Origin of the sequence: Amycolatopsis granulosa, assembly GCF_011758745.1 — a bacterium.
In the GTDB taxonomy this organism is placed as follows: Bacteria; Actinomycetota; Actinomycetes; order Mycobacteriales; family Pseudonocardiaceae; genus Amycolatopsis_E; species Amycolatopsis_E granulosa.
In genome coordinates, this window is the sequence record NZ_JAANOV010000001.1 from 5112691 (window position 1) to 5224922 (window position 112232).

110 protein-coding genes (1 of these 110 running past the window's edge) are annotated in these 112232 nt (G+C 72.6%); 56 read left to right on the forward strand and 54 right to left on the reverse strand.

What is annotated here, in order from left to right; translation table 11 throughout:
• Both FHX45_RS25095 and FHX45_RS25100 read left to right on the forward strand, forming a co-directional pair.
• Positions 1 to 1916: the 3' portion of an acyl-CoA dehydrogenase family protein gene (locus FHX45_RS25095; RefSeq protein ID WP_167106788.1), read on the forward strand. The gene continues 79 nt to the left of window position 1, outside the view; only the last 1916 of its 1995 coding nucleotides appear in the window; the start codon falls outside the window, past its left edge; it ends in the stop codon at positions 1914 to 1916.
• A 22-nt stretch (positions 1917 to 1938) separates the two neighbouring features.
• A complete protein-coding gene (locus FHX45_RS25100) occupies positions 1939 to 4584 on the forward strand; it encodes a DEAD/DEAH box helicase (protein ID WP_341771607.1) in 2646 nt (881 codons plus the stop codon).
• Between the two features lie 7 nt (positions 4585 to 4591).
• Here the strand turns inward: FHX45_RS25100 and FHX45_RS25105 are convergent, their stop codons facing one another.
• A complete protein-coding gene (locus FHX45_RS25105) occupies positions 4592 to 5833 on the reverse strand; it encodes an alpha/beta hydrolase (protein ID WP_167106794.1) in 1242 nt (413 codons plus the stop codon).
• A gap of 38 nt (positions 5834 to 5871) precedes the next feature.
• Here FHX45_RS25105 and FHX45_RS25110 point away from each other — a divergent pair, with 38 nt between their 5' ends.
• The 6 genes from FHX45_RS25110 to FHX45_RS25135 are packed head-to-tail and all read left to right on the forward strand — an operon-like array spanning position 5872 to position 11918.
• Complete coding sequence (locus FHX45_RS25110) at positions 5872 to 7269, forward strand: wax ester/triacylglycerol synthase family O-acyltransferase (protein ID WP_167106799.1); 1398 nt, start codon at positions 5872 to 5874, stop codon at positions 7267 to 7269.
• A gap of 57 nt (positions 7270 to 7326) precedes the next feature.
• Positions 7327 to 8349: an acyl-CoA dehydrogenase family protein gene (locus FHX45_RS25115; RefSeq protein ID WP_167106802.1), complete on the forward strand. Its 1023-nt coding sequence runs from the start codon at positions 7327 to 7329 to the stop codon at positions 8347 to 8349.
• Positions 8349 to 9491, forward strand: a complete 1143-nt coding sequence (locus FHX45_RS25120) for an acyl-CoA dehydrogenase family protein (RefSeq protein WP_167106805.1) — start codon at positions 8349 to 8351, stop codon at positions 9489 to 9491. Before FHX45_RS25115 ends, FHX45_RS25120 begins: the two co-directional genes overlap by 1 nt.
• The gene (locus FHX45_RS25125; RefSeq protein WP_167106808.1) at positions 9488 to 10369 is read left to right on the forward strand and encodes a bifunctional MaoC family dehydratase N-terminal/OB-fold nucleic acid binding domain-containing protein; all 882 of its coding nucleotides are present in this window, start codon (positions 9488 to 9490) and stop codon (positions 10367 to 10369) included. Before FHX45_RS25120 ends, FHX45_RS25125 begins: the two co-directional genes overlap by 4 nt.
• Positions 10366 to 10752: a hotdog family protein gene (locus FHX45_RS25130; protein WP_167106811.1), complete on the forward strand. Its 387-nt coding sequence runs from the start codon at positions 10366 to 10368 to the stop codon at positions 10750 to 10752. Before FHX45_RS25125 ends, FHX45_RS25130 begins: the two co-directional genes overlap by 4 nt.
• Positions 10749 to 11918 (forward strand): lipid-transfer protein, encoded by a 1170-nt coding sequence (locus FHX45_RS25135; RefSeq protein ID WP_167106814.1) that lies wholly within the window; start codon positions 10749 to 10751, stop codon positions 11916 to 11918. Before FHX45_RS25130 ends, FHX45_RS25135 begins: the two co-directional genes overlap by 4 nt.
• On the opposite strand, the gene FHX45_RS28495 is transcribed toward FHX45_RS25135, so the two are convergent.
• A complete protein-coding gene (locus tag FHX45_RS28495) occupies positions 11909 to 12040 on the reverse strand; it encodes a hypothetical protein (protein ID WP_279588896.1) in 132 nt (43 codons plus the stop codon). The two genes, FHX45_RS25135 and FHX45_RS28495, sit on opposite strands and share 10 nt — an antisense overlap.
• Positions 12041 to 12254: 214 nt before the next feature.
• Here FHX45_RS28495 and FHX45_RS25140 point away from each other — a divergent pair, with 214 nt between their 5' ends.
• Positions 12255 to 12815 carry a DUF5134 domain-containing protein gene (locus FHX45_RS25140; RefSeq protein ID WP_208406104.1) on the forward strand — a complete coding sequence of 187 codons (561 nt, stop codon included), beginning with the start codon at positions 12255 to 12257 and terminating at the stop codon, positions 12813 to 12815.
• Between the two features lie 42 nt (positions 12816 to 12857).
• On the opposite strand, the gene FHX45_RS25145 is transcribed toward FHX45_RS25140, so the two are convergent.
• Genes FHX45_RS25145 through kstD form a run of 4 tightly spaced genes read right to left on the reverse strand, consistent with a single transcriptional unit; the run spans position 12858 to position 16924 of the window.
• A complete protein-coding gene (locus tag FHX45_RS25145) occupies positions 12858 to 13871 on the reverse strand; it encodes a ferredoxin--NADP reductase (RefSeq protein ID WP_167106820.1) in 1014 nt (337 codons plus the stop codon).
• On the reverse strand, positions 13861 to 14127 hold the full coding sequence (locus tag FHX45_RS25150; RefSeq protein WP_167106823.1) for a hypothetical protein: 267 nt from the start codon (positions 14125 to 14127) through the stop codon (positions 13861 to 13863). Before FHX45_RS25150 ends, FHX45_RS25145 begins: the two co-directional genes overlap by 11 nt.
• The gene (locus FHX45_RS25155; protein ID WP_424923824.1) at positions 14124 to 15260 is read right to left on the reverse strand and encodes a 3-ketosteroid-9-alpha-monooxygenase, oxygenase component; all 1137 of its coding nucleotides are present in this window, start codon (positions 15258 to 15260) and stop codon (positions 14124 to 14126) included. The genes FHX45_RS25150 and FHX45_RS25155 overlap by 4 nt, the downstream gene beginning before the upstream one ends.
• Positions 15257 to 16924: a 3-oxosteroid 1-dehydrogenase gene (kstD, locus tag FHX45_RS25160; RefSeq protein WP_167106826.1), complete on the reverse strand. Its 1668-nt coding sequence runs from the start codon at positions 16922 to 16924 to the stop codon at positions 15257 to 15259. Before kstD ends, FHX45_RS25155 begins: the two co-directional genes overlap by 4 nt.
• 99 nt (positions 16925 to 17023) lie before the next feature.
• Here kstD and FHX45_RS25165 point away from each other — a divergent pair, with 99 nt between their 5' ends.
• The 7 genes from FHX45_RS25165 to FHX45_RS25195 all read left to right on the forward strand — a co-directional run bounded on the left by FHX45_RS25165 (position 17024) and on the right by FHX45_RS25195 (position 24593).
• Positions 17024 to 18610: an FAD-binding protein gene (locus FHX45_RS25165; RefSeq protein WP_167106829.1), complete on the forward strand. Its 1587-nt coding sequence runs from the start codon at positions 17024 to 17026 to the stop codon at positions 18608 to 18610.
• 66 nt (positions 18611 to 18676) lie between these two features.
• The gene (hsaA, locus tag FHX45_RS25170; RefSeq protein ID WP_167109429.1) at positions 18677 to 19855 is read left to right on the forward strand and encodes a 3-hydroxy-9,10-secoandrosta-1,3,5(10)-triene-9,17-dione monooxygenase oxygenase subunit; all 1179 of its coding nucleotides are present in this window, start codon (positions 18677 to 18679) and stop codon (positions 19853 to 19855) included.
• Between the two features lies 1 nt (position 19856).
• Complete coding sequence (hsaD, locus tag FHX45_RS25175) at positions 19857 to 20702, forward strand: 4,5:9,10-diseco-3-hydroxy-5,9,17-trioxoandrosta-1(10),2-diene-4-oate hydrolase (RefSeq protein WP_167106833.1); 846 nt, start codon at positions 19857 to 19859, stop codon at positions 20700 to 20702.
• A gap of 1 nt (position 20703) precedes the next feature.
• Positions 20704 to 21606, forward strand: a complete 903-nt coding sequence (gene hsaC / locus FHX45_RS25180; protein ID WP_167106836.1) for an iron-dependent extradiol dioxygenase HsaC — start codon at positions 20704 to 20706, stop codon at positions 21604 to 21606.
• Entirely contained in the window at positions 21603 to 22133 is a 531-nt protein-coding gene (gene hsaB / locus FHX45_RS25185; RefSeq protein WP_167106839.1) for a 3-hydroxy-9,10-secoandrosta-1,3,5(10)-triene-9,17-dione monooxygenase reductase subunit, read from the forward strand. The genes hsaC and hsaB overlap by 4 nt, the downstream gene beginning before the upstream one ends.
• A 37-nt stretch (positions 22134 to 22170) precedes the next feature.
• Entirely contained in the window at positions 22171 to 23376 is a 1206-nt protein-coding gene (locus FHX45_RS25190; RefSeq protein WP_167106842.1) for a M20 metallopeptidase family protein, read from the forward strand.
• The gene (locus tag FHX45_RS25195; protein WP_167106845.1) at positions 23373 to 24593 is read left to right on the forward strand and encodes a metal-dependent hydrolase family protein; all 1221 of its coding nucleotides are present in this window, start codon (positions 23373 to 23375) and stop codon (positions 24591 to 24593) included. Before FHX45_RS25190 ends, FHX45_RS25195 begins: the two co-directional genes overlap by 4 nt.
• 268 nt (positions 24594 to 24861) lie before the next feature.
• Here the strand turns inward: FHX45_RS25195 and FHX45_RS25200 are convergent, their stop codons facing one another.
• The 3 genes from FHX45_RS25200 to FHX45_RS25210 form a co-directional block, all read right to left on the reverse strand.
• Entirely contained in the window at positions 24862 to 25665 is an 804-nt protein-coding gene (locus tag FHX45_RS25200; protein ID WP_167106848.1) for an alpha/beta fold hydrolase, read from the reverse strand.
• A 73-nt stretch (positions 25666 to 25738) separates the two neighbouring features.
• Positions 25739 to 26488 carry a class I SAM-dependent methyltransferase gene (locus tag FHX45_RS25205; protein ID WP_167109431.1) on the reverse strand — a complete coding sequence of 250 codons (750 nt, stop codon included), beginning with the start codon at positions 26486 to 26488 and terminating at the stop codon, positions 25739 to 25741.
• A gap of 143 nt (positions 26489 to 26631) precedes the next feature.
• On the reverse strand, positions 26632 to 27795 hold the full coding sequence (locus FHX45_RS25210; RefSeq protein WP_167106851.1) for a steroid 3-ketoacyl-CoA thiolase: 1164 nt from the start codon (positions 27793 to 27795) through the stop codon (positions 26632 to 26634).
• A gap of 232 nt (positions 27796 to 28027) precedes the next feature.
• On the opposite strand from FHX45_RS25210, the gene FHX45_RS25215 reads away from it, so the two are divergent.
• Both FHX45_RS25215 and FHX45_RS25220 read left to right on the forward strand, forming a co-directional pair.
• Entirely contained in the window at positions 28028 to 29254 is a 1227-nt protein-coding gene (locus tag FHX45_RS25215; RefSeq protein WP_167106854.1) for a cytochrome P450, read from the forward strand.
• A gap of 50 nt (positions 29255 to 29304) precedes the next feature.
• Positions 29305 to 30822, forward strand: coding sequence for an amidase (locus FHX45_RS25220; RefSeq protein ID WP_167106857.1), 1518 nt, complete (start codon positions 29305 to 29307; stop codon positions 30820 to 30822).
• Here the strand turns inward: FHX45_RS25220 and FHX45_RS25225 are convergent.
• The gene (locus tag FHX45_RS25225) at positions 30783 to 31367 is read right to left on the reverse strand and encodes a dihydrofolate reductase family protein (protein ID WP_167106860.1); all 585 of its coding nucleotides are present in this window, start codon (positions 31365 to 31367) and stop codon (positions 30783 to 30785) included. The genes FHX45_RS25220 and FHX45_RS25225 overlap by 40 nt on opposite strands.
• Before the next feature lie 80 nt (positions 31368 to 31447).
• On the opposite strand from FHX45_RS25225, the gene FHX45_RS25230 reads away from it, so the two are divergent.
• Complete coding sequence (locus FHX45_RS25230) at positions 31448 to 32446, forward strand: sigma-70 family RNA polymerase sigma factor (RefSeq protein WP_208406106.1); 999 nt, start codon at positions 31448 to 31450, stop codon at positions 32444 to 32446.
• On the opposite strand, the gene FHX45_RS25235 is transcribed toward FHX45_RS25230, so the two are convergent.
• Genes FHX45_RS25235 through FHX45_RS25245 form a run of 3 tightly spaced genes read right to left on the reverse strand, consistent with a single transcriptional unit; the run spans position 32389 to position 35577 of the window.
• Entirely contained in the window at positions 32389 to 33549 is a 1161-nt protein-coding gene (locus FHX45_RS25235; protein WP_167106864.1) for a thiolase domain-containing protein, read from the reverse strand. The two genes, FHX45_RS25230 and FHX45_RS25235, sit on opposite strands and share 58 nt — an antisense overlap.
• A complete protein-coding gene (locus FHX45_RS25240; RefSeq protein WP_167106866.1) occupies positions 33550 to 34608 on the reverse strand; it encodes a thiolase domain-containing protein in 1059 nt (352 codons plus the stop codon).
• Positions 34609 to 34620: 12 nt separating this feature from the next.
• Complete coding sequence (locus FHX45_RS25245) at positions 34621 to 35577, reverse strand: OB-fold domain-containing protein (protein WP_167106869.1); 957 nt, start codon at positions 35575 to 35577, stop codon at positions 34621 to 34623.
• A 90-nt stretch (positions 35578 to 35667) separates the two neighbouring features.
• Between FHX45_RS25245 and FHX45_RS25250 the strand changes: the two genes are divergently transcribed.
• Positions 35668 to 37221 (forward strand): acyl-CoA synthetase, encoded by a 1554-nt coding sequence (locus tag FHX45_RS25250; protein WP_167106872.1) that lies wholly within the window; start codon positions 35668 to 35670, stop codon positions 37219 to 37221.
• Positions 37222 to 37330: 109 nt separating this feature from the next.
• On the opposite strand, the gene FHX45_RS25255 is transcribed toward FHX45_RS25250, so the two are convergent.
• Positions 37331 to 38119, reverse strand: a complete 789-nt coding sequence (locus FHX45_RS25255; RefSeq protein ID WP_167106875.1) for a crotonase/enoyl-CoA hydratase family protein — start codon at positions 38117 to 38119, stop codon at positions 37331 to 37333.
• Positions 38120 to 38177: 58 nt separating this feature from the next.
• On the opposite strand from FHX45_RS25255, the gene FHX45_RS25260 reads away from it, so the two are divergent.
• Together FHX45_RS25260 and FHX45_RS25265 are read left to right on the forward strand one after the other, a co-directional pair.
• On the forward strand, positions 38178 to 39794 hold the full coding sequence (locus FHX45_RS25260; protein ID WP_167106878.1) for an AMP-binding protein: 1617 nt from the start codon (positions 38178 to 38180) through the stop codon (positions 39792 to 39794).
• Between the two features lie 10 nt (positions 39795 to 39804).
• A complete protein-coding gene (locus FHX45_RS25265) occupies positions 39805 to 40911 on the forward strand; it encodes an NAD(P)H-dependent flavin oxidoreductase (protein WP_167106881.1) in 1107 nt (368 codons plus the stop codon).
• A 73-nt stretch (positions 40912 to 40984) separates the two neighbouring features.
• Here the strand turns inward: FHX45_RS25265 and FHX45_RS25270 are convergent, their stop codons facing one another.
• From FHX45_RS25270 to FHX45_RS25280, 3 genes are read right to left on the reverse strand one after another with little or no spacing between them, the layout of a single operon-like run.
• Entirely contained in the window at positions 40985 to 42208 is a 1224-nt protein-coding gene (locus FHX45_RS25270; protein WP_208407696.1) for an APC family permease, read from the reverse strand.
• 51 nt (positions 42209 to 42259) lie between these two features.
• Positions 42260 to 43513, reverse strand: a complete 1254-nt coding sequence (locus FHX45_RS25275; protein WP_167106887.1) for an RNA polymerase sigma factor — start codon at positions 43511 to 43513, stop codon at positions 42260 to 42262.
• Between the two features lies 1 nt (position 43514).
• Positions 43515 to 43934, reverse strand: a complete 420-nt coding sequence (locus FHX45_RS25280; protein WP_167106890.1) for a YciI family protein — start codon at positions 43932 to 43934, stop codon at positions 43515 to 43517.
• Between the two features lie 133 nt (positions 43935 to 44067).
• Here FHX45_RS25280 and FHX45_RS25285 point away from each other — a divergent pair, with 133 nt between their 5' ends.
• The 3 genes from FHX45_RS25285 (at position 44068) to FHX45_RS25295 (ending at position 46805) form a co-directional block, all read left to right on the forward strand.
• Positions 44068 to 44571 carry a hypothetical protein gene (locus FHX45_RS25285; protein WP_167106893.1) on the forward strand — a complete coding sequence of 168 codons (504 nt, stop codon included), beginning with the start codon at positions 44068 to 44070 and terminating at the stop codon, positions 44569 to 44571.
• 16 nt (positions 44572 to 44587) lie between these two features.
• Positions 44588 to 45025: an SRPBCC family protein gene (locus FHX45_RS25290; protein ID WP_167106896.1), complete on the forward strand. Its 438-nt coding sequence runs from the start codon at positions 44588 to 44590 to the stop codon at positions 45023 to 45025.
• Positions 45026 to 45143: 118 nt separating this feature from the next.
• Positions 45144 to 46805 (forward strand): FumA C-terminus/TtdB family hydratase beta subunit, encoded by a 1662-nt coding sequence (locus FHX45_RS25295; protein ID WP_167106899.1) that lies wholly within the window; start codon positions 45144 to 45146, stop codon positions 46803 to 46805.
• A 169-nt stretch (positions 46806 to 46974) separates the two neighbouring features.
• Here FHX45_RS25295 and FHX45_RS25300 read toward each other — a convergent pair whose 3' ends face one another.
• From FHX45_RS25300 to FHX45_RS25315, 4 genes are all read right to left on the reverse strand, one after another.
• Positions 46975 to 47601, reverse strand: a complete 627-nt coding sequence (locus FHX45_RS25300; protein ID WP_208406116.1) for a VOC family protein — start codon at positions 47599 to 47601, stop codon at positions 46975 to 46977.
• A 425-nt stretch (positions 47602 to 48026) separates the two neighbouring features.
• The gene (locus FHX45_RS25305; protein WP_167106902.1) at positions 48027 to 49052 is read right to left on the reverse strand and encodes a sigma-70 family RNA polymerase sigma factor; all 1026 of its coding nucleotides are present in this window, start codon (positions 49050 to 49052) and stop codon (positions 48027 to 48029) included.
• A 243-nt stretch (positions 49053 to 49295) separates the two neighbouring features.
• Positions 49296 to 49721, reverse strand: coding sequence for a D-aminoacyl-tRNA deacylase (gene dtd, locus FHX45_RS25310; RefSeq protein ID WP_167106905.1), 426 nt, complete (start codon positions 49719 to 49721; stop codon positions 49296 to 49298).
• A complete protein-coding gene (locus FHX45_RS25315) occupies positions 49718 to 51205 on the reverse strand; it encodes a DUF7782 domain-containing protein (RefSeq protein WP_167106908.1) in 1488 nt (495 codons plus the stop codon). The genes dtd and FHX45_RS25315 overlap by 4 nt, the downstream gene beginning before the upstream one ends.
• A gap of 50 nt (positions 51206 to 51255) precedes the next feature.
• On the opposite strand from FHX45_RS25315, the gene FHX45_RS25320 reads away from it, so the two are divergent.
• The 4 genes from FHX45_RS25320 to FHX45_RS25335 are packed head-to-tail and all read left to right on the forward strand — an operon-like array spanning position 51256 to position 54602.
• On the forward strand, positions 51256 to 52539 hold the full coding sequence (locus tag FHX45_RS25320) for an amidohydrolase (protein WP_167106911.1): 1284 nt from the start codon (positions 51256 to 51258) through the stop codon (positions 52537 to 52539).
• Positions 52536 to 53090, forward strand: coding sequence for a DinB family protein (locus FHX45_RS25325; protein ID WP_167106914.1), 555 nt, complete (start codon positions 52536 to 52538; stop codon positions 53088 to 53090). Before FHX45_RS25320 ends, FHX45_RS25325 begins: the two co-directional genes overlap by 4 nt.
• A gap of 13 nt (positions 53091 to 53103) precedes the next feature.
• A complete protein-coding gene (locus FHX45_RS25330; protein WP_167106917.1) occupies positions 53104 to 54210 on the forward strand; it encodes a M20/M25/M40 family metallo-hydrolase in 1107 nt (368 codons plus the stop codon).
• Positions 54211 to 54248: 38 nt separating this feature from the next.
• On the forward strand, positions 54249 to 54602 hold the full coding sequence (locus FHX45_RS25335) for a DUF3099 domain-containing protein (RefSeq protein ID WP_208406118.1): 354 nt from the start codon (positions 54249 to 54251) through the stop codon (positions 54600 to 54602).
• Between the two features lie 374 nt (positions 54603 to 54976).
• Here the strand turns inward: FHX45_RS25335 and FHX45_RS25340 are convergent, their stop codons facing one another.
• Genes FHX45_RS25340 through FHX45_RS25355 form a run of 4 tightly spaced genes read right to left on the reverse strand, consistent with a single transcriptional unit; the run spans position 54977 to position 57663 of the window.
• Positions 54977 to 55843 (reverse strand): PfkB family carbohydrate kinase, encoded by an 867-nt coding sequence (locus FHX45_RS25340; RefSeq protein ID WP_167106923.1) that lies wholly within the window; start codon positions 55841 to 55843, stop codon positions 54977 to 54979.
• The gene (locus tag FHX45_RS25345) at positions 55840 to 56751 is read right to left on the reverse strand and encodes a pseudouridine-5'-phosphate glycosidase (protein WP_167106926.1); all 912 of its coding nucleotides are present in this window, start codon (positions 56749 to 56751) and stop codon (positions 55840 to 55842) included. Before FHX45_RS25345 ends, FHX45_RS25340 begins: the two co-directional genes overlap by 4 nt.
• Positions 56752 to 56763: 12 nt before the next feature.
• Positions 56764 to 57273 (reverse strand): pyridoxamine 5'-phosphate oxidase family protein, encoded by a 510-nt coding sequence (locus tag FHX45_RS25350; protein WP_167106929.1) that lies wholly within the window; start codon positions 57271 to 57273, stop codon positions 56764 to 56766.
• Between the two features lie 15 nt (positions 57274 to 57288).
• Positions 57289 to 57663 carry a tautomerase family protein gene (locus tag FHX45_RS25355; protein ID WP_167106932.1) on the reverse strand — a complete coding sequence of 125 codons (375 nt, stop codon included), beginning with the start codon at positions 57661 to 57663 and terminating at the stop codon, positions 57289 to 57291.
• Positions 57664 to 57738: 75 nt separating this feature from the next.
• Here FHX45_RS25355 and FHX45_RS25360 point away from each other — a divergent pair, with 75 nt between their 5' ends.
• Complete coding sequence (locus FHX45_RS25360; RefSeq protein WP_167106935.1) at positions 57739 to 57993, forward strand: DUF3039 domain-containing protein; 255 nt, start codon at positions 57739 to 57741, stop codon at positions 57991 to 57993.
• Here the strand turns inward: FHX45_RS25360 and FHX45_RS25365 are convergent.
• Complete coding sequence (locus FHX45_RS25365) at positions 57954 to 59057, reverse strand: YihY/virulence factor BrkB family protein (protein WP_167106938.1); 1104 nt, start codon at positions 59055 to 59057, stop codon at positions 57954 to 57956. The two genes, FHX45_RS25360 and FHX45_RS25365, sit on opposite strands and share 40 nt — an antisense overlap.
• Positions 59058 to 59269: 212 nt before the next feature.
• On the opposite strand from FHX45_RS25365, the gene FHX45_RS25370 reads away from it, so the two are divergent.
• The gene (locus FHX45_RS25370; protein ID WP_167106941.1) at positions 59270 to 61033 is read left to right on the forward strand and encodes a DEAD/DEAH box helicase; all 1764 of its coding nucleotides are present in this window, start codon (positions 59270 to 59272) and stop codon (positions 61031 to 61033) included.
• 99 nt (positions 61034 to 61132) lie between these two features.
• On the opposite strand, the gene FHX45_RS25375 is transcribed toward FHX45_RS25370, so the two are convergent.
• A complete protein-coding gene (locus FHX45_RS25375; protein ID WP_017983718.1) occupies positions 61133 to 61315 on the reverse strand; it encodes a DUF7455 domain-containing protein in 183 nt (60 codons plus the stop codon).
• Between the two features lie 415 nt (positions 61316 to 61730).
• On the opposite strand from FHX45_RS25375, the gene FHX45_RS25380 reads away from it, so the two are divergent.
• Positions 61731 to 61925: a hypothetical protein gene (locus FHX45_RS25380; RefSeq protein WP_167106944.1), complete on the forward strand. Its 195-nt coding sequence runs from the start codon at positions 61731 to 61733 to the stop codon at positions 61923 to 61925.
• Positions 61913 to 62599 carry a DUF6885 family protein gene (locus tag FHX45_RS25385; protein WP_341771609.1) on the forward strand — a complete coding sequence of 229 codons (687 nt, stop codon included), beginning with the start codon at positions 61913 to 61915 and terminating at the stop codon, positions 62597 to 62599. Before FHX45_RS25380 ends, FHX45_RS25385 begins: the two co-directional genes overlap by 13 nt.
• On the opposite strand, the gene FHX45_RS25390 is transcribed toward FHX45_RS25385, so the two are convergent.
• The 3 genes from FHX45_RS25390 to ppgK form a co-directional block, all read right to left on the reverse strand.
• Positions 62547 to 63986: an amino acid permease gene (locus FHX45_RS25390; RefSeq protein WP_167106947.1), complete on the reverse strand. Its 1440-nt coding sequence runs from the start codon at positions 63984 to 63986 to the stop codon at positions 62547 to 62549. The two genes, FHX45_RS25385 and FHX45_RS25390, sit on opposite strands and share 53 nt — an antisense overlap.
• A 134-nt stretch (positions 63987 to 64120) precedes the next feature.
• On the reverse strand, positions 64121 to 65545 hold the full coding sequence (locus tag FHX45_RS25395; RefSeq protein WP_424923825.1) for an RNA polymerase sigma factor: 1425 nt from the start codon (positions 65543 to 65545) through the stop codon (positions 64121 to 64123).
• 159 nt (positions 65546 to 65704) lie between these two features.
• Positions 65705 to 66466, reverse strand: coding sequence for a polyphosphate--glucose phosphotransferase (gene ppgK, locus FHX45_RS25400; RefSeq protein WP_167106953.1), 762 nt, complete (start codon positions 66464 to 66466; stop codon positions 65705 to 65707).
• 64 nt (positions 66467 to 66530) lie between these two features.
• Here ppgK and FHX45_RS25405 point away from each other — a divergent pair, with 64 nt between their 5' ends.
• Positions 66531 to 67349 carry an inositol monophosphatase family protein gene (locus FHX45_RS25405; protein ID WP_167106956.1) on the forward strand — a complete coding sequence of 273 codons (819 nt, stop codon included), beginning with the start codon at positions 66531 to 66533 and terminating at the stop codon, positions 67347 to 67349.
• Positions 67350 to 67406: 57 nt separating this feature from the next.
• On the opposite strand, the gene cei is transcribed toward FHX45_RS25405, so the two are convergent.
• Positions 67407 to 68084 carry an envelope integrity protein Cei gene (gene cei, locus FHX45_RS25410; protein ID WP_167106959.1) on the reverse strand — a complete coding sequence of 226 codons (678 nt, stop codon included), beginning with the start codon at positions 68082 to 68084 and terminating at the stop codon, positions 67407 to 67409.
• A 386-nt stretch (positions 68085 to 68470) separates the two neighbouring features.
• On the opposite strand from cei, the gene FHX45_RS25415 reads away from it, so the two are divergent.
• Positions 68471 to 68779 (forward strand): DUF4193 domain-containing protein, encoded by a 309-nt coding sequence (locus FHX45_RS25415; RefSeq protein WP_144593259.1) that lies wholly within the window; start codon positions 68471 to 68473, stop codon positions 68777 to 68779.
• A gap of 17 nt (positions 68780 to 68796) precedes the next feature.
• Here FHX45_RS25415 and FHX45_RS25420 read toward each other — a convergent pair whose 3' ends face one another.
• Positions 68797 to 69297 (reverse strand): DUF3093 domain-containing protein, encoded by a 501-nt coding sequence (locus tag FHX45_RS25420; RefSeq protein ID WP_167106962.1) that lies wholly within the window; start codon positions 69295 to 69297, stop codon positions 68797 to 68799.
• A 24-nt stretch (positions 69298 to 69321) separates the two neighbouring features.
• Between FHX45_RS25420 and dut the strand changes: the two genes are divergently transcribed.
• The 3 genes from dut to FHX45_RS25435 all read left to right on the forward strand — a co-directional run bounded on the left by dut (position 69322) and on the right by FHX45_RS25435 (position 71485).
• The gene (dut, locus tag FHX45_RS25425) at positions 69322 to 69804 is read left to right on the forward strand and encodes a dUTP diphosphatase (RefSeq protein ID WP_167106964.1); all 483 of its coding nucleotides are present in this window, start codon (positions 69322 to 69324) and stop codon (positions 69802 to 69804) included.
• Positions 69804 to 70454 (forward strand): DUF3710 domain-containing protein, encoded by a 651-nt coding sequence (locus FHX45_RS25430; protein WP_167106967.1) that lies wholly within the window; start codon positions 69804 to 69806, stop codon positions 70452 to 70454. Before dut ends, FHX45_RS25430 begins: the two co-directional genes overlap by 1 nt.
• Before the next feature lie 116 nt (positions 70455 to 70570).
• Positions 70571 to 71485: a hypothetical protein gene (locus FHX45_RS25435; RefSeq protein ID WP_167106970.1), complete on the forward strand. Its 915-nt coding sequence runs from the start codon at positions 70571 to 70573 to the stop codon at positions 71483 to 71485.
• On the opposite strand, the gene FHX45_RS25440 is transcribed toward FHX45_RS25435, so the two are convergent.
• Positions 71456 to 72151 (reverse strand): alpha/beta hydrolase, encoded by a 696-nt coding sequence (locus FHX45_RS25440; RefSeq protein WP_167106973.1) that lies wholly within the window; start codon positions 72149 to 72151, stop codon positions 71456 to 71458. The two genes, FHX45_RS25435 and FHX45_RS25440, sit on opposite strands and share 30 nt — an antisense overlap.
• 115 nt (positions 72152 to 72266) lie before the next feature.
• Between FHX45_RS25440 and FHX45_RS25445 the strand changes: the two genes are divergently transcribed.
• Positions 72267 to 72644, forward strand: a complete 378-nt coding sequence (locus tag FHX45_RS25445; RefSeq protein WP_167109437.1) for an OB-fold nucleic acid binding domain-containing protein — start codon at positions 72267 to 72269, stop codon at positions 72642 to 72644.
• Positions 72645 to 72656: 12 nt separating this feature from the next.
• Entirely contained in the window at positions 72657 to 73415 is a 759-nt protein-coding gene (locus FHX45_RS25450) for a DUF3159 domain-containing protein (protein ID WP_424923826.1), read from the forward strand.
• A 110-nt stretch (positions 73416 to 73525) separates the two neighbouring features.
• On the opposite strand, the gene FHX45_RS25455 is transcribed toward FHX45_RS25450, so the two are convergent.
• Positions 73526 to 74182: a potassium channel family protein gene (locus FHX45_RS25455; protein ID WP_167106976.1), complete on the reverse strand. Its 657-nt coding sequence runs from the start codon at positions 74180 to 74182 to the stop codon at positions 73526 to 73528.
• Positions 74182 to 74847, reverse strand: a complete 666-nt coding sequence (locus FHX45_RS25460; protein ID WP_167109441.1) for an NAD-binding protein — start codon at positions 74845 to 74847, stop codon at positions 74182 to 74184. Before FHX45_RS25460 ends, FHX45_RS25455 begins: the two co-directional genes overlap by 1 nt.
• 103 nt (positions 74848 to 74950) lie before the next feature.
• Between FHX45_RS25460 and FHX45_RS25465 the strand changes: the two genes are divergently transcribed.
• The 5 genes from FHX45_RS25465 to dxs all read left to right on the forward strand — a co-directional run bounded on the left by FHX45_RS25465 (position 74951) and on the right by dxs (position 82907).
• Positions 74951 to 76981, forward strand: coding sequence for an amino acid permease (locus FHX45_RS25465; protein WP_167106979.1), 2031 nt, complete (start codon positions 74951 to 74953; stop codon positions 76979 to 76981).
• Positions 76978 to 78174, forward strand: a complete 1197-nt coding sequence (locus tag FHX45_RS25470; RefSeq protein WP_167106982.1) for a TRAM domain-containing protein — start codon at positions 76978 to 76980, stop codon at positions 78172 to 78174. Before FHX45_RS25465 ends, FHX45_RS25470 begins: the two co-directional genes overlap by 4 nt.
• A gap of 40 nt (positions 78175 to 78214) precedes the next feature.
• Positions 78215 to 78796 carry a TIGR03086 family metal-binding protein gene (locus FHX45_RS25475; RefSeq protein WP_167106986.1) on the forward strand — a complete coding sequence of 194 codons (582 nt, stop codon included), beginning with the start codon at positions 78215 to 78217 and terminating at the stop codon, positions 78794 to 78796.
• 101 nt (positions 78797 to 78897) lie between these two features.
• Positions 78898 to 80025: a DUF2786 domain-containing protein gene (locus FHX45_RS25480; protein ID WP_167106989.1), complete on the forward strand. Its 1128-nt coding sequence runs from the start codon at positions 78898 to 78900 to the stop codon at positions 80023 to 80025.
• A 971-nt stretch (positions 80026 to 80996) separates the two neighbouring features.
• Complete coding sequence (gene dxs / locus FHX45_RS25485; protein WP_167106991.1) at positions 80997 to 82907, forward strand: 1-deoxy-D-xylulose-5-phosphate synthase; 1911 nt, start codon at positions 80997 to 80999, stop codon at positions 82905 to 82907.
• Positions 82908 to 82946: 39 nt separating this feature from the next.
• Here dxs and FHX45_RS25490 read toward each other — a convergent pair whose 3' ends face one another.
• Positions 82947 to 83588 (reverse strand): formylglycine-generating enzyme family protein, encoded by a 642-nt coding sequence (locus tag FHX45_RS25490; protein ID WP_341771611.1) that lies wholly within the window; start codon positions 83586 to 83588, stop codon positions 82947 to 82949.
• Between the two features lie 9 nt (positions 83589 to 83597).
• The gene (locus FHX45_RS25495) at positions 83598 to 84479 is read right to left on the reverse strand and encodes an NmrA family NAD(P)-binding protein (RefSeq protein ID WP_167109445.1); all 882 of its coding nucleotides are present in this window, start codon (positions 84477 to 84479) and stop codon (positions 83598 to 83600) included.
• A gap of 69 nt (positions 84480 to 84548) precedes the next feature.
• On the opposite strand from FHX45_RS25495, the gene FHX45_RS25500 reads away from it, so the two are divergent.
• The 6 genes from FHX45_RS25500 to FHX45_RS25525 all read left to right on the forward strand — a co-directional run bounded on the left by FHX45_RS25500 (position 84549) and on the right by FHX45_RS25525 (position 89523).
• The gene (locus FHX45_RS25500; RefSeq protein ID WP_167106994.1) at positions 84549 to 85364 is read left to right on the forward strand and encodes a LysR family transcriptional regulator; all 816 of its coding nucleotides are present in this window, start codon (positions 84549 to 84551) and stop codon (positions 85362 to 85364) included.
• 44 nt (positions 85365 to 85408) lie between these two features.
• Positions 85409 to 86086 (forward strand): response regulator, encoded by a 678-nt coding sequence (locus tag FHX45_RS25505; RefSeq protein ID WP_167106998.1) that lies wholly within the window; start codon positions 85409 to 85411, stop codon positions 86084 to 86086.
• The gene (locus FHX45_RS25510) at positions 86083 to 87222 is read left to right on the forward strand and encodes an ATP-binding protein (RefSeq protein WP_167107000.1); all 1140 of its coding nucleotides are present in this window, start codon (positions 86083 to 86085) and stop codon (positions 87220 to 87222) included. The genes FHX45_RS25505 and FHX45_RS25510 overlap by 4 nt, the downstream gene beginning before the upstream one ends.
• A 14-nt stretch (positions 87223 to 87236) precedes the next feature.
• Entirely contained in the window at positions 87237 to 88049 is an 813-nt protein-coding gene (locus FHX45_RS25515) for an aldo/keto reductase (protein WP_167107003.1), read from the forward strand.
• A gap of 65 nt (positions 88050 to 88114) precedes the next feature.
• Positions 88115 to 88549 (forward strand): MarR family winged helix-turn-helix transcriptional regulator, encoded by a 435-nt coding sequence (locus FHX45_RS25520; protein WP_167109447.1) that lies wholly within the window; start codon positions 88115 to 88117, stop codon positions 88547 to 88549.
• A 59-nt stretch (positions 88550 to 88608) separates the two neighbouring features.
• Positions 88609 to 89523: an LLM class flavin-dependent oxidoreductase gene (locus FHX45_RS25525; protein WP_167107006.1), complete on the forward strand. Its 915-nt coding sequence runs from the start codon at positions 88609 to 88611 to the stop codon at positions 89521 to 89523.
• On the opposite strand, the gene FHX45_RS25530 is transcribed toward FHX45_RS25525, so the two are convergent.
• Genes FHX45_RS25530 through FHX45_RS25545 form a run of 4 tightly spaced genes read right to left on the reverse strand, consistent with a single transcriptional unit; the run spans position 89520 to position 93724 of the window.
• Complete coding sequence (locus FHX45_RS25530) at positions 89520 to 90299, reverse strand: alpha/beta fold hydrolase (protein WP_167107009.1); 780 nt, start codon at positions 90297 to 90299, stop codon at positions 89520 to 89522. The two genes, FHX45_RS25525 and FHX45_RS25530, sit on opposite strands and share 4 nt — an antisense overlap.
• Before the next feature lie 10 nt (positions 90300 to 90309).
• Positions 90310 to 91494 carry a hypothetical protein gene (locus FHX45_RS25535; protein ID WP_208406122.1) on the reverse strand — a complete coding sequence of 395 codons (1185 nt, stop codon included), beginning with the start codon at positions 91492 to 91494 and terminating at the stop codon, positions 90310 to 90312.
• Between the two features lie 5 nt (positions 91495 to 91499).
• Positions 91500 to 92378, reverse strand: coding sequence for a nitrilase family protein (locus FHX45_RS25540; RefSeq protein ID WP_167107015.1), 879 nt, complete (start codon positions 92376 to 92378; stop codon positions 91500 to 91502).
• 11 nt (positions 92379 to 92389) lie between these two features.
• Complete coding sequence (locus FHX45_RS25545; RefSeq protein ID WP_167107018.1) at positions 92390 to 93724, reverse strand: amidase family protein; 1335 nt, start codon at positions 93722 to 93724, stop codon at positions 92390 to 92392.
• Positions 93725 to 93856: 132 nt separating this feature from the next.
• On the opposite strand from FHX45_RS25545, the gene FHX45_RS25550 reads away from it, so the two are divergent.
• Positions 93857 to 94894 carry a substrate-binding domain-containing protein gene (locus FHX45_RS25550; RefSeq protein WP_167107021.1) on the forward strand — a complete coding sequence of 346 codons (1038 nt, stop codon included), beginning with the start codon at positions 93857 to 93859 and terminating at the stop codon, positions 94892 to 94894.
• A gap of 50 nt (positions 94895 to 94944) precedes the next feature.
• On the opposite strand, the gene FHX45_RS25555 is transcribed toward FHX45_RS25550, so the two are convergent.
• Both FHX45_RS25555 and FHX45_RS25560 read right to left on the reverse strand, forming a co-directional pair.
• Positions 94945 to 97053: a 3-hydroxyacyl-CoA dehydrogenase NAD-binding domain-containing protein gene (locus tag FHX45_RS25555; RefSeq protein WP_167107024.1), complete on the reverse strand. Its 2109-nt coding sequence runs from the start codon at positions 97051 to 97053 to the stop codon at positions 94945 to 94947.
• Positions 97050 to 98240 (reverse strand): acetyl-CoA C-acyltransferase, encoded by a 1191-nt coding sequence (locus FHX45_RS25560; protein WP_167109449.1) that lies wholly within the window; start codon positions 98238 to 98240, stop codon positions 97050 to 97052. The genes FHX45_RS25555 and FHX45_RS25560 overlap by 4 nt, the downstream gene beginning before the upstream one ends.
• Before the next feature lie 137 nt (positions 98241 to 98377).
• On the opposite strand from FHX45_RS25560, the gene FHX45_RS27840 reads away from it, so the two are divergent.
• Positions 98378 to 99199 (forward strand): hypothetical protein, encoded by an 822-nt coding sequence (locus tag FHX45_RS27840; RefSeq protein ID WP_208406123.1) that lies wholly within the window; start codon positions 98378 to 98380, stop codon positions 99197 to 99199.
• A 739-nt stretch (positions 99200 to 99938) separates the two neighbouring features.
• Here the strand turns inward: FHX45_RS27840 and FHX45_RS25570 are convergent.
• The 4 genes from FHX45_RS25570 to FHX45_RS25585 form a co-directional block, all read right to left on the reverse strand.
• On the reverse strand, positions 99939 to 100394 hold the full coding sequence (locus FHX45_RS25570) for a peptide deformylase (RefSeq protein ID WP_208406124.1): 456 nt from the start codon (positions 100392 to 100394) through the stop codon (positions 99939 to 99941).
• A 146-nt stretch (positions 100395 to 100540) separates the two neighbouring features.
• Positions 100541 to 101764 carry an HRDC domain-containing protein gene (locus FHX45_RS25575; RefSeq protein WP_167107027.1) on the reverse strand — a complete coding sequence of 408 codons (1224 nt, stop codon included), beginning with the start codon at positions 101762 to 101764 and terminating at the stop codon, positions 100541 to 100543.
• Positions 101765 to 101852: 88 nt separating this feature from the next.
• Positions 101853 to 102506 (reverse strand): response regulator, encoded by a 654-nt coding sequence (locus FHX45_RS25580; RefSeq protein ID WP_208400099.1) that lies wholly within the window; start codon positions 102504 to 102506, stop codon positions 101853 to 101855.
• A gap of 538 nt (positions 102507 to 103044) precedes the next feature.
• Positions 103045 to 103608 (reverse strand): DUF3000 family protein, encoded by a 564-nt coding sequence (locus FHX45_RS25585; RefSeq protein WP_167107033.1) that lies wholly within the window; start codon positions 103606 to 103608, stop codon positions 103045 to 103047.
• Positions 103609 to 103833: 225 nt separating this feature from the next.
• Here FHX45_RS25585 and hemE point away from each other — a divergent pair, with 225 nt between their 5' ends.
• From hemE to hemQ, 3 genes are read left to right on the forward strand one after another with little or no spacing between them, the layout of a single operon-like run.
• On the forward strand, positions 103834 to 104802 hold the full coding sequence (gene hemE, locus FHX45_RS25590) for a uroporphyrinogen decarboxylase (RefSeq protein WP_424923842.1): 969 nt from the start codon (positions 103834 to 103836) through the stop codon (positions 104800 to 104802).
• Complete coding sequence (gene hemG, locus FHX45_RS25595) at positions 104802 to 106169, forward strand: protoporphyrinogen oxidase (protein WP_167107039.1); 1368 nt, start codon at positions 104802 to 104804, stop codon at positions 106167 to 106169. Before hemE ends, hemG begins: the two co-directional genes overlap by 1 nt.
• A gap of 33 nt (positions 106170 to 106202) precedes the next feature.
• Positions 106203 to 106895: a hydrogen peroxide-dependent heme synthase gene (gene hemQ / locus FHX45_RS25600; protein ID WP_167107042.1), complete on the forward strand. Its 693-nt coding sequence runs from the start codon at positions 106203 to 106205 to the stop codon at positions 106893 to 106895.
• A gap of 87 nt (positions 106896 to 106982) precedes the next feature.
• On the opposite strand, the gene FHX45_RS25605 is transcribed toward hemQ, so the two are convergent.
• The 7 genes from FHX45_RS25605 to FHX45_RS25635 form a co-directional block, all read right to left on the reverse strand.
• Positions 106983 to 107312 (reverse strand): SCO6045 C-terminal-like domain-containing protein, encoded by a 330-nt coding sequence (locus FHX45_RS25605; RefSeq protein ID WP_167107045.1) that lies wholly within the window; start codon positions 107310 to 107312, stop codon positions 106983 to 106985.
• Positions 107309 to 108106 (reverse strand): multinuclear nonheme iron-dependent oxidase, encoded by a 798-nt coding sequence (locus FHX45_RS25610; RefSeq protein WP_167107048.1) that lies wholly within the window; start codon positions 108104 to 108106, stop codon positions 107309 to 107311. Before FHX45_RS25610 ends, FHX45_RS25605 begins: the two co-directional genes overlap by 4 nt.
• Positions 108099 to 109025, reverse strand: a complete 927-nt coding sequence (locus tag FHX45_RS25615; RefSeq protein WP_243869220.1) for a TIGR04222 domain-containing membrane protein — start codon at positions 109023 to 109025, stop codon at positions 108099 to 108101. The genes FHX45_RS25610 and FHX45_RS25615 overlap by 8 nt, the downstream gene beginning before the upstream one ends.
• 120 nt (positions 109026 to 109145) lie before the next feature.
• Complete coding sequence (gene msrB / locus FHX45_RS25620) at positions 109146 to 109568, reverse strand: peptide-methionine (R)-S-oxide reductase MsrB (RefSeq protein ID WP_167109451.1); 423 nt, start codon at positions 109566 to 109568, stop codon at positions 109146 to 109148.
• Between the two features lie 22 nt (positions 109569 to 109590).
• Entirely contained in the window at positions 109591 to 109881 is a 291-nt protein-coding gene (locus FHX45_RS25625; protein WP_167107054.1) for a hypothetical protein, read from the reverse strand.
• A 15-nt stretch (positions 109882 to 109896) separates the two neighbouring features.
• Positions 109897 to 111387, reverse strand: coding sequence for a serine/threonine-protein kinase (locus FHX45_RS25630; RefSeq protein ID WP_243869223.1), 1491 nt, complete (start codon positions 111385 to 111387; stop codon positions 109897 to 109899).
• A 67-nt stretch (positions 111388 to 111454) separates the two neighbouring features.
• A complete protein-coding gene (locus FHX45_RS25635; protein ID WP_167107057.1) occupies positions 111455 to 112183 on the reverse strand; it encodes a VTT domain-containing protein in 729 nt (242 codons plus the stop codon).
• Positions 112184 to 112232 lie beyond the last annotated feature (49 nt).

Consider the following 112232-nt stretch of genomic DNA (forward strand, 5'->3'; position numbering starts at 1 on the left):
CGATCGGGGTGTTCGCCATCGGCGTGCCCGAGGAGCTGGGCGGTGCGGGCGGCACGGTGGCCGACGCCGCGGTGGCCGTCGGGGAGGCGGCGGCCGCACTGGTGCCCGGCCCGGTGACCGGCACCGTCCTGGCGGCGCTGGTGCTGGCCCGGCACGGCGACTCGCCGCTGGTCAAGGAGCTGCTCCCGGCGTTCGCGGACGGCTCGGCGAGCGCGGGCGTGGCCCTGACGCCGGACGGCCCGGTGCTGGACGCCGACGCCACGCACGTCCTGGTGGCCGACGGCGACCGCTGGAGCGTGCGGGCATCCGGCGCGGACGTCGCGGAGTCGTTCGACCTGTCCCGTGCCTTCGGGCGGGCTCGCGCCGGCACCGGGGTGGTGTTCGAGGGCACCGAACCGCGGGCCTTCGCCGCCACCCTGGCCGCGGCCGAGGCGGCCGGGATCGCGCGCTGGTGCGTGACCACGGCGGCGGAGTACGCGAAGGTGCGCGAGCAGTTCGGCCGGCCGATCGGGTTCTTCCAGGCGGTCAAGCACCTGTGCGCCGGGATGCTGTGCCGGGCGGAACTGGCCGGGGCGCTGGCCTGGGACGCCGCGCGCGCGGCGGACGAGTCGCCGGAGCAGCACGCGTTCGCCGCGGCGGCCGCCGCCGCCGCGGCCCTGGATGCGGCGGTGGACACCGCCAAGGACTGCATCCAGGTGCTCGGCGGGATCGGGTTCACCTGGGAGCACGACGCGCACCGGTACCTGCGGCGCGCGGTCGCGTTGCGGCAGTGGCTCGGCGGTTCCGCGGCGTGGCGGCGCGCCGCGGCGTCGCTCGCGCTGCGCGGCGTCCGCCGGGAGCTGGGGGTCGACCTCTCGGAGCACTTCGACCCGCGGGTGCGGGCGACCGTCGAGGAGATCGCCGCGCTGCCCGAGGGTGACCGCCGGGAGCGGCTGGCCGCGACGGGGTACCTGATGCCGCACTGGCCGGAGCCCTACGGGGTGGACGCGAGCCCGGCGCAGCAGCTGGTGATCGACGCGGAACTGGCCCGCGCCGGCGTGACGCGACCCGATCTGGTGATCGGCGCGTGGGCGGTGCCCACCCTGCTGGAGCACGGCACCGAGGAGCAGCGGCGACGGTTCGTGATGCCGACGCTGCGCGGTGAGCTGACCTGGTGCCAGCTGTTCAGCGAACCGGGCGCCGGCTCGGATCTGGCGTCGCTGCGCACGCGGGCGCGGAGAGTGGACGGTGGGTTCGTGCTGTCCGGGCAGAAGGTCTGGACCTCGCTCGCCCGTGACGCCGACTGGGGCATCTGCCTCGCGCGGACCGATCCGGACGCGCCGAAGCACCGGGGCATCACCTACTTCCTGGTCGACATGTCGGCACCGGGGATCGACATCCGGCCGCTGCGGGAGATCACCGGGGCCGAGCGGTTCAACGAGGTATTCCTGGACGAGGTGTTCGTGCCGGCGGAGAACGTGGTGGGCGAGGTGAACGACGGCTGGCGCCTGGCCCGCACCACGCTGGCCAACGAGCGCGTCGCGATGGCCGGCGGGTCGTCGGTGGGGGAGGCCGCCGAGGAACTGCTGGCGGCGGTGACGGATCCCGGTCCCGCGGTGCTGGAGCGGCTCGGCGCCCTGGTGGCCGAGGGCACCGCCTGCGCGCTGCTCGACCTGACCTCCACGCTGCGGCGGCTGGCCGGGCAGGACCCGGGACCGGAGTCGAGCGTGCGCAAGCTGATCGGCGTGCGGCACCGGCAGGCGGCGGCCGAGACGGCGCTGGAGCTGCTGGGCCCGGCGGGCGTCCTGGTGACCGGAAAGACCTCCGGCGCGCAGCACGAGTTCCTGCTGTCGCGGTGCCTGAGCATCGCGGGCGGCACCACGCAGATCCTGTCGTCCGTGGCGGCGGAACGGCTGCTGGGGCTGCCACGCGGCTGAACTGTCGGTGGTCCCGCCTAGGGTGACCGCCGTGGACTGGACCGCGACCACCAGGGCGATCTTCGTGCCCTCCGACCCGCCCCGCGACGGCGTGCTGGCCGTGTGGGGGGACGAGCCGGGGCCGACGCCGGTCGAGCTCGTGCTGCCCGGGGCGGGCAAGTCCGTGCACCGCACCAAGGTCGGGGCGCACGTCCTCCCGCTCGCCGACGCCCTGCCGCGGTTGCTCGCCGCCGGCGACGGCAGCCCGGGCCTGCGCGCGTGGTCGGCGGCGGTGGCGGCGGGAGCGGACCTGGTCTCCCGCGGCCGGGTGCGGCCGGTGCCGGGGCCGGGCGCGGTGGCGGCCTGGCGGGCCGGCCCGCTCGACCGGGCGGACGAGGAACTGCTGCGGGACCTGGCCGCGGCCCTGCCGCCCGAGGCCCACGCCCTGCCGCTGTCCGGCCTCAAGCGGATCCGCCTGCACTCGCCGGAGACCCTGGTGCGCGCGCTCTGGGACGCCACCGCCGACGTGCTCGCCGGCGGGGCCGCCGCGGACGGGGCACAGCTCCAGCTCCGCGTCGAGGTCCGGGAGACCGGCGACGGCTTCGCCTTCGCCGGCGTCCTGGCGCTGCGCAGCCGCGCCGACCCCAGCCTGGTGGTGGACGCGGCCGCGCTGCCGGATGCGCCGGCGGCGGTGCGGTCCCGGTTCGGCGGTCAGGTGCAGGCCCAGCTGCTCGTCGCGGTGCGGCGCGCCGCCCGCGCCTGGCCGCCGCTGGGCCGCCTGCTCGGCGCCGCCGCGCCGGCCGGGCTGTCCCTGGACGACGCCGAGGTCGCCGAGCTGCTCGACGACGGCCGGGGCGCGCTGGCCGCTGCCGGTGTCGAGGTGCTGTGGCCACGCGGCCTGGCCGCCGAGCCGGTACGGGTGCGGGCGAGCGTCACGCCGTCGCCGGGCGGCGAGGGCGTGTTCCGCCTGAGCGAGCTGTTGCGCTTCCGCTGGCAGCTGAGTGTGGGCGAGCAGACCCTGACGGACGCCGAGGTCACCGCGCTCGCCGAGGCCAAGCGCCCGCTGGTGCGGCTGCGCGGGCACTGGGTGCGGGTGGACGACGCTCTGCTGTCCCGCCTGCGCGCGGTGCGCCGGCCGGTCAGCGGTGCGCAGGCGCTCGCCGCGGCACTGACCGGCGAACTCGAGCTCGGCGGCGAGCACGTGGACTTCGCCGCCCCGCCGGCGCTCGCCGGGCTCGCCGCCCGGTTGCGCGCACCGGGGGAGCCGGTCGAACCGGACGCCGGCCTGCGGGCCACCCTGCGGCCCTACCAGCGCGCCGGGTTGTCCTGGCTGGCGCGCATGACCGAGCTGGGGCTCGGTGGCGTCCTCGCCGACGACATGGGCCTGGGCAAGACGATCCAGCTGATCGCGCTGCACCTGCACCGGCGTGCGCTCGGCGCGGGTCCGACGCTGGTGCTGTGCCCGGTGTCGCTGCTGGGCAACTGGGAACGCGAGGTGTCGCGGTTCGCGCCGGCGGTCCCGGTGCGGCGCTTCCACGGCGGCGGGCGGCACCTGGCCGGGGTGGCGCCGGACGGGATCGTGCTCGCCACCTACGGGGTGCTGCGCCGCGACCGGGCCGCGCTGTCCGAAGTGGACTGGGGCCTGGTGGCGGCGGACGAGGCCCAGCACGTGAAGAACCCGCAGTCGGTGACGGCCAGGGAGTTGCGCCGTATCCCGGCCGCGGCCCGTGTCGCGCTCACCGGGACGCCGGTGGAGAACCGGCTCACCGACCTGTGGTCCATTCTGGACTGGACCACCCCGGGCCTGCTCGGCACCCTGGAGCACTTCCGCCGCACCATCGTGCGCCCGGTCGAGCGCCACCGGGACGCAGCCGCCGCCGACCGGCTGGCGGCGACGGTGCGGCCGTTCCTGTTGCGGCGCCGCAAGACCGACCCGGACATCGCGCCGGAGCTGCCGCGCAAGACCGAGACCGACCGGTACGTGCCGCTGACCGCGGAGCAGGCCACCCTGTACGAGGCCGTCGTGCGGGAGAACCTGGCGGTGATCCGGGAGTCCCGTGGCGTGCGGCGGCGTGGGCAGGTGCTCAAGCTGCTCACCGCGCTGAAGCAGATCTGCAACCACCCGGCGCAGTACCTGAAGGAGGCCGGGCCGCTGCCCGGGAGGTCGGGCAAGCTGGCCGCGTTCGAGGAGCTGCTGGACGTGATCCTCGACGAGGGTGAGAGCGTGCTGGTGTTCAGCCAGTACGTGCGCCTGTGCCGGTTGCTGGCGGCGCGGCTGGGCGAACGCGGGTTGCCGGTGCAACTGCTGTCCGGCGCGGATTCCGCGGGGGAGCGGGAGGTGAAGGTGGCACGGTTCCAGCGAGGTGACGTGCCGGTGTTCCTGTTGTCGCTCAAGGCTGGGGGCGTCGGGCTGAACCTGACCCGCGCGACGCACGTGATCCACTACGACCGCTGGTGGAATCCCGCGGTGGAGGACCAGGCGACCGACCGGGCCCACCGGATCGGCCAGGACCGACCGGTGCAGGTCCACCGCCTCGTCGCGGAGGGCACGGTGGAGGAGCGGGTGGCCACCGTGCTCGCCGCGAAGCGCCGCCTGGCGGAGGACGTGATCGGTTCCGGGGAGGACTGGATCACCGACCTGTCCGACGAGGAGCTGACCACGCTGGTCCGGCTGGGTGAGCCGGGCTGAGTTCCGGTCAGGTGCCCTGGCGGAGCCAACGCAGATAGGTCCACTCCAGGAAGCGTTCCACCCCCCGTATCACGTGGGCGCTGCGGATGGACGGGAAGACGTCGAACGCGTGCTGCGCGCCGGGCAGCTCCGCGTACGCCACCGGCTGTCCGGAGGTCTGGCGCAGGCGCCGGACGAACTCGCGCGCCTCCCGGACCGGCACCAGCGAGTCGTGCGCGCCGTGGATCACGAAGAACGGCGGCGCCGTGTCGGTGATCCGCTCCAGCGGGGAGGCGGCGAGGTACTCGTCCAGGTGCCGCGCCGGGTCCTTGCCCACCACGTACCGGGCCAGCAGCGTGTGCAACCGCACCGTGCTGGCCCGCGAACCGCTCGACGCGGCGAAGTCGTACACCCCGTAGTGCGGCACGCACGCCTGCACCCCGGTGTCGGCGTCGGCGAAACCCGGTTGCAGTCCCGCGTCGTTCGCGGTGAGCGCCAGCAGCGCGGCCAGGTGACCGCCGGCCGAACCGCCCGTGGCGGCCAGGAACGCCGGATCGCCGCCGTATTCGCCGATGTGTTCGCGGATCCACGCCACCGCGCGCTTGATGCCGACGATGTGGTCCGGCCAGTGCGCCTTCGGCGACAGCGGGTAGTTCACCGCCACGCACACCCAGCCGCGCTGCGCCATGTGCAGCATCAGCGGAATGCCCTGGTGGTCCTTGCTGTCCACCATCCAGGCGCCGCCGTGGATCTGCAGCAGCACCGGGCGCCCCCGCACCGGTTCACGCGGCCGGTAGATGTCCATCAGGAACCGCTTGCCCCCCGGCGCGTAGGCGAGGTTGCGGTCGCGCCGCACGTCCGGGTTGCGCATCCGGAACGGCAGCACCAGCTGCCCCCACGGCGTCGCCAGGTCCCGCGGGTCCGGCGGGCGTTCCAGATCCGCCGCGTACCGCGGCCCGAGCGCCTCCGCCAGCGCCTGCTCCACCGCGCCCTTCGCCCGCTGCGACGTCACGACCAGCGACCCCAGCCCGGCCACCGACGCCGCGGCGAGCCCCAGGCCGGCCCGGTCCGCCCGCGTGCGCAGCCCGTACCGCGCCAGGTGCGCGGCCGTGTCGGCGACCGTGAGCGCGAGCAGGTGCGGCGCGAGCTCCCCGGTCAGCCAGCCGGCGAAGAACGCGGGCACCGAGGCGCGCACCCCGGGCACCGGGCGCAGCGCGTTCGCCGTCAGGGCGAGCTGCAGGGCCCGCCGGGTGCGGAAACGGGGTCGCATGTCCCATGATCGTAGTCGCTTTCCCTTACCCTTACCGGGTGCGACCGCTCAGTGGACTCGACGCCAGTTTCCTGTACCTGGAAACGTCTTCGCAGGTGCTGCACGTGTGCGGGCTGCTCACCCTGGACGGGTCGAGCATCCCGGGTGGTTACCGCTTCGCGGAGTTCAAGCACACGCTCGCCGGGCGGATCCGCGCGATCCCGGAGTTCCGCCGGAAGCTGCACAATTCCCCGCTGAACTTCCTGCACCCGGTGTGGGTCGAGGACGACGCGTTCGACATCGACCACCACGTGCACCGCGTCGCGGTGCCCGCGCCGGGCGACCGGGAGACGCTGGCCGAGTTGTGCGCCCACTTCGCCGGTCAGCCGCTCAACCGGGACCGGCCGCTGTGGGAGATGTACGTGATCGAGGGCCTGCCCGGCGACCAGGTCGCGGTGTTGTTCAAGATGCACCACGCGACCGTCGACGGGGTCGGCGGTGCCGGCCTGATCGCCTACCTGGCGGGCACCGAACCGGGTGAACTTCCGCCGCTGCCGGACCCCGAGCCCAACCTCGGGCCGCCCTCGCACCTGAAGCTGCTGCGCGCGAGCGTCCAGGAGCTGGCGCGGCGCCCGGTGGAGGTGGCCAAGCTGCTGCCCGGTCTCGCCGGGATGGCGCCGCGCTGGCTCGGCCGCGCGCTGCGCCGTCAGGGCATGCCGGTCCCGTTCACCGCGCCGCGCACCTCGTTCAACTCCACGATCACCGGCGTGCGCAGCATCGCCTACGGCACCGTGGATCTCGACGACGTCAAGACGGTGAAGAACGCCTTCGGCGTGAAGGTGAACGACGTGGTCCTGGCGCTGTGCGCGGGCGCGCTGCGCCGGTACCTGGACGGGCGTGGCGAACTGCCGCAGGATCCGCTGGTCGCGACCGTCCCGGTGTCCACGCTGGGCCGCACCGGCCAGGAGGGCGACAGCAGCAACAAGGTGTCCGCGTTCTTCGCGGCCCTGCCCACGCACCTGCCGGAGGCCGCCGCGCGGATCTACGCGGCCGCGGAGAGCAACCGGCAGGCCAAGGAGCACCACCACGAGATCGACGCCGACATGCTGCAGGACTGGGCGCAGTTCGCCGCGCCCGGCCTGTTCGGGCTCGCCGTGCGGGCGTACGCGGCGCTGCGCCTGGCGGACAAGCACCCGGTGGTGCACAACCTGGTCGTCTCCAACGTGCCCGGTCCGCCGATGCCGCTGTACTTCGTCGGCGCGCGGGTCACCGCGTTCTACCCGCTCGGCCCGGTGTTCCACGGAGCCGGGCTGAACGTGACCGTGCTGTCCTACGCCGGCACGATGGACATCGGCCTGCTCGCCGCGCGAGAACTGGTTCCAGATGTGTGGGTGCTCGCCGAGGCGATGCGGGACGAGATGCGGGAACTGCTGGCGGCGGCCACGGCCCTTGCCTGAACGCGCCTCCTCGGCTAAGACTAGAACAGGTTTCAGTCTTGCTGCCGAGGAGCCGGTGTGGACTTCACCCTGGATGCGACCCAGGCCGACATCGCCGCGCTGACCGCGGACGTCCTGGCGCGGGAGCCCGGGCACGCGTGGCCCGCGCTGGCCAAGGCGGGCCTGCTCGCGCTCGCCGTGCCCGACGAGCTGGGCGGGGACGGGCTGGGCCCGGCGGAGGTCGCCGTGGTGCTCACCGAGGTCGGCCGGGCGGCCGCGGACGTGCCGGCGCTGGCCGCCCTCGCGCTCGGGGTGCTGCCGCTCGACCGGCTGGGCAGCCCGGAGCAGCGGGCCCGCTGGCTACCGGAGATCGCGTCGGGCGAGGCGGTGGTCACGGCCGCGCCGCACGAACCGTCGGCCCCGTTCGTCACCGCGCCGTCCACCGAAGCCGTGCCGGCCGGTGGGGGATGGGCACTGACCGGCACGAAGACCCTCGTGCCGTCGCTGCCGCAGGCGCGGTGCGTGCTCGTGCCGGCCACCCTGCCGTGGGGCACCGGGGTGTTCCTGGTCGATCCGCGCGCACCGGGTGCGCAGGTCCGCGGCACCACCCTGCGGCTGACCGGCGTGCGGGCCGGGGAGGCGGACCTGCTGCCCGCGGGCGCACCGGCGGACCTGCACCGGTTCGCGCTCGCCGGTGCGGTCGCGCTGGGCGACGGCGCGGTGGCCGGAGCGCTCGCGCTGACGACCGGGCACGTGCGGCGGCGCGAGCAGTTCGGCCGTCCACTCGCGACGTTCCAGGCGGTGGCCCAGCAGATCGCGGACGTCTACATCATCTCCCGCACGCTGCACCTGGCGGCGCTGTCGGCGGTGTGGCGGCTCGCCGAGGGGCTGGACCCGGACGAGGACCTGGCGGTCGCGGCGTACTGGCTGGCCGAGGAGGCCCCGCGGGCGCTGGCGCTGTGCCACCACCTGCACGGTGGGCTCGGTGTCGACGTCACCTACCCGCTGCACCGCCACTACGGGCTGGTCAAGGAGCTCGCCGCGATCGTCGGAGGCGCGGCGGAGCGGCTGGACCGGCTCGGCGACCTGGTGGAGTGCTGATGCACGTCGAACTGACCGCGGCGCAACGGAAACTGCGGGACGAGCTGCGCGAGTACTTCGCCGGGCTGGTCACGCCGGAGGAGCGGCGGGCGCTGCTGCGTGAGCGGCACGGCGAGGTCTACCGCCGCATCGTGCGCCGCATGGGCGCCGACGGGCGGCTGGGTGTGGGCTGGCCGGCGGAGTACGGCGGCGGCGGATTCGGTGATCTCGAGCAGCACCTGTTCGCCGACGAAGCCGCCCGCGCCGACGTGCAGCTGCCGTCGGTGACCCTGCAGACCGTCGGGCCGACGCTGCAGGAGTACGGCTCCCCGGAGCAGAAGGCGTTCTTCCTGCCGAAGATCCTGGCCGGTGAGGTGCACTTCGCGATCGGCTACACCGAACCGGATGCCGGCACCGACCTCGCGTCGCTGCGCACCACCGCGGTGCGGGACGGCGAGTCCTATGTGGTCAACGGGCAGAAGATCTTCACCACGGGCGCGCACGACGCCGACTACATCTGGCTCGCGGCGCGCACCGACCCGGACGCGCCCAGGCACCGGGGCATCTCGATCCTCATCGTCGACACCCGCGACCCCGGCTACTCCTGGACGCCGATCATCACCTGTGACGGCGCGCACCACGTCAACGCCACCTACTACTCCGGCGTCCGGGTGCCGGTGGCGATGCGGGTCGGCGCGGAGAACCAGGGCTGGCGGCTGATCACCACGCAGCTCAACCACGAGCGGGTCATGCTCGGCCCGGCCGGCCGGGCCGGCGGACTCTACGACCGGGTGCGCGCCTGGGCCGCGGAGCGTGGCCTGCTGGAGCGGCCGGACGTGCGGCGGGCGCTGGGGGAGACGCGGGCGGTGGTGCGCATCAACGAGCTGCTGAACTGGCAGGTGGCGGGTGCGGCCCTGGACGTCGCGGACGCCTCCGCGACGAAGGTGTTCGGCTCCGAGCGCATCCAGCGGATCGCGCGGCTGATGGAGGAGATCGTGGCACGACACGGTGACCTGTCCGATCCGGGCACCGCGGAACTGGCGGACTGGCTCGACGTGCTGGCGCGGCGGAACCTCGTCCTCACCTTCGGTGGCGGCGTCAACGAGATCCAGCGCGAGCTGATCGCCACCGCCGGGCTGGGGCTGCCGAGGGTGCCGCGATGAGCATCGAAGCAGCCGCGGCGCGCATCGCCGCCCAGGGCGAGTCGTCCCCGCGGCTGGCACGTGATCCGGTGAACCAGGCGATGATCAACAACTGGGTGGAGGCCATCGGCGACACCGACCCGCGCTACCGCCGCGGGGTCGCGCCACCGGCGATGGTGCAGGTGTGGACGATGCCCGGCCTGCACGGGCAGCGTGCCGCGGACGACCCGCTGGGTGCGATGATGAGCGTGCTCGACGAGGCCGGCTACACCTCGGTGGTCGCGACCAACTCCGAGCAGACCTACCACCGCTACCTGCGCGTCGGCGAGCACGTCTCGGCGTCCACGGCGCTGGAGTCGGTGGTGGGTCCGAAGCGGACCGCGCTGGGCGAGGGCTGGTTCGTCACCACGCGCACGTCCTTCCACGTCGGCGGGGAACTGGTCGCCGACATGCTGTTCCGGGTGCTCAAGTTCGCGCCACCACCGGCACAGCCGGCACCGGCGGCGCCGGGTGTGCTGCGGCCGGTGATCAGCCGGGACACCGAGTTCTTCTGGGCGGGCACGAAGGCCGGTGAGCTGCGGATCCAGCGGTGGGGCGAGACCCTGCGGCACCCGCCGGGACCGATGCCGCCGGACGGTGACCTCGACGCGCAGCCCGGCTGGGTGGTGGCGAGCGGCCGCGGCACCGTCCACAGCTACGTCGTGCACCACCGTCCGGCGGTGCCCGGCCGGGAGCCGCCGTTCGTGATCGCGCTGGTCGAACTGGAGGAGGGGGTCCGCATGCTGGGTGAACTGGTCGGCGCCGATCCGGCGGAGGTCTGCATCGGACTACCGGTGACCGTCACCTTCGTGACCGTGGACGACGACCTGACCCTGCCGGCCTGGCGGGTGGCGCGATGATCGCCGCCGGCACCGAGCTGCCCGAACTGGCCTTCGACGTCACGCCGACGTTCGTGATCAGCACCGCGCTGGCCACCCGGGACTTCCAGGACGTGCACCACGACCGGGACGCGGCCGTCGCGCGCGGCTCGGCGGACATCTTCCTCAACATCCTCACCGACACCGGGCTGGTGCAGCGGTTCGTCACCGGATGGGCCGGGCCGGACGCGCTGGTGCGGTCGATCAGGATCAAGCTGGGGGTGCCGTGTTACGCGGGGGACCGGCTGGTGTTCACCGGCCGGGTCCGTTCGGTCGAGGGCCGCGTGGCGGTCGTCGAGGTGACCGGGACCGGGAAACTGGGGGCGCACGTGAGCGGGACGGTGACCGTGGAGCTGGACTCATGAGCCTGCGGGGCAAGGCGGCGATCGCCGGCATCGGCGCGACCGAGTTCTCCAAGGACTCCGGGCGCAGCGAGCTGCGGCTGGCGGCCGAGGCGGTGCGCGCCGCGCTGGACGACGCCGGGTTGCGTCCGTCCGATGTGGATGGTCTGGTGTCGTTCACCATGGACGGCAACGCCGAGATCGCGGTGGCGCGGGAGCTGGGCATCCCGGAGCTGACGTTCTTCAGCCGCGTCCACTACGGCGGCGGCGCGGCGGCCGCGACCGTGCAGCAGGCGGCGATGGCGGTCGCGACCGGCGTGGCCGAGGTGGTGGTCGCCTACCGGGCGTTCAACGAGCGCTCCGGGCACCGGTTCGGTCAGGTGTCGGCGGCGGCGGCGGGGCAGGTCAACTCCTCCGGGGTGGACAACGCGTTCCACTACCCGATGGGGCTGGCCACGCCGGCGGCCACCGTGGCGATGGTCGCGCAGCGGTATCTGCACGAGTACGGCGCCTCGACCGAGGACTTCGGCCGCATCGCCGTGCTGGACCGCAAGCACGCGGCGACCAACCCGAACGCGTGGTTCCACGGCAAGCCCATCACGCTCGAGGAGCACCAGGCGTCGAAGTGGATCGCCGAGCCGCTGCGGCTGCTGGACTGCTGCCAGGAATCCGACGGCGGGGTCGCCCTGGTGATCACGAGTGTGGCGCGGGCGCGGGACCTGCGGCGGAAACCGGCGGTGATCGCGGCGGCGGCGCAGGGCAGCGGTCCGGACCAGTACGTGATGACCAGCTACTACCGGGACGAGCTCACGCAACTGCCCGAGATGGGCGTGGTGGCGCGGCAGCTGTGGGCGCAGGCCGGGGTGGGGCCGACGGAGGTGGACGTGGCGGTGCTCTACGACCACTTCACGCCGTACGTGCTGATGCAGCTGGAGGAGCTGGGCTTCTGCGGGCGGGGTGAGGCGGCCGGTTTCGTCGCGTCCGGCGCGCTGGAACTGGACGGTGCGCTGCCGCTCAACCCGCACGGCGGTCAGCTCGGCGAGGCCTACATCCACGGCATGAACGGCATCGCCGAGGGCGTCCGGCAGATCCGCGGCGAGTCGTGCAACCAGGTGGCGTCGGTGGAGCACGTTCTCGTCACGGCTGGCACCGGGGTGCCGACGAGCGGGCTGGTGCTGGCTCAGTCGTAGCCGCGGACGAGGTGGCTCTCGTCGTCCACGGGCAGTGTTTCGGGCACGGTCCCGGGTGCCGTGCCGAGCGGCTCGCCGTCGAGGTCGGGCGCCGGGTCGGTGATCGGTTCGGTGCGGGTCATCGTTCTCCGTCCTTCCTGACTTCGCCTGCCTGGTGTGGTTCCCGTCACATCTGCCGTGAAACGCACTGTCAGCGCATGGGGGGAACCCGCCCCCGGGTGGCTCCGCACCCGGATGCCGGTGCGGCGACGCGTCACCGGCTGCGTCGTCTCATGGTGTGGAATTCACCGGGTTGACCGCTAGCGCGCCGGCGGGGCCGTGCGCGAACTTGGGGGCATGCACATCCCGGCCGCCCTCGCGTGGAGTTTGACCGTGGCGTTCGCGCTGCTGGCCGTGCCCAGCCTGGCGCGGCTGGTCCGCCTGGACGCGCTGACCACGACCCCGGACACCCGTCAGATGGACCTCGCCGAGCTGCTGATGGTCCTGGCGATGCTCGCGATGGTCTCGCCGCTCGGCGGGCCCATCCCGGCGGCCGGGTGGCAGGCGATCCTCGTGCTCACCGCGGGCTGGTTCCTCGTCGCCGCGCTGCGCGGGCGGCGCTGCTGCGCCCTGCACCACCTGGTGTCCGCCGCCGCGATGCTCTACATGATCACCGCGATGCCCGGCCACCACGACCACGGTCCGTGGCTGTCCATGGCGGGCCAGCCGGTCAAGCTCGCCTGGCCGGTGCTCGCCCTCGCCGCGATCGCCTACTTCGCGGTGGACAGCGTGCGCGCCGGGCTGCTGGGCGTGCGCTGGGCGCGCACGGAGAGTTTGCGCGACCACCGCGCGTCCCGCCAGGTCTGCCGGGCGCTGATGGGCGCCGGCATGGCCTACATGCTGATCACCGGTCTGTAGGCACCAGCGGCGTGACACCGGTATCCACACATCGCCGATCTCCTACTCGTAGCTGACCGACACCTCGTCGGTCAACGGCACCGACTGGCAGGCCAGCACGATGCCGTCGGCGATGTCCTCGGCGTCCAGGACCTCGTTGTTCAGCATCTTCACCTCGCCGGAGGCGATGCGGCAGGCACACGCGCTGCATTGCCCCTCGCGGCAGGAGTACGGCGCGTCCAGCCCGGCGGCCAGCAGGACGTCGAGCAGTTTCTGCTGCCGGGGCCAGGAGAGCGAGTGCTGCGCACCGTCCAGATCGACCGACAGCGCGGTCGTCCCGCCCGTCGCCGGCGCGGCCGCCGCACCCTTGTCCTCGAAGGGGTTCCCGCCCAGCGACACGAACCGTTCCAGGTGGATCCGCCGGCGCGGCAGGCCGAGGTCCCGCAGCGCCTGCCGCCCGGCGGTCATGAACGCCTCGGGCCCGCACAGGAACGCGTCGAACTCCGCGTACGGCCGGGCCAGCTCGCGCAACTGGGTCACCGACGGCAGCCCCTGCACACTCTCCAGCCAGTGCACCAGGACCAGCCGATCCGGGTGCTGCCGCGCCAGCGCGGCCAGTTCCCGGGCGAAGATCACCGACGATTCGTCCCGGTTGGCGTAGACCAGCACGATCCGGCCACCGCCGGCGGCCAGCGCGGACTTCAGGATCGACATCACCGGGGTGATCCCGCTGCCACCGGCCAGCAGCAGCAGGTCGGCGTCCAGCGACTCCGGGGTGAACACCCCCGCCGGCGGCAGCACGTCCACAGTGGATCCCGCGCGGACGTTGTCGCACAACCAGTTCGAGCCGTACCCGTCGGCGGTGCGCTTCACCGTCACCTTCAGCCGCGAGCCCTCGTGCGGGGCGCTGGACAACGAGTAGCACCGCGCCGCCGCACCCGCCCGCAGCGTCAGGAACTGTCCCGGGCGGTACCGGAACTCCGCGGCGTGCTCGGCCGGCACGTCGAACACGATCGAGGACGCCTGCGCCGTTTCGGCGATCACCTCGGCGACGGTCAGCGGATAGCTATCCGGCATCGAGAACCCCGAACTCCCCGCCCCGCACCGCCGCCCCGATGCTGTCCACCAGCTTCGGGCAGGTGTCCAGCAGCGCGGTGGGCGCACCGCCCGCGGCGTGCTCGGCGAACACCGGGCAGCTGCCGGCGTCGCTGGTCCACTGGATGCTGGTGTGCTTGAGGCTGTTCTTCTTCACCAGCACCCGCGTGCCGCACGACGCGCAGGCGTGCGGCCGCATCCCGCCGGCGAGGAACTCGGTGCGCTCGGCCGTCGTCATCCGGCGATCCCCGCCTCCTGCTGCCGGGCCAGGTTCTCGGCCACCTCCCGCGCCCACACCTCGTTGGCCCTGGTGGTGTCCACCTCGAACTCGAACCGGCGCGTCATGTCCTCGGTGACGTCCTCGGCGTCCACGTAGAACTGCTCGTACCAGCGGCGCAGCTGGTAGACCGGGCCGTCCTCCTCGCACAGCAGCGGGTTGTCGATCCGGGTCTTGTTCTTCCAGATCTCCACGTCCTGCAGGAACCCCACGCCGATGCTCCGGGCGAACTTGCCGGCGATCTTGTCCGCCTGCTCGTCCGAGACGCCCGGCAGTTTCTTCACGCTCACGCCCCACTGCAGGACGAAGGAGTCCGGCGTGACCGGGTAGTGGCAGTTGATCAGCACGTTCTCGATCTCGAAGCCCCGGTAGGTGTTGAGCAGCTTGTTGATCATGTACGACGGCCCGAAGTAGCTCGCCTCGGAGCGCAGCAGGTTGTCCTCGCCGCCGTAGTTGGACGCCATCCCGGCGTCCGGGCGGCCCTTGGTATTGAGGTACTGCGTCGCGATGTGGCCCTCGAACACGTTCTTGAAGTAGGTCGGGAACGCGTAGTGGATGTAGAAGAAGTGGGCCATGTCCACCATGTTGTCGATGATCTCGCGGCAGTTGGAGCCCTCGATCAGCACCGAGTCCCAGGTCCAGTTGCTCCACTCGCCGGTGAAGACGCCCTCGATCCGCGGGATCACCACGTCCGCCGGCGGTGGGTTGCCCTGCGGGTCGTGCCACACGAACAGCTGCTTGTTCTCCTCCAGCGCGAGCCACGACCGGGTGCGGGCACGCAGCGGAACCCGTTTGGCGTAGGGGATCGACACGCACTTGCCGTTGCCGCCCCAGCGCCAGTCGTGGAACGGGCAGGCGACCTCGTTGCCCTTGACGCTGCCCTGGCTCAGGTCACCGCCCATGTGGCGGCAGTAGGCGTCCAGGACGTGCAGCGTGCCGTCCGCGTCGGCGAACACCACCAGCTTGGTGCCGAACGCGTTGACGGCGTGTGGTTTCCCGTCCCGGAAGGTTTCGGCCAGCCCCAGGCAGTGCCAGCCGCGGGCGAACCGCGCCGGCGGCGCACCCGCGTCGATCGTGCGGACTTCAGTCATCATCGACCTCCAGTGCGATTCTGGGTGGCCAGGTGCCGTGCGGCAAGGAACCCGAAGACCATCGCCGGCCCGATGGTGGCGCCGGGGCCGGCGTAGGTGTGTCCCATGACCGCGGCGCTGGTGTTCCCGGCCGCGTACAACCCGGGGATCACCGACCCGTCCTCGCGCAGCACGCGGGCGTGCGTGTCGGTGCGCAGCCCGCCCTTGGTGCCCAGGTCGCCGGGCACGATCCCGACCGCGTAGAACGGCGCCCGGTCCAGCGGGCCGAGGCTGGGGTTCGGCTGGTGGCGCGGGTCGCCGTAGTAGTGGTCGTAGGCGCTGCGCCCGCGACCGAAGTCGTCGTCCACGCCGCGCCGGGCGAAGCCGTTGAAGCGCTGCACGGTCGCGGTCAGCGCGCCGGGCGGGACCTCGATGCGGGCGGCGAGTTCGCCGAGGGTGGGCGCCGTGACCACGACCCCGTCCCGGTACCAGCGGCCGGGCAGCTTCTGCCGCGGCCCGATCCCGGTGAACATGTACCGGTCGCGGTAGCGCTGGTCGAAGATCAGCCAGGCCGGGATGTTCACCGCGGGTCCCTCGCCCGGCCCGTACATCGCGTGGACCGCCTCGACGTAGGGCGCGGACTCGTTGACGAACCGTTCGCCGCGCGCGTTGACCATGATGCTGCCCGGGCGGGAGCGCTCGGCCAGGGCGAACCACGGCCCGCCGGGCAGCGGGATCGTCGGGCCCCACCACGCGTCGTCCATCAGCGCGACCGCGGCGCCGAGCTTGAGCCCGGCCGTGATCGCGTCGCCGGTGTTGGCCTTCGCGCCGACGGTCCACCGGGTGCCGATCGGGCTGCGCTGGTACTTCGCGCGCATCTCCTCGTTGTGCTCGAACCCGCCCGCGGCGAGCACGACCCCCAGCCGCGCTCGCAGGATCTCCTCCCGGCCGTCCCGCCGGACCACCACACCGGTGACCCGGTCGTCCTCGGTGACCAGGTCGAGCAGGGGAGTCTCCAGCCACACCGGCACGTCCGCCCGCAGCAGGCCGGCGCGCAGCCCGGCGGCCAGCGCCTGGCCCATCGACAGCAGCCGCTGCCCGCGCGCCAGCCCGGCCAGCCACCGCGCGCCGATGCGCAGCACGCGCAGCACCCCCTTCGGGTGCCGCGCGAGCAGGCTCAGCCAGCGGTAATCCGCCTGCGTGATCGGCACGCCGAGCGGCGCCCCGCTGTAGGGCGGTTCCAGCCGGGCCAGCTCGGCACCGAGCACCTTGCCGTCCAGCGGGACCGGCTCGACCGACCGCCCGCCGGCCCGTCCACCGGGTGCCTCCGGGTGGTAGTCGGAGTACCCGGGCACCCAGCGCAGGCGCAGCGGGGTCACGCGGTGCACGAACGAGACCACCTCCGGCCCGTGGTCAAGGAAGGCCTGGCGCAGCCCGGCCGGCACGACGTCGCCGACGATCGCGTCGAGGTAGGTGCGCGCCTGTCCGGGGCTGTCCACGACACCGGCCGCACGCAGTGCCTCGTTGCCGGGGAGCCACACCCCGCCGCCGGAGCGGGCGGTGGAGCCGCCGAACTTCGCCGCCTTCTCGATCACCACGACGGACAGGCCCGCGTCGGCGGCCGCGAGCGCGGCGGTCATGCCGGCGGCGCCGCTGCCGGCCACCACGACGTCGAACTCGCCGATCATGCCACCTCCGCTGTAACCTGTTCCACTTCGCTTCCGTCCCGCTCGTCGTCCCGTTGGTCACGATAGACGAGAACGTGTTTCAGTTCTAGGGTAGGGCGGGTGACACACACGGCGGATGTCATCGTGATCGGGTTCGGGGCGGCCGGCGCCTGTGCGGCGATCGAGGCCGCCGACGCCGGTGCCGACGTGCTCGTGCTGGACCGCTTCGGTGGTGGCGGTGCGACCGCGCTGAGCGGCGGCATCGTCTACGCGGGCGGGGGCACCGCGCAGCAGCGGGAGGCCGGGGTCGACGACTCGGCCGACGCGATGTACGACTACCTGCGGCTCGAGGTCGGCGCCGCGGTGTCGGAGGAGACGCTGCGGCGCTTCTGCGACTCCAGCCCGGCGATGATCGAGTGGCTGGAGCGCAACGGTGTGCCGTTCGAGGGCAGCCTGTGCCCGTACAAGACGTCGTACCCCAACGACGACTACTACCTGTACCACTCGGGCAGCGAGTCCGCGGGCGGGTTCCGTGACCTGGCCAAGCCGGCGGCGCGCGGGCACCGCGCGAAGGGTCCGGGCACCTCGGGGAAGGTGCTGTTCGCCCGGCTGGCCGAGGCGGCCCGGCGGCGCGGCGTGCGGGTGCTGCCCGGTACCCGGGCCGAGTCGCTGATCGTCTCCGGCGGTGTGGTGACCGGCGTGCGCGTGCGGACCCTGCGCGACGCGCCCGCGTGGGTGCGTGCCGCGCACGCCCGGATGGCGCGGTACGCGGCCAAACCCGGCATCTACGTGCCGGCCGTGCGCAACGCCCTGCGGGGACGGATCGAGCGGCTGGAGCGCCGGTACGCCCGCGAGGTGGAACTCACCGCCCGGTGCGGGGTCGTGATCGCGGCAGGCGGGTTCATCTCCAACCGGGCGCTCGTGCGTGAGCACGCCCCGGCCTACCGCGGCGGGCTGGCGCTGGGCACGATCGCCGACGACGGTTCCGGTATCGGGCTCGGCACGGCGGTGGGCGCGGCGACCGGCGAGATGCACCGGATCTCGGCCTGGCGGTTTCTCACCCCGCCGAGCGCGATGCTCACTGGCGTACTGGTCGACGCCGCCGGCCGGCGGATCATCGACGAGTCCCGCTACGGCGCAGCCATCGGCGAGGTGATGATCGGCAGGCACGACGGCAGGGGCTGGCTGCTCGCCGACGCCGGGACCATCGCCGAGGCGCGCCGCACCGCGCGGCGGGAAAGCCAGTGGTTCCAGTGGTTGCAGGCCCGGTACCTGCTGCGGCGCGGCCGGGTGTCCGCGCACTCGCTGGAGGAGGTGGCCCGGCGCGCGGGGGTGGACGCCCAGGGGCTGAGGGCGACCGTCGAGGCGTACAACGCGGCCGCGGAGACCGGGGCGGCCGATCCGGCGGGCAAACCCGCCGAGTACGTGCGGCCGGTGCGCACGCCGCCGTTCTCGCTCATCGACGTCTCCATCAAGCCCAGCCTCGGTTTCCCGTGCCCGATGCTCACCCTCGGTGGCCTGGTGGTGGACGAGTCGACCGGCCAGGTGTGCGCCGGGGACGGCACCGGGATCGCGGGCCTGTATGCCGCGGGCCGCTCCGCGGTGGGAATCTGTTCCAGGTCCTACGTGAGCGGGCTGTCCCTCGCCGACTGTGTGTTTTCCGGGCGTAGAGCGGGAGTATCCGCAGCTCGGTGGCTGGACGGGTGACAAAAACGAGAACGTGTTCTAGTCTTGGTGATGACCACAGAGGGACATGACGGACGGGGCGTGCAGATGGCCGATCAGGATGGTCGCGGGGTGCTGGCCGGGGTCCGGGAGCTGCTTCCCGTCCTGCGGGAGCGGGCCCAGGAGTGCGAGGACGCGCGGCGCGTTCCGGCGGAGTCGATCAAGGCGCTGCAGGAGACCGGGTTCTTCAAGCTGCTCCAGCCGGAGGTCTTCGGCGGCTACGAGGCCGACCCGGTGACCTTCTACACGGCGGTGAAGCTGCTGGCGAGCGCGTGCGGATCGACCGGGTGGGTCGCCTCGATCCTCGGCGTGCACCCGTGGCACCTGGCGCTGTTCCCGCCGCAGGCGCAGCAGGACGTGTGGGGCGCCGACGTGGATGTGCGCATCTCGTCGTCCTACGCACCGATGGGCAAGGCCCGCGTGGTCGACGGCGGGTACCGGCTGTCCGGCCGGTGGAGCTTCTCCTCCGGCTGCGACCACGCCACCTGGGTGTTCCTGGGCGCACCGGCGTTCGACGCCGGGGGCAAGCCGGTCGACTTCTGCACCTACCTGCTGCCGATCGGCGACTACGCGATCGAGGACGTGTGGGACACCGTCGGCCTGCGCGGCACCGGCAGCAACGACATCGTCGTCGAGGACGCGTTCGTCCCCGCCCACCGCGCGCTGAGCTTCCGCGACACCTCGACGTGCCGCACGCCGGGGCAGGAGATCAACGCGGGACCGCTGTACCGGCTGCCGTACGGATCGGTGCACCCGTCGACGATCACCGCCCCGATCATCGGCATGGCCCAGGGCGCCTACGACGCGCACGTGGCGCACCAGCGCACCCGGGTGCGCGCCGCGTACCTCGGTGAGCAGTCCAAGGAGGACCCGTTCGCGAAGGTGCGGGTCGCCGAGGCGGCCAGCGAGATCGACGCCGCGTGGCTCCAGCTCACCCGCAACATCGACGAGCTGTACCAGCTGGCCTGCCGCGGGGAGAAGCTGCCGTTCGCCACCCGGCTGCGCGTCCGGCGGGACCAGGTGCGCGGCACCGAACGGGCGATCGCCGCCGTGGACCGGTTGTTCGAGAACTCCGGCGGGCGCGCGCTGAAGCGCGGCACCCCGATCCAGCGGTTCTGGCGCGACGTGCACGCCGGCCGCGTGCACGCCGCCAACGACCCCGAGCGCGCCTACCTCCTCTTCGGCAACGGCGAGTTCGGCCTCCCGGTCGAGAATGCGATGGTGTGAGATGACCGAGGGCAACTACGCCGACGTCGGCGGGGGCTTGCGGCTGCACTACCACGAAGCCGGCACCGAACACGCGGAAACCGTGGTACTGCTGCACGGCGGCGGCCCGGGCGCGTCGGCGTGGAGCAACTTCGCCCGCAACATCGAGGTGTTCGCCAAGTCGTTCCGGGTCGTCGCCGTCGACCAGCCCGGCTTCGGCCGGTCGGACAAACCGGCGCGGCACCCCCAGTACTTCACGCACAGCTCGGCCGCGGTCGTCGGCCTGCTCGACGCACTCGGCATCGGCACGGCCCACCTGGTCGGCAACTCGCTCGGCGGCGGCACCGCGGTGCGGCTCGCGCTGGACCACCCGGAACGCGCCGGGCGGCTCGTGCTGATGGGGCCGGGCGGGCTGAGCACCAACCTGTTCGCACCCGACCCGACCGAAGGCGTCCGCGCGCTCAGCCGGTTCGCCGCGCCACCCGGGCCCAGCAAGGAGAAGCTCGCCGCGTTCCTGAGGCTGATGGTGTTCGACCCGTCGCTGATCACCGACGAGCTGATCGAGGAGCGCTACGCCGCCGCCAGCACGCCCGAATCGCTGGCTGCGATGCGCGCGATGGGTGCCTCCTTCGCCGGACCGGACCACGAGCAGGGCATGCTCTGGCGCGACGCGTACCGGCTGCGGCAGCGCGTGCTGCTCGTCTGGGGCCGCGAGGACCGGGTCAACCCCCTCGACGGTGCGCTGGTGGCGCTCAAGACGATCCCGCGCGCCCAGCTGCACGTGTTCGGCCGTTGCGGGCACTGGGTGCAGCTGGAGCGTTTCGACGAGTTCAACCGGCTGGCCCTGGACTTCCTGCGAGGTGAATGAGATGGGCATCCGCTCGCTGGCCTACCTGCGCATCGCGGCCACCGACATGGCCGCCTGGCGCGAGTACGGGCTCAAGGTCCTCGGCATGGTCGAGGGCAAGGGCTCCCATCCGGAGGCGCTCTACCTGCGGATGGACGACTTCCCGGCGCGGCTGGTGATCGTGCCCGGTGAGACCGACCGGCTGGCCGTCGCCGGATGGGAGACCGCCGGAGCGGCCGATCTCGACGAGGTGCGGGCGCGGCTGGACGCGCACGGCGTGCCGTACAAGGAGGGCAGCGCCGAGGTGCTGGCCGAGCGCCGGGTCACCGAGCTGATCAGCTTCGACGACCCGTCCGGCAACACCCTGGAGGTGTTCCACGGCGTCGCGCTCGAGCACCGGCGGGTGGTGAGCCCGTACGGGCACCGGTTCGTGACGGGTGAACAGGGTCTCGGGCACGTGGTGCTGTCCACCCACGACGACGACGCGGCCCTGCACTTCTACCGGGACGTGCTCGGGTTCCGGCTGCGCGACTCGATGCGCCTGCCGCCGCAGATGCTCGGCCGCCCGGCGGACGGTCCGCCGGCGTGGCTGCGGTTCTTCGGCTGCAACCCGCGCCACCACAGCCTGGCGTTCCTGCCGATGCCCACCCCGAGCGGGATCGTGCACCTCATGATCGAGGTGGAGCACACCGACGACGTCGGCCTGTGCCTGGACCGCGCGAAACGGCGGGGCGTGCCGATGTCGGCGACCCTGGGCAGGCACGTCAACGACCTGATGCTGTCGTTCTACATGAAGACCCCGGGCGGGTTCGACGTCGAGTTCGGGTGCGAGGGCCGCCAGGTCGACGACGAGTCCTGGATCGCGCGGGAGAGCACCGCGGTGAGCCTGTGGGGCCACGACTTCAGCGTCGGGATGCAGCCATGATCGAGGCCGCGATCGAGCCGGCCCGGTTCCGCCAGGTGCTCGGGCACTTCGCCACCGGCGTCACCGTCGTGACCACGATGGACGGTGCGGAGCCGGCCGGTTTCGCGTGCCAGTCGTTCGCGGCGCTGTCCCTGGACCCGCCGCTGGTGCTGTTCTGCCCGGGCCGGGCGTCGCGGACCTGGCCGGTGATCGAGCGCAGCGGCCGGTTCGCGGTCAACGTGCTGGCCGAGGGGCAGCACCACGTCAGCCAGGTGTTCGGCGCCCGCGGGGCGGACAAGTTCGCCGCGGTCGGCTGGCGCACCGCGCCGTCCGGGTCCCCGGTGCTGGAGGACGCGCTGACCTGGGTCGACTGCGCGGTGGAGACGGTGTTCGAAGGCGGCGACCACTGGGTCGTGGTGGGCCGGGTGACCGCACTGGGCGAGCCGTCCGACGGGCGGCCCCTGCTGTTCTACCGCGGCCAGTACACCGCCGCGGCGCCGGTCCGGGCGGACGTGATCAGCTGGGCCGGCCCGGACGACTGGCTGTGACCTGCCGCCCGGCGCCGCGCGGCTCTAGAGTCGGGTAATGGATCTCAGGCAAGACGCGCACGAGCTGTCCGGCGACCTCGTGGCACTCCGGCGCGCGCTCCACCAGGTTCCCGAACTCGGTCTCGACCTGCCCCGCACCCAGGAGACGGTCCTCGGCGCCCTCGACGGCCTGCCCCTGGAGATCAGCACCGGCACCGGCCTGTCGTCGGTCACCGCGGTGCTGCGCGGTACACGGGACGGCGGCGGTGGCCCGGTCGTGCTGCTGCGCGGCGACATGGACGCGCTGCCGGTCACCGAGGACACCGGGGCCGAGTTCAGCTCGCGGCACGAGGGGCGGATGCACGCGTGCGGTCACGACCTGCACACCGCGGGGCTCGTCGGCGCCGCGCGGCTGCTGTCGACACACCGGGACCGGCTCGCCGGGGACGTGGTGTTCATGTTCCAGCCCGGGGAGGAGGGCCACGACGGTGCCGGGCGCATGATCGCCGAGGGCGTGCTGGAGGCGGCCGGCCGTCCGGTCGCCGAAGCGTACGGGCTGCACGTGGTGTCCGCGATGATCCCGCGCGGGACGTTCGTCTCGCGGCCGGGACCGCTGATGGCCGCCTCCGACGGCTTGTTCGTACGGGTGCTCGGCGCCGGCGGGCACGGGTCGCGGCCGCACGCCGCACTCGACCCGGTGCCCGCGGCGTGCGAGATGGTGACCGCGCTGCAGACGATGGTGACCCGCCGGTTCAGCGTGTTCGACCCGGTCGTGGTCACCGTCGGTACGTTCCACGCCGGCACCCAGCGCAACATCATCCCCCCGGAGGCCCGCTTCGAGGCCACCATCCGCAGCTTCTCCCGGCAGGCGCGGGAGCGGGTGGCGGAGCTGGCCGTCCCACTGTGCCGGGACATCGCCGCGGCGCACGGCCTCGAGGTGGAGGTCCGCTACGAGGCCGAGTACCCGGTCACCGTCAACGACCCGGCCGGGCACGAGTTCGTCGCCGAGACCGTGCGGGAGGTGTTCGGCGAGGAGCGGTTCGCGGTGGCTCCGGATCCGGTCACCGGGTCCGAGGACTTCTCGCGCGTGCTGGATCGCGTCCCGGGCGCGTTCGTGTTCCTCGGCGCGACCTTCGCCGACGACCCCGACTCGGCTCCCTACAACCATTCTCCGCAGGCATCGTTCGACGACAGCGTGCTCGCCGACGGTGCGGCGCTGCTCGCCGAACTGGCCGCGCGGCGCCTGCAGGGGGTGCCGGCATGACCCGGATCCTGTTCGCCGGCGGCCGCGTGTTCGACGGCACCGGCAGCGACCCGTTCGAGGCGGACGTGGTGGTCGAGGACGGGCGCATCGCCGGGATCGGCACCGGCCTGGACGGCGACGAGGTCGTCGACTGCGCCGGCGCCACGCTGCTGCCCGGCCTGTTCGACTGCCACGTGCACGTCACGGTGTCCGACATCAGCCTGATCAAGCAGTTCCAGAAACCGTTTTCCTACCAGTTCTACGAGGCCGCGCGGAACCTGCGCAGCACCCTGGAGCTGGGCATCACGACGGTGCGGGACGCCGGCGGCGCCGATCTCGGCATCAAGAAAGCGCAGGCGGACGGACTGATCACCGGTCCGCGGCTGGACATCTCGATCGGCATCATCAGCCAGACCGGCGGGCACGGCGACGATTGGATGCCCTCCGGGCACTGCGTCCCGCTGACGCTGCCGCATCCCGGCCGCCCGCGGACGGTGGCCGACGGGCCGGACGAGATGCGCAAGGTCGCCCGCACCCTGCTGCGCGCCGGGGCCGACGTGCTCAAGGTGTGCACCACGGGCGGTGTCCTCTCCCCGGGCGACGACCCGCGGCACACGCAGTTCTCGCCGGCCGAGCTCGACGTGCTCGTCGCCGAGGCGGCGATGCAGGGCAAGGCGGTGATGGCGCACGCGCAGGGCACCGACGGCATCAAGAACGCGGTGCGGGCGGGGATCCGGTCCATCGAGCACGGGATCTACCTCGACGACGAGGCCATCGACCTGATGCTCGCGCACGGCACCTGGCTGGTGCCGACGCTGATCGCGCCGGTCGCGGTGATCCGCGCGGCCCGGGCCGGTGCCGCCCTGACCGACGAGACGATCCGCAAGGCCGAGGACGTCGCCGAGGTGCACGCCTGCTCGGTGCGCCGTGCGGTCGAAGCCGGGGTGAAGATCGCGATGGGCACCGACAGCGGTGTCGGCCCGCACGGCACGAACCTCGAGGAGCTGCCGTTGATGCAGGCGGCCGGGATGACGCCGGGCCAGGTGCTCGCGGCATCCACCTCGTCGGCCGCCGAACTGCTCGGCTACGGCGACTCACTGGGCCGGCTCGCGCCCGGGTTCCGTGCCGACCTGGTGGTCGCCTCCGGCGACCCCTACGACCTGGCCGCGCTGCCCGGGCGCATCCGGGAGGTGTGGCAGGACGGCGTGCGGGTGGTGGCCCCGGGCTCACCGCAGTGACCTCTGCGACCTCCGCGACCTCCGCGTGGGTGCCGGCGTCCGCAGCTGGACGCCGGCACGCGAAAAGACCCCCGGGCCGCACCGAACTGGGGGAGGAGGGCGCGGCCCGGGGGCCTACGCTCCAGCGCCCGAGGGGGAGGTAAGCGCCGGAGCTCCGGCCGGTGTGAAACTGGGGAGGATGACACCGGCCGTATGCCACCAGGATAGCGCGCGTTTTCCCGCCTGAAGCGGTTTCTCAGGAACTCGACAGGTTCTGCGCGGGTACGGGTCAGAGCACCAGATCGGCGAGAACGACGTTCAGCGCCGCGGCGAAGGTTTTCGCGTCCCGTTGCGGGGCCAGGTGCGCCCCGGGCAGCTCGACGAACGGCAGTCCGAGTTCGAGGGCGAGCGCGCGAGCCGGCCGGTAGTGGTAGTAGCCGCGGCTGCCCTCGCCCGCGGTCAGCACGATCGGCACCGGGCTGCGGCGCAGCGCGTCCAGGTCCGGCAGGTAGCGGTAGATGCCGGCGAGTTCACGGTCGAACAGCACCTGCCACTCGTGTTCGTGCGGCAGGCGCACCGTCTTGAGCGGGGGCAGCCCGGCGCCCGCGATCGAGGCGAGGAAGGCCCGGAAGGCGCCGAAGACGTCGCCGGATGCGCTCCGCGCCGCCTGTTCCTCGGCGAAGGCGATCCAGTCCTCGGCGTCGGGCAGCAGGCCGACCGCCGGTGGCTCGTGCACGACCAGGCCACCGACGACCTCCGGGTGCCGGACAGCCAGCTCCAGGCCGATCTGGCCGCCCGCGCTGCTGCCGAACACGAGCGCCTTGCCGTAGCCGAAGTGCTCGATGACGGCACGCGCGTCGTCGGCGTGGCGGGTGACGGTGAGCGGGCCGCCGGTGGGGCTCGCGCTGCCGAAGTGACCGCGCCGGTCGTAGCCGAGGACGGTGTAGTCGGCGGCGAGTTCGTCGGCGAGGGCGTGGTAGGCGGCCGCGGCTCCGGTGCCCCCGGTGACCAGGAGCAGGGCCGGACCCGATCCGCGTCGCTCGACGTGCAGTTGCCCGTCCGGCACCGGGCACGTACCGCTGTCCGAGATCATGTGCGCAGTCAAGCACAGCGCGGTGGCCGGCCCCGCCGCGAGGGCCGCGTCCGCGCTCGCCCTCCACAGTGGATCAGGGCCGGCCCCGGTGCGCCGCCGGCTGGTCCCGTTCGGCCAGGAACACCAGTTCCGCGCCGGGCCGGTCCGGCGCGTCCCGCACGTCCGCCACGCGGAACCCCTGGGCCGCCAGGGTTTCGGTGATCTCCCCGCGGTCCCGGAACCGCAGCGTCGAGTCCGAAGTGACCACTGCGCCGTCGTCGTGGAACCGGTAGGTGAACCGGAACGAGACGAGCGGCAGGCTGACGTCGGTCACCTCGAGCCGCCGGGTCACGGTGCCCGCCCCGGGGACGTCGAGCACGAGCGGTTCGCCCGCCGCCCAGTCCTCCCAGGCGCGCCGGTCCGGGCGCCGCGTCTCGAACACGAGCCGGCCGCCCGGCCGCAACGCGGCGTGGATGCCCGCGAGCGTGCGGCTCCACTCCTCGTCGGTGACGAAGACCTGCGCGACGTTGCCCGCCATGACGGCGAGGTCGGCCGCGGCGCGCGGCACGTCGGTGGCATCCCCGTGGATCCAGGTCACGCGGCCGGTGGTGTCCTTCGCCCTGGCGATCTCCAGCGAGGCCGCGGCCGGATCGACGCCGATGACGGTGCGCCCCCGCCCGGCGAGCAGCACCGCCAGGCTGCCCGTCCCGCAGCCGACGTCGAGAACCCGCTCCGCGCCGAGTTCGTCGGCGATCGCGAGGTAGTGGCCGAGGTCGTCGCGGGGGCCGTCGAAGGTGTCGTAGACCGCGGCGAGACGGGGGTGGGCGAAGATCGCGTCCGGCATGTCCGCACCGTATTCGCGGCCGCCGCCCGGCGCGACCGGTTTCCCCGCCGCCCCGGCGTGTTCGCCGCTCACGGCAGCGTGTTCGCCGCTCCGGTCGGTGTGTTGGCCGCCCCGGCCGGCCTTGGCTGTCCGCGTCGGCGGAACTACAGCCGCTCCAGGACGGTGGCCGTGGACAACGCGCCGCCGGCGCACATGGTCACCAGCGCGGTGGTCCGGTCGCTGCGTTCCAGCTCGTGCAGCGCCGTGGTGAGCAGCCGCGCGCCCGTGCTGCCGACCGGGTGCCCGAGCGCGATCGCGCCGCCGTTGACGTTGACCCGCTCCGGGTCCGGCGCGTGCACCTGCTGCCAGGACAGCACCACGGCCGCGAACGCCTCGTTGACCTCGAACAGGTCCACGTCACCGATCGTCATGCCCGCGCGCTCCAGCACGCGGGAGGTCGCCTGGACCGGGCCGTCGAGGTGGTAGTACGGCTCGGCCCCGACCAGCGCCTGCGCGCGGATCCGGGCACGTGGCCGGAGTCCCAGCGCGGCCGCTCGGGCGGAGTCCATGATCAGCACGGCGGCGGCCCCGTCGGAGATCTGGGACGACGTGCCGGCCGTGTGGATGCCCCCGTCGAGCACCGGCGTGAGCCGGGCGAGGCCCTCCGGCGTCGTCTCGCGCAGGCCCTGGTCCCGCGCGACGAGCCGGGTCTCCCCGGTCGGCTGCCCGTCGGTGTCCAGCACCGGCGCCTTCACCGGCACCACTTCGCGGTCGAACCGGCCCTGCGCCCACGCCGTGGCCGCCTTCGCCTGTGAGGCCAGGCCGAACCGGTCCGCCTCCGCCCGGGTGATGCCACGCCGTTGTGCGATCCGCTCCGCCGCGCCGTACTGGTTGGGCATGTCGATCGACCACGAGCCGGGCTTCGGCGTGCCGGCGTCCACTCCGCGGTTCGCGCCGAGCGGGATCCGGCTCATCGCCTCCACGCCGCACGCGATGCCCGCCTCGATCGCGCCTGCCGCGATCAACCCGGCGACCAGGTGCGCCGCCTGCTGGGCGGAGCCGCACTGCGCGTCGACGGTCGTGGCGCCGGTCGTCTCGGGCAGCCCCGCGTGCAGCCACGCCGTGCGCGTCACGTTGCCCGACTGCTCACCCGCCTGCGTCACGCACCCGCCGATAACCTGTTCCACGATCGCGGCGTCCAGCCCGGCCCGTTCCACCAGCGCCCGCTGCGCGGACCCCAGCAGCTCCGCGGCGTGCAACCCGGCCAGCCAGCCACGTCGCTTCCCGACCGGGGTCCGCACGGCCTCGACGACGACGGGTTCACCCACGACGGCACTCCCTTCTCCGGCACCAGCATCAAAGTAGAACCTGTTTCAATATCGGGCAAGTGTGATCCAGGTCAACCGCTATTCGGTGACGAATCGGACGCTATGCGACGACCAGGGATTTCAAGATCGAGTAAACGGGTATCACTCAAAAGCTCGACTTGGTTAACACCGTATGCTCTAATCGAATCTAGAACGTGTTCCACGACCACGTGAGGCACCTCGGGAGGTAGCCGTGGCCACGCCCCTGATCCCCGCCGGCTTCGATTTCACCGACCCCGACCTGATCGCGACGCGGCTGCCACTGGCGGAGTTCGCCGAGCTGCGCAGGACCGCACCGGTCTGGTGGAACGCCCAGCCGTACAACCGCGCGGGGTTCCGCGACGACGGCTTCTGGGTCGTCACCCGCCACGAGGACGTCAAGACCGTGTCGAGGGACAGCGAGCTGTTCTCCTCGCGGGAGAAGCTGGCGATCATCCGCTTCGACGAGACGATGACCGACGAGAGCCTCGACGCGAACCGGCTCGTCCTGCTGAACATGGACGCTCCGCAGCACACCAAGCTGCGCCGGATCGTGTCGAAGGGTTTCACGCCCCGCGCGATCTCCCGGCTGGAGGACACCCTGCGCGAACGCGCGGCCCGCATCGTGCACGAGGCGAAGCGGAAGGGGTCCGGGGACTTCGTCGAGGACGTCGCGTGCGAGCTGCCGCTGCAGGCGATCGCCGAGCTCATCGGCATCCCGCAGGAGGACCGGCGCAAGATCTTCGACTGGTCCAACCAGATGATCGGCTACGACGACCCGGAGTACGACGTCGAACCGATCGCGGCCTCGGCCGAGCTGGTCGGCTACGCCTGGAACATGGCCGAGCAGCGGCGCACGTGTCCGATGGACGACATCGTCACCAAGCTGGTCCAGGCCGATGTGGACGGTGAGTCGCTCAGCTCCGAGGAGTTCGGGTTCTTCGTCATCCTGCTGTCGGTGGCCGGCAACGAGACCACCCGCAACGCGATCACGCACGGCATGAAAGCCATGCTCGACCACCCGGAGCAGTGGGAGCTCTACCGCGAGCGGCGGCCGAAGACGGCGCCGGACGAGATCGTCCGCTGGGCGACACCGGTCATCGCCTTCCAGCGGACCGCGACCGCCGACACCGAACTGGGCGGGCAGCACATCCGCGCGGGCGATCGGGTCGGCATGTTCTACAGCTCGGCCAACTTCGACCCGGAGGTGTTCGACGAGCCGGAGCGCTTCGACGTGCTGCGCGACCCGAACCCGCACGTCGGCTTCGGCGGCACCGGCTCGCACTACTGCATCGGGGCGAATCTCGCACGGCTGGAGATCGACCTGATCTTCAACGCCATCGCCGACGAAATGCCTGGTATCCGTGAGGTCGCACCTCCGGAGCGGCTGCGGTCCGGCTGGCTCAACGGCATCAAGCACTACCGGGTGGCCTATACATAGGGGTTACGCTCACACCTCCCAGGTGATCGTCTGCGGCCAGGAGGTGCCCGGTGCCCGTCGTCCCGCCCACCCCGGAAGAACTCGCCGAACTCGGCGCGCGTTACGGCTTCCACTTCAGCGAAGCCGATCTGAAGTCCTTCACCGGTCTGGTGGAGGCCAACCTCGCCGCGCACAACGCCGTCGAGCGCCTGTACGCGCGTTCGGCGCCCACCGCCCCGCACCGGGACTTCTCCTGGCCCGGGGACAACCCGCTCGGCGCCTGGTACGTGCGCACCCGGATCCCGCCGACCGGCGACGGTCCGCTGGCCGGCCGCGAGGTGGCGGTGAAGGACAACATCGCGGTCGCCGGTGTCCCGATGATGAACGGCTCCCGCGCGGTGGAAGGGTTCGTGCCGCGCCGTGATGCGACCGTCGTCAGCCGGGTGCTCGCGGCGGGCGGCACGATCGCCGGCAAGGCGGTGTGCGAGGACCTGTGCTACTCCGGGTCCAGCTTCACCTCGGCCAGCGGCCCGGTCCGCAACCCCTGGGACCCCACCCGCCAGACCGGCGGCTCGTCGTCGGGCAACGCGGCCCTGCTCGCCGCGGGCGAGGTCGACTTCGCCATCGGCGGTGACCAGGGCGGTTCGGTGCGGATCCCGGCGGCGTTCTGCGGCGTGGTCGGGCACAAGCCGACGCACGGGCTGGTGCCCTACACCGGCGCGTTCCCGATCGAAACCACGATCGACCACCTCGGCCCGATGACCCGCACCGTGCGGGACGCGGCGTTGCTGCTGGCCGTTCTCGCCGGCGACGACGGCTACGACCCGCGCCAGTTCCGCACGCCCGGGCCGCAGGACTACCTGGCCGCCGTCGAGCAGGACATCCGCGGCCTGCGGGTCGGGGTGCTCACCGAGGGATTCGGGCTGCCGGTGTCCGAGCCGGGGGTCGACGACGCCGTGCGCGCCGCGGTCGACCGGCTCGCCGCCGCGGGCGCCGTGGTGTCCGAGGTGAGCGTGCCGTGGCACCGCGACGGGTTCGACGTGTGGACCGTGATCGGCACGGACGGCACCGCCCGTCAGATGATCGACGGCAACGGCTACGGCATGAACGTCTCCGGCCGGTACGACCCCGAGCTGGTGGTGCACTTCGCGCAGGGCAGGCGCGCGCACGGCGACGCCATGTCGGACATGCTCAAGACCGTGATCCTCACCGGTGCCCACGCGGCGGAGCGCTACGACATGCGGCACTACGCGATGGCGCGCGAGCTGGCGTGGGAGCTGCGGGCGGCCTACGACGCGGCGCTGACCGAGGTGGACGTGCTGGTCCTGCCGACCGTGCCCTACGTGGCGAAGCCGCTGCCCGGGCCGGACGCCAGCCACGAGGAGAAGATGGCCAACGCGCTGGCCATGGTCGGCAACACCGCACCGTTCGACGCGAGCGGCCACCCGGCGATCTCGGTGCCGGCCGCCCTGGTGGACGGCCTGCCGACCGGGTTGATGATCGCGGGCCGCCGCTTCGACGACGCGACGGTGCTGCGCGTGGCCGCGGCCTACGAGCGGGAGGTGGGTGGTTTCCCCGCGCCGCGGTAGCACAGCAGCACCGCTTCGCCCTTCCGCCCGGCCGAGTGCAGCCGCAGCTCGGCGGGCGGGGTGCGGTCGGCGAACAGCCGCCGCCCGGTGCCGAGCACCGTCGGGAACACCATCAGCCGGTATTCGCCGACCAGGCCGTGGCCGGCCAGCTCGTGCACCACGCTGAGGCTGCCGGTGACGATGACGTCCTGGACGGCCGTGCGCGCGCGGACGGCCGGGACGAGGTTGTCCCCGAGCACCGACGAGTTCTGCCACCCGCCGGCGGCGGCCAGGGTCCGGGACGCGACGAGCTTGGGGATGGCGTTCATCCGCGCGGAGAACTCGTCGGTGCGGCCGGGCCAGATCTTCGCGAACAGCTCCCAGGTGGTGCGGCCGAGCAGCAGCACACCGGTGTCGAGCACGGGTCCGAGCTCGAACTTGTCGCCGGCGACCGCCTCCGGGCCGTGCCGGAACGCCCAGCCGCCGCCCGGTGTGCCACCGGAACCGTCCGGGTCCTCGGCGACGCCGTCCAGCGTGACGAACTCGATGACGATGACCTTGCCCATGGTGTGCTCCTCGGTTGTCCTCGCCGGCCGGGGTGGCTCGGCGCAGGTACGTACCGGCCGGAGCGGTCATACTCATCGCGATGCCGATCGCCGATTTCGCCGCGCGCACCGAACCGCACCGCCCGGAGCTGCTCGCGTACTGCTACCGGATGCTCGGGTCCGTCCACGAGGCCGAGGACCTGGTGCAGGAGACGATGCTGCGGGCGTGGCGGGCGCGCGGGCGCTACGACGAGCGCAAGGCGTCGATCCGGACCTGGCTGTACCGCATCGCGACGAACGTGTGCCTGACCGCGCTGGAGGGCAGGGCACGCCGCCCGCTCCCGTCCGGGCTCGGCCCGCCGAGCACGGACCCCGGGACGCCGCTGCGGCCGGCGTTCGACGTGCCGTGGTTGCAGCCCTTCCCGGACGCCCGGCTGGACGACCCCGCCACGCGCGCGGTGCACCGGGACAGCATGCGGCTGGCCCTGGTCGCCGCGATGCAGCTGCTGCCGCCGCGGCAGCGCGCCGTGTGGGTGCTGCGTGAGGTGCTGGAGTTCAGCGCCGCGGAGGTGGCCGGTCTGCTCGGCACGTCGGCCGCCGCGGTGAACAGCGCGCTGCAACGGGCGCGGGCGGGGCTGGGCGGCGCCGTCCTCGACGACATCACCCGCCCCGCCGACCCGGCCGCCCGCCGGACGGTGGAGGCCTACGTCCGCGCCTTCGAAGCGGGCGATGTCGGTGCGCTGGTCGAGCTGCTCACCGACGACGCCGTGCTGGAGATGCCGCCGGTGCCGCTGTGGTACCGCGGCCGCGACGACTACGCCGCGTTCATCCGGCGGGTCTTCGCGATGCGCGGGACCGGCTGGCGGATGGTCCCGGTCGCGGCCAACGGGCAGCCGGCCGTGGCCGCCTACGCGCCGAAACCGGGGACCGGGCACCGGCTGCACACGCTGCAGCTGTTCACCGTGACCGGTGGGAAGATCGCCCGCACCGTCGTGTTCGGAGACCCGGCGGTGTTCGCGACCTTCGGCCTGCCGCCGGTCCGTCAGGGCTTGCCCGCGCCCACCACCCACATCGCGAAGTACTGCGATCCACCGCCGTAGGCGTGCCCGAGCGCGCGCCGGGCGCCGTCGACCTGGTAGTCACCGGCCCGGCCCATCACCTGTTTGGCGGCCTCGGCGAAGCGGAGCATGCCGGACGCGCCGATCGGGTTCGACGACAGCACCCCGCCGGAGGGGTTGACCGGCAGCCGCCCGCCCAGTGCGGTTTCGCCGGCCTCGGTCAGCCGCCACCCCTCGCCCTCGGGCGTGAAGCCCAGGTTCTCCAGCCACATCGGTTCGAACCAGGAGAACGGCACGTAGATCTCCGCCGCGTCGATTTCGGACAGCGGGTCGGTGATCCCCGCCTCCCGCCACAGCGCGGCGGCCGCATCCCGGCCCGCCCGCGGGTTCACCTGGTCCCGCCCGGCGAACGTGGTCGGTTCGGTGCGCATCGCGGTCGCGTGCACCCAGGCCACGCCGCTTCCGGCCGCGTCACCGGCGGTCTCGTCACCGATCACCATCGCGCACGCGCCGTCCGACGACGGGCAGGTCTCGTCGTAGCGGATCGGGTCCCACAGCACCTGCGAGGCGCGCACCTTCTCCACCGTGATGTCCGGCTGCCGCAGGTGCGCGTACGGGTTGAGCGCCCCGTTGCGCCGGTCCTTCGCCGCGACGATCGCGCCGACGTGCTCGGGCGCGCCGGACCGCCGGATGTAGGACCGCACGTGCGGCGCGAAGTACCCGCCGGCACCGGCCCCGACCGGCATGGTGAACGGCGGCGCGATCGACAGCGCCCACATCGCGTTCGACTCGGACTGCTTCTCGAACGCCACCGTGAGCACCCGGCGGTGGATGCCGGACTGCACCAGGCTCGTCGCGACCAGCGCCGTCGACCCGCCCACCGAACCCGCGGTGTGCACGCGCAGCAACGGTTTCCCGGTCGCGCCCAGCGCGTCGGCCAGGAAGAGCTCGGGCATCATCACGCCCTCGAACAGGTCCGGCGCCTTGCCGACGACGACCGCGTCGATGTCCGGCCACGCCACCCGGGCGTCGGCCATCGCCCGGTCGATCGCCTCGCGCAGCAGACCGGGCATGGACACGTCGGTCCGTTTGGCGCGGTGGTGGGTCTGCCCGGTGCCGAGCACCGCGGCGAGCTGTTTCGCCATTCATGCCTCCAGGACCGCGACGAGGTTCTGCTGCAGGGCCGGCCCGCTCGTGGCGTGCGCGAGCACCTTCGACGCCTCCCCGGTGAGGATCCGGCTGGCGGCCTCGCCGATGCGCGCGAGCCCGGCCGCGAACATCGGGTTGCCGGCCAGCGCGCCGCCCGAGGGGTTGATGCGGACGTCGTCGCCGAGCCCGAGCGCGGTCCGCAGGATCAGCTCCTGGTGGGTGAACGGCGCGTGCAGCTCGGCGATCTCCACGCCGCCGGTGCCCACGGCCCGGCCGGCCGCCTCCGTCGACGGTGACCGGGTCAGGTCGCGGGCGCCGAGCACGGGCGTGTCCACCCGGTGTTCGATGCCCGTGATGACCGCCGGGCGCTCGGCGAACTCGGCTGCCCGGTCGGCGGCGGCCAGGACGATCACCGCCGCGCCGTCGGTGACCGGCGCGATGTCGTGCGCGCGCAACGGGTCCGCGAGGTAGGGCGCGTCCAGCAATTCGGTGACCCCGCAGACCTCGGTGCCCCCGGAGACCTGGGCGAAGGGGTTGCGGGTGGCGTCGGCGCGGCTGCGGGCGGCGACCGCGGCCAGGTCCTTCTCGCTCCACAGCCCGGCGTCCAGCCCGAGCCGGGCCTGCAGGGCGGCGATGCTCACCGAGTCCGGCCACAGCGGCGCGACGGTGTAGGGGTCGAGCTGCAAGGCCAGCACCCGGCGCAGCTGTCCGGCCGAGGACTTGCCGAATCCGTACACCAGCGCGGTGTCGGCCTCGCCGGTGCGGATCTTCAGCCACGCCTCGTACAGCGCCCACGCCGCGTCCATCTCGACGTGCGACTCGTGGATCGGCGGGAACGCGCCGATCGCGTCGATGGCGGAGATGAACGAGAACGCCCGGCCCGCCAGGTAGTCCGACGAGCCCGAGCACCAGAACCCGATGTCCTGTTTGGACAGTCCGGTTTGCTCGTAGACCTGGGCGAGGATGGGCACGAGCATCTCCACGCCGTTGGTGGTGCCCGGGGTGGAGCGCACGTTCGGGGCCTGGGCGAACCCGACCACCGCGACGTCCCGCATGGCAGTTCCCCTCTACAGGTGGTGGGCGAAGGACTCGTACGGCGCGTCCGGCTCGCCGGTCGGCTCGAAGTGGCTGATGTTCTCCAGGCTCGTCCACCACTCGTCCCGCGGCTTCCAGGCCGCGCGCACCCGCATGCCCATCCGGACCTGCGCGGCGTCGCAGCCGAGGACCAGGTGCAGGAACGCGATGTCGGCGCCGTCGAGCAGGATGTAGGCCGCCACGTACGGCGGCGGGATGCGCTGGCCGAGGAACGGCACGTTGACGATGCAGAAGGTGGTGACGATCCCGGTGTCGGGCAGCTCCACCTCGTCCACTGTGGGCACACCGTCGGTGGGGCACGCGCCGCGCGGCGGGATGTAGACCTTCCCGCAGGCGGGGCAGCGCTGCCCGGTCAGCTTGCCCTCCGCGAGCCCGCGCAGGTAGCGGCTTTCCTCCGGCGAGGCCGAATGCCGGTAGTGCAGCTGGATCGGCGTGACCATGACACCGTCCTGCGCGGACTCCGGCGGCGGCGCGGGGGAGGGCCCGTCCGGGGCGCCGACGGGCAGGAAGTAGGCGATGTCGCGGATGTGGCCGACCGGCTCGGCGGCCCAGCGGGCCCGCACCCGCATCCCGGTGCTCATGTCGGCGGGGCCGGGCACGTGCACGGCGTGCAGCATCGCGGTGTCGGCGCCGTCCAGGCGGATCAGCGCCCACGCGAACGGCGTGGTGAGCGGCTGGCCCGCCAGCGGTTCGGCCATCCACGACCAGGACAGCACCGTGCCCTCGTCGGACACCGGCACGAACTCGGTGAGCGCCGCGGCGGTGACCGGGTCGTACTCGACCGGCGGCACGTGCACGCGCCCGTCCGCGCCGCGCACGCCCTCGATGCGGCGCTCCCGCAGCCCGGCGGCGAACCGGCCGAGCACGGGCCCGAGGGACCGGGTGTAGTCGAAGGCCAGATCCAGCGGTGCGGACAGCGATGTGCTCACGACTCGAAGTGAAACACGTTCTCGATCTGACGGCAAGACGCTCTGCACGCGGCTTGCGCGTCAACTGGAACAGGTTCTAGATTCGGGGTTATGACCACCACACTGGAGACCATCGGCCTGTGGCGGATCGCGGCCGGGCACCCGGACCGGACGGCCGTCGTGAACCCCGACGGCGGCGAGGTCGGCTACGGCGCGCTCGCCGGCAAGGGCGACGCCTACGCGCGTGGCCTGCGCGAGCTGGGCCTGGAGACCGGCGACGTGGTGGTGGTGCTGCAACCCAACGGCGCCGAGCTGCTCGCGGCCTACTTCGCCGCGCTGCAGACCGGGCTGTACGTGGTGATGGTCAACTGGCACCTGGTCGGTCCCGAGGTCGCCTACATCCTGTCCGACTCCGGCGCGAAGGCGTTCCTCGCGCACGAGCGGTTCGCCGAGGTGGCCACGGCGGCGGCGGACGAGGCCGGGATCCCGTCCGGCGCGCGGTTCGCCGTCGGCCGCATCGACGGGTTCCGCGACGTGGCCGAGCTGGGCGCCGGGGGGAGCGGCCGCCCGCAGGTGCGGACGGCCGGGTCGCCGATGCTCTACACGTCGGGCACGACCGGGCGGCCCAAGGGCGTGCGCCGCCCGCTCAGCGGCGCCGACCCGGACACCGTGCCGGCCGCGTCCACGTGGTTCTTCGGCATCTTCGGCCTCGAGCCGTTCGACGGGCACGTCCACCTGTGCGGGTCGCCGCTCTACCACACGGCGGTGCTGAACTTCGCGTCGATCTCGATCCAGCTCGGGCACCCGGTCGTGCTGATGGACCGGTGGGATCCGGAGGAGATGCTGCGGCTGATCGAGCGGTACCGGGTCACGCACAGCCACCTGGTGCCGACGCAGTTCCGCCGCCTGCTGGCGCTGCCGGAGGAGGTGCGGTCGCGGTACGACCTGTCGTCGCTGCGGAACATGATCCACGGCGCCGCGCCGTGCCCGCCGGAGGTCAAGCGGCGGATGCTGGAGTGGTGGGGTCCGGTGGTGACCGACTACTACGCCGCGACCGAGGGCGGCGGCACGATGATCACCGGTGCGGAGTGGCTGCGCAAGCCCGGCTCGGTGGGGCGGCCGTGGCCCGGGTCGGTGGTCAAGATCCTCGACGACGACGGCAACGAGCTGCCGCCGGGCCGGCCGGGCGCGGTGTACATGCGGATGGGGTCGTCGACGTTCGAGTACCACAAGGACGCCGAGAAGACGCGCAAGGCGCGGGCCGGGGACCTGTTCACCCTCGGCGACGTGGGGTACCTGGACGAGGACGGCTACCTGTTCCTGCACGACCGCAAGAGCGACATGATCATCTCCGGCGGGGTGAACATCTACCCGGCGGAGATCGAGAACGAGATGGTCGTGCACCCGAAGGTCGCCGATGTCGCGGTGTTCGGCATCCCGCACGAGGACTGGGGCGAGGAGATCAAGGCCGTCGTGCAGCCCGCACCCGGCGTGGCGCCCGGGCCGGAGCTGGCCGCCGAGCTGCTGGAGTGGGTGCGCGGGCGGCTGGCGAAGTTCAAGCTGCCACGCAGCGTGGACTTCGCCGAGGAACTGCCGCGCGACCCGAACGGGAAGCTGTACAAGCGGAAGCTGCGCGATCCGTATTGGACGGACCGGCAGATCTGACGGCACGGTCCCGGCACGGCTGCCACCCCGCGCACCGAGAGCCGCGGGGCGCGGGGCCGAGCCGTGACCGCGGGCACCCGTTTCACGGCGCCCGCCGGGGCAAGCGGCGTCAGCGGCCTTCGAACCGGGGTGTGCGCTTCTCCGTGAACGCCCGCGGGCCCTCCTTGGCGTCCGCGGACCGGAAGACCTCCAGCCCGTACCGGGCCTCCAGTGTGAACGCCTCCTCCTCGGCCATGGCCTCGGTGTCCCGGATCGTGCGCAGGATCGCCCGCACCGCGAGCGGGCCGTTGGCCGCGATCAGGTCCGCCAGCTCCAGCGCGCGGTCGAGTGCGGTGCCGTCGGGCACCACGCTGCCGATCAGGCCGATCTCCTTGGCCTCGGCCGCGGTGAGGTGCCGTCCGGTCAGCAGGATCTCCGCGGCCATCGTGTACGGGATCTGCCGCGGCAGCCGGACCGCCGAACCGCCCATCGGGAACAGGCCCCAGCGGGCCTCCGAGACACCGAAGCGGGCGCTTTCCCCGGCCACCCGGATGTCGGTGGCCTGCAGGATCTCGGTGCCGCCGGCGATGGCCGGGCCTTCCACGGCCGCGATCAGCGGTTTCGTGAGCCGGCGGCCCTTGAGCAGTCCCTCGATGCGAGCCGGGTCGAACGTGCCGCGCTCGTAGGAGTCGGCGGGGGAGTTGCGGCTCATCGACTTCAGGTCCGCGCCCGCGCAGAACGCCCCGCCCGCCCCGGTGAGCACGCAGCACCGGATGCCCGGATCGCGGTCCACCCGGTCCCACGCGCCGGTCAGGATCGTCAGCATCTCGCCGCTGATCGCGTTGCGGACCTCCGGCCGGTTCAGCGTCACCACGAGCGTGTGCGCGCGTTGTTCAACCAGGGCGTGCGGCTGTGGCATGAGTACCTCCCCGTTCGGCGCCATTGCCCAAAACGATAACATGTTCTAGTTTGACGGAGTGGCTTACAACATCGCGGATCTGCTCGAGCACGCCGTCGACGCCGTGCCGGATCGCCCCGCGGTCATCTGCGGAGAGCGGCAGGTGACCTACGCCCAGCTGGACGAGCGGGCCAACCGGCTCGCGCACCACCTCGCCGCCCAGGGCATCGGCCCCGGAGCCCACATCGGCGTCTATTCCCGGAACTCCGTCGAGATGATCGAGGCGATGTTCGCCGCGTACAAGCTGCGTGCCATCGCGATCAACGTCAACTACCGCTACGTGCGCGGCGAGCTGGAGTACCTGTTCACCAACGCCGACCTGGTCGCGCTGGTGCACGAGCGGCAGTACGCCGACCGGGTGGCCGCGGTGCTGCCCGCCGCGCCGGAACTGAAACACGTACTAGTAATCGACGACGACAGTGGCGCGGACTTCGCCGGCTACGGTGGCGTCGACTACGAGACCGCGCTGGCCGCGCAGCCGCCCCACCGCGACTTCGGCGAACGCAGCTCCGACGACCTCTACATCCTCTACACCGGTGGCACCACCGGATATCCCAAGGGCGTGATGTGGCGCCACGAGGACGTCTGGCGCGCCCTCGGCGGCGGCATCGACTTCCTCACCGGCCAGTACGTCCCGGACGAGTGGGCGATGGCCGAACAGGGCAAGCGGGGCGGGATGGTCCGGCTGCCCGCCGCGCCGCTCATCCACGGTGCCGCCCAGTGGGCCGCGTTCGGCGCGATGTTCAGCGGTGGCACGGTCGTGTTCGTGCCGCAGTTCGATCCGCACCTCATCTGGCGTGAGGTCGCCCGGCACCGGGTCCAGGTGCTCACGATCGTCGGGGATGCGATGGCGCGCCCGCTGATCGAGGCCTACCACCAGGGCGGGTACGACGCGTCGTCGCTCGTGGCGGTGTCCAGTCACGCCGCGCTGTTCTCCCAGCCGGTCAAGGAGGAGTACCTGCGGACCTTCCCGAACCTGGTGCTCACCGACGCGATCGGCTCCTCGGAGAGCGGTTTCACCGGCATCGGGATGGTCGCCCGGGACGCCGACCACTCCGCCGGGCCACGGGTGAACTTCGGCAAGGACGCGGTCCTGATCGACGAGGACGACCGCGTGGTGCCCCGGGTCCCCGGCGCGACCGGCCGGATCGCGCGGCGCGGGCACGTCCCGCTGGGCTACTACAAGGATCCGGCCAAGACCGCGACGATCTTCGTCGACATCGACGGCCACCGTCACGTCGTGCCCGGCGACTACGCCCGCTACGAGTCCGACGGCACCGTCACCCTGCTCGGCCGCGGCTCGCAGTGCGTCAACACCGGCGGCGAAAAGGTCTTCCCGGAGGAGGTCGAAGGCGCGCTGAAGTCCCATCCGGACGTGTTCGACGCGCTCGTCATCGGCGTGCCGGACGGCCGGCTCGGCCAGCGGGTCGCCGCGATCGTCCAGCCGCGGCCCGGCGCCGGCCTCGATCTGGGCGCCCTCGAGGCACACGTGCGGACGCGGATCGCCGGGTACAAGGTGCCGCGCAGCGTGTGGATCGTCGACGAGATCGGCCGGCTGCCCAGCGGCAAGCCGGACTACCCGTGGGCGCAGCGGCACGCCGCCGGGAACCCGCCCGCTCAGCCGCAGAACGCTTGAAGGAGACCGTATGCGCACCGCGTTGTGCGAGAGGTTCGGCATCCGGTACCCGATCATCGGGTTCACCCCGTCCGAGCACGTGGCCGCCGCGATCAGCAAGGCCGGCGGCCTCGGCGTGCTCGGTTGCGTGCGCTTCAACGACGCCGGCGAGCTCGACCGGGTGCTGGACTGGATGGACGCCAACACCGACGGCAGGCCCTACGGGGTCGATGTCGTCATGCCCGCGAAGATCCCGGCCGAGGGGGCCGCGGTCGACCTCGCCAGGCTGATCCCGGACGAGCACCGCGCGTTCGTCGAGCGGACCCTGCGCGAGCTGGGGGTGCCGGCCCTGCCGGAGGACACCGAGGAGCGCGCTGGCGTGCTCGGCTGGCTGCATTCGGTGGCCCGCTCGCACGTCGAGGTCGCGCTCCGGCACCCGATCAAGCTGATCGCCAACGCGCTCGGCTCCCCGCCGGCCGACGTGATCGAGCAGGCCCACGCGCACGGGGTGCCGGTCGCGGCACTCGCCGGCAAGGCCGGGCACGCGGTGCGGCACGTGGACAACGGCGTGGACCTCGTGGTGGCGCAGGGCTACGAGGCCGGCGGGCACACCGGCGAGATCGGGTCGATGGTGCTGCTGCCGGAGATCGTCGACGCGGTGGGCGACCGGGTACCGGTGCTCGCGGCGGGCGGCATCGGCTCGGGGCGGCAGGTGGCGGCGGCACTGGCGCTCGGCGCGTCGGGCGCGTGGACCGGGTCGATCTGGCTCGCCACCGAGGAGTACCTGCGCACCATGCCCGAGTCGGCGGCCATGCAGACCGCACTGGTCGGGGCGACCTCGTCGGACACCGTGCGGACGCGCATCTACACCGGCAAACCCGCGCGACTGCTCAAGACGCGCTGGACGGAGGCGTGGGCGGCGCCGGACGCACCCGAACCGTTGCCGATGCCGCTGCAGAACCTGCTGGTCAGCTCCGCGCACAACCGCATCCACGCCGCGGGCGACCCGACGGTGGTGTCGATGCCGGCCGGTCAGATCATCGGCCGCATCGACCGGGTGCGCCCGGTGGCCGAGATCGTCGCCGACCTGGTCAGCGGCTACGCGGAAACCCTCACCCGCCTCGACCGGACCCGGTGACCGCACCCACCCCCAGCGCCGTGTTCGCCGCTCGGGGCGCTGTGTTTGCCGCTGCGGGCGGTGCGTTGGCCGCTCAGCGCCGGGTGCGGTGGCGCGAGGTGACGAACCACGCCACCACACCGACCGCCAGCACCACGACGCCGCTGATCACCGACGCGACCGGCAGGCTGAACGCGAGCACCACGCACCCGGCCAGGCCCACCGCCGGCACCACCCGCCGGGTGCGCAGCGTCCACGCGCTCGCGTTCGCGATGGCGTAGTAGGTCAGCACCGCGAACGAGGAGAACCCGATCGCGCCGCGCAGGTCGGTCACCAGCACCAGCGCGGCCACCACCACGCCGATCGTCACCTCCGCCCGGTGCGGCACGGCGAACCGCGGGTGCACGGCCGCCAGGGGCGCGGGCAGGTGACCGTCCCGGGCCATCGCGAACGTCGTCCGGGACACGCCGAGCACCAGCGCCAGCAGCGAGCCCAACGCGGCCAGCGCCGCCCCGGCGCGGACCACCGGCGTCAGGACCGCCCACGACGTGCCGGCGAGCGCGGCCGCGATCGGGTCCGGAGTGGACGCCAGGCGCGCCGGCCCGAGTTGCCGCAGCAGGAAAACGGCCACCAGCGCGTACACGACGAGCGTGATCCCGAGCGCGATGGGGACGGCCCGCGGGATGGTGCGCGCCGGGTCCCGCACCTCTTCGCCGAGCGTGGCGATGCGGGCGTATCCGGCGAACGCGAAGAACAGCAGCCCGGCGGACTGGAGCACCCCGCCGGCCGCCGCCACCGGCGTCAGCCGTGCCGGCGCGGGGGTGCCCGCGACCGCCATCGCCAGCACCGACCCGGCCAGCACGACGAGCGTGATCGTCACGATGACCTTGGTGACCGTCACCGACCGCTGCACCCCGCGGTAGTTGAGCGCCGTCAGCGCCAGCACGGCGGCCGCCGCGATCAGCGACTGCGCCGGCCGCCCCGCGCCGGGCGCGGCGTAGGACGCGACCGTCAGGGCCATCGCCGCGCAGCTCGCGGTCTTCCCGACGACGAAACCCCACCCGGCGAGGTAGCCCCAGAACGCGCCGAGCCGTTCCCGCCCGTAAACGTAGGTCCCGCCGGACGTGGGGTACCGCGCGGCCAGCCGGGCCGAGGAGGTGGCGTTGCAGTAGGCGACCACCGCGGCCAGCGCGAGCCCGATCAGCAGCCCGGTCCCCGCGGCGCGCGCGGCCGGTGCGAAGGCCGCGAACACCCCGGCCCCGATCATCGAGCCGAGCCCGATCACCACCGCATCGCCGGTGCCGAGCCGTCGCTCCAGTCGTGTCACGGGGCGACCGTAACCGACCGGCACCCCCGCGCGGCCGGTTCGTCACCGGATGTTCGGCGGCCGTTCGAGCGCGGCTAGTTTGCGCCGCAGCACCGCCCGTTCCCGGTCGTTGCCGCACAGCTCCACGGCTCGCGCCAGCTCGGCCCGCGCCTCCCGGGCCCGGCCCAGCCGGGTGAGCAGCTCCCCGCGCACCGTCGGCAGCAGGTGCGACCCGCGCAGCGCGCCATCCGCGGCCAGCGAATCCACGATCGGCAGTGCCGCCGCCGGCCCGTGCGCCATCGACACCGCCACCGCCCGGTTGACCTCCACCACCGGGGACGGCGCGAGCCGCCCGAGCGCCTCGTAGCGGAGCACCACCCGCTCCCAGTTCGTCTCCGCGACCGACGGCGCGACCGCGTGGCACTCGGCGATCGCCGCCTGCAGGCCGTACGCCCCCAGCCCGCGCCCGACCGCCCCGGCCCGGGCCAGGGCCGCCCGTCCCCGCTGGATCGCCGAGCGGTCCCAGCGGCTGCGGTCCTGGTCCTCCAGCAACACCGGCTCGCCGTCCGGTCCGGTGCGCGCCGGGAACCGCGCCGCGGTCAGCTCCAGCAACGCCAGCAACCCGTGCGCCTCGGGCTCGCCGGGCATCAGGCGCGACAGCACGCGGGCGAGGCGCTGGGCCTCCCCGGCGAGGTCGAACCGGATCAGGTCGCCGCCCGAGCTGGCCGACGAGCCCTCGGTGAAGATCAGGTAGATCACGTTGAGCACCGAGCCGAGCCGTGCGGCCCGTTCCTGCGGCGGCGGGACCTCGAACGGCACCCGCGCCGCGGCGAGGGTCTTCTTCGCCCGGGTGATCCGGGCCTGCACCGTGGCGGTCGGTGTCAGGACCGCCCGCGCGATCTCGTCGCTGGTCAGCCCGCCCACCACGCGGAGGGTCAGCGTCAGCCGGGCCTCCCGGGACAGCACCGGGTGGCACGCGATGAACATCAGCGCGAGCACGTCGTCGTCGATCTGGTCCGGGTCCCAGTCGCCGGTGACGGCGTCCTCCCGCTCCTCGTTCGCGAGGACGGCGTACTTGGCGTCCAGCGCGGCGCGCCGGCGGAACGCGTCCACGGCGCGGCGCCTGCCCACGGTGTGCAGCCACCCGGCGGGATTGCGGGGGACGCCTTCCCGCGGCCACGTCACCAGTGCCTCGGCCAGCGCCTCCTGCGCGAGGTCCTCGGCCAGCGCGAAATCGCCGGTGTAGCGCGCGAGCGCACCGACGATCCGCGCCGACTCGATCCGCCAGACGGCGGCCACCGCATCCCGCTCGGTCATCTCAGAGCTGGCCGTGCGCCTCGCGCCACGCACGCTCCTTCTGGATCCACTCGTTGTCCTGCGGGAACTCGTCGATCGTGGTCACGCGCCGGATCTCGGTCTTGAAGCCCTTGCCCTTGATCGGCGAGCGCCTGGCCCACTCGATCGCTTCCTCCTTCGAGGCCACGTTGAGGATGTAGAAGCCGCCGAACAGCTCCTTCGTCTCCCCGTACGGGCCGTCGGTCACCACCGGTGGCTCGGTGGAGTAGTCGACCACCACGCCTTCGTTCGCGTCGTCGAGCCCTTCGGCGGCCACCAGCACCCCGGCCCGGATGAGCTCCTGGTTGTACCGGCCGGTGAGCTCGAGCATCTCGGTGAAGTCGACGTTGCCCAGGTTCGCGAACGCCTCGTCGGTGGCCCGCCAGATGAGCATGAACTTCATGGTGGTTCTCCCTCGATGTCCGGGTTCCGTCGAACCCTCTCACCGCTGAGTCGAACGGGGAAGGGACCGGATCGACATCGCCCGCGGAGATTTTCGTGCAACCGGTCCGCCGGGTCGTTCCGTCTGGGCAGGCATGAGGTGGCGTGTGACGACGTGCGGGCTGGGGCTGGTCCTCCTCCTGGCCGCGGCCTGCGGCGGGCAGACCGGCACCGGCGGCCCGCCCGGTGGCGGGGCCACCTCCACCGTGCCCGCGGCGCCGTCCGCACCGGCGACCCGCGTGCCACCGGCGCTGCCCGGCGGGCCGCGCGAGATGCAACCACCCGCCGGGGTCACCCCGGTGCCGGCCGGCCGGGTCGACGCTTCGGCGCTGCCCGCGGACTTCCCGCGCGAGGTGTACGTCAGCGCCGACGGCAGGCAGCTGTTCGTGCGCGCCGAGGAGGGCGGGTGCGGGCGTGCCGCCGCCGAGCTCACCGCGCAGGACACGCAGCGGGTGGTGGTCACCCTGGTGGAGAGCAGGAGCAACCTGGCCGGCCAGATGTGCACGATGGACCTGCGTTACCCGGTGGTCACGGTGACCCTGTCCGCTCCCCTGAACGAGCGGATCGTCGTGCTCAAGAGCGCCACGCGAGGTTACTGACCGGTAGGATCGCGGCATGACGTCACGCCAGGTCGCGGCCACACGCAAAGTCGCGGCACCCCCGGAGAAGATCTTCGAGCTGCTCACCGACCCGTCGAAGCACCCGCTGATCGACGGATCCGGCACGGTGCTGGCAGCGCGGCGGGACGGGCCGGAGCGGCTCACGCTCGGCTCCCGGTTCGGCATGGACATGAAAATGGGCGCGAGCTACCGCATCCGCAACACGGTCGTCGAGTTCGAGGAGAACCGGCTGATCGCCTGGCGGCACTTCAACGGGCACCGGTGGCGGTGGCGGCTCGACCCCCGTCCGGACGGGTCCACCGACGTCACCGAGACCTTCGACTGGTCCACGGCACGCGTTCCGCTGCTGATCGACCTCAGCTTCTTCCCGCGCAAGAACCGGCAGGCGATCGAGAAGACCCTGGACCGGCTCGTGCGGATGTTCGAAGCGTGAGCACGGGGGTGTGGCCTACTTCGCGGTCCGCGGCGCGTAGCGCGCACCACACCACAGCGTGGGAGAGCGCGCGCAGGCGGTAACGTCAAGGGCCCGAATTGCCTGCGAGGGAGCCCGAGTGACCACCACCACCTTCCAGTACACCGACGTGCTGCCGCTGGGTCCGGACCACGAGACCGAATACCGGCTCGTGACCGCCGAGGGCGTCCGGGTAGTCGAGGCCGCCGGACGGAAGTTCCTGGAAGTCGACCCCGAAGCGCTGACGACGCTCGCCCGGACCGCGATCAGCGACATCCAGCACCTGCTGCGCTCGTCGCACCTGGCGCAGCTGCGCGCGATCGTCGACGACCCCGAGGCCAGTGGCAACGACCGGTTCGTCGCGATGGACCTGCTGCGCAACGCGGCCATCTCGGCCGGCGGTGTCCTGCCGATGTGCCAGGACACCGGCACGGCGATCGTCATCGGCAAGCGCAGCCAGGGGGTGCTCACCGGCGGCAACGACGAGCAGGCCCTGGCGCGCGGCATCTTCGACGCCTACCAGGAGCTGAACCTGCGTTACTCGCAGATGGCGCCGGTGTCCTTCTGGGAGGAGAAGAACACCGGGACGAACCTGCCCGCGCAGATCGAGCTGTACCACAAGGACGGCGCGGGTGACCCGGGCTACGAGTTCCTGTTCATGGCCAAGGGCGGCGGCTCGGCCAACAAGACGTTCCTCTACCAGGAGACCAAGGCCGTCCTGAACCCCAAGCGGCTGGCGAAGTTCCTGGACGAGAAGTTGCGCAGCCTCGGCACCGCGGCCTGCCCGCCGTACCACCTGGCGATCGTGGTCGGCGGCATGTCGGCCGAGTACAACCTCAAGGTCGCCAAGCTCGCCTCCGCCCGTTACCTGGACAACCTGCCGCGCGAGGGCTCGGCGCTGGGGCACGGCTTCCGGGACACCGGCCTGGAGCAGCAGGTGCTGGAGATGACCCGGCAGTTCGGCATCGGCGCCCAGTTCGGCGGCAAGTACTTCTGCCACGACGTGCGGGTCATCCGGCTGCCCCGGCACGGCGCGTCCTGCCCGGTCGGCATCGCGGTCTCCTGCTCCGCCGACCGCCAGGCCAAGGCGAAGATCACCGCGGACGGCGTGTTCATCGAGCAGCTCGAGCGCGACCCGGCGCGTTTCCTGCCGGACGTCACCACCGAGGACCTGTCCGACGAGGTGGTGCAGGTCGACCTGAACCGCCCGATGGACGAGATCCGCGCGCAGCTGTCGTCACTGCCGGTCAAGACCCGGCTGTCGCTGACCGGTCCGCTCGTGGTGGCGCGGGACATCGCGCACGCGAAGATCGCCGAGCGTCTGGAGGCCGGCGAGGAGATGCCGCAGTACCTGCGCGACCACCCGGTCTACTACGCCGGCCCGGCGAAGACCCCGGACGGGTACGCGTCCGGCTCGTTCGGGCCGACCACCGCGGGCCGCATGGATTCCTACGTGGAGCAGTTCCAGGCGGCCGGCGGGTCGATGGTCATGCTCGCCAAGGGCAACCGGTCCAAGCAGGTCACGGAGTCCTGCCGGCGGCACGGCGGGTTCTACCTGGGTTCGATCGGCGGCCCGGCGGCGCGGCTGGCGCAGGACTGCATCAAGCGGGTCGAGGTGCTGGAGTACCCGGAGCTGGGCATGGAAGCCGTGTGGAAGATCGAGGTCGAGGACTTCCCGGCGTTCATCGTCATCGACGACAAGGGCAACGACTTCTTCGCCGAGACGTCGGAGCCCGTGCTGCAGATCAGCTTCCGCTCCTAACGCCGGTCTGCCCCGGAAAAGTCGGAAGGCCGGGCCCACCCCGACGGACCCGACCTTCCGGGGCACGCGGCCGGGAGCGCAGGGCACCCCGCCGCGAAGTTCTACCGACCACAGGACGTGGAGAAGTCACGACACGTTGCTTCCACGGTGACGTGACCTGCGTCATAGGTCAACGCTGCCGATCGGGTAGTTCGTGGATCACCGGGGCCACGCCACGTGGCGGCGTGGCCCCGGTGCTGCCCATGCACTTGGCGAACAACGCGCCGCGACGGCTCTTACTGGACCGCCAGGAGCGGGACGGCGATCGTGACCGTGAACCCGTCAGCTGGATGTTTTGACAGGCGCGCTGTTGCGTCCGTGACGTCGACCGCTGAGCTCGGCGTCGAGTGTTTCCTGAGCCACACGCATCGCCTCGGCGTATACCGGGTCCTGCAGCCGCGTCCACATCCCTGATACGCCCTCCGCGCTGTCCGAAAGCGTTGTCCGCCAAAGGGGTGACGACATGGCCGCCGGCTGTGACAGCTTGCGAGAACGCCGCGTCCGCGTCGGCGACGAAAACACGCAGCAGACTCGGCATGGTGGGCCAGTCCGCGTGTGGGTCGAAGGCCAACACCACGGTGTCGCCGACCCGGATCTCACCGTGACCGATCAAGCCGTCCTCGGTCGCCACCCGCCCGAGCTCCTCACCACCGAACGCCTGGGTGACGAAGTCGAGGAAGGCCCCTGTGTCGTCGGTGAAGACCCAGGGTGCAACGGCGGTATAGCCCTCCGGCGCGGCGCTGGTCTGTTCGGGCATCGTGGTCCTTTCGCTGATGTCGGTCGCGGACAACAACGGTAGGGACGAGATAGGTCAGATCCTGACCTGGAAAGCCTCGAACTCGGACACGATCCTTCCACGCCCAGGCCCCGACCACCGCGTTCTCCAGCGGGGTGGTCGGGGACCACCGCAACCGGATGCTGCTGTGGGCCCTGACCAGCGAGAACACCGACTGCTCCGGGTGCTCGCCCGCGGCGGGCACACCCGGTCATCGTTCCCGGCTGTGCCCACTGCGCCCACTGCGGCCGCACCGGGCGAGCCCTGCCGCACTGCCGCCCGGAAGGTCTACGTCCGCCGCGCCGATGGCACCGGCCTGTGCGGCCGCTGCGCACCGCGCCCTGCTACCGCTGCCAGCGGGCTTCCCGTCGTGAGGATCACGGAACCGGCGCAACGCCGGGTAACGGTCAGCTGGCGTAGGCGCGCAGCCGCTCGGCCCGCTCGCCCTGGCGCAGCTTCGACATGACCTCGCGCTCGATCTGGCGGACCCGCTCGCGGGACAGCCCGAAGTGCTTGCCGATCTGGTCGAGGGTGCGCGGCTGGCCGTCGTCGAGGCCGTAGCGCATCCGGATCACCTGCTGCTCCCGATCGTCGAGCGTGGCCAGCACCCGGCGCAGGTCGTCCTGCAGCAGGCCGGAGATGACGGCGCTCTCGGCGTCGGTGGCCTCGGAGTCCTCGATGAAGTCGCCCAGCGGTGCGTCCTCGTCCGTGCCGACCGGCATGTCCAGGCTCACCGGGTCACGGGCGTGGTCGAGCAGGTCGGACACCTTGTCCACCGGGATGCCCGACTCGGCGGCCAGCTCCTCGTTGGTGGCCTCCCGGCCGAGCTGCTGGTGCAGGTCGCGCTTGATCCGGGCCAGCTTGTTGACCTGCTCCACCAGGTGCACGGGCAGCCGGATGGTCCGGCCCTGGTCGGCCATGCCGCGAGTGATGGCCTGGCGGATCCACCACGTCGCGTAGGTCGAGAACTTGAACCCCTTGGAGTAGTCGAACTTCTCCACCGCGCGGATCAGACCCAGGTTCCCCTCCTGGATCAGGTCGAGCAGCGGCATCCCCCGGCCGGTGTAGCGCTTGGCCAGCGACACGACCAGTCGCAGGTTGGCCTCCAGCAGGTGGTTCTTGGCCTGGTGGCCGTCGCGCACCAGCGCCTCGAGCTCCTTGCGGCGCTGTGCGGTCAGTTTCGGCGCGGTGTCGAGCATGTGCTGCGCGAACACCCCCGCCTCGATGCGCTTGGCGAGCTCGACCTCGTCGGCGGCCGACAGCAGCGCGGTCTTGCCGATCCCGTTGAGGTACACCCGCACGAGGTCCGCGGCCGGGCCCTGGGCGTCGAGATCCGCGTCGAGGTTCGGCGAAGGGCGTACGCTGGACTCGACGGGCTCGATTTCGGGCTCGGGGACCTCACGAGTCGGGCGCTCGAGAGTTTGTACTGACATGTTCTGCCTCCCCGGTCACGGGCGGACACGTTCGGTGCGTCACACCGGCTCCTGCGCCGCGTGGGTGAATCCTGTGGAGTGCTCCACCCCCGCGTGCCCAGCTCGTCGGCTGGACAATGGTTCCAACGCCGGTCGTTGCCGAAACGTTCCCGCCTCCTCCACTTCGAAGACGGCGGAACACCGGACGGGGTTGCTCGACCAAAGCTGAGGTTTTGCTGAGAGACCCGTTGGGCGGGCAGTGGTTCAGACCTCTACGAGTACCGTGAACGGCCCGTCGTTCACGCTGTGCACCGCCATCATCGCGCCGAACTTCCCCGTGGCGACACGGGCTCCGCGCTCGCGTAGCTCCGCGACGACGCGGTCGAACAGGGTCAGCGCCGCCTCCGGGCGCGCCGCTTGCGTCCACGATGGACGGCGTCCCTTCCGGGTGTCGCCGTAGAGCGTGAATTGGCTCACCACGAGCAGCGGAGCCCCGGCCGTGGCGCAGGACTGCTCATCGCGCAGGATGCGGAGCTCGTGCAGCTTGCGTGCCATCGTGACCGCTTTGTCTGCGGTGTCCGAAACGTGCACACCGAGCAGGACCAGCAGACCGGGCTCCCCGATCGCACCGACGACCTCGTCGTCGACGGTGACGCGCGCCTCCGTCACGCGGGCCGCGACGGCCCTCACACCGCCTCCAGGAACCCGTGCCGCACCAGCTCCCGCACCAGCGGCAGCGCCGCGCCGGCCAGCTCGTCCTCGTCCAGGCCGTGACCGGCGGCGAGCAGGGACAGCAGGTCCGACAGCGGCAGCGCACCGCGGCAGCCGGCCAGCAGCGCCGCCACCGGCTCGTCGACCTCGTGCTGCCAGCCCGGCCCGTCGGAGCGGTGCAGCCGCAGCACCGTGGTGTCCCAGCCCTCGTCGCCGGGCGCCGCCACCCGCTCCAGCAGCACCGTGTCCGGCACCCGGAACCGCGTTCCGAGCAGGTCGTGCCCGTGTTCACGCAGCCAGCTCACCCGGTCCAGCCACGCGCCCGCCTCCGGCCCCAGCGGGTCGTCGTAGGCCTGCCGCAGGTCCTCGCACACCACGGTGGGGTGCGTCGCGTCCGTGCGGCGCAGGGTCACGAACCCGAATCCGACACCACGCACCGCGTTCCCCGCGAACCAGTCGAGCCAGTCCGCCGCCTTCGCCCGGCCGCGATCGGAACGGGGATCGATGCCCGCGTCCCGCAGCCAGGTGCCCACGTACAGACCTGGATCGGCGACATCGCGCTGCACGAACCACGCGTCGGTGCCCGGCGGGAGCCACCGGCTCACCCGGTCGGCCCAGTCCTCGCCCTCGACGTGCAACCAGGAGGCGAGCAGCTGCCCGGTGCCACCCTCGGTCAGGAACCCGGGCAGCTGGCGGACGACCAGCGCGCTCGCGTCGTCACCGCCGCCCAGACCGGAGTCGCGGTAGGTGTAGTCGACCCGCGGCGGTCCCACCACGAACGGCGGATTACACACGATCTGGTCGAACCGGCGGCGCGCAACCGGGGCGAACCACTCACCCCGCACCAGCTCCACCTCCAGCTCGTTGAGCCGGAACGTCGCGTCCGCCAGTGCCAGCGCGCGCTCCGACACGTCGGTTGCGGTGACCCGCCGGGCGTGCCGCGTCGCGTGCAGCGCCTGCACCCCGTCGCCGGTGCCCAGGTCCAGCAGGGTGTCCACCGGACGGCGCGTGGTGGCGCGGATCAGGCTCAGCGACGCGTGCCCGACGCCGAGCACGTGGTCGCCAGGCACCTCCGCGCCCAGTACGTCCGCGTCGAGGTCCGACAGCACCCACCAGGACCCCTGCTCGTCGCCGTGCGGGCGCACATCGAGGCCGGCGCGCAAGTGCTCCGGGCCGCCCCGGAGCAGCCCGGTGGCCATGGCCTCGTCGAGCGGGGCCGGCGCCAGCGCCGCACGCACCGCGGCTTCCGGCTCGGCCGAGCCCAGCAGGAACAGCCGGATGAGCGTGCCGAGCTCACCGGCATCCGCGCTGGCGCGGAAGGCGAGCTCGGGCTCGCCGCGGCCCAGCGCCGCGTGCGCCGCCCCGCCCAGGGCGCCGATCACGCCGTCGGCGTCGTAACCACTGCGGCGGAACGCTTCGCGCAGCCGGGCCAGGAAGTCGTGGGAGAACCGCGGAATGCTCACGGTGGGTGATCCTCCCACGCGGGCCGTCCCGGCTGTGCTGTGATGGCCGGATGACCACCGCCGACCACGCAGGTCCGCTCGCGGGGCTCGACGAGCTCCTGCCGGGCCTGGAGGAGCTCTACGTCGACCTGCACCGCCACCCGGAGCTGTCCTTCGCCGAGCACCGCACCGCCGGCAAGCTCGCGGCCCGGCTGCGCGACGCCGGGTACGAGGTGCACACCGGCATCGGCGCGACGGGCGTGGCCGGGGTGCTGCGCAACGGCGACGGCCCGGTGGTGATGCTGCGCGCGGACATCGACGCGCTGCCGGTCGCCGAGAAGACCGGCCTGCCCTACGCCAGTGAGGTGCGTGCGCCGGGACCCGGCGGGGACGAGGTCCCGGTCATGCACGCGTGCGGTCACGACATGCACGCGACCTGGCTGGACGGCGCGGCGCGGCTGCTCGCCGCGGGCCGGGACGGCTGGCGGGGCACGCTCGTCGTGGTCTACCAGCCGGGCGAGGAGGCGGGCGAGGGCGCGGCGGCGATGGTGCGCGACGGCCTGTTCGACCGGGCCGGCACCCCCGCGGTGGTGCTCGGGCAGCACGTCGTGCCCGGCCCCGCCGGCTGGGTGCTGACCCGGCCGGGGGTGCTGATGGCGGCGACCGATTCGCTGCGGATCGTGCTGCACGGCCGCGGCGGGCACGGGTCGCGCCCGGAAACCACGGTCGACCCGGCGGTGCTGGCCGCGTCGGTCGTGATGCGGCTGCAGACCGTCGTGTCGCGCGAGGTCGCCGCGACCGAGCAGGCCGTGGTGACCGTCGGGTCCATCCGCGTCGGCAGCGCGCCCAACATCATCGCCGACGAGGCCGTGCTGGAGGTCAACATCCGCACCTTCGACGGGCAGGTCCGCAGCCGGGTGCTCGCCGCGGTCGAGCGCATCGTGCAGGGCGAGGCGGCCGCGGCGGGCGCGCCACGGCCGCCGGAGATCACGCCCATCGCGACCTTCCCGGTCACCACCAACGACGAGGTCGCGAACCGCACCCTGACCGAGGCGTTCACCGGCCACTTCGGCGCCGACCGCACCATCGAGGCACCCCTGGTCACCGGCAGCGAGGACTTCGGCGAGTTCGGCCGGGCCGCCGGTGCGCCCTCGGTGTTCTGGCTGGTCGGCGGGCTGGACGCGGACCTCGTGCTCACGGCGATGGGCGAGGGCCGGTTCGAGCAGGACGTGCCGTCCAACCACTCGCCGCGGTTCGCACCGGTCCTGCACCCGACGCTGCGGACCGGGGTGGAGACGCTGGTCGTCGCCGCGCTCACGTTTTTGTCGGTGGGTGCTGGCAGGCTCGGGGCATGACCGGAAGCTCCCCGATCCCCGCCGCCAACTTCGCCCGGTTGTGGGCCGAGGACACCCGCCCGCCGCTGCCCAAGACCGGTGACGAGCGGGAGATCCTCACCGCCTACCTCGACTGGCACCGGCAGACGTTCGAGCTCAAGTGCGCCGGCGTGCCGCCGGAGCGGCTGTCCGAGAAGGTGATCCCGCCCTCCGGCCTGACCCTGCACGGCCTGCTGCGTCACCTCGCCGGTGTCGAGCGCTGGTGGTTCCGCATCCAGTTCCGCGGCGAGGACGTCCCGCTTCTCCATTACTCGGACGACGATCCGGAGCAGGACTTCGAGCGCCTGGAGGGCGACCCGGCGGAGGCGCTCGGAGCGTGGCTCGCCGAGTGCGAGCAGTCCCGGCGGATCGTCGCCGACGCGCCGTCGCTGGACGTCACGGGCGTGCACGCGGCCTCCGGTGAGCCGGTCTCGTTGCGCCGGGTCGTCGTGCACGTGCTCGCGGAGTACGCGCGGCACAACGGTCACGCCGACCTGCTGCGCGAGCGGATCGACGGCAGCACCGGGTACTGAGGAGGAGGGGAACGTGACCGACGCACTGGCTCTCACCCGCGCGCTGACCGCGGTCGACACGGTGGGCCACGCGGAGAGCGCGGCTCTGGAGGTCGTGGCGCCGCTGCTGGCGGAGGCGGGCTTCCGCACCGAGGTGTTCGAGCACGAACCCGGCCGGGGCACGCTGGTCGCCGAGTGGGAGACCGGGCACGACACGCCTCCGTTGTGCCTGTCCGGGCACGTGGACACGGTGCCCCTGGGTGGCGCGCCGTGGCGGCGCGACCCGTTCGCCGGCGAGACCGACGGCGACCGCCTCTACGGGCGCGGGGTGAGCGACATGAAGGCCGGCGTCGCGGCCATCGTGACGGCGGCCGTGTCGGTGGCCCGGTCCCGTCCCCGCCGGGCCGGGCTGCGTCTGGTGCTGACCGCGGCGGAGGAGACGGGCTCGCAGGGTGCGCGGTTCGTCGCGGACCGGCTCGGGCGCAGCGGTCCGCTCGTCATCACCGAGCCGACCGCGAACGCGGCGTTCCACGGGCACAAGGGCGCGCTGTGGCTGGAGGCACTGGCCACCGGGGTGACGGCGCACGGGTCGATGCCGCACCTGGGGGACAACGCGGTGGTCAAGCTCGCGGCGGCGGTGACCCGGCTGGCCAGGCACGGGTTCGGGGTCGAGCCGCATCCGGTGATGGGGCCGCCGACGCTCAACGTGGGCACGTTCACCGGCGGCCTGAACACGAACTCGGTGCCGGACCGGGCGGTGGCGACGGTGGACGTGCGGACGGTGGCGGGCCAGGACCACGCCCGGGTGCTGGAGTCGCTGGCCGCGGCAGCCGGCGAGGGGGTGGCGCTCACGCCGCTGGTCGACCTGCCGCCGGTGTGGACCGATCCGGGCGACGAGTGGGCGGCCTCGGCGGCGGCGATCGTGCACGAGGTCACCGGCGCGAGCAGGGCGGTGGCGACGGCGACCTACTTCACCGATGCTTCCGTGCTGACCCCGGCGCTGGGCGGCGTACCCACGCTGATCTGCGGTCCGGGTGAACCGGAACAGGCGCACGTCACCGACGAGTGGTGCTCGGTCACCCGGCTGGCCGAATCGGTGGAGATCCTGAAGCGGATCTGCGCCGGGTGGTGCGGGATCTGACACGACCCGAGTGTCGCCGGGCCGGGCGGAGTGGCAGCATGGAGGTGTCAGGAGGTGGTCGCGTGAACAGGTCCCCCCGCGGTACCGGCGGCGGCGAAGACGCACCCGTTCTCATCACCGAGGCCGCCCCCTCGTACGACGACGAGCATGCGGCCCGCAAGCGCAAGTACATGATCATGATGGGCATGCGCTTCCCGTGCCTGGTGCTGGCCGGCATCTTCTACCACACCTGGTGGCTGGCCCTGCTGTTCATCGTCATCTCGATCCCGCTGCCCTGGGTCGCGGTCCTGATCGCCAACGACCGGCCGCCGCGCAAGTCGGAAAAGGTCAGCCGGTTCCACCGCACCGCGAAGGCGATCGAAAACCGCGAACACCGCATCATCGACGGCTGACCCGCGCCTCCCATCGGCCAAGCCACCGCCACAACCGGCAAACTCGGCAGCCGGAGCACCCAACACACCACCGCAGGCCGCCAACACGCGGCCGCGAGCAGCCAACACGACGCCGCAGGCGGCAAACACGCGAGCCGGAGCGGCCAACGCCGCCCGCAGCGGTCAACTCACCGCCGCGAGCGGCAAGCACGTCACCGCGAGCCGTCAACACGCCCGGCCGGAGCGGCCAACTCACCGCCCTAGCCGGCAAACACGCCGCGGTGGGCGGCAAACACGACGGCGGGGCGTGATGGCCCGTCCGGGCGGCGTGTCTGCCGCTCCGGTCGGTGTGTGGGCCGGTGCGGGTGGTGAGTTGGCGGGTTGCGAGGGGTTGGTCAGGGTTGTGCGCCGACCTTCGTGACGGCCCGCGCGCCCAGCCGGACCCCCGCCCGCAGGGCGTCCACAGTGGACTCGCCCGCGAGCCAGGCCGCGAGCACGCCCGCGTCGAAGGCGTCGCCGGCGCCCGTGGAGTCCACGCACTCGGCCTCCTCGGCGGGCACGCTGACCGCACCTTCCGCGGACACCCACGTCGCGCCGTCCAGGCCGGACGTCACCACCACCGCGCCGACCACGTCCAGCAGTGCCTTCGCCGCGGCCGGATCGGCTGACCCGGTCAGCGCCAGCAGCTCCGCGGTGTTGGGCATCAGCAGGTCGGTTCCGCGCACGTCCGCCAGGAACGCCTGCGCATCGGTGATCAGGGCCGCCGCCTGCGGGTCGACCGACGTGGTCAGCCCGGCCTCCTTCGCCGCCGCCAGGGCGGCCAGCCCGGCAGGCCGGGACGACGGGTCGAGCAGCACGTACCCGGACAGGTGCAGGTGGCCGGCACCGGCCAGCGCCGCCGGTGAGACGTCGGCGGGGGAGAAGCGTGCGTTCGCACCCCGGTCGGGCAGCATGCTCCGCTGACCGGAGCCGTCGACCAGCACCACGACGCAGCACGTCGGGGCCACCTCGTCCACGGCGAACGCGCACGACACGCCGGAGGACTCCAGTTCGGCGCGCACCAGCCGCCCGCCGGCGTCGTCCCCGATCCGGGCGATCAGTGTCGTGTCGACACCGCTCGCCGCGAGCCACGCGGCGGTGTTCGCGCCGGCGCCGCCACTGGCCAGCCGCACCCGTGACCGCGAGTCGCCGCCGTGGACGATCGGCCCCTCGTGCCGGGCGACGACGTCCAGCCCGGCGTCGCCCACCACGACGACCTTCACGACAGCTCCACCGCGACCTCGGCCGCGACCCGCGCGTTGGACACCACCAGCTCCTCGTTGGCGTCCAGGCTCGCCCCGCCGCTGGCGGTGTGGAAGTGCTCCAGCAGCACCGGGGTCACGTCCTTGCCGTGCACCCCGCGCGAGGACAGCAGCTCCAGTCCCTCGGCGAGCAGCCGGTCGTGCAGCCCGGCGTCCATCTCCGCGCCGGCCGGGATCGGGTTGGCCAGCAGCACCCCCGAGCTCGCGTACCGCCGGTGCGCGGCGACCACGGCCGCGGCCGCGGCGGGGTCGTCGACCCGCCACGGCACCGAATAGCCGGAGGTGCGCCGGTAGAAGGCGGGAAATTCGCCGGTCCGGTACCCGAGCACCGGCACCGAGTTGGTCTCCAGCACCTCCAGGGTCGCGGCGATGTCCAGCACCGATTTCACCCCCGAGCACACCACGAGCACCGGCACCCGCGCGAGCACCCCCAGATCCGCGGAGACGTCCCAGGACTCGTTCGCCCCGAGGTGCACCCCGCCGAGGCCGCCGGTCGCGAACACGCCGATGCCGGCCGCGTGCGCGAGGGCCGAGGTGCTCGCCACGGTGGTCGCGCCGGAGCGGCCGAGCCCGATCGCGGGCCCGATGTCACGCAAGGACAGCTTGTCCAGGCCGGCGTCGGCCGCGCACACCCGCTCCAGCTGGGCCCGGGACAGGCCGGCGTGGGCGACCCCGTCCAGCACCGCGATCGTGGCCGGCACCGCGCCAGCCGCGCGCACGGTCTCCTCCAGGCGGTTCGCGACGGCGAGGTTGCGGCCCGGCGGCAGGCCGTGGGACAGGATGGTGCTTTCGAGCGCGACGACCGCCCGGCCGCTGTGCACGGCGTCGGCGATCTCGTCGGAGAGGGTTATCGGGGGTGTTCCGGTCACGAGGGACCATCTTCACCGACGGGGCCCGGTGAAGTCCCAGCGGGTGGGCGACCCGCCGAAGTCGCGCCCGTCGAGGCCGAACACCCACCGGGGCCGCACCCGCACGGTCGCGTTGACGTCCGGATCGAGGAACTCGGGGCCGTAGCCGGTCCGGTACTTGGCGTTCACCGCGTCCAGGAACGCCTGCCTGGACACGGTGTCCCGCACGACCCGTGCCGTCCCTTCGGCGACGACCGGGTTGAGCGGGTCGTCCGTCGAGATCGTCACCGCCGGGTTGGCCAGCAGGTTGCGCACCTTCCGCGCGGAGCGCGCGGAGGAGAACCACAACGCCTCGTCGAGCCACACCGCCCACACCGGCATCAGGTGCGGGCGGCCGTCCGGCCACACCGTGGCCACCCAGTAGTCGTGGGAGTCCCGGAGCCGCTTCTCCGCCCACGACCAGGGCAGCAGGCCGGTGCCCTGGTCCGCGGGCAGGGTCCCGTACCCCGGCATGTGCGGGCGGGTGGTGCGGGGAAAGGTCATCGGCGGGCCCTCCCTTCACTCCAGATACTGCGCCACGCCCTCGCCGAATGACCAGTCCGCCGGGTGGTTCTCGGTCACCGAGATCAGCACGTTGCGCGGTTCGATCCCGGCGCGCGCGGCGGCCAGCTCCGCGATGCGGGCGTAGAGCGCCTTCTTCTGCGCGCAGGTGCGGCCGACGCGCATGGTGATGCTGATGAACACGACGCCGTCGTCCCGTGCGATGCCGGGGTAGGTGCCGTACCGCACCAGCCCGCCCGACGAGATGACCTGGAAGAGGTCGTCCTCGGGGAACCCGAGCGTCTCGGTCAGTGCCTGGTGGACGGCGTCGCCGAGGGCGGCCAGGGTCGCGTCGTCGTGGGTGGGCAGGGCATCGATTCGTACCAGGGGCATGACCGCACTGTACATACCAGTAGGTACAGAAGGCCACGGTGTCGGTGGACGGGAGTGCTGCGGCAAAATGGGGGCATGAGCACATCGACGCTGCCCGAGGTCGACACCCGCCCGGAGTCCACCGAGGAGACCGACAGCGATCAGCCGAAGGTCTTCCACTACGTGCGCAAGGACAAGATCGCCGAAAGCGCGGTCATGGGCACGCACGTGGTGGCGCTGTGCGGCGAGGTCTTCCCCGTCACCCGCTCGCCCAAGCCCGGGTCGCCCGTGTGCCCGGCCTGCAAGGAGATCTACGAGGGGTTGCGGCCCGGTCCCGAGGGCGACGACTGAGACGGCGCAGACGGCTGGTCGGCGACCGGGTCGCGCGCCGGGGCCCGCGCGTGCTTGCGCGGCCTGCGCAGCGGCTGGGTGGTGCGCTCCCACAGTGACGGCGAGTCGTCGCGCAGGCGTTCCTGGGCGCGTTCCATCTCCAGCCGCCGCCACCTGCGCCGCTGGCGGCGCGTCATCTTCGCCGGCCACAGTTCCTGGATCGCGGCGTTGAAGTACGCGCCGCTGACGATCGCCATGCCGATGAAGTAGGTGAACAGCAGGAACGCGATCGGTGTGGCCAGCGCACCGTAGGTGTAGCCGGTGCTGGTGATCCACGACAGGTAGATCCGCAGCCCGATACTGGCGAGCAGGAAGATCACCATCGCCAGCACCGCGCCGGGCAGGCCGCGGTGCCAGGGCAGGCGCCGTGGCAGGGCGAGCTTGTACAGCGTCGCCACGGCCAGGACCAGCAGCAGCCCGATCACCGGGTAGTACAGCCAGCTGATCCACGTGGTGATCGTCGGCGCCCAGCTGTCCGGCAGGAAGTCGATCAGGATGTCCGGTCCGATCGCGATGATCGGCAGCCCGACCACCAGCAGGACCAGGCTCGCCAGGTAGAGCAGCAGCGCGTAGATCCGCTGCCAGACCTCGTTGCGCACGCCGTACTGGTCGTGCGCCACCGTGATCGCGTCGACGAACGACGACATCGCCGACGAGCCCGCCCACAGCGAGATCAGGAACCCGACCGAGACGATCTCGCCCTTGCCGATGGTGAGGATGTCGTCGACCGTGGGCGAGATGATCTGGTTGACCACGTTGCCGCTGAAGATCTTGTCCGCGAACGTGATGATCCGGTCGTGCACCGTCCGCACGAAGCCCGGACCGAACCAGTCGCCCATGAAACCGAGACTGCCCAGCAGGCCCAGCAGCAGCGGCGGCAGGGACAGTGTCTGCCAGAACGCGGCCTCCGCCGACTCGGAGAAGATGTTGCTGTCCCACGCCTTGTTGAGCGTGCGGCTGAGCAGGCGCACCGGCCCCTTTCGGCGGGCGGTGCCTTCGGGCGTCTCGTCGGACGGTGCACTCATGTCAGCCCCAAGCATGGCGGACGTGGCCGGATTTGGCTTGTCAAGACCTGTGGTGTGTTCAACGCCGCCGAGCCGTTCGCCGCGACTGCCGGTGGGGGCGGGTAATCTCCGGTGAGCCGCCCTCACCCCCGCCCGGCGTCGCGGCCGGGCAGTTCCGTGGGGGCATTCGCATGTCGCGTTCCATCGTCGGTGAGAGGAGGGGGAGCAATCCCTTGTCGGACACGGCCCAGGGTAATCGGACCGATCAGGGCTTCGCCGCACCCGAGCCCCAGCACGACTCCACCGCCCGCCCGCTGCGGGCCTGGCAGCGCCGGGCGCTGACGAAGTACCTGAGCACCAAGCCGCAGGACTTCCTCGCCGTCGCGACACCGGGCGCGGGTAAAACGGTGTTCGGCCTGCGCATCGCGGCGGAGCTGCTGTCCGACCGGACGGTCGAGGCGGTCACGATCGTGACCCCGACCGAGCACCTCAAGCACCAGTGGGCCGCCTCCGCGGGGCTGGCCGGCATCCCGATCGACTCGAACTACCGCAACGGCCAGGGCGCGGTCGCGGCCGATTACCGCGGCGTGGCGCTGACGTACGCGCAGGTGGCGGCCCACCCGACGCTGCACCGGGTACGCACCGAGGGCCGCAAGACGCTGGTCATCCTCGACGAGATCCACCACGGCGGTGACGCGAAGTCCTGGGGCGATGCGATCCGGGAGGCGTTCACGCCGGCGGTGCGGCGCGTGGCGCTGACCGGGACGCCCTTCCGCAGCGACGACTCGCCCATCCCGTTCGTCACCTACGAGCCGGACGCCGACGGCTCGCTGCGCAGCAAGGCCGATCACTCCTACGGCTACGCCGACGCGCTCGCCGACGGCGTCGTCCGGCCGGTCGTCTTCCTCGCCTACAGCGGCGAGGCGTCCTGGCGCACCAGCGCGGGGGAGGAGTTCACCGCCCGCCTGGGCGAGCCGCTGACGGCCGAGCAGACCGCCCGCGCGTGGCGCACCGCGCTGGACCCCGGCGGGGAGTGGATCCCGTCGGTCCTGCAGGCCGCCGACACGCGGCTGCAGCAGCTGCGCAGCGGCGGGATCCCGGACGCCGGCGGCCTGGTCATCGCCACCGACCAGGAGTCCGCGCGCGCCTACGCCAGGATCCTCGCCCGGATCACCGGCGAGGCGCCCACGGTGGTGCTCTCCGACGAGCCGAAGGCGACCGCCCGGATCAGCGAGTTCTCCGAGTCCACCGACCGGTGGCTGGTCGCGGTCCGGATGGTGTCCGAAGGTGTCGACGTGCCGCGCCTGGCGGTCGGCGTGTACGCCACGAGCGCGTCCACCCCGCTGTTCTTCGCGCAGGCCATCGGGCGGTTCGTGCGGGCGCGGCGCAAGGGTGAGACGGCGAGCGTGTTCCTGCCCAGCGTGCCGGTGCTGCTGGAGCTGGCCAGCGAGCTGGAGGCCCAGCGCGACCACGTGCTCGGCAAGCCGCACCGGGAGAAGGACGGCTGGGACGACGAGCTGCTGGCGCAGGCCAACCGCACCGAGGACGAGCCCGGCGAGGAGGAGAAGGCGTTCACCTCGCTCGGCGCCTCCGCCGAGCTGGATCAGGTGATCTACGACGGCAACTCGTTCGGCACGGCGGTGTTCTCCGGCAGCGAGGAGGAGCAGGAGTACCTCGGGCTGCCCGGGCTGCTGGAGCCGGACCAGGTGCGGGCGCTGCTGCGCAAGCGGCAGGAGGAGCAGCTGGCCGACGCCACCCGGCGGAAGCCGGCGAATGAGCCGGTGCCCGCGCCGGGGCCGAAGCCACAGTCGGTCAACGAGCGCATCGCCGCCTTGCGCAAGGAGCTGAACACGCTGGTGGGCATGTACCACCACCGCACGCGCAAGCCGCACGGCGCGATCCACAGCGAGCTGCGCCGGGCCTGCGGCGGCCCGCCGACCGCCATGGCGACCATGGAGCAGCTGGAGGAGCGGATCGCGACCCTGCGTTCCTGGTGAGGCCCGTGCCGGGCCGGCGGGCGAGCCGCACCGGATGGTCCCGGGAACCAGAGCGGGCGCCCGGGAAGTCCCGGGCGCCCGCTGGTCGTCTGTGGTGCCTCAGCCGCGCTGGATCTCCGCAGCGATCTCCTTGAGCTTCGACTCGTACTCGCGGGCGTGGTGGCCGCAGAAGAGGAGCTCGCCACCGCTGGAGAGGATGGCTCGTACCTGTGCTGCGGCGCCGCACCGGTCACAACGGTCGGCTGCGGTCAACTCGGGGCGGGTGAGCGTCGGTGATGTCATTGGAGTCTCCCTCCGTCCCGGCATCGGTCACCCGATGCCATCGATCCAGCGGCGACCACTTCGGCCCCTGCGGTTGCCCGTCGGCTCCGCGGTGTTCGCTGGCCTCCACTCTTGCAGACGCTGAGCGCCTGGCAAGTGTTCCCGGCTGTGTGGGATGTGTGTCACGCAGAATTACCCCGGATGTCGTAGATCAATCCCGCCAGTCCGGGCAATGCACCACGCCGGAAACCCGTTTTCGGTGGTCAGCACCCGTGTGGTGCGGCAGGAACCGGCGGTTCGGAACCGGTGTCAAGCGGCCGCGCGGTCCGGCTTGTTCGTTCTCAGCGGAATTTCCCGCGCTGGTCCGGGGCGGGATCGTGATCGGTCCGTGCGTGACACCATCCCCCGCGAGGGGCAGTGGTGGGACACTGCGTGCATGACGACTGGGGGCATGACGAAGGCGGGCATGGCGAAGGCGGCACCGCTGGCCGGGGCGGACCGGGCGGCCGGGGCCGGCGGCGGCGGCCTGCGGCGGTTCCGCGTCCGACTCGGCGAAGCGCGAGGGGAGGAGCTGCCGGACGCGCCGCGCGCCACCGGCGGGCTCCCCGCCGGTGGCCGGTGGCGGTGCTAGTGGCACTGCTGGACGAGGTGCGCTGGTTCCCGGGCGCCGCCCGCCTGATCGACCTCGCGCGCGCCGGGACGCCGCAGCGGACGAGCGGACCGGCCGCCCTCGTGACACTGGTGTCGTGGCGTGCGCCCGGCCTCGCCGCGGCCGGCCAGGACGGCGCCGTGGTGGCGCCGATGTCGCCGGAGACGGCCGCGGAAGCGGTCGCGACGCTGTCCGACGGGCGGCTGACGGCGGTCGTCGCCAACGGCGCGTGGACGGCCGCCGCACTCGATTCGATCCTGTCCGGGGTGCCCGAGCTGGACGCGGCAGTGGTGGCCGTCGTGGACACCGCGGACCTGGGCGCGCCCGACACCCCGGAGCGCGCCCTGCGCGACTACCTCGACGGCGGCCTGCCACCGTTCTGGAGTTTCCCTTGCCGGGCCAGGAGTTTCGTGTTCCTCGCCGGAACGGTCACCGGTCCCGGCGGGACACTGCTGGCCATTGTGGACACCCAGCGCGGGGCCGGCCGCGACGCCGTGCACCTGCAACTCCTGGACCGGGTCGTGGCCGCGTTGCGCGGGCTGCTGCTGGTGGTCCCGGCCGGGGACGCGGCCGCGGCCCGGGCGCTGGTGGCCCGGGCCGGGTTCAGCGCTCGACCGCGAGCCGGGAATGCCGGCGGCCGTAGGCGAAGTAGATGACCAGGCCGATCACGAGCCAGACGGCGAACCGGATCCAGGTCATGACGCTGAGGTTCAGCATCAGGTACAGGCACGCCAGCGCGGCGACGACGGGCAGCACCGGGGACAGCGGAACCGTGAACGGCCGGGTGAGGTCCGGTCGCTTGTGGCGCAGCACGGGCACCGCGATCGCGACGATCACCATTGCGGACAGCGCGCCGATGCTGACCATGTCGGACAGCTCGGTGATCGGCACGAACGCCGCGAGCACGGCGATCAGCACCGCGCCGCCGATCGTCATCCGGTGCGGGGTGCCCCAGCGCGGATGCGTGGTGCCGATCGGCTTCGGCAGCAGCCCGTCCCGGCCCATCGCGAAGCCGATGCGGCCGATGGTGACCAGCTCGACCATCATCACCGAGGTCAGGCCGGTGATCGCGCCGAGCGAGATGAGGGCGCTGATCCAGTGCTGGCCGACCGAGTCGAACGCGGCGGCGAGCGGGGCGCCGGTGTCGATGTCGGTGAACGGCACCATGCCCGTCAGCACGAGCGAGACACCGATGTAGAGCAGCGCGCACACCCCGAGCGCGCCCAGGATGCCGATGCGCAGGTTCCGGCGCGGGTCGCGGGTCTCCTCGCCGAGGTTGGCCAGTGCCTCGAACCCGGTGTAGGCGAAGAACACGATGGCCGCGGCGGACACCACCCCGCCGATGCCGTAGATGGACTGTTCGAGCCCCAGCCCGGCCTGCACCACCGGCTGGTGCAGCACGCTCGACTCGCCCCCGCTGGGCTGCGCCGGCGGGATGAACGGGGTCAGGTTGGCGCCCTTGATGAAGAACACCCCGACGGCGACGATCAGCAGGCACACCGCGACCTTGACCAGCACCAGCAGGTTCGTCACCCGGGCCGACTCGCGGATGCCGAGGACGGCGACGACGGTGAGGACCGCGAGGATCGCGACCGCGCCGACGTTCACGGGTGCTTGTTCACCGAACCAGTCCTGCGGCAGGCCGAGCAGGTTCGCCAGGTACCCCGACCAGCTGCGGGACACCACGGCGGCGCCGAGGGCGAACTCGAGGAGCAGGTCCCAGCCGATGATCCAGGCGAACACCTCGCCCAGGGTCGCGAAGGCGTAGGTGTAAGCGCTGCCCGCGGTCGGCACGCTGGACGCCAGCTCGGCGTAGCAGAGGGCGGCGAGCCCGGCGACCACCGCCCCGATCACGAACGACAGGGTCACGGCCGGCCCGGCGTGGGTCTTGGCCTCCACACCGGCGAGCGTGAAGATGCCGGTGCCGATGATGATGCCGATTCCGAAGCCCACCAGATCCCGGGCGCGCAGACGGCGCTTCAGATCACCGGACTCCTGCCGGGCGAGGATGTCGTTGACGTCAAGCGTTCGGGTGATGCCCATGCGGGAACGTTAGGAGATCACCGCGCGAGCCGCAGCACGGCGTCCCTCACCTCGTGCTTCGCCGCGGCGGGGACCCCGTGCACGCGACAGAGCCCGGGCCGCCGTGGTGGCGGCCCGGGCTCTGCCGGCTCGTCTCAGTCCAGGTAGTCCCGCAGGACCTGCGACCGCGAGGGGTGGCGCAGCTTGGACATGGTCTTCGATTCGATCTGACGGATGCGCTCGCGCGTCACGCCGTAGACCTGGCCGATTTCGTCTAAAGTCCGCGGCTGACCGTCGGTCAGGCCGAAGCGCAGCCGGACCACGCCGGCTTCCCGCTCGGACAGCGTCTGCAGCACCGACTGGAGCTGGTCCTGCAGCAGCGTGAACGACACCGCGTCGACGGCGACGACCGCCTCGGAGTCCTCGATGAAGTCACCGAGCTGCGAGTCGCCCTCGTCACCGATCGTCTGGTCCAGCGAGATCGGCTCGCGGGCGTACTGCTGGATCTCCAGGACCTTCTCCGGGGAGATGTCCATCTCCTTCGCGAGCTCCTCGGGGGTGGGCTCGCGGCCGAGGTCCTGCAGCAGCTCACGCTGGATGCGGCCGAGCTTGTTGATCACCTCGACCATGTGCACCGGGATGCGGATGGTGCGGGCCTGGTCGGCCATGGCGCGGGTGATCGCCTGCCGGATCCACCAGGTGGCGTAGGTGGAGAACTTGTAGCCCTTGGTGTAGTCGAACTTCTCGACGGCACGGATCAGGCCCAGGTTCCCCTCCTGGATCAGGTCCAGGAACGCCATGCCGCGGCCGGTGTAGCGCTTGGCCAGCGAGACGACCAGCCGGAGGTTCGCCTCCAGCAGGTGGTTCTTGGCGCGCTCCCCGTCCCGGATGATCCAGCGCAGGTCACGCCGCATCTGGGTGGCGAGCTTCTCGCCCTCCTCCTCGGCGATGCGCAGCCGCTCCGCCGCGTACAGGCCGGCCTCGATCCGCTTGGCGAGCTCGACCTCCTCCTCGGCGTTGAGCAGCGCGACCTTGCCGATCTGCTTCAGGTAGGCGCGCACCGAGTCCGCGGAGGCGGTGAGCTCGGCGTCCTTGCGGGCCTGCCGCAGCGCCTCCGACTCCTCCTCGTCCCAGACGAAGTCGCGGTCGGTGGACTTGCCACCGGACTTGACCGGCGCCTTCCCGTCGGGCTCTTCCTCGTCGAGGTCCTCGGCCTCGTCGGTGACGGTCGCGTCGACGACGTCGACCTCCACCTCGCTCTCGAGCTCGGCCAGATCGGCGTCGAGGTCGACGTCCTCCATGTCCTCGCCGCCAGGGCCGTCGGGCTCCCCGTCCTCGGTCTTGCCGGCCTTGCGCGCGGTGCGGCCCTTGGCCGGGGCCTTCTTCGGGCCCTTGCCCGCGGCCGGCTTGCGGCCGGTCGCCTTCTTCGTGGCGCCGGAGCCCTGAGCCTCGGCCTCGGTCACGTTCTCACGGCCCGCGTCGGGTTCCGCGCTCACGTCGGCGGCGCTCGTTGTCTTCGTGCCGCTTCGGGTAGCGGTTTTTGCGGCTGCCACGTACGCCCTTTCGCAGCGGTCGATCACGGCGAGCCGGGGTGGTGCGTCCCGGCTGCCTCAGATTCGGGGAACGTCCCGCGGCCTGCGGTTTTGTCCTCCGCGACCGTGGGCCGTGTTCCATTGTAACGACGATACGCCGGTGCGTTGCGGCCGATCACCGTTCAATCCCGCGCGGCGGGTGCGCCGCTAGTGCTCCAGGCCCTCGGCCGCTGCCAGCGCCGCACCCACGATCCCGGCGTTGTTCTGCAGCGATGCCGCCAGGACCGGTGTCCTGATGTCCAGCAGCGGCACCCACTTCTCGGCCTTCTTGCTGACGCCGCCGCCCACGATGAACAGATCGGGCCAGATGAGGTTCTCCAGCACGGACAGGTAACGGTTCACGCGCTTGGCCCACTGCGGGTAGGACAGGCCCTCGTTGTCCTTGACCGAGGCGGCCGCCTTCTTCTCGGCGTCGTGCCCGTCGACCTCGACGTGACCGAACTCGGTGTTCGGCATCAGCGCGCCGTGCTGGAACAGGGCGCTGCCGATGCCGGTGCCGAACGTCAGCAGCGTGGTGACACCCCGGCGGGCCGCCGGGTCGCCGTAGCGGATCTCGGCCATGCCGGCCGCGTCGGCGTCGTTGAGCATCGCGATGTCGTCCTCGCGGCGGTCCAGCCGCTTGGCGAACAGCGCGTCCGCGTCGGTGCCTATCCAGCTGGGGTCGATGTTCGCCGCGGTGTGCGCGACACCCTTCTTGACCACCGCGGGCAGCGTGATGCCGACCGGGCCGTCCCAGCCGAAGTGGGCGACGATCCGGGCCACCACGTCGGCGACCGCGTCCGGAGTCGCCGGACGCGGCGTGTCGATCCGGAACCGGTCGCCGATCAGCGCGCCCTTCTCCAGGTCGACAAGGGCGCCCTTGATACCGCTGCCGCCGATGTCGATGCCGAAACCGCGGGTCGCCGTCATTGGCGCCGTCCCTTCTCGCTCGATTCAGAAACCTGTGCCGGAGACTTTAACCGGGTGTGGTCCCATGGTGGACGTGGGAGCTGCCGAAACGGAGTTGAAGGACGTCGCCGTCCAGGTCGCGGCCGAGGCCGCGGAGCTGGTCCGCCGGGCCCGTGAGGCCATGGTCGCAGGTGAGGCGGTCCGGGTCGAGACCAAGACGACGGACACGGACGTGGTCACCGCGGTCGACCACGCGGCCGAACGGCTGGTGCGGGACCGGCTGGCCGAGCTGCGGCCGGGGGACCACGTGCTGGGGGAGGAGGCCGGCGGCTCGCCCGGCGACGGCGTGACGTGGGTGGTGGACCCCATCGACGGCACCGTCAACTTCCTCTACGGCGCGCCCCTGTTCGCCGTGTCGCTGGCCGCGCAGGTGGACGGGGTGTCCGTGGCCGGCGCGGTCGTGGAACCGGTCAGCGGGCGCCACTGGACGGCCGTGCGGGGGCAGGGCGCGTGGCTCGACGGGCGTCGGCTGGCGGTCTCGTCACCGTCGCGGCTGGAACTGAGCCTCGTCGGCACGGGGTTCGCCTACCGGGCCGACCGGCGTGCCCGGCAGGCCCGGTTCGTGTCCGGGCTGCTGACCCGGGTGCGGGACGTGCGGCGGGCGGGGGTCGCGTCGCTGGACCTGTGCGCGGTGGCGGCCGGCTGGCTGGACGCGTATGTCGAGCACGGTCTGCACCGGTGGGACTGGGCCGCGGGGGCCCTGGTCGCGGAAGAGGCGGGTGCGGTGGTGCACCTGCCCGGTGCGGACCCGGCCCTCGGTGCGGACGCCACCTTCGCCGCCGCCCCGTCGATCGCCGGCGCGCTCTACGACGCCGTGCTGGAGTGTGGCATCGGGCAGGTGTGACGCGAGCCCGCAACCCGTCCCGCGCCGGCCGGTGACGTGTGCTCGCGGGCCTCGTGGTCAGCAGGTGCCGGGACGGGCGGCGTTCAGCAAGGAGTTGTCGAGCAGCGGCGGGCTCGCGGTGGACTGCTCGCCGCCGCTGTCGTCGTGCTGCGTCGACCACGTCTGCAGCTGGGTGAGGATCTGGCGCGCCGCCTGGGTCGGCACGACGTCGCCGAAGGCGCTGCCGATCGCCAGGTCCACGCTGGCGTCGTCCCGGTTGTCCCGCACCAGTTCGACGCACGGCACGACGAGGCTGAGGGTGCGCGCCGCGGAGCTGCCGTTGTCGCCGAAGCGCAACTGGCCGCGGCAGCTCGCCTCGCTGTTCGCGTAGGCCGGGTCGTTCTCCGGGGGCGCGATCTGCGTGAATCCCAGCTGCCGCAGGCTTTCCGTGGTGATCGCCGCCTGCCCGCGCTTCCCGCTGGCGTTGAGCACCTTCACGGCGATGCGGTCGGGCGGGATCGGTGCGGTGCCGTCCAGCGCGGTGTAGCTCAGGTTCATGTAGGTCACCCCGGGCGGGGCGGTGGGCGGCGGATCGCACCGCAGTACCTGGTCGATGTCCTGTTTGCTGGTGATCGCGCGCACCCAGATGAACATCGCGACCAGGCCCAGCACCCCGATCACGATCAGCGCGGGCAGCGGACGACGCTTGCGGTACGCCCGCGATCTCCGCGTGCCGTGACCGATCCCCGACGACACCTGCCCCACCCCTTCGATCGAAGACCCCGCTTGCCCGAACCGTCGTTCCTGATCAGCGTAGGCGTTACAGTGCACCAGCCTGATCACCCGGTCGAAGGCGGGGTCCGTCTCGCACGGTGCCACGAACCCTTTCCGGCCGCGTTCCCCCTGCTGGGTGACGTGCGTCCTGCTTCGAATGACACTCTGCGCGCCCGGGTAAGGCGTGAGCTACCCTCTGCGGGCTCCGCCCGTGGATCAGGTACCGGAAACACGTTGCTGAAGAGAGACCTGGCTCACTACGGCGGCGGGCACAAACAGGGGCGCTGGAGCGTTGTCCAGCGGCACGACGGCATGCGAACAGCGTGCTTGAACAGTGATGACGAAGCTGATCGCAGGGGTGAGGGACAATGGCGACCGACTACGACGCTCCGCGCCGGAGCGAAGCCGACGAGCTCGCCGAGGACTCGTTGGAGGAGCTGAAGGCTCGCCGGAACGAGAACCAGTCCGGCGTGGTGGACGTGGACGAGGACGCGAGCGCGGAGAACTTCGAGCTTCCCGGCGCGGACCTGTCCGGACTGTCGGGTGAGGACCTGACGGTGAAGGTGGTGCCGAAGCAGGCGGACGAATTCACCTGCTCCGTGTGCTTCCTCGTGCACCACCGCAGCAGGCTGGCGGAGGAGCACAACGGGCAGATGATCTGCCGCGACTGCGCGTGACACCGCGGACGGCCGGGCTACTTCGCTGAACGGAGCAGCTCGGCCAGCGCCTCCGGCCTGCGGGTGCTGAACACCCAGTAAGGGGTGGGATCCGCGGGATCGGCCAGGTGCACGCGCAGCAGCGAACCGACCCAGCCGCGATGCAACACGTATGCGGCGGGGTCGAGTTCCGGTCCCATCGCCTTCCGCTTCCGATCCTTGCCGATGACCTCGACCTCACCGACGAACCGCAACGGCAGATGCGCGTCCCCGACCCACAGCTCGTCCCCGGTCACCCGGATCCGGGCCCGGCCCATGGCCACCAGCCACGCCGCCATCAGGGGTATCAGCACCGCGAACGGCAGCCACAACGGCACCACCGGGTAGCCGAGGTGGATTTCGTACGCCAGCAGCGCCGCGCCCACCAGGGGCAGCGGCCAGCCCCACCACGACACGTAGAGCCGTTCGGAATACCGCGTCCCGCCGGCGTCGGCAGCCGTCTCGCCCACCGCACCGGCCGTGCTCGCGTGGTCACCCATGCCCTAAGGGTAGTCTCGCCGCCCGTGTCCCCCGTACAGGTCCTGCTCTCCCGGCTCGATCCGGGTGTCCCGCTACCCTCCTACGCCCGGCCCGGCGACGCCGGTGCCGACCTCGTGACGACCACCGACGTCGTCCTCGAGCCCGGGCGGCGGGTGCTGGTGGGGACCGGGATCGCGATCGCGCTGCCGCCGGGTTACGCCGGGTTCGTGCACCCGCGGTCCGGGCTGGCCGCGCGCACCGGGCTGTCCGTGGTGAACGCACCGGGCACCATCGACGCGGGCTACCGCGGGGAGATCAAGGTGTGCCTGGTCAACCACGACCCGGACGAGCCGATCCGGCTCTCCCGCGGTGACCGGATCGCGCAGCTGGTGATCCAGCGCGTGGAGACGGCCGCGTTCGTGGAGGTCGCGGAGCTGCCGGCGAGCGAACGCGGGGCGGGTGGCTACGGCTCGACCGGCGGACATGCGACGCTGAGCGGAAACACCGGGCAAGGAACGAGGAAGTAGTGGGCATCTTCGGACGCAAGAAGCGGGGCCGGCACGCGATGGCCGAGCCCGACGACTCCTGGGAAGAGGATGTCGCCGAGGAGCCGGAGGACGAGCCGGAGCCGGTGGCCACGGACGGGCCGTTCGACATCACCGAGGCGCCCGAGGACGGCAGGCCGCGGATCGACCTCGGCTCGGTGCGCGTCCCGGTGCCCGACGGCACCCAGGTGCAGGTCGAGATGGACCCGCAGGCCGGTGGGGTGCGGGCGGTGCACGTGGTGACCGCGCACGGCCAGGTCACCGTGAGCGCCTACGCCGCGCCGCGGTCCGGCGGGTTGTGGCGCGAGGTGGTCGCCGAGCTGACCGAGCAGCTGCGCAACGACGGCGCCCGGGTGGCGCCGGGCCAGGGCGAGTGGGGCCCCGAGCTGTCCGCCCTGATCGGGGACGTCGCGCTGCGCTTCGTCGGCATTGACGGCCCGCGCTGGATGCTGCGGGGTGTGATCGCGGGGCCGCAATCGATGGCCGCGGAGGCGCCCGCGGTGCTGCGGGACATCGTGCGCGGCACGGTCGTCGACCGCGGCGACGCGCCGATGCCGGTGCGCACCCCGCTGCCGATCACGCTGCCCGAGGCCGTTGTGGAGCACATCGCGCAACAGCAGGCCCAGCAGTAGGTGGGGCCTGCCCCGCGGTGAGCGCGGCGGTCCGCACCAGTGTGCGCGGTCCGGCGGTGCCGGAGGCTCTTGATCATGTTGCTGGTCGAGCGCCCGGTGCGGCTGCACCGCCCCTGATGGTCGTCACCGTGGCGATGACGGTTCTCGCCGCGGTCGCCGTGGTGGGCCTGTTCACCGATCCCCGCGAACTCGTCGGCGCTCCGGTCTGGAGCAAGGCGGCGAAGTTCGCGGTCTCGATCGCCGTGTACACGGCCACGCTGGCCGGGATGCTGTCCCTGTTGCCGAAAGCCCGCCGCTGGGGCTGGTGGATGGGCACCGTGGTGGCCGCCTGCCTGGTGGTCGAGATGGCGCTGATCATCGGGCAGACGATCGTCCGCGGCAGACGGCTGCACTTCAATTTCGCCACCGCGTCCGACCGGTTCATCCACGACCAGATGGCGACGGCCATTTACCTGCTGTGGGCGGCGACCCTCGTGGTGGCGGTGCTGCCGTCGTGCCAGCGCCTGCCGGACCGGCCGCGGGCGACGGCGGTGCGTGCCGGGCTCTTCCTGGCGCTGACCGGGATGGCGCTGGGCATGCTGATGTTCGCCCCGACTCCGGAGCAGCGGGCCGTGCTGGACGCCGGTGGCAAGCCCGCCGTCGTGGGTTCGCACAGCGTCGGCGCGCCCGAGGACGGTCCGGGGCTGCCGCTGACCGGATGGAGCACGGCCGGCGGTGACCTGCGGATCGCGCATTTCGCGGGCCCGCACGCGCTGCAATTGGTGCCCTTGCCGGCCTTCGGTCTCGCAGCGCTGTCCCGGCGGGTGCCGGTGCTGCGCCCGCCGCTCGTGCGCTGGCGGCTGATCCGGATCGCGGCGCTCGAGTACCTCGGCCTGGTCGCCGTGCTGACCTGGCAGGCCCTGCGGGGTCAGCCGCTGCTGCGGCCGGACGGTGCGACGCTGCTGGCGGTGGGCGCGCTGGTCGTCACCGCGGTGGGCGCCGGCGCCCTGGCGCTGCGCCGGTCACCCGGCTGCCCGCAGCCACCCCAGTAGCGCGGCCCGGCCCAGGGACTCGCGGTCCGCGCCCAGTGCGCCCAGCGTCGTCTCGACCACCGCGGCGCGCGGCAGCGCCGCCGCCCATGCGTGGGCGACCCCGGCCGGGTGCACCGGATCGTCGGTGCAGGCCGCGATGCCGACCGGCACCTCGATCGAGGCCAGCTCGTCCAGCGTCGGCGCGGGGTGGGCCGCCGCGGCGCGCAGGCCGGCCGCCAGGCCGTCCCCGTGCCGCCGCCATGCCCGCGTCAGCTCGCCGGCGAGCCAGGGCGCGACCCCGGCCGTGGCGACCCGCAGCGCGCCCGCCACGCCGTGCCTGGTCACCAGATCGGCCGAGGCCCGCGCGGCGAGCGACGCCGGTGCGTCACCCGGGTCCCCGCACCAGGCCGGCATCGCGAGCAGCAGCCCGGCGCACCGGCCGGGGTTGCGCACCGCCCACTCGGCCGCCAGGTGCGCGCCCAGCGAAATCCCCCCGGCGAGCACCGGGCCCGCGGTGGACGCCGCGTCCAGCGCCGTGAGCAGCCCCACGGTGACGGCCGCGCCGCGCGGCGGTGCGAGAGCACGTGTGCGTATGCCGAACGCGCCCAGCGGACCTGCGAAAACGCTCCGCACGAACACCTCGTCCGAGCCGGTTCCCGGTAACAGGACGGCGGGGGGTTGCGGCATTGCGGACGTCACGTTGCGATCTTGCCGCAAAGCCGCTGTGCTGGCCCCCGCGAGGTTACGCTGGACGATGTACGGGCCGATCGAGTCGGGGGCCCTGGAACAGGAGCAGACGCCTATGTCCGCCAAAGACGGCGGCTATTTCAGCCGGCTGGTACGCAAGCTGACCAGCGATGTCGAAGAGCTCGACGCTGATGATCTGTCCGAGAGGTCCGAGGCGGGCGGGGCGCGGCGAGCCTGCGACTGCCGGTCGGGCGAAGAGGTGACCGTCCTGGGCCGGTTGCGCAGCGTGGAGCTGTGTCCCACGAAAGAGGCCGCGACACTGCGGGCCGAGTTGTTCGACGGCACGGAGGGCGTCACGCTAGTGTGGCTGGGACGGCGCCGTATTCCGGGCATCGAGCCGGGCCGGACCATCAAGGTCCGGGGCCGCCTGGCCGAGCGAGACGGCCAGAAGGTGCTGTACAACCCGTTCTACGAGCTGCAGACGACTTCCTGAATTGGTAACCGCGTGACTGAACCTGCCCGTCCAGGCAAGAAGACCGACGTGCGCCCCGCCGAGGCCGGCGCCGAGCCTGGGCGGGCGGGTGATCAGCCCGAGCCCACGATGCTGGAGCAGATGGGGGGCGTCGCCGGGCTCGTCTACTCGTCGGTGCCGGTCATCGTGTTCGTGCTCGCGAACTCGTTCCTCGGGCTCACCGCCGGGATCTGGAGCGCGGTCGGCAGCGCCGCGCTGATCACCGTCGTGCGCCTGGTGCGCCGCGAGTCGCTGCAGCCGGCGATCTCCGGGCTGTTCGGCGTCGCGATCGGGGCGTTCATCGCCTACCGGACCGGGTCGGCCAAGGGGTTCTTCCTGTTCGGGATCTGGGCGAGCCTGGTCTATTGCGGCGTGTTCGTGCTGTCGGTGGTGGTGCGCTGGCCGCTCTCCGGCGTCATCTGGAGCTTCCTCAACGGCACGGGCACCGCCTGGCGACGGGACAAGCCGTCCCGCTTCGGCTACGACATCGCCACGCTCGCGCTGGCGGCGGTGTTCGGTGCGCGGTTCGTCGTGCAGCGATGGCTCTACGACGCCGACTACACCGGCTGGCTGGCGTTCGCCAAGATCGCCATGGGCTGGCCGCTGTACGGCCTGGCGCTGCTGGTCGTCGTGTGGGCCGTCCGCCGCTCCGACAAACGCCTCAAGGCCCTCGAAGACGCCCGCGCCGCGGAGGAGGCGGACGCCGAGGCCCGCCTCCGGCTCAAGTACGACAGCCCGCCGCAGGAAGCCTAGGGGCGCTCCCCGCCGCCTGCCGGATGCCGCTCACCAGCCGGTCCAGGCACCGGCGGACGTTGTCCCGCATCCGAGGTCACCGCCGCGATCCGGAACTCCTCGTCCCGGTGCTAGTAGCCCAGGGCCTTGCGGATGTCGTTCTCTACCTCGGCGTTGGCCACGAACAGCAGCTCGTCGCCCGGCTCCAGCGGGTCCTCCGGCTGCGGCACGATCACGCGGTCACCCCGCAGGATCGTCACCAGCGCGGCATCCCGCGGCAACGCCAGGTCGCTCACCGGACGGCCGGCCAGCGGGGTCTGCTCCGGCAGGGTCAGCTCGACCAGGTTGGCCTGCCCCTGCCGGAACGTCAGCAGCCGCACCAGGTCGCCGACGCTGACCGCCTCCTCGACCATCGCCGCGAGGATCCGGGGGGTGGACACCGCGACGTCCACGCCCCACGCGTCGGTGTAGAGCCACTCGTTGGCGGGGTTGTTCACCCGCGCCACGACGCGGCGCACCGCGAACTCGGTCTTCGCCAGCAGCGACACGACCAGGTTCACCTTGTCGTCGCCGGTCGCGGCGATCACCACGTCGCAGCGCTCGATGCCGGATTCCTCCAGCGTGGAGACCTCGCACGCGTCGCCCAGCACCCAGTCGGCCTGCTCGACGCTCTCCGGCTCGAACTGCCCGGCCTGCCGCTCGATCAGCATGACCTGGTGGCCGCCGTCGATCAGCTCCTTGGCGATCGACCGGCCCACCGCGCCGGCCCCCGCGATCGCGACCCGCATCAGCCCTCCTCCTCCGGCGCGCGCGCCGCAATGCTCGTCACGTCGCCGACGGTGCCCGACCTCGCGGCCACGTACACCAGATCATCCGCCTGCAACACCGTCTTGGAATCGGGCAGTACGGGCGTGCCGAAGCGCATCACGAACGCCACCCGCGCTCCGGTCGCCTCCTGCAGCTCGCTGACGCTGCGGCCGACCCAGTCCTCGTGCAGCGGCAGCTGCAGCACCGCGACGTTGCCGCTGGGGTCCCGCCACGCCGACGCCACCCCGTCGGGCAGCAGCGTGCGCAGGAACCGGTCCGTCGTCCACGGCACGGTCGCCACGGTGGGGATGCCCAGCCGCTCGTAGACCGCCGCCCGTTTCGGGTCGTAGATGCGGGCCACGACGTGCTCGACGCCGAAGTTCTCCCTGGCCACCCGAGCCGAGATGATGTTCGAGTTGTCGCCGCTGGACACTGCGGCGAAGGCGCCGGCCCGCTCGATGCCCGCGTCGATCAGCACCTGCCGGTCGAAGCCCATGCCCAGCACCTGCCGGCCCTGGAAGTCGCTGCCGAGGCGCCGGAACGCCTCCTGCGTCTTGTCGATCACCGCGACCTCGTGACCGAGGCGCTCCAGGGCCGCGGCCAGGGACGCGCCCACCCGGCCGCACCCCATGATCACCACGTGCACGTCCTGCCTCCTGTGTGTCACCCGAACGGCGGCTACCCGGTAGATGCCGTCGCAGAACCTACCTTGTCCGGCCGCCTCACGGGCCCGCCCGTACCCTTCTGACGTGTCGAAGATTGCGACCGCCACCAAACGGCTGCTCGTTGGCCGTCCGTTCCGGAGCGACCGGCTGTCCCACACCCTGCTCCCGAAGCGGATCGCGCTGCCGATCTTCGCGTCGGATGCCCTCTCCAGCGTGGCGTACGCGCCCGAGGAGATCTTCCTGACGCTGAGCGTCGCGGGGTTGTCGGCCTACGCGTACTCGCCGTGGATCGGCATCGCCGTCGCGGTGGTCATGCTGGTCGTGGTGGCCTCCTACCGCCAGAACGTGCACGCCTACCCCAGCGGCGGCGGGGACTACGAGGTCGCCAGCACCAACCTCGGCGGCAGATTCGGCCTGACCGTGGCCAGCGCGCTGCTGGTCGACTACGTGCTGACCGTGGCCGTGTCCACCTCCTCGGGCGTGGCCAACATCGGCTCGGCCGTCCCGTTCGTCGAAGAGCACAAGGTGTTCAGCGCGATCCTGATCGTGGTGGTGCTGACCTCGATCAACCTGCGTGGGGTGCGGGAGTCCGGCAAGGCGTTCGCGATCCCGACCTACGGGTTCATCATCGGCATCCTCGGCATGGTGCTGTGGGGCCTGTTCGAGGCGGTCCGCGGCACCCCGATGCGGGCGGAGAGCGCGGGGTTCCAGCTGCACGCCGAGGCGTCCTTCGCCGGGTTCGCGTTCGTGTTCCTCATCCTGCGCTCGTTCTCCTCCGGCGCCGCGGCGCTGACCGGCGTCGAGGCGATCAGCAACGGCGTGCCCGCGTTCCGCAAGCCGAAGTCGAAGAACGCGGCCACCACGCTGCTGATGATGGGGGTGCTCGCGGTGACGATGCTGCTCGGCATCATCACGCTGGCGATCCTCACCGACGTCAAGTTCGCGGAGGACCCGGCGACGCAGCTGAGCGGCACGCCGGCGGGTTACCAGCAGAAGACGATCGTCACCCAGATCGCGAAGGCGGTGTTCCCGCACTTCTCGCCGGCCTTCTACTACATCTCGTTCAGCACCGGCATCATCCTGCTGCTGGCCGCGAACACCGCGTTCAACGGCTTCCCGGTGCTCGCCTCGATCCTCGCGCAGGACCGGTACCTGCCGCGCCAGCTGCACACCCGCGGCGACCGGCTGACCTTCTCCAACGGCATCCTGTTCCTCGCCGCGTTCGCGCTGGTCCTGATCATCGCGTTCGACGCCGAGGTGACCAAGCTGATCCAGCTCTACATCGTGGGCGTGTTCGTGTCGTTCACGGTGAGCCAGACCGGCATGCTGCGGCACTGGCACCGGCTGCTGTCCCGGGAGACCGATCCGGCCGCCCGGCGGCGCATGCGGCGGTCCCAGACGGTCAACGCGATCGGCCTGACCATGACCGGCGCCGTGCTGATCATCGTCCTGATCACCAAGTTCCTGCTCGGCGCGTGGATCGCGATCGCCGCCATGGTGGCGATCTACCTGTTGATGACCGCGATCCGCAAGCACTACGACCGGGTCTCGGAGGAACTGGCCACGCTCGACGGCAGCAACCCCACCGTGCTGCCCTCGCGCAACCACGCGATCGTGCTGGTCTCCAAGCTGCACCTGCCGACCCTGCGTGCCCTCGCCTACGCGAAGGCGATGCGGCCGGACGTGCTGGAGGCGGTGACGGTGAACGTGGACGACGCCGAGACGCGCCAGCTCACCGCCGACTGGGAGGCCAAGGGGTTCAAGGTCCCGCTGAAGGTCGTCGAGTCGCCCTACCGCGAGATCACCCGGCCGGTGCTGGACTACGTCAAGCGCGTGCGCGGTGACAACCCGCGGGACGTGGTCACCGTGCTGATCCCGGAGTACGTGGTCGGGCGCTGGTGGGAGCAGCTGCTGCACAACCAGAGCGCCCTGCGCCTGAAGGGGCGGCTGCTGTTCCAGCCGGGTGTGATGGTCACCAGCGTGCCGTGGCAGCTGCGCTCCTCGGCCAAGGCGCTGCGGCGCGCGGCACGGGCGCGGCCGGCGGCCGGGGACGTCCGCCGCGGCTACTTCGGGGACGGTGCCCGCGCCGGTGCCGGCAAGGACGGCGGACGGTGAGCGGTCCCGACTGGACCGGCCGGGTCCTGGAACTCGAGGTGGGACCCGTGGCCCATGGCGGGCACTGCGTGGCCCGCGCCGAGGGCAGGGTGGTGTTCGTCCGGCACGCGCTGCCCGGCGAGCTGGTGCGTGCCGCGGTGACCGAGGACAAGGGCGGCGCGTTCTGCCGGGCGGACGCCGTGGCGGTGCTGCGGGCCGCGCCGGAACGGGTCGAGCCGCCGTGCCCGCTGGCGGTGCCCGGGCAGTGCGGCGGCTGCGACTGGCAGCACGCGGCGCCCGCGTTCCAGCGTGAGCTCAAGGGTCGCGTGGTGGCCGAGCAGCTGCAGCGGCTCGCCGGGCTGGACCGGGCGGTCGAGGTCGAGGCGCTGCCCGGCGGCACGCTCGGCTGGCGATCCCGTGTCCGGCTGGTGGCCGGGCCAGACGGCCGGGCCGGGTTGCGCGCGCACCGCAGCCACCGGGTCATCGGTCTGGCGGAGTGCCCGATCGCGGTGCCGGGAGCGGTGGAACGGGCGGTGGAGCGGCGGTGGCGGCCGGGCACCGAGATCGAGGTGACCAGCGACGGCGACGGGCGGGTGCACACGCGCGAGCTGGCGACCGTGCGCGGCAAGCGGCGGGCGCGGCAGCTCACCGGCGGAGAGGCGGTGCAGCACGCCGCCGGCCGCGACTGGCGGTTGCAGGCACACGGGTTCTGGCAGGTGCACCCGGCCGCGGCGGACACGTTCGCGGCGGTGGTGCGGGAGTGGGCGGCCGCGTCGCCCGGGGCGCTGGCGTGGGACCTGTATGCCGGGGTCGGGCTGTTCGCGTCCGTGCTGGCCGGGCAGGTCGGCGCGACGGGGCACGTGGTGGCGGTGGAGTCCGGGCGGCGTGCGGTGAGCGACGGCGAGCGCAACCTCGCCGACCTGCCACAGGTGAGCTGGCGCGCGGGCCGCACCGAGCAGGTGCTCCGATCGCTGGCCGGGCAGCCGGAGGTCGTGGTGCTGGACCCGCCCCGGTCGGGTGCCGGGCGGGAGGTGGTCGAGGCGGTGGCCGCGGCGTCACCGTCGCGTGTCGTCTACGTGGCGTGCGACCCGGCGGCGCTGGCCCGGGACGTGGCCTTCTTCGAAGCCGCCGGGTACCGGCTGGAGCGGCTGCGCGCGTTCGACGCGTTCCCGATGACCCATCACGTGGAGTGCGTGGCGCTGCTGATTCGGTGAGCGCCCGGAATTGTCGTACCTCTCCGGCATGATGCCGGGCATGACTTCCTTGCCGAGTTTCGACCGTGCGGGCGCCGCGGTGTCCCGTGTCGTGTCCGCTGTTCAGCCGGATCAGTGGGAGCTGCCCACGGCCTGCACGTCGTGGAACGTGCGGGCGGTGTTCGAGCACCTGGTGCACGGCAACCTGCGCACCGCGGCGTGGGCGCGCGGGGAGCCGCCGCCCGAGTCCCCGCCGCCGTGGGACGACGCGCCGGAGGTGTTCGCCCGTTCGCTGTCCGTCCTGCGGGAGGCGCTGGCCGACCCGGGACTGTCCGGGCGGACGGTGCACGTGCCGTTCGGTGACGTGCCGGGAGCGATGCTGGTGCCTATCCGCGTCAACGAGCTGCTGGTGCACGGCTGGGACATCGCCGACGCCACCGGTCAGCCGACGGATCTGGAGCCCGATCTGGCGGACGAGGCGCTGTCGTCGTGGACCGCGCGGTTCGGCGACGCGCCGCGACCACCGGGCGGTCCGTTCGGGCCGCCGGTGCCGGCGCCCGCGGGAGCTTCCGCTGCCGACCGCCTGGCGGCCTTCCTCGGCCGGCGGTCGGTGCGGGCCGATGAGCCGGAGGCGCAGCGGTAGCGAAGCGGTCGTTGTGTCCATTGCGGAGGGTTCCGGCCGTCCGGTGGATCACCGGCCCGGGCCGGCTGTGCCGGTCCTCGCCGGGTCGTAGGGGAGAGTGCGTGGCAACGTCCACTGTGGAAACGTTCGCCGTCCTGCTGTGTGATGCGGCGAGGCGCCGGCTGGGTGAGGTCGCGGCCCGGGAGCTGGCCGGCCCGCGGTACGACGAGGAGGTGATCGACCGGGCGGCGGAGCTGGCGCTGCGCGAGGTGCTCGCCCGCTTGTGGCGGACCGGCTGGCAGCCGCGCGACGTGCACCAGGTCGCCCGGCGCCGTCTGGACCGGCGGGCGGTGTCCCTGGTCGTGGACGTCATCGCCGGATGCGCGGCGGCGGGGGTCGGGCGGGAGCAGTTCGCCGAGATCGGTGCCGTCGTGTGGTGGTCGGGTGATCGGCCGCTGCTCGGTCAGTGGACGGCGCGGCACGCGGTGGCGCGGGAGCCGGCGTTGCTCGCGGTGCTGTCGGTCCTGGCGGCGCTGTTGCCGTTGCCGCGGCTGCCGCACCTGCCGGTCGCCGCGGCGGCGCCGGGGGTCGACGAGCGGATGCCCGCCCGGATCCGAGCGTTGCTGGCGAAAGCCGAGTCGACGTCGTTCCCCGAGGAGGCCGAGGCGCTGTCGGCGAAGGCGCAGCAGCTGATGAGCCGGTACTCGTTCGAGCAGGCGCTGGTGGACCCACCGGCGCTGGCCGGTTCCGCACGAAGGTTCTGGCTGGAGCAGCCGTACCTGGGGCCGAAGTCGTCGCTGGTGACGGCGGTGGCGGCGGCCAACCGGTGCCGGGCCGCGTTCTACGCGGGGCTCGGGTTCGTCGCGCTGGTCGGGCACGAGGTGGACCTGGACCTCGTGGAGCTGCTCTCGACGTCCCTGCTGGTGCAGGCGAACGAGGCGATGCTCGCCGCCGGGAAGCGGTCGCGGACGCGGTCGTTCCGGCACGCGTTCCTGCTCGCCTACGCCGGCCGCGTCGGTGAACGGCTGACGGCGGCCGACCGCGCGGCAGGGGAGCAGTTCCCGGACGGGCGCCTGCTCCCGATCCTGACCCGGCGCCGGCACGAGGTGGACACGCTGTTCGCGGAGCTGTTCCCGCGCACCGTGCCCCGCCGGACGACCATCAGCAACGACGACGGCTGGTCAGCGGGGCGAGTGGCCGCGGACCGTGCCCGGCTGACCGTGGAGCGGACAGCCGTGGCGGGACGGTAGGAGATCCGCGCCAACGCGAGTTTGCAGCAGCAGCGGCGGGAGCAACGCCACCCCGCCACGCGAGGCGACGACCGATCGCCAGCCACAGCGCAGCGCAGACACAGTGCAGATGCAGCACGGACACCTCGCGCCGCAAGCCGGCCCGCCCACCACGCCGAGGGACCAGCACGCTCTCCGGAGCGGCCAACACGCCGCCCGGAGCCGCCAACACGCCGCCCGGAGCGGCCAACACGAGGCCCGCAGGGGCCAACACGACGCCCGCTGCGGTGAACATGGTGCCGGGTGGGGCCAACATGCTACGGGGAGGGCGAAAACGGTGCCCGGAGCGGCCAACACGGCGCCAGGGGGTGACACGGTGCCAGGGGGTGACACGGTGCCGGGGGGTGAACACGGTGCCGGGGGGTGAACACGGTGCCGGGACGGGTGAACACGGTGCCCGCTGCGGCAGACACGGTGCCCGGAGCGGCCAACACGGCGCCCGCTGCGGCGGACACGCCGGTGTTGGCGTGTTTGCCGCTCGCCGCACGGTGTCCCCGGTCGCCGGGCCGGTCGTGCGTCCCCTTCCACCGGCCGCGGCGCAGCCGGACGCCCGTCGAGAACCCACTATCCGGCGGGCTGCCGGTTCGCTGCCGGCCCCTTGACGAACCCGGCCGGGCTCGCCCCGGCCGGCCCGCGGCACGCGCCGGGTCTCTTGATCGGTTCAGCAGTCGCTTGGAGCGGGTAACGCCACGCCTGGCCGGGGCCGATCTCACCTGATGTCACCGCGCGCCCACCCGGCTGGGTCCGGCCGGTGAGACCCCGTTCACACGGTCGGCTGTGCCGGGACGGTGCCGCGACCGTGCCGGGAGGGTGTCCCGCCGCCGGATCGGTGACCGGCGGCGCGCGCGGCGGCAGGGGGACTACGGTTCTCCGTAGACTGACGGGACGCGCCCTGGCGGGCAGGGCGGGTATCGATGCGGGTGAGGTGGAAAGTGACGCTCCTGGAGTCCGTCCATGGGCCGGCCGACCTGAAGCGCATGGGACACGGCCAGCTCGAGCACCTTGCGGGGGAGATCCGCGACTTCCTGGTCGACAAGGTCCGCCGCTCCGGCGGTCACCTCGGCCCCAATCTCGGCGTGGTCGAGCTGACGCTGGCCCTGCACCGGGTCTTCGACTCGCCGAACGACGCGATCGTCTGGGACGTCGGTCACCAGTGCTACGTGCACAAGATCGTGACCGGCCGGCACGGCGAGTTCGGCCTGCTGCGCCAGCAGGGCGGCCCGTCGGGCTACCCGTCCCGGGAGGAGAGCGAGCACGACCTGGTGGAGAACAGCCACGCCTCCACCGCCCTGTCCTATGTAGACGGATTGTCGAAGGCGTTCGAGCTCGCCGGGGGCGGGCGGCACGCGGTGGCGGTCGTCGGGGACGGCGCGCTGACCGGCGGCATGTGCTGGGAGGCGCTCAACAACATCGCCGCCGAGCCGGGCCGTCCCGTGGTGATCGTGGTCAACGACAACGGCCGCTCCTACTCGCCGACGATCGGCGGCTTCGCCGAGCACCTCGCGTCGTTGCGGCTGCAGCCGGGCTACGAGCGCATGCTCGACGGCGGCCGCGAGCTGCTGCTCAACACACCGGTGGTGGGCAAGCCGATCTACGCGGCCCTGCACGCGGCCAAGGCCGGCATCAAGGACGCGCTGAGCCCGCAGGAGATGTTCTCCGACCTGAAGCTGAAGTACTTCGGGCCGGTCGACGGCCACGACATCGCGGCCCTGGAAAAGGCGTTCCAGGCGGCGAAGGCGTTCGGTGGCCCGGTGGTGGTGCACGCGGTCACCGAGAAGGGCCACGGTTACCCGCCCGCGGTGAACCACGAGGCCGACCAGATGCACCAGACCGACCCGATCGACCCGGAGACCGGCCTGCCCAAGCCCAAGGGCCTGAGCTGGACGTCGGTGTTCGGCGACGAGCTGGCGCGCATCGGCGAGGAGCGCGAGGACGTGGTGGCGATCACCGCCGCGATGCTGCGTTCGACCGGTCTGCACGAGTTCGCCGAGCGGCACCCGGACCGCTGGTTCGACGTCGGCATCGCCGAGCAGCACGCCGTCACCTCGGCCGCCGGTCTCGCCATGGGCGGGTACCACCCGGTCGTCGCGGTCTACTCGACGTTCCTCAACCGCGCCTTCGACCAGGTGCTGATGGACGTGGCGCTGCACCGCCAGCCGGTGACGCTGGTCCTCGACCGGGCCGGCATCACCGGGCCGGACGGGCCGAGCCACCACGGCATCTGGGACTTGTCGCTGCTCGGCATGGTGCCCGGGATGCGCGTCGCCGCGCCGCGGGACGCGCGGACGATGCGCGAGGAGCTGCGTGAGGCGGTGGCCGTGTCGGACGGTCCGACCGCGTTGCGGTTCTCCAAGGGCAGCATCACCGAGTCCGTACCGGCGGTCGACCGCGTCGGCGTGGTCGACGTGCTGCGTCGTCCGCGCGAGGGTGCGGGCGCCGACGTGCTGCTGGTCGCCGTGGGCGCGTTCGCGACGCTCGGGCTCGCCGCCGCGGAACGGCTGGCCGACCAGGGCATCGGCGTGACGGTCGTGGACCCGCGGTGGGTGCTGCCGGTGCCGTCGGAGCTGGTCGGCCTGGCGCGCGAGCACCGGCTGGTGGTGACGGTGGAGGACAGCGGCCGCCACGGCGGGTTCGGCAGCGCCTTCTCGGCCGTGCTGCGGGACGCCGAATGCGACGTGCCGCTGCGCGACCTGGCCGTGCCGCAGCGGTTCCTTGCGCACGGTTCGCGTGAGGAGGTGCTGGCGGGCGTCGGCCTGACGGCGCAGGACGTGGCGCGGCGCGTGACCGAGTGGGCGTCGAACCTGATCGGCGAGGCCCAGCCCGCGGACGCCCCGGCCGAGTAGCCGCGGCGACGGGCGGCCGCAGGGTCAGCGGCCGCCCGGTCAGCCGGACCGGACCACCCGGAAGCCGACGTCGTCGCTGCGGAACCCGGGGTGGCTGCGGCGCCGCACCGAGGCGCGGCAGCTCCAGTGCTCGTCGAACCAGCCACCGCCGCGCAGGACGCGGTATCCGCCGTACACCTGCGGGTCGTAGACGTCCCAGCACCAGTCCCAGGCGTTGCCGAGCATGTCGTGCAACCCCCACGCGTTCGGCCGTTTGCCGCCGACCTCGTGGATCCGCTCGCCGGAATTGCCGCGATACCAGGCTATTTCGCCGAGCTCGCCGTAGCGGGGGCCGGTGGTGCCGGCGCGGCAGGCGTGTTCCCACTCCGCCTCGGTGGGCAGGCGGTAGCCGTCCGCGTCCCGGTCCCACCGGACGTCCTCGTCGCCCGAATACACCGGCGACAGTCCTTCGTGGACGGACAGTGCGTTGCAGAACCGCACCGCGTCCGTCCACGACACGCTTTCCACCGGCAATCGCGCGCCCTCCGACGCGCTCGGCCGGTCCCCGGTCACCGCCGCGTACTGGGCCTGGGTGACCGGGTGGACCGCCATCCGGCAGGGCCCGACCTCGACGGTCCAGCTCCGCCGGGTCCGCCGGTCGGACACCGTCACGCTCCCCGCCGGCACGGCGATCATCTCCACAGCTGGATGCTACCGGGCGAGCACCGCCGGGCGGAGGACCTCCTCGCACCACTGCCGGAAGGTCGTCGGCGTGGACGCTTCCGGCGTGCGTGGCTGCGCGTTGTCGAGCCCGGCGGCCTTCGCTGCCATCATGTCGACCATCCCGCGCGTCATCGCTGCCGACCAGCCCTGCCGCCGCAGGTCGGCAGTCAGCTCCTCGGCGGAGACCTCCTGGAAGCGGACGGGACGGCCCAGAACTTCGGACATGATCGCGGCCAGGTCGTTGTGGGACAGGTCTTCCGGGCCGAGCACCGGGACCTCGCCCCGGCCGCTCCAGGTGTCGTCGAGCAGCAGCCGGGCGGCGGTGGCCGCGATGTCCTGGGTCGCGCAGATCGGCCGCTTGTGGTCCGGCTCGGCCATCGCGAAGAACACGCCGTCCTCGGCGATCGACCGGATCTGCCAGAGCAGGTTGTCCATGAACGTCGGCATGGTCAGCGCCCGGTAGGCGACGCCGGTGCTCGCGATCAGATCGTCCATCGCGAGCGAGGCCGTCACCAGGCCGGCCTCGCCGGGCACCCCGCGGCCGAGGGCCGAGACGCCGACGACCCGGGAGACGCCCTGGCCGGCCAGCGCCGCGCAGGCCGGGCGGGTGAAGTCCAGGTAGGCGGTGTGCAGGTCGGTGGCCGCCGGGTTGGGCGGAACGAGCCAGAAGACCGCGCCGGCGCCGGCGAACGCCTTCTCCACGACGTCCGGGTCGCCGTGCGAGCCGATGACGACCTCGGCCCGGTCGCGGACCCGGGGACTCAGGCGGGACGCGTCGCGCACGATGACGCGGACCGGTGCGCCGGCGTCGAGCAGGGTGTCGGCCAGGTGCCGGCCGATGCGGCCGGTGGGTGCGGTGATCACGATCATGGCTCCACTGTCCGCCCGCGCGGCGGCGACCGTCCAATACCTCTTGAGCAAGATTGATACCCTGACGGTATGGATCTGGACCTGCGCAAACTGCGGTACTTCGCCGCGGTCGCCGAGCACGGGCACTTCGGCCGGGCCGCGGAACGGCTGCACATCGCGCAGCCCGTGCTGAGCCGCCAGATCCGCGCCCTGGAACGGGAACTGGGCTGCGAGCTGCTGGAGCGCACCACCCGGTCGGTGCGGCTGACCCCGGCGGGCGAGCAGCTCTACGCGGACGCGCCCGGAGTGCTGGCCACCGCGGTCGCCGCGACCCGCCGGGCCTACGGCGCGGCGCGCGGCTCCCGCCGCCTGGTGGTCGGGTTCGCGCCCGGACTGACCGTGTCGCCCGCGGTCCGGGCCTTCACCCAGGAGCACCCGCAGGTGGAGGTCGAGCTGCTGCACCTGCAGTGGTTCGAACAGGCCGAGGCGCTGCGCGACGGCCGCGCCGACGTCGGCTACCTGCGGCGCCCGTTCGACCCGGCCGGGCTGCGCACACTCCGGGTGGGCAGCGAGCCGAAGGTGGTGTGCCTGCCCGCCGCGCATCCCCTCGCAGCGCGGCGCCGCGTGCGCTACGCCGACCTCGACGGCATTCCGGTCATCGAGGCGACCGACCGCCGGGTCACCACCATCGAGGAGAAGCTGGAGCTGGTCGCCGCCGGGCGCGGTTGTGCGATGGTGCCGCGCAGCGTCGCGCGCTACTACTCGCGCCCGGACATCGTGCACCGGACCATCGGCGACGCCGGGGAGTACGAGATCTGCCTCGCCGTCGCGGAGGAGAACCGGCGTCCGCACCTGGCCGACTTCGTGGCGGTGGCTGCCCGCACGCTGCCCGGACGACGGCGCTGAGTCCCGTTGAGGTAACTCTCAGGAAACTGTGGCACCGTGGTGCCGTGCGAGTACTGGTAGTCGAGGACGAGGCGCCGCTGGCGGACGCGATCGCGCGCGGGCTGCGCCGGGAAGGCATGGCGGTCGACGTCGCCCTCACCGGCGACGAGGGACACGAGAAGGCCAGCATCACGCGGTACGACGTGGTGCTGCTGGACCGGGACCTGCCGGGGATGTCCGGCGACGACCTGTGCCAGGAAATCGTGGCTTCCGACGAGCTGACGCGCGTCCTCATGCTGACCGCCAGCGGCACGGTCTCCGACCGCGTCGAGGGACTGTCCCTGGGCGCGGACGACTACCTGGCCAAGCCCTTCGCCTTCCCCGAGCTGGTCGCCCGCGTGCGCGCGCTGGGCCGCCGGGCCACCCCGGCCGCCCCGCCGCTGCTGACCGTCGGTGACGTCGAGCTCGACCCGGCCAAGCGCACCGTGCGCCGCGCGAGCGGGCCGATCGACCTGACCCGCAAGGAGTTCGGCGTCCTCGAGGTGCTGATGGCGGCGAAGGGCGCGGTGGTCAGCAGCGAGGAGCTGCTGGAGCGCGTGTGGGACGAGAACGCCGACCCGTTCACCACGACCGTCCGGGTCACGGTGATGACCCTGCGCAAGAAGCTGGGCGAACCTGGGATCATCGAGACCGTGGTGGGATCCGGGTACCGGGTACGCGACACCGGCCCCGTGAAGGGGTGAGTTCGCGCTCGGCGCGCACGCCGGTCCGCAGCCTGCGTGCGCGCATCACGCTGCTCGCGACCGGGCTCGCGGCCGGGGTCAGCCTCGTGCTGCTGTGGCTGGCGTGGACGCTGGTGGGTGACGCCGTGTCCGCGGTGCCGCAGATGCCGCCGGGCACGATCGTGCGCGTCGACGGGGTGGACGTGGACGCCGCCGCGCTGGCCGCGCACCTGCGCGACCACGCGCGCGACAAGATGCTGCTCGCCGGGAGCATCGCGTTCTGCTGCGTGGTGCTGGCGACCGCCGTCCTGGCCTGGACGTTCACCTCGCGGGTGCTGCGGCCGTTGCGGGACATCACCGGCACCGCGCGGCGGCTGTCGGTCGAGTCGCTGGGCGAGCGCATCGGCGAGGTGGGCGCGCGCGGCGAGCTGGCCGAGCTCGCGCAGACCTTCGACGCGATGCTCGACCGGTTGCAGGCGGCGTTCGAGGCGCAGCGGCACTTCGTCGCCAACGCCAGCCACGAGCTGCGCACGCCGCTGTCGGTGATCCGCACCGAGCTGGACGTCACCCTTGCCGACGAGCAGGCCGACAACGACGAGCTGCGCCGCATGGCCGGCGTGGTGCGGGACGCGACCGAGCGGGCCAGCCAGCTGGTCGGGTCGCTGCTGCTGCTCGCCCGCACCGACGGCGCGGGACTGGTGGTCAGCGAGCCGGTCGACCTGGCGGTGCTGGTGGACAGCGCGTGGCGGGCGGTGGTGGGCGAGGCCGACCAGCGCGGCCTGAAGACCACCTTCACCACCGAGCCGGCCTGGACGACGGGTGATCCGGCGCTGCTGGAGCGCATCGCGGGCAACCTGCTGGAGAACGCGGTGCGGCACAACGTCGACGGCGGCTGGATCGAGGTCACCACCCAGTCCGGCGGGCGGTGGTCGACGCTGCGGGTGCGCTCCTCCGGCGGCCTGGTGGACCCGGCCGCGGTGGGGGAGTTGTTCGAGCCGTTCCGCCGGGCCGGGGTGGCGCGCACCGCCCGGCACGGGGCCGGGCTCGGGTTGTCGATCGTGCGTGCGGCGGTCGAGGCGCACGACGGGCAGGTGAACGCGGAACCGGTGGTCGGCGGGGGGCTGTCGGTCACCGTGCGGCTGCCCGCGGCGCGCTGAGTTACCGTGCTGCCATGGTGCCTTCGATCCGGTTGAACAACGACGTCGAGCTGCCCGCGCTCGGGTTCGGGGTCTACAAGCTGGCCGACGGCGACGTCGGGGCCGCGATGCGGGTGGCGATCGAGGCCGGGTACCGCAGCTTCGACACGGCGACGCTGTACGGCAACGAGCGCGGCGTCGGCGCTGCGCTGCGCGCGTCGGGCCTGCCGCGGGAGGAACTGTTCGTCACCACCAAGCTGTGGAACACCGAGCACGGCTACGACTCGGCGCTGCGCGCGTTCGACGGCAGCCGGAAGCTGCTCGGGCTCGACTACGTGGACCTCTACCTGATCCACTGGCCGGTGCCGCGGCAGGACAGGTACGTGGAGACCTGGCGCGCGCTGGAGAAGATCCTCGCCGACGGCGGCGCACGGGCGATCGGGGTGTCGAACTTCCAGGTCCCGCACCTGGAACGGCTGATCGCCGAGACCGAGGTGGTGCCCGCGGTGAACCAGATCGAGCTGCACCCCGGCCTGCAGCAGCCGGCGCTGCGCGCCTTCCACGCCGAGCACGGCATCGTGACCGAGGCGTGGAGCCCGCTGGCCCGCGGCCGTCAGCTGGACAGCGAGGTGGTCACCACGGTCGCCCGCAAGCACGGCAAGACCCCGGCGCAGGTGGTATTGCGCTGGCACATCGAGATGGGCCACATGGTCATCCCCAAGTCGGCCACGCCCAGCCGCATCCGGGAAAACATCGACATCTTCGACTTCGAGCTGGACGCACAGGACATCGCCGGGTTCGCGACGCTGCAGAGCGGCGACCGCCACGGCCCGCATCCGGAGGCATGACAGTTCGTGTCGCGAACTTTCGGTGATACCCTGGCGAAATGGGTGCTGGGCCGGAGGGCGATCGAATGGGAATCGTGGCCGCGCTGGTGCGGTCGGCGTTCCTGGTCAACGCGGTGTATTCGGAATCGGCCCGGGAGTACGGTCTGACCGTGCCGCAGGGGCAGCTGTTGTGCGTGCTGATGGCCCGGCCCTACGGCATGACGGAGCTCGGCGCGGTCCTGGGGCTGGCGAAGTCGAGCCTGACCGGGCTGGTGGATCGCACCGAGCGCAACGGCCTGGTGCGGCGCGAGCCGGATCCGCGGGACAGCCGCGCGGTGCGGGTCGCGCTCACCGGTGAGGGCAGCAGGCTCGCCGGGGAGTTCTACGCCGAGACCTGCCGCCGCATCGCGGGACTGCCCGCCGGGCTCGGCGCCGCGGAGCGCGACCAGCTTGCGGGCCTGCTCGGCCGCGTGGTGGTGGACAACGCGGTGCCCCCGGTCTTCCTGGAATCCGGCGACTGACCTTGCGGTTCGTACTACGAACCATTATTGTTCGTAGTACGAACTCCAAGGAGGCGAACGTGTTGCGGCACGATGTGGTTTTCGGATTCGGCGCCCACGCCACCGTGTACGAGGCGGCGCACCTGCGGCGCATGGTCGAGCGCGCGGATTCCGACGGGCTCGACCTGTTCTCGCTGTCCGACCACCCGTACCTCGGCAGCCGGCTGGACGCCTACGCGACGATCGGTTTCCTGCTGGGGCGCACGGAACGGATCGCCGGGCTCGCCAACGTCACCAACCTGCCGCTGCGGCCGCCGCCGATGCTGGCGCGCACCGTGACCTCGCTGGCCGCGCTGTCCGCGGACCGGATCGTGCTCGGCATGGGTGCGGGCGGGCTGCCGGACCGGATCGCGGACATGGGCGGGCCGCGGTTGTCCCCGGCGGAGTCGGTGGAGGCGTTCGAGGAAGCGATCGTGCTGGTCAAGTCGCTCGCGGGCGGCGGGCAGCCGGTCACCCACGGGGGCCGGCACTACCGGGTGCACCGGATCGAGCCCGCACCGGTGGCGGCGCCGCCGGTGTGGACCGGGTCGGTCGGGCCGAAGTCCCTGGCGGCGACCGGCCGCGTCGCGGACGGCTGGATCCCGGGCCGCGCGGCGGACTGGCTCAGCGAGCGGTACCGGAGGTCCCGCCCGGTGATCGACGAGGCAGCCGCCGCGGTGGGCCGGGACCCGCGGGAGATCCGGACGGTGCTCAACTTCCCCGGGGCGATCACCGACCGGCCCCTCGCCGCGACACGGGACGAGGAGGGCCGGTGGGCCGGCGGCAGCGTCGGCCAGTGGATCGAGGAACTGACCGGCGCCGTGGTCGAGCACGGCGTGTCAGGCTTCATCCTGTTCTCGCCCGGTCACGGTGCTCACGACGACGTGTCCCTCGGCCGCTGGGCCCGGGAGATCGTCCCGGCCGTCCGTGAGGCGGTCGCCAAGGAGCTCGGCTAGCGCCGGAGGGCTGCGGCGAGGAACTCGGCCAGCACCTCGGGCGCCTGGGCGTGCGCGAGGTGGCCCTGCCCGGGCAGGACCGTCCGCCGCGCCTGTGGCAACGCCCGCTCGAACCGTCCGAACGCCGTGCCGTAGGGCTCCACGCCCTCGTTGACCTCACCCAGCAGCAGCGTGACCGGGATGTCGAGGTCGCGGTACCGGTCGAACGCCGGGGTGTGGTCGTTGATCGCCGCCAGTTCCGTCGCGAGCGGGTGCGCGAGCGGCCGCAGCACCGGCCACACCGGGCTCTCCCGCAACGCGGCCACGTACTCGGCGGAGAACCCCGACACCACACGGTTCACGATCTCCACCGCGCGGTCGAGGTCGCCCTCGGCGGCGCGCAACGGTTTCAGCGCGTCCGTCCCGAACGGCCCGGACACCGGTTCGTAGGCGACGACCGAGCGCAGGTCCTGCCGTTCGGTCGCGGCGTCCAGCGCGATCAGCGCGCCGTAGCTCCAGCCGAACAGGTCCACCGCACCGCCCAGCGCGTCGAGGACGTGGTGCAGGTCGTCGATCTCGGTGCGCACCGAGTACCCGTCCCCGAGCGGTCCGCTGGGCGCCCGGCCCCGCCGGTTGATCACGATCACCGGGTTCGGCAGGGGCAGGGCCTCGACGACCGGCCGCCAGGACGTGGCATCGGCCATCACACCGGGCAGGACCACGAGCGGTGGCCCGTCCCCGCCGCGCTTCTCGGCGATCAGCACCCTCCCGGCGCGATCGAACCGCAGGATCGACATGGGTTTTCCTTCACAGCACGATATCCAGCAGGGGAACCAGGACGGCGGTGCACACCGTCATGGCGACCGTGTTGCCCGCGCACGGGTGCACCCCGAACGGCATGCGGCGGGACGCGAACGCGGCCAGCGGGGGAGCGGCCAGCGCGCCGAGCACCGCGCCGGTGAGCACGGCCGGCCACGTCGGGCCGTAGGTGAGCACCACCGCGGGTGCCACGGACACGATCGGCACGAACGTCGGGTACCAGCCGTGCCGCTCCCACTGCCGCCGGTGGACCAGCACGCCGAGCGTGGCGGTGAGGACCTGCGCGGTCAGCATCGCCGGCAGCAGGCCGCTGCCGTACACCGGGGTGAGCGGGTCGAGCAGGTAGGTCAGCACCGTTCCGGCGAGCAGCCCGAGCGAGGCGAGTTCGTTGCCGTGGAACGGGGCCTCGGTGAAGTCGGCGAGCACGCGCCGCACCACCCAGGCCGGTCCCTGCCGGGGCGCGGCCTCCGGCACGGCCGCGGCCGGCGCGGTGACGGGTGGCGGCAGCCAGGGCAGGCGGCGGCTGAGGGGGAACACCAGCAGCGCGCTGACCCACATCGCGGTGACGCTGCCCAGCACCGGGGGCTGGCCGAGGGGCAGGCACACGAAGTTCACCAGCGCCAGCGCCACCGGCGTGGTGGTCGCCGCACCGAGGACGGCGCCGGTGACCGCGACCCGCCAGCCCGCGCCGTAGGTCAGCACCACCATCGGCGGGATCGACACGAACGGCACGAACGTCGGCTGCCAGGCACCGGTCGCGGTGATCGTCCACCCCCACGCGAGGCTGGACAGCACCAGGCCGAGCAGGGCCGCGGCGGTGACCCACGGCCACAAGCCGGTGCCCGCGGCGATCGGGAACCCGGCCCAGCGGCGGCGCCGTTTGCCCGCGACGTGCGCGACCCAGCCGCCGGCGAGCAGCCCGACCCCGCCGAGCGCGGTCTTGTAGAACTGGGCCTCGGTGGTGTCGCCCAGCACCCAGCGCAGGAACTGCGGCACCCGGTGGTACGCCTGCGCCTGCCACTCGTCGTAGCCGCCCAGGACGTGCGGCAGCGATCCGGACACGCGCGCCAGCAGCAGCGCCAGGCCCGTGGTGACCGCGACCAGCGCGGTCCCGGTCAGCCACCGGCCGAGCGCACCGGCGGGCCTCGTCGCCCGCCGTGTCGTGGTCAGCATCGGGGTCACCGCGGGTGGACCTGGCCGCCGCGGTAGCCGAGCAGGGAGTCGTAGAGATCGGTCCGGCGGTCGCGCCAGAGGTCGTTGAGCTCGTTCCAGATCGGCGCGGAGCGGCTCGCCATCAGGTCGAGCTCGGCGGAGATGATCGTCTCGCCTTCGGCGGCGGCGACCTCGCTCGCCGGCCAGCCGTTGGTCCCGGTGATCAGGGAACAGCCCAGGAACTTCGCGCCGCGCTCCTCGCCGACCCGGTTGGCGGCGACGATCGGCACCCCGTTGACGTGTGAGGCGGTCATGGTGAGGTAGGCGGCCATGCAGCGGCCGGCGTCGTCGAACAGCGGCGGCGGCGTCCAGACCCAGTTGTTCACGCTGCAGATGACGTCCGCACCCTGCACCGCGAGCAGCCGCGCCACCTCCGGGAACCAGATGTCCCAGCAGATCAGCAGGCCGATCCGGCCGATGTGGGTGTCGAACACCGGGAACCCGAGATCGCCGGGTGCGAACACCAGCTTTTCCCGGTTCCACAGGTGGTTCTTGCGGTAGTGGCCGATCAGCCCGTCCGGTCCGATGAGGACGGCCGTGTCGAACAGCCGCACCCCGTCCACCTCGGTGATCCCGCCGACGACGTGCAGGCCGCGGTCACGGGCCAGCTCGGTCCACGCCTGGACGGTCGGCCCGGTCAGCTCCTCGGCGTGCGCGTACGCCTCCTCGCGGGTGGTGAACGAGTAGCCGGTGTTGACCAGCTCCGGCAGCACGACCAGGTTCGCGCCGCGGTCGGCGGCCGCGCCGATCAGCTCGAGCGTGCGGGCCAGGTTCTTGTCCTTGTTCTCCAGGCCGACCTGGGGGTCGCATTGCACGGCAGCGGCGATGATGGTGCTCGTCGACATGGCACTTCCGTTCAGAGTCGTTCGGCGATGGTCAGGAGGCGGTGCTCGGAGCCGGGCGGGCCGACGAGCTGCAGACCGACGGGCAGCTCACCGGCCAGGCCGGCGGGTACGGACAGGGCAGGCAGCCCGAGGACGCTCCACGGGCTGGTCAGGGACAGCAACGCGGCTCGCACGTCGCCGACGGCCGAGGTGCGCGCGTCCACCGGCGGGGCGGGCAGCGGAACCGTCGGCAGGGCGAGGAAACCGTGGCGCCGGAGCAGGCCGAGCACGTGGGCGCGCACCTGGTCACGCAGTTCGCGGGCGCGGACGTACTCCCAGCCGCGGATCTCGCTGCCGGCGCGCAGACGTTCGCGGACCTCCTCGCCGAAGAGCCCGGGTGCGGCCGCGAAGCGTTCCGCGTGCACGGCGAACGCTTCGCTGCCCTGCAGAACCGGGTACGCCTCGCGCAGTTCCGCCACCTCCGGCACGGTGACTTCGGTGACTTCGGTGACTTCAGCGAGGTCACCCAGGGCGGCGCGGACCACCGCGGTGACTTCCGGGAGTGTGGGGTGGATCGGCTCCGGCGCCACCCAGGCCAGCGGAGCGGTACCCGGGACGGGCCGGGTCCCGCTCAGCACCGTCCACAGCAGACGGCAGTCCGCGGCGGTGCGGGCCATCGGGCCGACGGTGTCCAGCGACGGGGCCAGCGGGAGGACGCCGTGCAGGCTCAGCGCGCCGTGGGTGGGCTTGAGCCCGACGACGCCGCAGAGGGCGGCGGGGACCCGCACCGAACCGCCGGTGTCGGTGCCGAGGGCGAGCGGCACCATGCCGGCCGCGACCGCGGCGGCCGACCCGCTGCTGGATCCGCCGGCCATGTGGCCGGGCAGGTGCGGGTTGCGGGTGGGGCCACCGGCCGCGCGGTCGCCGGTCGGGCCCAGGGCGATCTCGTGCGTGGCGGTCTTGCCCAGCACGATCGCCCCGGCGGCGCGCAGCCGCCGGACGCAGTCGGCGTCCTCGCCGGCGACCGCACCGGTGAAGTGGCGGGATCCGGCGGTGGTCGGCAGGCCGCGCACGTCGATCAGGTCCTTGACGGCGATCGGGATGCCGTGCAGCGGCCCGCGGTCCACTCCGTCCGCCAGCTCGCGATCCGCCTGCTCGGCGGCGCGCCGCGCGCCGGCGTCGTCGACCGTGACGAACGCGTTGACGACCGGGTCCCACCGCTCGATCTCGGCGAGCGCGGCGGCGACCAGGTCACGCGCGGTGAGCCGCCCGGCGCGCAGGTCCGCGGCCAGTCCGGCGACGGAGCGGTGTGCGAACCAGCCCGCGCCCGGGGGTGGGGCCGTCCTGGTCGGCAGGGATGACGACACGCGGGATCCTTCCGTGACACAAACGATTGGGTGCGAGTTGTTCTGCGACCCAAACGTTTGGGGAAATCGTTTGGGTAGTATCACTGGATCCGGAAGCCGACGTCAAGGGGCGGCACCGGCGAAAGGTGGGAAGTGGGCCGAGAGGTGCGGAAGCGGCCGGCGACGCTGCGGACCATCGCGCGCAGCGCCGGGGTCGACGTGTCGACCGTGTCCCGGGTACTCAACGGGTCGCCGGAGGACGCGGCGCGCGCCGCGTCCCGGGAGACGGCCGAGGCGATCCGGGAGTGGGCGGCCCGGCTGGACTACCGGCCCAACCCGCACGCGACGAGCCTGCGCACCCAGCGCAGCAACCTGGTGGGCGTCCTGGTGCCGCGGTTGTCCGACGTCGTCCTCGCCACCATCTACGAGGGCATCGAGGACGCCGCCGCGGGGCACGGGCTGGCGACGTTCGTGATGAACAGCCACGACCGGCCGGCCGAGCAACGCGCGCGGACCGAGCTGGCGCTGTCGCGCCGGGTGGACGGGCTCGTCCTGGGCGACGCCCACCACGACGGCGTCCTCACCGGCGAACTGGCCGAGCGCGCTGTCCCGTTCGTCCTGGTCAGCCGCCATGCCGGCGAGCACCCCGCGGTCACCTGCGACGACTACCGCGGCGGGCGGCTGGTGGCCGAGCACTTCCTCGCGCTGGGCCACCGGCGCGCCGCGGTGATCGCCGGGGAGCCGTTCGCGAGCACCGGCATCGACCGGACGGCCGGGTTCGCCGACCGCTACCGCGAGGAAGGGCTCGACGTGACGTCCGTCCACTCCGGATTCGACACCGCGAGCGGGCACCGGGCGGCCGAGCGGCTCCTCGCCGCGGATCCCCGGCCGACCGCCCTCTTCGCCGTCAACGACTTCGCCGCCATCGGTGCCCTCGGCGCCGTGCGCGACGCCGGTCTGCGGCCCGGCGCGGACGTCGCGGTCGCCGGGTTCAACGACATCCCACTCGCCGCCGAACTGCCGGTGCCGCTGACCTCTGTGCGCTCCCCGATGCACGAGATGGGGCGGCGTGCGCTGGAACTGCTCGTCACGGTCCTCAACGGAGGGCACGCGCAGTCGCAACGCCTGGAGCCGGAACTGCGGGTGCGGGCGTCCACCGCGGCGTTCCGGCCGCCGAACGGCGGAAGCTGAACGGCCCTCCCGCGCGGAAGGACGCGCGAGAGGGCCTCCGGGCTGGGCCGCTACGCGGGCACGGACGCCACGCCCGGCGCCAGGAACGGCTTTCCGGTCACCTTCGCCGACACACCCGTCCGGTCCAGGTACGGCGTGATGCCGCCGAGCCAGAACGGCCAGCCGGCGCCCAGGATCAGGCAGAGGTCGATGTCCTGCGGCTCCGCGACCACGCCCTCGTCGAGCATGATCCGGATCTCCCCGGCGATCGCGGACAGCGCCCGCTCCCGCAGCTCCTCCGCCGTCGAGGGCTTGTCGCCCTGCTGCCACAGCGCGGCGACCTCCGGGTCGACCGTCTGGTTGCCCTGGTCGTCCCACTGCCACACCGCGGTCTTGCCGGACGCGACGAACTTCTTCAGGTTCTCGCTCACACCGAAGCGGTCCGGGAACGCCGCGTGCAGCGTCTCGCCCACGTGCAGCGCGATCGCCGGGCCCACCAGCTGCATCAGCGTCAGCGGCGACATCGGCAGGCCCAGCGGCTCCAGCGCACGGTCGGCCACCTCGAACGGCGTGCCCTCGTCGACGGCGGTCAGCACCTCGCCGAGGAAGCGCAGCAGCAGCCGGTTCACCACGAACGCCGAGGCGTCGGAGACCAGCACACTGGACTTCTTGAGCTGCTTGCCCACCGCGAACGCGGTCGCCAGCGCCGCGTCGTCGGTCTTCGCGCCGCGCACGATCTCCAGCAGCGGCAGCACGGCCACCGGGTTGAAGAAGTGGAACCCGACGACCCGCTCCGGGTGCCGCAGCTTCGACGCCATCTCCGACACCGACAGCGACGAGGTGTTGGTTGCCAGGATCGCCTCGGGCCGGACGTAGTTCTCCAGGTCGCCGAAGACCTGCTGCTTGACGCCCATCTCCTCGAACACGGCCTCGATCACGAAGTCGGCGTCGGCGAAGGCGGCCTTGTCCAGCGAGCCGCTCACCAGTGCCTTGAGCCGGTTGGCCTCGTCCGGCGAGATCCGCTTCCTGCCGAGCAGCTTGTCGATCTCGCCGTGCACAGAGGACACACCCTTGTCGATGCGTGCCTGGTCCACGTCGGTCAGCACGACCGGGACCTTAAGCCGCCGCACGAACAGCAGCGCGAGCTGGCTGGCCATCAGGCCGGCGCCCACCACGCCGACCTTGGTCACCTTGCGGGCCAGCGACTTGTCCGGTGCGCCGGCCGGCCGCTTGGCCCGCTTGTTGACCAGGTTGAACGAGTACAGCCCGGCGCGCAGCGTGTCGTCCAGCAGCAACTGGGCCAGTGCCTGGGTCTCGGCCGCGTAGCCGGCGTCCAGGTCGTTGGCACGCGCCAGTTCCAGCAGCTCGACGGCCTTGGTGGCACCGGGCGACGCGCCCTTGGTCCGACCGTCCACAATGGCCTTGGCCCGGGCGATCGCGGCGTCCCAGCCGGCACCGCGGTCGATCTCCGCGCGCTGCGGGGTGACCTCGCCGCGGACCACTCGCGCCAGCCACCGCAGGGACTGCTCGAGGAAGTCCGCGCTGCCCAGCAGCTCGTCCACGATGCCCAGCTCGGCGGCCTGCTTCGGCTTGAGCATCTTGTTCTGGTTCAGCGCGTTCTCGATGATCACGGTGACCGCGGCGTCCGGCCCGATCAGGTTCGGCAGCAGCTGCGTGCCGCCCCAGCCCGGGAACAGTCCGAGGAACACCTCGGGGAAGGCGATCGCGGCCGCCGACTCCGACAGCGTGCGGTAGTGGCAGGACAAGGCCAGTTCGAGACCACCGCCCATGACCGCGCCGTTGACGAAGGCGAAGGTCGGGATCGCCGAGTCGGTCAGGCGGCGGAACACCGCGTGACCGGTCTCGGCGATCTCGTGCGCCAGTGCCGGGTCCGAGACCGCCTCGATGCCGGAGAGGTCCGCGCCGACGGCGAAGATGAACGGCTTGCCGGTGACCGCGACGGCCGCCGGCTCCGCGGCGAACGCCTCGTCCAGCGCGGCGTTCAGGCTCACCAGGCCCTGCGGGCCGAAGGTGGACGGGCGGGTGTGGTCGTGCCCGTTGTCCAGCGTGATCAGGGCGACCTGCTTGTCCAGGCCGGGTACCGCGATCAGGCGCGTGGTCGCCCGCGTGACGACCTCGTCCGGGAACGCGGCCTCGGCCTGCTCGACCGTGAACGTCACTTGTCACTCCCGTCGTAGGCAGGGTTCTCCCAGATCACGGTGCCGCCCATGCCGAGGCCGATGCACATCGTGGTGATGCCGTAGCGGACCTCGGGGTGCTCGGCGAACTGGCGGGACAGCTGCGTCATCAGCCGCACGCCGGAGGAGGCCAGCGGGTGGCCGCAGGCGATCGCGCCGCCCCACGGGTTGACCCGCGGGTCGGTCTGCTCGATGCCGAAGTGGTCGAGGAAGGCCAGCACCTGCACCGCGAACGCCTCGTTGATCTCGAACAGGCCGATGTCGCCGATCGTCAGGCCGGTGCGCGCGAGCAGCTTCTCGGTGGCCGGCACCGGCCCGACGCCCATCACCTCGGGGTCGACGCCAGCGAAGGCGTAGCCGACCATCCGCATCGCGACGGGCAGGCCCAGCTCGCGGGCGGTCTCCTCGTCGGCGAGCAGGGCACCGGTCGCCCCGTCGTTCAAGCCGGCCGCGTTGCCCGCGGTGACCCGGCCGTGCGGGCGGAACGGGGTCTTGAGACTCGCCAGGCTCTCCACCGTGGTGCCCGGCCGCGGCGGCTCGTCCTCGGTGGCCAGGCCCCAGCCCAGCTCCGAGCGGATCGCGACCGGCACCAGCTCGGGGCCGATCTTGCCGGCCTTGACCGCGTCCGCGTAGCGCTCCTGGCTCTGCGCGGCGTACTCGTCCGCGCGGCGCTTGGTGATCGCCGGGAAGCGGTCGTGCAGGTTCTCCGCGGTCTGGCCCATCACCAGCGCGGACGGGTCGACGAGCCGGTCGGCCACGATCCGCGGGTTCGGGTCGACGCCCTCGCCCATCGGGTGGCGGCCCATGTGCTCGACGCCGCCCGCGATGGCGATGTCGTAGGCGCCGAAGCCGATCCCGCCGGCGACGGTGGTGACGGCGGTCATCGCACCGGCGCACATGCGGTCGATCGCGTAGCCCGGCACGGACCGCGGCAGGCCCGCGAGCAGGGCGGCCGTGCGGCCGATCGTGAGACCCTGGTCGCCGGTCTGGGTCGTGGCGGCGATGGCGACGTCGTCCACCCGCTCCGGTGGCAGTTCCGGATGGCGGCGCAGCAGCTCGCGGATGACCTTGACCACGAGGTCGTCGGCCCTGGTGCCGGCGTAGATGCCCTTGTCACCCGCCTTGCCGAACGGGGTGCGGACCCCCTCGACGAAGGCCACGGTGCGCACCGCCCGCGCGGTCGGCGCAAGGGGGGTTGCGGCCACGATGTGCTCCCTCTGTCAGTTCCGGGCCGCCGGTTACCCGGCGGTAATACCGTCACTCTAGCCCCGGTTACCCGTCGGTAACCAGGGTGTGGCCTGGTGGAGTGGGTGAGACCACCTTTTCGAGCGGCGCGCTCGAACCCCCGAGAGCGGGGTGGGTGGTCACCGATCCGTTCGAGGTGACCTCCTCCGCCTCTGATTCCGGATGGTGGTGCAGCCGCCGAGCAGCGGCGTCAAGGCGTCCGAGCCGGTGGCGCAGCACGTCATGGGCCAGCGCCACGGCGACCAGGTCGGACGCATATCATGCCGCCGCCAGAATCCAAGGGGGCCACGCCGACCGTGGCGGTCGACGACGCGACCCTGCGCTTCGACGCCGGGGTGCACCCGCTGACCCAGCGCCGGCGCCTGGTCAACAGAGCAGCCAGCCGACCACCCGCTATCCGATCCGCATCTCCGTCGATCGCTACCCCGGCGACCCGCAACGCTCCAACCAGCTCTACAGCGAAAGTCCGCTCACCCGGGACGAGATCGACCTGCACGCCTGGCACGGCCAGCACCGCGCCAAGCCGAGGGACCGGACCATCCACCACGACCGTGACGCGTTCAAAGAGGTCTGGCTGCTCTTCGCCGGCGCGCACGGGCACTTCCCGCTGTATCCGGGCGAGCACTGCTGGATCGAGTACGAGTACACCGTGCGCGCCGAGCACTGGGGCTACTGGTTCCAGCGCGCCGTGCGGCTACCCACCCGGTGCCGTTCGCCTGACAGCAGTATCGACCAGAGGTCATCGACGGCTGCCTCGTCGGCGCCCGTCTCGCTCTCAACACGTGATCGGCCGGAAGATGCCGTGACCTCGGCTGCACCTTGGAATACGATTGCCCCCGGCCCACGGAGCGTGCAGATACTTCGGCATGAGCAGAACCGCTGAGGTCATCGTGCTGGCACGGTACGCGGACGAGGTGATGGAACCCCTGACGCGGCCGGACGACTCGCGTGACTGGCAAGGTCGTTTCGAGCGGCTCCACCCCTTTGTCGAAGGGTGGGTGATCGAGTTCTCCCGTGTACGTCCGCGATCCGGCCTGTTTCGACACCTGGAGTCCCTGGCGTGGCCGGAACCGGCGAGTGTGCAGGTACTCATCCATGACGAGGAGGACGACTGCTTCGGGCTATGGATGCTCCAACGCGGCGTACTGACCGAGGTGCCGCTTCCTGGCCATCGACGTCTGTACCCTCCGGCGCCGACTACTGAGGCGTATCCACCTGACCCGGGCCTGCTGTGGCGGACGGAATCGACGGTTCCGCCTGGCTTCTCCACCGAGCGCCAGGACCCACGCCCGGCCTGGTAGGGCCCACTCATCCACCCAGGTCTCCGATCATGCCCCGAAGGCAGCCGACATCACGGGTTCAAGTTCAAGTAGCACGGCAAAGCAGCCAAGGTTGCCCGGTCAGGCATCCGGCAGTCTTCTGATCCGCTCAATGATGTGCGTCGCGGTCTCGGCGCCGGACTGCCGGGCGAATACCTCCAGCCTGCCGCGCCGAGTTCGGACGAAGACGCCACTGCCGTGCCGATAAACGATGAGACCGGCCGTGCGCACTTGCGTAGCGCGTTCTGCACCGTTATCGGCGCCACCCCGAACATCTGTGGGCACCGAGGGACCATCAGGCAATCAGCACGCCCGCGGTTGGCGATTTTCGCGGATGGCGGCTTGGACTTCCGCGACGTTGCTGTCGCGGACGGCGGCTTGGGTGCGGCTCGCGGCGGCGCTCCAGCCGGGGTCCTCCATCTCGAACCCAGGCGGTGCGGGTGCCGCGGTACTGCTCCACGGGGATCGCTCGCTTCGGGGGCGTATGCGGCCGGTGTAGACGTGGCCGTGCAGGTGGTCGACCTCGTGGGGGTCCAGGCGGGCGCGCTCGAACAGGGTGATCATGGTGGTGCCGTCGAGGGTGGTGTGTTCGACCTGGATGACGTGCGAGCGGGGGACCTGGCCGCGGACGTCGAAGAACGACAGGCAGCCTTCGTACTGTTCGTCGGCTCGGCGATTTCTTTCCACGAGTAGGTGTGCGCGGCCCGGCGCCGTGCGGCGGCGGAAAGGTTGCCGTTGACCCCGCTGGTCGGCGACCAACGGCGGGCTGTGGATCGGGAGCGGGGGAGGTCTGGGCCGTGCTCAGTTCCGTTGCCCCGGATGGCGGTTGCGCGCCGCTTGACAGGCCCGGGAGCGGCCGGTCGCGTTGTGTTGCTGTGCGGCGGTCGGTGCGCGGCCGGCGGCGATCAGGCCGTCGCCTGGAGTGCTTCCACCAGTACCGGTGCCGTGAGCTCGATCTGCCACGGCCGGGCGCCGCCCGCGGCGAGCGCCGCGGACACGCCCTCGGCGCTCCGGTCCTCCGGCGGCCGCCAGCAGGTGCGGCGCAACAGGTCGGGCAGCAGCAGGTTTTCCACCGGCAGCTGGTGGTGCTCGGCGAGCTTCGCCAGGCCGGCACGCGCCGCGGCCAGGCGGGCTGCCGCGTCGGGGTCCTTGTCCGCCCAGCGGTTCGCCGGGGGCGGGCCGTCGTTGGGTTGTGCCGGGTTGGGCAGCTGGTCCCGCGGCAGCTGACGGGCCGCCTGCAGGTGCCGGAACCAGTTGCCGGTGTACCGGCGCTGCACGCGGCCACCGAAGACCGGCAGCGCCTGCAGCTCGGCGACGGACTTCGGGTCGGCCAGCACCGCGTTGACGATCGCGCTGTCCGGGAGCACCCGGCTCGGCGCCCGGTCGCGCTTGCGGGCCAGCTCGTCCCGCGCCTCCCACAGCGCCCGCACCGCCGCGAGCCCCCGGGCGGTGCGCACCTTGTGAATTCCTGACGTGCGGCGCCACGGCTCGGTCCGCGGGGCGGGCTGCGGGGCGGTCCGCACGGCCTCGAACTCCTGACGTGCCCAGTCCAGCTTGCCCTGCGCGTCCAGCTCCGCCTCGAGCTTCTCCCGCAGCGGGATCAGCAGCTCGACGTCCAGCGCCGCGTAGTTGAGCCAGTCCACCGGCAACGGCCGTTTCGACCAGTCCGCGGCGCTGTGCCCCTTCTCGAGGTGGTAGCCCAGCAGCAGCTCGACCAGCGTGCCGAGCGCCACCCGTTCGTACCCGGCCAGCCGCCCGGCCAGCTCGGTGTCGAACAGGCTGCCGGGGACCAGGCCCAGCTCGGCCAGGCACGGCAGGTCCTGCGAGGCGGCGTGCAGCACCCACTCCTGGCCGTTGAGCACCTCCTGGAGCGGCCCGAGCCGGCCCGGGAGGGCGATCGGGTCCACCAGGACCGTGCCCGAGCCCTCGCGGCGCAGCTGCACCAGGTAGGCCTTGGGCCAGTAGCGGTAGCCGGACGCGCGCTCGGTGTCCACCGCGATCGCGCCCGTGCCGGCGGCGAGCCGATCGCAGGCGTGCGCCAGCGCCTGCTCGTCCGCCACCACGTCCGGCGTCCCTTCGGACGGCTCGGTGAGGGTGACCGGGACAGCCGGTTCGCTGGTGTCAGGCACGTGATCTGCGGTTTCCACGTCGGACAACCCTACGGGACGGGCGCACCGTCACCGGTACGCCCGTCCGTTGGGACCCTGTTCGGCTGAATCAGCGGATCACGCCGGCTCGCATCGCCAGCGCCACCATCTGCGCCCGGTCGCCGGTGCCGAGCTTGCGCCCGATCCGGGACAGGTGCGACTTGACGGTGAGCGCGGAGAGGCTGAGCTCCTCGCCGATTTCCTTGTTGGACTGGCCGTCGGCGACCAGCTGCAGCACCTCGACCTCGCGCGCGGACAGCTCCCGCGGCGTGTTGTCGGTGCCCGGCACCCGCGTGCCGGTCGCGAGGACCGGGGCCACGCTCGGGTCCGCGTACACCCCGCCGTCCAGCACCCGGCGCACCCCGTCGGTCACCACCACGGGGGAGGCCGACTTCAGCAGGTACGCCTGGGCACCGGCCTGGAAGGCCGAGCGCACGGCATACGGATCGTCGGACGAGGCGAGCACCACGATGCGGGGCCAGCCCTGGCTACGGAGCTCCGTCACCAGGTCGATCCCACTGCCGTCCGGCAGTCCGAGGTCGAGGATGGCCAGGTCACACGGACCCGTCGCGGCAGCCCGCGCCCTCGCCTCGGCCACCGAGGCGGCCTCGTGTACGGTGCCCGCACCCATCTGTGCGAGTCGTGCGGCAATCGCCTCCCTCAGCAGCGGGTGGTCGTCGACCACCAGCACGGAAAACAGCTCTTCCCGCGGATGCGGAACCATGCTCGCCGGCAAAGCACCGGCTGGCGTGGATCTGACGGCCTGCGACAAGCCGACGGCAGCCACGTCACTACCTCCCTGGAGTCGGTCGTGCCCCCCGACCGGCACCGGGTACTTTCGGCCGATCAGCCGCGCCAGCTGTAGACCGAAAGTGGTGTCGTCGAAGGGCACTCTAGCCGTCGATCGCCGTCCGCGGGGGGATCGAACGGGTATCTGTCCCGATCGGGTAGTTACTAGCTGGCATCGCTGTAGCACGATCGGACCAATGCACTCACCGTGGCTAACGGATCGCCCAGCGCCAGCGATTTAACATAGTTCGGCACGCAGAGATGCGCGTGCATACGGACCGTGCATCTGCTCGCTCGGCGGACCGCGCCACGCTCCCTGGTCGAGCTAACCGGGTCGTCGGGTCGAGGTAACCGGGCCAACGCGCAGCGTAGACGGCCGTCGGCCGCTCCGGAACCGGGGGCGGGAGGCACTGGCACCGGACTACCGGCCGCCCGAAGTGAGGTCTGCGTCACAACTGGCCGCGTCTGTGGCGTCAGCCGCTCTGCCGGTGCCCGAACATCGAGACCCCGACCGGCGGCAGCCCGGCCACGCTCGACATCAGCTGGCAGAACGCCTCGCCGTGCGGACGGACGTCCTCCTCCACCGGGGTCCAGGACGCCCGCAGCTCGAGATCGTCGGTACGGGCGGGACCGCTGATGTCGCCGAAGCGGGCCGACGAGGTCTCGGTCACCGTGCCGCCGAGCGCGGTCCAGGACGCACCCGAGTTCTCCAGCGCGTCGGTGAGCCACGACCAGCCGACCGCGGGCAGGAACGGGTCGCTGGCCAGCTCCCGGTCGATTTCCGCGCGCACGTAGACCACCACGCGCAGCACGCCGTGCCAGGACTCCTGGCCCTCCGGGTCGTGCAGCAGCACCAGGCGGCCGGTGGCCGTCACGTCCGCGGGACCGGCCGCGTCGCAGCTGAGCGCGTAGGACCAGGGCGCGAGCCGCTGCGGTGCGCGGATCGGCTCGAGCGTCATCTCCGGTCGGGGCCGGAGGGCCTGCAGCGCCGCGACAGCTTGGCGGAACATCTCGGGCGCATGCGTCATCGCGGTCACAGCCCGACTGTAAGGCGGCGCGGCGGCGCCGGGCGGCAGACGCGCCGAGGAAAGCCGACGTCCGGGGGCGTGGCACCATGGTTGACGATGTCCACCACTGCGCACTCGCGGCCGGGAGCGGCCCACGGCGAACTCCGTGACCCCCGTGATCCCCGTGACCTCACCGCGTCGCCCTTCCTGGCCGCCGCGCGCGGCCGCCGTCCCGCGCGGCTGCCCGTCTGGTTCATGCGCCAGGCCGGCCGGTCGCTGCCCGAATACCGCGCGCTGCGCGAGGGCGTGCCGATGCTGACGGCGTGCTTCGACCCGGAGATGATCGCCGAGATCACGCTCCAGCCGGTGCGCCGCCACGGCGTGGACGCCGCCGTCTTCTTCAGCGACATCGTGGTGCCGCTGGTCGCCGCCGGGATCGACGTCGACATCGTGCCGGGGACCGGTCCCGTCGTGGCCGCCCCGGTGCGCGACGCGGCCGCGGTCGCCGGCCTGCCCGAGCTGGACCCGGCGCGGCTGGAACCGGTCCTCGACGGCACCCGCCTGCTGGTCGAACGCCTCGGCGAGACGCCGCTGATCGGGTTCGCCGGCGCGCCGTTCACGCTCGCCTCCTACCTCATCGAGGGCGGCCCCAGCCGCACCTACGAGCGCACCAAGGCCCTGATGCACTCCGAGCCCGCGCTGTGGCACGACCTGGCCGCGCGGCTCGCCGGCATCGCGGTGACCTTCCTGCGCGGGCAGGTCGAGGCCGGCGCTGATGCGGTGCAGCTGTTCGACTCCTGGGCCGGCGCGCTCACCCTGCGGGAGTACCGCGAGTTCGTGCTGCCGCACTCCGCCCGCGTGCTGGCGGCGGTGGCCGACCTGGACGTGCCGCGCATCCACTTCGGCGTCGGTACCGGTGAAATCCTGTCCGCGATGCGCGACGCCGGGGCCGACGTGGTGGGTGTCGACTGGCGGATCCCGCTGGACGAGGCCGTGCGGCGGCTGACCGCCAACGGCGAGCCCACCCCGGTGGTGCAGGGCAACCTGGACCCGGCGCTGCTGGGCGCGTCCTGGCCGGTGATCGAGGCCGAGGTGCGCCGCATCGCCGCCGAGGGCCGCGCCGCCGCCGCGCACATCTTCAACCTCGGTCACGGCGTGCCGCCGGGCGCCGACCCCGGGGTGCTGACCCGCATCGTCGAACTCGTCCACAGCCTGGAGCCCTGATGCACGTCGCGGTCGTCGGCGGAGGTGTCTCGGGCGCGGTCGCGGCGTACCGCCTGCGGGCCGCGCTGGGCGACGGCGCGGCGATCACACTCTTCGAGGCGGGGGACAGCCTCGGCGGCAAGCTGCGCACCGCCGAGGTCGCGGGCGTGCGCTACGACACCGGCGCCGAGGCGTTCCTCGCCCGCCGGCCGGAAGGGGCGGCGCTGGCCGCCGACCTCGGGCTCGGCCTGGTGCACCCGACCGGCGCGCGCTCGACCGTGCGAGCCGGTGGGCGCCTGACCCCGTTGCCCGGCGGCACCCTCATGGGCATCCCGGGTTCGCCGGACGCCGTCGCGGACGTGCTCTCGCCCGGCGCCCGTGCCCGGGTCGCGGCCGAACCGGACCTGCCCCCGGTGACCCTGGACGACGACGTCGCGCTGGGCGCGCTGCTGCGGGAACGCTTCGGGGACGAGCTGGTGGACCGGCTGGTCGACCCGCTGCTCGGCGGCGTCTACGCGGGCGGCGCGGACGGGCTGGGCTTGCGGGCCACGGTTCCCGCCCTGGCCGCCGCCCTGGACCGCGGCGCGCCGTCGCTGACCGCGGCCGCGGCCGGGCTGATCCCGGAGCGGCCCAGCCATGCGCCGGTGTTCGCCACCCTGCCCGGTGGCCTGGGCACCCTCGTCGACCGGCTCGTCGAGCTCGCCAAGCCGGACGTGCGCCTCGGACGAACGGTCACCGCGTTGCACCGCCGCGCGAACGGCTGGCAGCTGGCGGCCGGTGGTGAGGCCGTCGACGCCGACGCCGTGCTGCTCGCGGTGCCCGCGCCCGCCGCACGCAAGCTGCTCGCCGGGGTCGTCCCGGCCGCGTCCGCCGCCCTCGGCGAGGTCGAGCTGGCGTCGATGGCGGTCGTGGCGATGGCGCTGCCGCCGGGCACGGAACTACCGGACGCGTCCGGGGTGCTGATCGGCGCACGGGAACGCCGCGCCGACGGGACTCCGTTCGCCGCGAAGGCGTTCACCTTCTCCTCCCGCAAGTGGGCCCACCTGGACACCGGCCCGGTGCTGGTGCGTGGTTCCGTCGGCCGCTTCGGCGAACCCGGCGCGCTGCACCGCGACGACGACGACCTGGTCCGCCTGGTGCGCGCCGATCTGGCCGAGCTGACCGGCATCACCGCCGAGCCCATCGACGTCGTGGTGACCCGCTGGGGCGGCGGGCTGCCGCAGTACGGGCCGGGCCACCTCGACCTGGTCGGCCGCGCCGAGCGCGCCGTGGCGGAGGTGCCCGGGCTGGCGCTGGCCGGGGCCGCGCTGCACGGTGTCGGGGTGCCCGCGTGCATCGCGACGGCCACCGCGGCAGCGGCGCGCATCACCTCACACCTGGTGCGCTAGCAGCGGCTTCGGCCGCGGTGGGAAGATGGGGACATGGCGCGGCTGAACTACCAGGAGCTCAACGACACCATCCGCTACACCGCCTGGTCGGTGTTCCGGGTCGAGCCCGGGCGGCTCCCCGAGGACCGCGGGCAGGCCGCGGCGGAGACCACCGGGTACCTCGACGCCCTGGAGGGCAAGGGAGTCGTGGTGCGCGGCGTGTACGACGTCGCCGGGCTGCGGGCCGACGCCGACTTCATGATCTGGTGGCACGCCGAGACCGCCGAGCAGGTGCAGGCCGCCTACACCGGGTTCCGCCGCACCCCGCTGGGCCGCGTGTCGACGCCGGTGTGGAGCCAGTTCGCGCTGCACCGGCCCGCCGAGTTCAACCGCAGCCACATCCCCGCCTTCCTGGCCGGTGAAGAGGCGCGCAAGTACATCTGCGTGTACCCGTTCGTGCGGTCCTACGAGTGGTACCTGCTGCCGGACGCCGAGCGCCGCAAGATGCTCGCCGACCACGGCAAGGAGGCCCGCGACTACCCGGACGTCCGGGCCAACACCGTGGCGTCGTTCGCGCTGGGCGACTACGAGTGGATCCTCGCCTTCGAGGCCGACGAGCTGCACCGCATCGTCGACCTGATGCGCCACCTGCGCGCCACCGAGGCGCGCCGGCACGTGCGTGTGGAGACCCCGTTCTACACCGGGACGCGGGTCCCGCCGGCCGAGCTGATCGCCAACCTGCCGTAGGTGCTCGGCCCACTGTGGGCGCGACCTGACCGGTGACGCCGCCGTGGAGCGGGGCCGGCCCGGGTCGGGACGACCCGGCAGCGCTACTCACCGGCCGAGGCGGAACCTCCGGCGTGGCCGGGGCAGTTCGCCGCGCTCGGTGAGCCAGGCGGCGAAGTTCGCGGCGTCCTGGCGGTAGCCGATGCCGTCCGTGCGGGGCGTGGCCGCCGCGTAGGCGTCGAACAGGGGGCGGAACCGCTCGCCGAGCGCCTGGGGCAGGTCCGGACGCAGGTCGGCGACGATGGAGCCGCGTTTGGCGCGCAGGGCGCGGATTTCGGCGGCGACGCGCCCGGGGTCGAAACCGGTGGGGGCCTGCTCGCCGGCCAGCAGTGCGCGCAGCAACGCGGCCTGGCGGGCGGCCAGCTCCGCGCGGCTCACAACCGGTCCCGGATCGCGGCGAGCTCGGCGGCCAGTTCGTCGTCGGGCGGGTAGGCGCCGTCCCGTTCCAGCAGGGCACCCGGCGGATCGGCCCGGCGCCGCAGTTCGGTGAGCAGGTCCAGCACCTCCGGCCGCACGGGATGCGTGTGCGTGTCGTGGTAGATCCCGTCCACCTCGACCCCGCCCGCGACATGCACGTACGCCAGACGTTCCAGCGGCACCTCGTCGAGGAAGGCCGCCGGATCCGTGCCCAGGTTGCGCGCGTTCGCATACAGGTTCGCCACGTCCACGATCAGCAGGCAGCCGGTCCGCTCGGTCAGCTCGCGCAGGAACGCGGCCTCGTCCATCTCCGAGTCCGGCCACTCCAGCAGCGCGGCGATGTTCTCCAGCGCGAACGGCCGCCCGATGATCGACTGCGCCAGCCGCACGTTCCCGGCCAGCACGTCGAGCGCCTCCCTGGTGCGGGGGAGCGGCACCAGGTGCCCGGCGTCGAGACCGCCCGCGCGCACGAAACAGACGTGGTCGCTGGCGAGCGGCGCGTCCAGCTCGTCGGCCACTGCCGCGAGGTGCTCGACCCGCCGCGTGTCCAGCGGTTCGGCGCCGCCGAGCGACAACGACACCGCGTGCGGCAGCACCGGCAGGCCCCGCGCGCGCAGCTCGGTGAGAGCAGCCGGCAGGTGCCCGGGGTGCAGGTTCTCCGCGATCACCTCGACCCACTCCACGCCCGGCATGCGGGCGATGGACAGGTCGATCTCGGGGCGCCAGCCGATCCCCACGCCCAGCCGGTCAGCCACCTCCGCACCCGCCGCCACCGCACGAGCTGCCGCCGCAGGAACTGCCGCCGCAGGAACTGCCGCCGCCGCACGAGTTCCCGCCGCACGAGCTGCTGCAGCTGCTCGACGACCCGCACGAGGAGGCACCGCCCCACGAGGATCCCGACGAACTGGCCCATCCGCGCGATTTCTGCGGTCGCGGGGCGGGCGCCGCGCTCAGCGCCGCGGCGATGTCCCGGTCCGGGTACCGGGTCAGGCCGCCCAGCGCCACCGCGTGCGCCGCGCTCGTGCCCGACGCCGACCGGACGACCTCGTCGCCGGTCCTGGTGCGGGGCGGGCGGGCGCCCGGCCGGCCGGTGACCGCCCACAGGATCGCGGCGGGCGCCAGGGCGAGCACGAAACCGCCGCTGGGAAAGCTCGTGAACGCGACGATCGCGACGGCGACCATCAGGACCGCGGCCAGCCGCCGGATGTTCTTCAGCGGGCCCTGCTCGACCAGGAGCCCGGCCTCCGCGAGCCGGTCGCGCGCGACGTCGAGCACGATGCCATCGCGCAGGGCCGCCCGCACGGTGTGCAGTGTCGCCGCGCCGCGTTCGTGGTGCACGCTCGCCCACACCGCCGCGCCCAGCTCGTCGGCCGGGGGACGGTCGCCGGTCGTGGTGAGCCGTCCCGCGTAGCTCACCCGGACCTGCTGGCGTTCCACCAGGTCGGCCAGGGCCGCGTCGGTCGCGCGCATCGGGCCGCCGGCCAGGAACCCCAGCTCGGCCGGGCCGGGCGTCCGGTGCGGCGCGCCCGCACGTCCCTCCAGCAGCCGCGGGCCGACCAGGCGCACCACGATCGGGAGCAGCACCAGCCCGACGTAGATCACGAGGAACGCCGGCAGCGGAAGTCCCCAGTACCCGGACCCGCCGGCGTCCTTGACCGTCTCCTCAACCCCCAACGCCGGCACCTCCGCATCAGCCCGTGCCACGGTGAGACGACCCGCGACGGCCGCCGGTTCCCTCATGGGGACGGTCGTCAGGCTCCCGCCGATGCCGGGCGCGGCGGTCCAGCCGGCCCGCTACTCGGCCGGGACCAGGCGCAGTGAAATCGAGTTGATGCAGTACCGCTGGTCGGTCGGGGTCGCGTAGCCCTCGCCCTCGAACAGATGACCCAGGTGGCTGTGGCAGGTGGCGCACAGCACCTCGGTGCGCACCATGCCCAGCGACCGGTCCTCGCGCAGCAGCACGGCGTCGGACGAGGCCGGGTCGAAGAACGACGGCCAGCCGCAGTGGCTGTCGAACTTCGTGTCGCTGCGGAAGAGCTCGGCGCCGCACGCGCGGCACTCGTAGACGCCGGTGGTCTTGGTGTCGGTGTACTCGCCGGTGAACGGCCGCTCGGTGCCGGCCTGGCGCAGCACCGCGTACTCCTCGGGGGAGAGCTGCTCGCGCCACTCGTCGTCCGGCTTGACGACCTTCGGCGTGGCTCCCACGACCGGTTCCATGCGGGGCTTCATACCGTCCAGGCTACTCGGACAGCCACTGCACGGCCTGCACCACGATGTCCCACGCGGCGACGATCACGCCCAGGACCAGCAGCACCACCACGGTCGCGGCGATCCACCAGCGCAAGCCGCCGGCCCGGGTGCTGGACTCGGCGAACTCGGCCACGTTGTGCAGGGTGGCCTCGACGGTGAACCCGGGCTCGGTCCGCTGCATCCGGTCCAGGTGCCGCGCGAACGCCTGCGCCTCCGGATCGTCGGGGTCCAGCCCGATCAGGTCGTCGTCGAACCGCGGGTCGCGGCCGCCTTCGGTCATACCGACCAGGGTAGGTCAGTCGATGCGGGTGTTGGCGTCGATCTTCATGCCCCGGTCGGTGTTGACGACCCGCCACTTGATGCGCCCAACATTCGCGATGCTGACGTACATGTCGGCCGAACCGTCGGAGTTGGCGCCGTTGTCCGCCGAAATCGAGCTGTACTGCTCGATCCGGTGCTCGCTCCAGTACTGCTGGAACGCCTGCTGGCTGCCGAACACGGCCTGCGCGGCGGGCGTGAGCAGGGCCCACGCCGCGGCGGAGCCCTTGCCGTCGAGGTAGTCCTTCATGACCTGCCCGGCCTGGCCCCAGTTGACCGAGCCGCCGGTGTTGGGCGTCTTGCCCAGCGCGGTCGCCGGTGCGCTGCTGGACGTGCTCGGCCGTGCCGAAGTGGACGTGGCCGTGTTGCCGCCCGCGTTGGCCTGTGAGGGGCTGTCCGGCTCGTTGCCGCGGTTGTTGAGCGCGACCACCAGCACCACCACGAGCACGGCGATCACGGCAGCCGCCGACCCGGCGAGCACCGCCTTGCGCTTGTGCAGCGGAGTCTTGGCCGGCTGGGCCGGCTTCGGCGGCGGGATGAACGCCGCCGTCGGGTTGCGCGGGCTGCGCTGCGGCGGGGCGGGCGGTGCGGCCGTGGCGGCACCGGTGCGCTGCCACGGCGGGCGCTCGGCCGGAGCGTCCGCGGGCACGGCCGCCGGCTGGCGGCCGGAGGTGTACAGCGGCGGCGACACCAGCGTGCCCCGGGTGTCCTTCTCGCCGTTGGCCAGCGCGGCCAGCCGGTCCCGGGCCTCCAGCATCGTCGGCCGCTCCTCCGGCTCGACCCGCAGCAGGCTCATCAGCAGCGCGGTCGCCATGCCGGACTGGCGTGGCGGGATGACCTGCCCGTTGGCCGCCGTGTACAGCAGGGCCAGCTGGTTGGAGCTGTTGCCGTAGGGCGGCTGGCCCTCCAGCGCGTGGTACAGCGTCGCGCCGAGGGAGAAGACGTCGGAGGCCGGGGCCGGGTCCGAGCCGCGCGCCAGCTCGGGCGCGAGGTACGCCGGGGTACCGCCGATCAGCCCGGTCTGGGTGAGGGTGAGGTCGCCGGCCGCGCGGGAGATGCCGAAGTCGGTGATCTTCGCCGTGCCGTTCTCGTCGATCAGGATGTTCGCCGGCTTGATGTCGCGGTGCACGATGCCGGCGCGGTGGGCCACCACGAGCGCCGAGGCGACCTGGTGACCGATGTGTGCCACCTCCGCCAGCGGCAGCGTGCCCTGCTCGGCGATCACCGCGGACAGGCTGCGCGAGGGCAGGTACTCCATCACCAGGCACGGATCTCCACCGTGTTCGGCGATGTCGAACACCACGATGGCGTTGGGGTGCTGGAAACGCGCCGCGTTCTTCGCCTCACGCATGGCCCGCTGGCGCATGTTGTTGCGCTCGGTCTCGGACATGCCCGGCTGGGCGAGGATCTGCTTCACCGCCACCGAACGCTCGAGGCGCTCGTCGACCGCGCGCCACACGACGCCCATGGCGCCGCTGCCGATGTGCTCAACGAGGCGATAGTGCCCTGCGATCAGCTGACCGGTGTCGATGGGACTACTCCTCGGAAACTCTCCGCATGTGCTGGCCTGGCTCCGCGCGAACGATCTCCTCGCGCACCGGGTCGAGTGTAGCGGGCTGCCCGATCCGCCCGTCGTAAGCTGTCCCGCGAGCGATTCGCACGAGGCCGACGGCACCGGCGAGCGCGAAGGCACCGTAGCAGGCGACCAGCGCCGGCGGCGTACCGCCGGTGAGCGCGTCGCCCAGCACCACCACCGCGACGGTGCCCGGCAGGCTGCCGAGAACGGTACCGACCAGATACGGCCGGAATCCGACCGACAGGATGCCGCAGCAGTATCCCAGCGGTGCGAAGGGAATCACCGGGATCAGCCGCAGTGACGTCACCGCGAGCACCCCGCCACCGGCGAGCCGTTCGTCGACCGCGCGCACCGCTTTCCGTTCCAGGTGACGGGACACCAGGTCCCGGCCGGCCCAGCGGGCGAGGCCGAACCCGAGCGCGCCGGAGATCGCCGTCGCGGTGAGGGCCACCACGATGCCGAGCGCGTCGCCCAGCAGCAGCCCGGCCGCGAGGTTGAACACGGTGCGCGGAATCGGGGCGACGGTGAGTACCGCATAGGCGGCGAGGAACACCAGTGCGGTGACCGGCCCGGCGCCGGCGGCCCAGTCGCGCAGCTCCGCGGGGCTCGGCACGGGAAGCGTGAACGCCGCGAGGACCGCACCCGCGAACAGGACGACCGCGATGATCAGTTTTCGGCGACGGGACACGGCCTCCACGGTAGGGCACACGCGGAAGCGCTCCGGCACCGCCGTGATC

Excerpts from the sequence above, each read along its gene's own strand:
- FHX45_RS25625 (WP_167107054.1), bottom strand. The coding sequence starts at position 109,881 with ATGACCGAAGGCGGCCGCGACCCGCGGTTCGACGACGACCTGATCGGG.
- FHX45_RS25205 (WP_167109431.1), bottom strand. The coding sequence starts at position 26,488 with ATGCCGGACGCGATCTTCGCCCACCCCCGTCTCGCCGCGGTCTACGAC.
- FHX45_RS25275 (WP_167106887.1), bottom strand. The coding sequence starts at position 43,513 with ATGACCGAGCGGGATGCGGTGGCCGCCGTCTGGCGGATCGAGTCGGCG.
- FHX45_RS25365 (WP_167106938.1), bottom strand. The coding sequence starts at position 59,057 with ATGAGTGCACCGTCCGACGAGACGCCCGAAGGCACCGCCCGCCGAAAG.
- FHX45_RS25125 (WP_167106808.1), top strand. The coding sequence starts at position 9,488 with ATGAGCATCGAAGCAGCCGCGGCGCGCATCGCCGCCCAGGGCGAGTCG.
- FHX45_RS25390 (WP_167106947.1), bottom strand. The coding sequence starts at position 63,986 with ATGGGCATCACCCGAACGCTTGACGTCAACGACATCCTCGCCCGGCAG.
- FHX45_RS25630 (WP_243869223.1), bottom strand. The coding sequence starts at position 111,387 with ATGGGCGTCGTGTGGCGCGCGGTCGACGAGCGCCTCGAGCGTTCGGTG.
- FHX45_RS25195 (WP_167106845.1), top strand. The coding sequence starts at position 23,373 with ATGACCCGGATCCTGTTCGCCGGCGGCCGCGTGTTCGACGGCACCGGC.
- FHX45_RS25300 (WP_208406116.1), bottom strand. The coding sequence starts at position 47,601 with ATGCCCGAACAGACCAGCGCCGCGCCGGAGGGCTATACCGCCGTTGCA.
- FHX45_RS25530 (WP_167107009.1), bottom strand. The coding sequence starts at position 90,299 with ATGTCGATCCTGCGGTTCGATCGCGCCGGGAGGGTGCTGATCGCCGAG.
- FHX45_RS25250 (WP_167106872.1), top strand. The coding sequence starts at position 35,668 with ATGACCACCACACTGGAGACCATCGGCCTGTGGCGGATCGCGGCCGGG.
- FHX45_RS25150 (WP_167106823.1), bottom strand. The coding sequence starts at position 14,127 with ATGACGACGGCCGAGCGCACCGAGTTCCTCGCCGGCGGGATGCGGCCG.
- FHX45_RS25265 (WP_167106881.1), top strand. The coding sequence starts at position 39,805 with ATGCGCACCGCGTTGTGCGAGAGGTTCGGCATCCGGTACCCGATCATC.
- FHX45_RS25230 (WP_208406106.1), top strand. The coding sequence starts at position 31,448 with ATGCCGATCGCCGATTTCGCCGCGCGCACCGAACCGCACCGCCCGGAG.
- hsaA (WP_167109429.1), top strand. The coding sequence starts at position 18,677 with ATGGCCGATCAGGATGGTCGCGGGGTGCTGGCCGGGGTCCGGGAGCTG.
- hemG (WP_167107039.1), top strand. The coding sequence starts at position 104,802 with ATGCACGTCGCGGTCGTCGGCGGAGGTGTCTCGGGCGCGGTCGCGGCG.
- FHX45_RS25145 (WP_167106820.1), bottom strand. The coding sequence starts at position 13,871 with ATGCCGGATAGCTATCCGCTGACCGTCGCCGAGGTGATCGCCGAAACG.
- FHX45_RS25200 (WP_167106848.1), bottom strand. The coding sequence starts at position 25,665 with ATGATCTCGGACAGCGGTACGTGCCCGGTGCCGGACGGGCAACTGCAC.
- hemQ (WP_167107042.1), top strand. The coding sequence starts at position 106,203 with ATGGCGCGGCTGAACTACCAGGAGCTCAACGACACCATCCGCTACACC.
- FHX45_RS25130 (WP_167106811.1), top strand. The coding sequence starts at position 10,366 with ATGATCGCCGCCGGCACCGAGCTGCCCGAACTGGCCTTCGACGTCACG.
- FHX45_RS25120 (WP_167106805.1), top strand. The coding sequence starts at position 8,349 with ATGCACGTCGAACTGACCGCGGCGCAACGGAAACTGCGGGACGAGCTG.
- FHX45_RS25255 (WP_167106875.1), bottom strand. The coding sequence starts at position 38,119 with ATGCCACAGCCGCACGCCCTGGTTGAACAACGCGCGCACACGCTCGTG.
- FHX45_RS25500 (WP_167106994.1), top strand. The coding sequence starts at position 84,549 with ATGGATCTGGACCTGCGCAAACTGCGGTACTTCGCCGCGGTCGCCGAG.
- FHX45_RS25190 (WP_167106842.1), top strand. The coding sequence starts at position 22,171 with ATGGATCTCAGGCAAGACGCGCACGAGCTGTCCGGCGACCTCGTGGCA.
- FHX45_RS25105 (WP_167106794.1), bottom strand. The coding sequence starts at position 5,833 with ATGCGACCCCGTTTCCGCACCCGGCGGGCCCTGCAGCTCGCCCTGACG.
- FHX45_RS25515 (WP_167107003.1), top strand. The coding sequence starts at position 87,237 with ATGGTGCCTTCGATCCGGTTGAACAACGACGTCGAGCTGCCCGCGCTC.
- FHX45_RS25405 (WP_167106956.1), top strand. The coding sequence starts at position 66,531 with ATGGTGGACGTGGGAGCTGCCGAAACGGAGTTGAAGGACGTCGCCGTC.
- FHX45_RS25535 (WP_208406122.1), bottom strand. The coding sequence starts at position 91,494 with ATGCTGACCACGACACGGCGGGCGACGAGGCCCGCCGGTGCGCTCGGC.
- FHX45_RS25475 (WP_167106986.1), top strand. The coding sequence starts at position 78,215 with ATGACTTCCTTGCCGAGTTTCGACCGTGCGGGCGCCGCGGTGTCCCGT.
- FHX45_RS25350 (WP_167106929.1), bottom strand. The coding sequence starts at position 57,273 with ATGACCTTTCCCCGCACCACCCGCCCGCACATGCCGGGGTACGGGACC.
- FHX45_RS25325 (WP_167106914.1), top strand. The coding sequence starts at position 52,536 with ATGACCGGAAGCTCCCCGATCCCCGCCGCCAACTTCGCCCGGTTGTGG.
- FHX45_RS25435 (WP_167106970.1), top strand. The coding sequence starts at position 70,571 with ATGGTCGTCACCGTGGCGATGACGGTTCTCGCCGCGGTCGCCGTGGTG.
- FHX45_RS25455 (WP_167106976.1), bottom strand. The coding sequence starts at position 74,182 with ATGCGGGTCGCGATCGCGGGGGCCGGCGCGGTGGGCCGGTCGATCGCC.
- FHX45_RS28495 (WP_279588896.1), bottom strand. The coding sequence starts at position 12,040 with ATGACCCGCACCGAACCGATCACCGACCCGGCGCCCGACCTCGACGGC.
- FHX45_RS25445 (WP_167109437.1), top strand. The coding sequence starts at position 72,267 with ATGTCCGCCAAAGACGGCGGCTATTTCAGCCGGCTGGTACGCAAGCTG.
- FHX45_RS25285 (WP_167106893.1), top strand. The coding sequence starts at position 44,068 with ATGAGGTGGCGTGTGACGACGTGCGGGCTGGGGCTGGTCCTCCTCCTG.
- ppgK (WP_167106953.1), bottom strand. The coding sequence starts at position 66,466 with ATGACGGCGACCCGCGGTTTCGGCATCGACATCGGCGGCAGCGGTATC.
- FHX45_RS25540 (WP_167107015.1), bottom strand. The coding sequence starts at position 92,378 with ATGTCGACGAGCACCATCATCGCCGCTGCCGTGCAATGCGACCCCCAG.
- FHX45_RS25380 (WP_167106944.1), top strand. The coding sequence starts at position 61,731 with ATGACGACTGGGGGCATGACGAAGGCGGGCATGGCGAAGGCGGCACCG.
- FHX45_RS25280 (WP_167106890.1), bottom strand. The coding sequence starts at position 43,934 with ATGAAGTTCATGCTCATCTGGCGGGCCACCGACGAGGCGTTCGCGAAC.
- kstD (WP_167106826.1), bottom strand. The coding sequence starts at position 16,924 with ATGATCGGCGAGTTCGACGTCGTGGTGGCCGGCAGCGGCGCCGCCGGC.
- FHX45_RS25135 (WP_167106814.1), top strand. The coding sequence starts at position 10,749 with ATGAGCCTGCGGGGCAAGGCGGCGATCGCCGGCATCGGCGCGACCGAG.
- FHX45_RS25320 (WP_167106911.1), top strand. The coding sequence starts at position 51,256 with ATGACCACCGCCGACCACGCAGGTCCGCTCGCGGGGCTCGACGAGCTC.
- FHX45_RS25140 (WP_208406104.1), top strand. The coding sequence starts at position 12,255 with ATGCACATCCCGGCCGCCCTCGCGTGGAGTTTGACCGTGGCGTTCGCG.
- hsaB (WP_167106839.1), top strand. The coding sequence starts at position 21,603 with ATGATCGAGGCCGCGATCGAGCCGGCCCGGTTCCGCCAGGTGCTCGGG.
- FHX45_RS25440 (WP_167106973.1), bottom strand. The coding sequence starts at position 72,151 with ATGCCGCAACCCCCCGCCGTCCTGTTACCGGGAACCGGCTCGGACGAG.
- FHX45_RS25375 (WP_017983718.1), bottom strand. The coding sequence starts at position 61,315 with ATGACATCACCGACGCTCACCCGCCCCGAGTTGACCGCAGCCGACCGT.
- hsaC (WP_167106836.1), top strand. The coding sequence starts at position 20,704 with ATGGGCATCCGCTCGCTGGCCTACCTGCGCATCGCGGCCACCGACATG.
- FHX45_RS25305 (WP_167106902.1), bottom strand. The coding sequence starts at position 49,052 with ATGTCAGTACAAACTCTCGAGCGCCCGACTCGTGAGGTCCCCGAGCCC.
- FHX45_RS25235 (WP_167106864.1), bottom strand. The coding sequence starts at position 33,549 with ATGGCGAAACAGCTCGCCGCGGTGCTCGGCACCGGGCAGACCCACCAC.
- FHX45_RS25355 (WP_167106932.1), bottom strand. The coding sequence starts at position 57,663 with ATGCCCCTGGTACGAATCGATGCCCTGCCCACCCACGACGACGCGACC.
- msrB (WP_167109451.1), bottom strand. The coding sequence starts at position 109,568 with ATGGAACCGGTCGTGGGAGCCACGCCGAAGGTCGTCAAGCCGGACGAC.
- FHX45_RS25580 (WP_208400099.1), bottom strand. The coding sequence starts at position 102,506 with ATGGTTCCGCATCCGCGGGAAGAGCTGTTTTCCGTGCTGGTGGTCGAC.
- FHX45_RS25240 (WP_167106866.1), bottom strand. The coding sequence starts at position 34,608 with ATGCGGGACGTCGCGGTGGTCGGGTTCGCCCAGGCCCCGAACGTGCGC.
- FHX45_RS25335 (WP_208406118.1), top strand. The coding sequence starts at position 54,249 with ATGGAGGTGTCAGGAGGTGGTCGCGTGAACAGGTCCCCCCGCGGTACC.
- FHX45_RS25415 (WP_144593259.1), top strand. The coding sequence starts at position 68,471 with ATGGCGACCGACTACGACGCTCCGCGCCGGAGCGAAGCCGACGAGCTC.
- FHX45_RS25290 (WP_167106896.1), top strand. The coding sequence starts at position 44,588 with ATGACGTCACGCCAGGTCGCGGCCACACGCAAAGTCGCGGCACCCCCG.
- FHX45_RS25225 (WP_167106860.1), bottom strand. The coding sequence starts at position 31,367 with ATGGGCAAGGTCATCGTCATCGAGTTCGTCACGCTGGACGGCGTCGCC.
- hsaD (WP_167106833.1), top strand. The coding sequence starts at position 19,857 with ATGACCGAGGGCAACTACGCCGACGTCGGCGGGGGCTTGCGGCTGCAC.
- FHX45_RS25520 (WP_167109447.1), top strand. The coding sequence starts at position 88,115 with ATGGGAATCGTGGCCGCGCTGGTGCGGTCGGCGTTCCTGGTCAACGCG.
- FHX45_RS25420 (WP_167106962.1), bottom strand. The coding sequence starts at position 69,297 with ATGGGTGACCACGCGAGCACGGCCGGTGCGGTGGGCGAGACGGCTGCC.
- FHX45_RS25155 (WP_424923824.1), bottom strand. The coding sequence starts at position 15,260 with ATGATGACTGAAGTCCGCACGATCGACGCGGGTGCGCCGCCGGCGCGG.
- FHX45_RS25360 (WP_167106935.1), top strand. The coding sequence starts at position 57,739 with ATGAGCACATCGACGCTGCCCGAGGTCGACACCCGCCCGGAGTCCACC.
- hemE (WP_424923842.1), top strand. The coding sequence starts at position 103,834 with ATGCGCCAGGCCGGCCGGTCGCTGCCCGAATACCGCGCGCTGCGCGAG.
- FHX45_RS25495 (WP_167109445.1), bottom strand. The coding sequence starts at position 84,479 with ATGATCGTGATCACCGCACCCACCGGCCGCATCGGCCGGCACCTGGCC.